Below are 115,343 nucleotides of genomic sequence, written 5' to 3'. Positions count from 1 at the left end.
ATCCATGACTAAAGGATTATGATAATATCGATTTTCAAAATCATTTAAAGCATTTTGTGCTTGTTTGCTTGTGTTAAAGCGTTGTACTAAAATCGTTATGCTGGCAATGCGATCTGTCATATTATCAGATGTGGCATATTGTGTGGCAGTGCGCTCTGGATTAGCTTCAGCAATAGAGAGATAGTCTAAGATGATATTGCGTAATGCTCTTTTTCCAGTTTGCTCAGCATTTGGTGAATAAGATTCTTGTACCTGCATTTGTACGTAGAATTCTGTGAAAAGTTCTTGATGGGTGTGTGCAATAGAAGCTAAAAATTGATTACGTACATAGTGTATTCGATCTGGATCAACATTTTGACCGATTGTATGTGCAAGTTCACTTTCGCTTGGTAAATTTAAACAAAATGCTCGAAATTCCGGTTCTAGGTTTTCATCTTTGATGATGGTTTTAATCAGCTCTAGTAAATTAGAGGGCATGGTTGCTTTTTCAGCTGTTTTATCTTGAATGACTTGAATAAGAGCTTGGGTTATGAGAATATTCAGTGACTGCCAACGATTGACTTGATTGCTATCATTTTGAGCAAGAAAAATCAGTTCGTTTTCGTTAAATGGAGTTTGTAAAATAATGGGAGCAGAAAAATCTCGTAGGAGTGATAAAACAGGTTTATTAGGTAGTCCTTTTAATTGAAAGGTTTGAGATTCCTTAGAAAGCAACATAATATCTGATTGAATAGTTGTATCACTTTCGTAGATGAGTGATTGTCCCTCACTTCCTAATAGATCAAAGGCAATAGGGATCAGCATGGGTTTTTTATTATTTTGTTGTGGCGTTGGTGGAATATGTTGCTGTGCATGAATTGTTAAAGTACCTTCATTATAATGGCTATCAATTTTCACATGAGGAGTACCTGCTTGTTCGTACCATAGCATAAATTGTGAGAAATCTTGATCCGATACTTCAGCAAAACAAGCGATAAAATCTTCAATAGTACACGCTTGTTCATCATGGCGTTGAAAATAGAGATCCATACCTTTACGAAAGAGCACAGGACCTAAGATAGTCCGTATCATACGCACTACTTCTGCACCTTTTTCATAGATAGTTGTAGTATAAAAATTATTGATTTGACTATATTGACGAGGACGTACAGGATGAGAAAGAGGACCAGCGTCTTCAGGAAATTGTGTAGCTTTCAACATTTTTATGTTTTCAATCCTTTGCAGACTGCGTATATTTTGATCTGCAGAAAATTCCTGATCACGGTAGACAGTTAATCCCTCTTTTAAACAAAGTTGAAACCAGTCACGACAGGTAATACGATTACCAGTCCAATTGTGAAAATATTCATGTGCAATGATACGTTCAATATTTCTATAGTCTTTGTCTGTTGCTGTTTCAGGATCTGCAAGGATATATTTATCATTAAAGATGTTAAGACCTTTGTTTTCCATTGCGCCCATATTGAAATCAGAGACAGCAACAATATTAAAAACATCTAGATCATATTCACGGCCAAAACATTGTTCATCCCAACGCATGGAACGTTTGAGGGCATCCATGGCATAGGTTGCTTGTTTAGCTTTACCTTTTTCTACATAGATACCAAGTTTAACAGGCCGTCCAGATGCTGTGATAAAATGATCTTCAAGTTGGTCAAGATTTCCACCAACTAAAGCAAAAAGATAAGATGGTTTTGGATAAGGATCCTCCCAAACAGCAAAATGCCGATTATTTTCAAGGATGCCTGTTTCAATGAGATTACCATTAGAAAGCAAGATTGGAACCGTCTGAGAATCTGCTGTAATTTTTACTGAATAGGTAGAAAGAATATCAGGACGGTCATAAAAATAAGTTATGCGACGAAAACCTTCTGCTTCGCATTGTGTGCAATAAACACCGTTTGAAAGATAAAGTCCCATAAGTTGACGATTACTTTCGGGGTTTAATTCTGTCACTATTTGTAATGTGAAAGAAGTTGCAGGAGGAGCAATAATTTCTAGGTTCGAAGGAGTGCTTTTATAAGCATTTTTAGCTAATTCTTCGCCATTGATAGCAACAGAAATTAATGTCAGTTCGTCACCAGAAAGTACGAGAGGTGTTAATTCTTTTGTATGTTGACGCGGTTCAATAGACAATGTCGCTTTAACGACAGTTTTTGTTGGATTCAGACAAAAATTAAGTTGTGTTTTAGGTATAGCATAGGGTGTTGGTTGGTAATCTTCTAAATGATAAACAGGAATTGTTTCTTGCTGCATAATTGTTTCCCTTGCTATATTTGGAGAGTATAATTTGTTGAAAGGCTGCTTATTGCTTAAGAAAAGGCAGAATTTAAAAATGACTAAAGATTATTTAAACGGTTTTTTACTTCTAAAAAGTCCATCCATGTAAGCTTTTTTTGACTAGGCGTCCTTAAAAGATAAGCGGGATGAAAAGTTGGCATAACAGGGATTTGAAGATCTTCATTTTCATAAGTAAGCCATTTTCCTCTTATTCGAATAATGCCACTCTGAATTCCCGTAAAGAATTGTGCGGCAGTGCTTCCTAGTGCTATAAGAATACGAGGCTTGGCTAATAAAATTTGACGTTCAATAAAAGGGCGACATAATGTAACTTCGCGTGGTGTTGGTGTGCGGTTTCCTGGTGGACGCCAGGGAATAGTATTTGCTATGTAAACATTTTGTCTTGAGAGACCAATTGATGCGAGTATTTTGTTGAGTAGTATGCCTGCTTTTCCTACAAATGGAATTCCTTGTATATCTTCTTCTCGTCCTGGAGCTTCACCTATGAGCATAAGAGGACTTCCTGCTGTTCCATCAGAAAAACAGGTATTTTTGGCTGTTAGTTTTAATGAGCAACCATTAAAAGAAAGAAGGGCGGATTTCAACTCATCAAGAGTTTGAGCACTTTTTGCTATCTCTACAGCTGAGAGTACAGGTTGTGTTTTGTCTGGATTATCAGGTGCAAGAGTATGCGATTTTATGGTTGGAGATATTTTTTTATAATAGGGGATACCGTGTGCTTGGTTTAATTGCGGTTCTAAAGAGGCAGCTTGATTAAAGTGATCAATAGGAACGTCAGTAAGCGCAGCATCAACACCACTTTCTTTGTAGAAGCTGAGTAGATCTTCATTGGAGATTACATCTTTATTTTTTTCTGACATTTTGCTTTTTGCTTTATACTGATCTATCAATCAATAAACTAAGAAGAATTATTCTTCAAGATTTATAATATGTTTATTGTAAATAGAAGTTCAGTATACTCTCAGAAAATGGAATGGTATTAGATTTTTAATGATCCTTTTTACAATGCTTTAGAAGCAATGTGTAAGTGTACGCTTTAGCATTTTTTATGGCTTCAATCATCGATTGTTTTAATGCTAGATTTGCAGCAATAGCACTTGAAAGGATGCAACCTGTTCCACGCATCGTTCCTTTTAAACGCGGAGAGGAAATATTTATAATTTCAGTTTTATTAATTAAGCTGTCTGTTGCAAAATTACCTTCGGTATGTCCGCCTTTTATTAATATATGGCGTGGACCAAATGAAAGAAGTCTTTGTGCTTGGTGGATTGCTTCTTCATGATTAGAAGCCAAAGGGCTTTTACTGAGAAGAGAAAGCTCTGCCATATTGGGTGTTAAAAGATCAATATGAGGAAGCAGTTTATTGAGCATAATATCTGTGATTGCTTCTGTGGTAAGCTGCCCCCCTGATGAGGCGATGAGTACAGGATCAAGAATGGTTGGAATATGATGATAATCTTTTAAGATATCACAGATTCCTTCTATAATTGCTTGGGTTCCTGTCATACCGATTTTGATTGCATGTATTGAGTTATTTTTAAGGGCAATACGCATTTGTGCAGAAATAGTTTCTTTACTCATGGGTACAATTTCAGCAACATGGTTGTTATCTTGTACGTTGACAGCTGTGATTGCTAAACTTGCTTTTGTTTGAAAATGTGTTGCTGTTTCTATATCACGAGCAATACCGGCTCCTCCTGTTGGATCGGTACCTGCAACAATAAGTATAGAAGGCATTAGCGCCATGCTTGAGTCACCTTTATCCACTGTTGGACACGTTCTTCGGGCTTTTTATTTAAAATAATATCAGTGACAACAGCAGCGCTATTTGCTCCAATTTTTAAAATACTTATTGCGCGTTCTGGTGTTAAACCACCAATACCTATTAAAGGCAAAGAACCAATTTTCTTTCTCCATTGCTTGATTTTTTCTAGTCCTTGTGGAGCCCATTTCATTTTTTTTAAAATTGTTGGATAAATGGGACCAAGTGCAATATATTCGGGAGAGATAGATAAACTGATATCTAGTTCGTGTTCATCATGAGTGCTAAGACCAAATTTTATACCACTTTTACGGATTGCCAAAATGTCAGCACTTTTTAAATCTTCTTGTCCAAGGTGAATAAAATCACATTTTTCGTCAATGGCTATTTTCCAATAATCGTTAATGACTAATTGGACTTTAAATTTATCACATATATTCTTTGCTCGTTTTATATGTTGAATGATTGTTTCTGTATCTTTATCTTTTATGCGTAGTTGTATCAGCTTAATTCCAAAGGGAACTAAACGTTCAACCCAATCTGCACTATCAACAATGGGATAAAATGGGTCAAGTTTCATGAGAATATTGCTTTGCCGATAACTGGTGTTGAAGGCACTGCTACATTGCGTGCTTTAAGGAGTCCTGCTTTGTAACCGATATGTCCTGCTATAATAGCTTTAGAAAATGCTTCAGCCATTAATACAGGATCACCCGCTTTAGCAACAGCTGTATTGAGGAGTACTGCATCATAGCCAAGTTCCATAGCAATGGCAGCATGCGATGGACGTCCAATGCCAGCATCGATAACAAGAGTAAGATCAGGAAGATACGCACGGATAGAACGTAATCCATCAGTATCACGAGGACCTTTAGCAGATCCAATAGGCGCACACCAAGGCATAATGACACGGCAGCCAACTTCAAAGAGTTTTTCAGCAACAATAAGATCATCTGTTGTATAGGCAAAAATTTGAAAGCCTTCATTATTTAAAATTTGTGCTGCTTCAACTAAAGAAAAAACATTTGGCTGTAATGTATCTGAATTACCAATAACTTCCAGTTTAATCCAAGGTGTTTTAAAGAGATCTCGTGATAATTGAGCTGTTGTGACAGCTTCCTTAACAGTATAACAGCCGGCAGTATTGGGAAGTACAGTTATGTCAAGTTCTTTAAGAAATTGCCAAAATTGTCCACTTTGTTTTCCCCCTGCAGTTTCTCGGCGTAATGAAATTGTTACAATTTCTGTACCAGATTTATGAATAGCTTTACGGAGAACTTCTAGTGAGGGATATTGAGCTGTACCTAACAAAAGGCGGGAAGAAAATTCACGTCCATAAAAATTCAACATCGTTTTAGCCTCCTTGCATTGGGCTTAGAATTTCAATTCTATCTCCTTCATGCAAAACAAATTGGCTTCGTTCATCAAGAGAAACAACTTCAGAATTAACAGCCGTTGCTAGCCAATTACCTTCATAACCTAATTCATCAAGAAGTAAATTAAGATAGGTTGCTTTTGTTTCAATTATTTCACCGTTAACAGATATTTTCATGCTTTATTCCAACGCTAATTTTACCCCTTGTTTTGCCATTTCTGGAGATAAAAGAAAACCATGTCTATAAAATCCATTAATAAAGATATGATTATCATGTTTATGAACATAAGGTAAATTATTAGGATAGCAGGGACGAACGCCAACGCCGGATTCAATAATTTCTGCTTCAGCAAAGGCAGGATGGAGAGTATAAGCTGCGTTGAGAAATTCCATCATTGATCTTGCCGAGATAGCACCACTAAAGTCACTTTCAATCATTGTTGCTCCAATCATAAAGATATTATTTGGTCTAGGGACTACATAGAGTGGAATACGTGGGTGGAGAAGACGAATTGGACGAGAAATTTTAATATCTGTGCTGCGCACTAGAAGCATCTCACCGCGAACTCCTCGTATATTTTTATCTTTTCCTAAACGTGCTATTCCTGTTGCATCAATGATAGTATTAAAATTCTCTTCGGATATTCCTATATCAACAAAACAAGCTCCATTTTTTATAAGAATTTCTTTTAAAGTGATCAGTGCTTTGCGTGGATCAATGTGTGCTTCAGTTTCATAAAAAAGTGCACGGTTAAAACGTCCAGCAAGATCGGGTTCAATATGTGTTATTTCTGTATTATCTATGATTTTATGATTATTTGTACGCATTGAAAATCGTTCGAGCTCTGCTATATCTCGCGTAGGAGCAACGACCAAAGTACCTTTTTGTTCTACAATATTAGGAAGTGTTTCTTTCCACCATTGCATAGCTTGTATACCAAGATCTTCGATAATTTGTTCAGAACTTTCTTTTTCACAGTGAGGTGCTAACATACCTCCTGCATACCAGCTTGCAGTTCCTATAGGAGAATGGGGAGGCGCAGATACAGTGATAGGGATACCTTTTTGTTGTAGCATAAAAGCAACTGTTAAGCCCCCTACACCTGCGCCTTTGATAAGAATATTTTTCAATTGTTTGCTTTCTCTTTTCTAGAGTGAGCATTTTCTATGTAGAGATCACCGCTTTTTTTATATTTTTCAGCCATAGCAATCATACCTTCTTCTTTTCTTTTTGCTTCTTTTCTTTTTGTTGCTGCATCACGGATATCATGGGAAATACGAATTGAACAGAATTTAGGTCCACACATAGAGCAAAAATGCACTAATTTATGGGCCTCTTTAGGCATTGTTTCATCGTGAAAGGAGCATGCGGTATCTGGATCAAGGGAAAGATTAAATTGATCACGCCACCGAAAATCAAATCGTGCACGTGAGAGGGCATTATCGCGTAATTGCACTCCAGGCAAGCCTTTAGCAAGATCAGCAGCATGAGCTGCGATTTTATAAGTGATCACCCCGGTTTTTACATCATTTTTATCTGGTAGTCCTAGATGTTCTTTAGGTGTTACATAGCAAAGCATAGCAGTACCAAACCAACCAATCATAGCGGCACCAATAGCCGATGTGATATGGTCATATCCAGGAGCAATGTCAGTTGTAAGAGGGCCTAAAGTATAAAAGGGTGCTTCGTGGCAGAGGGTTAGTTGTTTTTCCATATTTTCTTTAATTTTATGCATTGGTACATGACCAGGTCCTTCAATCATAACCTGTACATCTTTTTCCCATGCAACTTTTGTTAGTTCTCCCAAAGTTTCAAGTTCAGCAAATTGGGCTTCATCGTTTGCATCCGCAAGAGAGCCTGGACGCAATCCATCTCCTAATGAAAGAGAGACATCATACATGCGTGCAATGTCACAAATTTCATCGAAATGTTCATATAAAAAATTTTCTTTATGGTGATGCAGACACCACTTAGCCATAATAGAACCACCTCGTGAAACAATACCTGTTACGCGATTAATCGTTAAGGGGATGAAGGGCAATCTTAATCCTGCGTGAATAGTAAAATAATCAACACCCTGTTCTGCTTGTTCAATTAAGGTATCGCGAAAAACATCCCATGTTAAATTTTCAGCAATACCATGTACTTTTTCAAGCGCTTGATAAATTGGGACAGTCCCAATAGGAACAGGAGAATTGCGAATAATCCATTCACGAATATTATGAATATTACGACCTGTTGAAAGATCCATAACTGTATCTGCGCCCCAACGAATGGCCCAAACCATCTTTTCAACTTCTTCTGCCATGGATGAAGTAACTGCTGAATTACCAATATTAGCATTAATTTTAACACGAAAATTACGACCAATAATCATTGGTTCGCATTCTGGATGATTGATATTGTGAGGAATAATAGCTCGTCCGCAGGCAATTTCATTGCGAACAAATTCTGCAGTATAGGTTTCTGGTATTGATGCGCCGAATGTTTCTCCCGATATTTTTTTTTGATCTTTTGCTACCAAACCTTCATTTTCACGTATAGCAACATATTCCATTTCTGCAGTAATAATACCTGCACGTGCATAAGCCATTTGTGTGACTGCTTTATTATTTTTTGCGCGAAAAACGGGACGAGTTTGTTCAAAAGTTGGTGCAAGATTTTTATCATGAGTAAAACCATTATCTGCAGGTTGAATTAATCGTGCTGGATAGGATTCAATGTCAGAACGCTCAGATAGCCAGGGTGTGCTAATGGCAGGTAATCCTTTTGTAATATCAATAGTCGCATTTTCATCGGTATAAGGACCTGAAGTATCATAAATCGTCAAAGTTTCTTCATGACTATTATCTGTCAGAGAAATTTCACGGAATGGTACGTGTACATTAGGAAAGAGAAGGCTCTGTCGATAAATTTTGCGTGACGCAGGGAAAGGAGAAAAACTAATTGATGGAGTGTTTTTTTGCACAAACTTTTTCCTTATAGATTCGTAGTGAAAAAATGCCTTGCAAGATTATTAGGAATGCGTTCAGCTCAATAAATCAGGTCTCTTTAATAAGATTACGCACAATATCATTTTTTGTATCAATACACATCCGACAAAATTCATAAAATTTTATTTTGAGGAAATCAAGAACAATATTTTTTGTAGTATCTATATATGTACTCCACTCCTAGTCAGAGCATTTATTTGTGCAATTATGATCAGCTGAAATACCTATATTGTCAATTGCAAAGATGTATTTTGAATAATTTTGAAATGTTTTTTGAATAGAATCAAGAAAAATTATAAGTCATTAACATACAATATTAGCAAAATAGTATAGGTAGAAAGTATATTCTTATGATTTACTTCATAAATAATTTATTGATGCAAAAAGTATAGCTCTATTATTAGTAGAGCGCCTTTAATATATATAATAAAATTGTTCTTTTATTGAGTACTATCAATGAATGCAAGATCGCAAGAGATTTATGATTATTACAAATATTATTAGTAAAAAAGACACCGGTAACCTAGGTTACCAGTGTCTATAAGCTTTCTTTTTAAGAAATTAGAATGAACGTTGGAAACGAATCATACTTTGCAAAGCACTTTTTCCATTCAAAGCATTACTATAGTTTGCATCACTATTCGCTTTACCTTTGAAAGTACGGTCATCGTTCCAAGAAATGTAGGTTAGTTCAGGTGTAATAACAAATCCTGGAATCAGTTTATATGCAACATTAACGGATGTTGCGAAAGTTTTTATAGCACTATAAGACACTTGAGCATTCAAATTTGCTTTTGGATTGATTTTGTAAGTTGCACCAGCCCACGCTGCCCATTTACCACCCCAGTTTGCATAAATGGTGGTATTCTGACGCGACAATACATTATTAGAATCCTCTACAGTATCTACTCTATAGTAATCTAGGTTATTTTTATAGCCTCCCATTGCCCAAAGATTTAAATTATCATTGATATTCAAATCTACACGTGCTTTAGCAGCCCATTTTTTGTAATAAGCATCATAAGCGACAACAGTTGAGGCTCCACCCCATTTTTGCATAAATTTCATACCAAATAAGATATTAGGGTTATAGTCTTTTGTTTGTTTACTTGGGAGATCTGTTTCATCAACACGAACAATTTTGCTATCTTTATCGATGTAATAGTATTCGATACTGTTACCAGCGTTTGTTTTAAGAGCAGGACCTGACGCATTACCCAATTCAACTCCAACAATAGCGGAAAAACCAGAATCAGCATTAAAAGTGTAAGAAATAGTATTCGTGCGTATATCACCTGCTGGTGCTATGCTATCGCCATTGATAACTTTACCATAACCACCGGTCCAACTGTCGAAAATTGTGCTATCAAGACCTACACGAAAGCCACCAATTTCTATATAAGCAGCACGAAGTTGACCACCAGAACTATCCTTTCCTTTGCTCCATTGTGAGCGAATTTCCGCATATGAGCGAAGCGTTCCTAATTCTGTTTCAGAAGCAGCTTGGAAAATAAGGGTTAAACGTGAATTTGTGCGATAAGTTTTTTTACCATTTGCTAAATCCGCATCGGTTATTGCATTAACATTGTCACCACCTGTAAAATCTGCGCGGACATTACCAGATACGCGAATACATGTTTCTGTTCCAGGAATATAGAAATATCCCGGACCGTACGCATCACAAGCACGTACATATTCTATAGGTTCAGGTTTTGCTGGGACAGTTGAAGCCGCTTGAGATCCAGAAACTGCAGAAAGAGCTAATGTAGAACTTAGAAGGAAGGTTTTAATATTCATAAATGATCTCCAGTCGGTTTTAATTATAAGAGTGTGTATTGGGTTTATTTATAGAGTGTATAAAGGTTATATATTATGTCCGCTTGCTAAAAAAATACGCGAGAACTAAGCCAAACATTACATAATGTTAACTATACGAACCTTTATTTTGAGATACAAATATAAATTAACCTTGTCAAAAGTAATTTATGTACTATTTATTCTTGTGTGATAAAAAAGACACAAACATTCATTATTTTTTAATTTAATCCAATCAATTAGAACTAAAATTTCAGATATTTTGAAAAAAATCGAAAATATCTTGAATTTTTTATTGATACTGTTTATGCACCTTAATTGGAGAGGTGGCCGAGTGGTCGAAGGCGCTCCCCTGCTAAGGGAGTAGGGCTCAAAAGGCTCTCGAGAGTTCGAATCTCTTCCTCTCCGCCAAGTATCAATAAAATCAATGGGTTATCTAAAAGCTAAGGGTTTTTGACTCCATTGATTTTATTATGTTTTTTCTGTTTTATCCTGAATCTTTTTGAAGCTTTTTTATTGCTTCTATTGCGAGGTGCTTCCTATCCGCTGTTTTAGTATAGAGGGATGCCATGCTATTTTCTGTCTAGCCAAAAATTGCCTTGAGTTGTGAAGCTGTAGCACCAGCATTGGCAGCACGTGTTGCTGTTAGTTTTCTTAATCCATAGGCTGATTTTTGATTTCCGCTTGATTACACGCTTCATGAAATAAGTTGCCAAAGTTTTCTTTTACAAGTTTATTTCCACCCTTTTCGCAAATGAATGTTTCATCACCTACGGGACCAATTTTAAGAGTTTCTGCAAGTTCTAGTAAAATCAGAAGAAAAACATCTGTTTTAAATTGGCTCTTTTCTATTTTGAGATGAATAATATTATCTGTTACATCTTTCCACCTAATCCGAACGGCATCACCACGGCGTAAGCCTGTAAAAGAACATCAATCCAGACACCTTCATGTGTTCCTCTTGTCTAGCAATAGTAGTATTTTTCAATGTCTTCTTCTAGCCGTGGAGCGAAACCTTCTGCGTTCAAGGATTTTGGTGCTTTAATATTCAGAGCAGGATTTCTGTTTAACAGAGCATTCTCAACCGCCCAATTAAAAAGACCATTCAAAGCCGTTAAGAAATGTTTTGTTGCTGCAGGTGTTGCACATCTTCTTTCTACAGCATCAAGAATATGATGTTTTTCTATACTTTTATATGCGTATACGTGCGATCACCAATATGTTTATACACATTGTTCAGAATCCTGTGCTTAACTTTTTTAGTGGATTCTGATTGGTTGTGCCATGATATGCTTTGTAAATATTGATGCAACAACCAATCAAAAGACCCTTCCGTAAGTCTTGTGCGTCTTATTGTTTTTAAGGAGCCATTTTGCGCGTCTTTCAGAGCAAGCGTATAATTGTCAACAAATTCTTGTGTTCCATAGGTTCCGTGCACTCTGCGACGTTGTCCATGATCAATACGGACATACCATATGATTTTACCATGGCGTGTACGTTCACGCACAAGATGTGGTGGACGACGCTTTGGCATGGTTAGAATTTTATGCCATCAACAGAAAGGCAAGATGGGTTAGTACGAAATTCTTCTTGCTCGTTTTCAAGTGAAGGAAAATTATTGATGCTATACACATCATTTATTGTTGGTGATACTACAGTTTTATTGATATGAATTAATAACTCTCCAGATGGTTTAATTTCTATGAGTTCACATCCTTGTTTTTTTGCTTCTTGCAAGGCGCGAGCAATAGCGGGTTGAGTTATGGTGGGAAGGCGGTGTGCCATGTTTTTCTCCTTCAATTGAGATGCAATTCGCCTGTGGCGTGAAGCACGCATGTTTTTAAAGTTGTTAGGAAAGGGCAGGGACGCTGGAGGGGGATGGCTGGAGCGTCCCCATAACTTTAAGCCGCTTGAGCTGTAATCTTTTTGATATCTTGTTCGATTTCTTTTAAAAATGCTTCCACTGCTTGATTGATGGATTCTATCTGTTCATCATTGCGATGGATCCGCTGAACCTTGAGACGTAAGTGAGCAGATTGTCCTGAAAACCCGGGATCATAGCTCAAAAATCACACTACTGACGTCCTGTACAAGCCATTTGAAATTGCATTTATGCTAAATATTCTGGTTTGATTTTTTCTGTCATCCAGAAACGAAGGTGGTTTACAGATTGGGGACATTTAATCTCTATGAGCCCATTCTCACCTATGAGACCATCAGGGCTTGCACTGGCCATTTCGATTGTAGGATATGGGATGAAACCACATGTAACTTCTCTATCATAGATAAAGCTATATTCTTTGAGGGCATCCTCTTCATGTTCAATGCCCCTGTTGAAAGGCAGTTTCGCTTTTCAGACAATAAAGTCATCAGGAAAAGCCGTTGTATTATATATGTTATAAATGAGATGCTGTTTGTGGTAATATAAAAGGGATGTTTTTTTTAGGTATTTCGGAAACTGTGAGCGAGCAATTATAAGCTTTACGCAGATTTTCTGTTGTTAAAACAGTGGAGGCATCTCCTTCACAACAAATTTCTCCTTGTTTTAATAGTATGATTTTATCGGCATAGTGAGCGGCAAGATTGAGATCATGTAGAACAGCAAGAACGCCACCACCACAACGAACAAAATTTTTTATAATATTCATGACAATAAGCTGATGTTGTATATCAAGGTTGGCAATGGGTTCATCTAATATCAGCCAACGAGCAACTCCATTATAAATAGGCTCCCATACTTGGCAAAGAACACGGGCAAGCTGGACTCTAGCTTGTTCACCACCAGATAATTGGTGATAATATCGGTTTTCATAGTCTACCAGACCAACACGTTTTAAAGCTTTTTGAGGGAGGTTTTTAAATTGAGCTTTTGTGATGTTAATCTGGTTGATAGAAAGACCAAGTCTTACTACTTCATGAACGAAAAATGGAAATGCTAGTGTTGTTGATTGAGGCAAAACTGCACGCATCATTGCCATTTTATTTGCTTTTGTTTGTTTAATATCATGGCCATTTAGGGTCATTTTACCATTATAAGGAATTTCTCCACTAAGCGCTTGTATAAAGGTACTTTTTCCAGAGCCATTTGGACCAATAATGATGGTGAGGGTGCCACTTTTAGCTTGAAAGTGAATATGCTTCAGAATATTTGTTTTTCTGCGTTGAATACAGACATTGATCGCTTCAATCATGAAAAATTTATTCCTCGTTGGTATATAAGGATCCAAAGAAAAAAAGGTGCACCAAAAAGTGCTGTGACAATTCCAATGGGTAATTCTGCTGGAGCAATAATACAACGTGCAAAGGTATCAGAAAAAGTCAGTAATACTGCTCCTAAGAGAGCTGAACAAGGGATGAGATAGCGGTGATCAGGACCAATAAGCAGACGTAGAATATGTGGAACAACAATACCAATAAAACCAATTCCACCACTGACAGCAACTGCTCCTCCGCACATTAGAGCAACAAGTAAAACAGCAATGTTTTTAATCCGTTGAATATGAAAACCAATATGTTGAGCGACAGCTTCTCCGAGTGCGAGTGCATTAAGTGCACGTGATAAAAAGGGAGAAAAAAGCAAGCCAATCCAAACAATAGGTAAAATGAGACAAACTTTTAACCACGTAGCACCCGAAAGGGAACCAAGATTCCAAAAAGTAATGTCACGCAATTGTTGATCATTAGCAGTAAAAATTAAACTTCCAACAATAGCGCTGCTGAAAGCACTAAGAGCAATGCCTGCAAGAAGCATCGTTGCAATAGAGGTAAAACTGTGTCGTGTTGCTATTACATAGAGAATCATTGTTGATAAAAGTCCACCAAGAAATGCACCTATGACAATTTTGTAAGATTCTAGAAAAGGAATAAAGAAAGGTGGGAAGGAAATACCAATAACAATGGTTAATACAGCGCCGAGACTTGCACCTGCTGATACACCTACGATTCCAGGATCTGCGAGAGGATTACGAAAGAGTCCCTGCATAAGAACACCAGAAACAGCGAGAGCGGCTCCGACCAATGAGCTTAAGATAATACGAGGTAATCTGATCTCAATGAGGATAAGGTAGTCATACGTCTTGCTAGCTGCTGAAAAATTTTGCGTAAGAATTACATGAATGAGATTAATGAGAGAAGCATTTGATGCACCACTGAATAGTCCACTAAAAATACTGAAGATAAGAATTACTATTAAAATTAATAGCGCAATTTTTCCTCGATTTGTGGGGGGTACTTTTGTATTGTCTATTATTTCAGAGATGTGCGTTGTAGAAATATGCTTAACCATTTCTATCAACTCTTGCCATTTTGTTCTGTGCCATAAAGCATATTAATTAGCTCTTTTGATGCTTCTGCAGTGCGTGGACCAAAACCTAAAAAATACATGGCATCTATTTGTTTAATAGCATGATTTTTAGCTGCAGGTGTTGCTTGAATTGCTGGTATAGCTAAAATTGTATCAATTTTAGTTGAATTTCCATTGTGATTGACAAACAATATGAAATCAGGATTTGAATTTAATAAAGCTTCATTATTTAAAAGCTTATATCCTTTATAATCAGAAATGGCATTTATACCTCCTGAAAGTTTGATCATACCATCAGCTGCAGTATCTGTTCCAGATACCATAACACCTCCGTTTTGTAATGAAAAAATAAAAAGAACGCGTTTTGGTTTAGTTATTTTTGTTAAAAGCATATCATTGTTTATAAAGTTATTGTTCAATTTTTTAATCAGTTCAGCTGCTTGAACTTCTCGATGTAGAGCTTTACCAACAAGGCGAATTTTTTCTATGACACTTTCACGTGAAAAGTTTTCTGGTATGATTACGAGAGGTATTGATGTTTTTTTGAGAATCTCAATTGTTGAAGGAGGACCGCTTCCTTCAATAAGTAATATACCTTCTGGAGAAAGAGATAAAATACCTTCAGGAGAAAGATGGCGCATGTACCCAAGTTCAGGAAGTTTGAGTGCAGCTTGTGGATAGATGCTTGTGCTGTCACGAGCAACAAGTTGATCTTGAGCCCCTAATGCATAAACAGTTTCTGTAAGAGCACCACCAATGGAAATAATTCGGGCATTTTCAGGAAAACTTGTTGTCAGTTCAGCCATTACTTGTTTAGAGAAACAAGTAAAGAACAACAACAAATATAAAAGAGAAAGGCCTGATAGTTTATGCAAAAAAGGTCTCAACATATCTAGGTCTTATCCTTTAAGTAATATTTGTCTCTTGGTACAAAGGCAAATCATTTAGTAAAGAGCGCCATTTTTCGCATTCTTTTTGACCCTCTTTTCTTAGACCAAAGAATTGGACAATCATTTCACCATTTTGATCAAAAACTTCAAGAGAACTAACATAACCCTCACTTATAGGTTTGCGAACATGCCATACTTTGTTAACACCAGAAATAAGCATATGTAAATGAAAGTTGTCATCAAGAATATTGAGCCAAGGTCCCATTTGTTTAATATTTTTAATTGGACCGCTGAAAATTTGAATGCAGCCTTTATTACCAACAAAACACATAATTGGTATTTCTTGTTCAACGGCTTTATTCAGCATCATTTCAATGGATTCTGCACTTAATTCATTAGTAAACTCGTTGCTAGCATGTTTTACAGCATCATGCCGACCAATTTTAAATTCGGAAGTAATTTCATGGAGCTGATGCACATCAGTCATGTTTCTCCAACGATCACGAAATTTCTCAATGTCTAAATTTTCTGTATTGTGTTGTATAGGTGCAGGAGTTGGAGGAATATGAAGAGCAGATGATTGATCTTCATGAAGTAATTTTTCAACAAGTATATTCCATTGTTCCATATTTGTCATGTCTTTAGAATAGACTTTAAAAATAGCGGTACCATATTGATCAAAAAATTGTAAACTTTTTGTCGGCTTTCCAAAAACCATCATTTCATATTCAAAACCAAATTCCCATTTTTTGGGAAAAATCCGCAAATCAATTTCTCCAAATGTCATAGGGATATGTTCATTCAGAACAATTTTTTCAAAACATCCTGTTTTTTCATGAACAGCATATTCATTGCGTGTTAATGCCATAACGGTTTCAATTTTAGGAGCATTTTCAAGGAGAGTAGGAATATCAACTTTTAATCTTTTTGCTTTTCCAATTGTACGATATGCTGCTATGAATTCCGCTTCAGATATACCAATCGAATTAGCAAAATCACGATTACGCATATCTTTTTTTTCTTCACGCATTTTTATAATCATTTCAGCTGTATAAGACATAGGCTTTCCTTACTTTATTTAGAGTCAATTTTACTTCATTTTAAAAAATTATGCTGAGCCATTGTAAACAATGGCTCAGCTTGTCAATCAATTGCCCCTATCAATAATAAAAATTGAATCTGATAAATTAAAAATATTTACAATCCTTTTCCCAAATTTTGGGTTAGAATAAAGTAAGGATTAAAATGCAATAACATACCTTTTTATCAATTATAATTTCCTCAATAGTTTAAAGACTGACAACAATAATTAAAATTCTTGTACATAAGATATCTTAAAGTTACGACCAGGCTGACTAAAATAATCTTTTGGTGGTAACGATTGGCGTCTAGGAATAGGAGAAGGGGAAGGTAGATCAGCTGCATTCCAGTATTTTTGGTCAAAAAGATTATAAACACCAGCTCTTATAATTGGGCCTTTCTCACCGAAAGGTTTCCACCAACCCAATATATCAACGACACCATAGCCTGGAATTTTGTTGTAATCAGAATTTCCTTCTACTTTATCACGCTTAGCAGCCAAAGTTAGTATAATATCTGTTCCCCAAAGTTCTTTTTCATATCCCAATCCAAAGACTGTTTTAAAAGCTGGAATTGAATTGAGATATTCATCTTTATCGAGATCTTTTCCTTGTGTATAAGCAAGGGCAAAATTACTATGAAGGCCATTCATCAAGGTGAAATGTGCTTTCGTTTCGACACCAGAAATACGCACATGCGCACGGTTTACATAATGTTTGCGCGCATACATAAATTCTTTTGAAGGTCCTTTATCTATAACATCAATAAAGTTTTTATATTCATTGGTGAAAACACTGAAAGAACCATTTAAATGCATGTTATTGTATTGTACACCAATATCATATCCATTACTGGTTTCTGGTTTAAGATCAGGATTTCCAATCATATAGTAAAAAGGAGATTTGACAAAGGTTAAGTAAAGCTCCGAAACGCTCGGCGCGCGAAAAGCTTGCGCCCACTGAGTATAAAATAATACTTGATTATTAGCATTCCATTCTATCCGCATTTTAGGAGAAAAATGTGAGCCGCTACTTTCTTCAGGCATTATCCTGGAACCTAATGCTTTTTCAAAAGCAGGTGTTCTTTGAGGGATATGTTTATACCAATCATAACGTATTCCGGGGATAAAACGAAGGTTATTATTAGAAAAACCTATTTCGTTTTCGAGAGTCAGACCAAAACCTTGGCTATTTGTGTCAGGTGCATCTGATTTATTTGTACCTAGGAATACACACCCACGCTCATTGCCTCTTAAATGACAATTATCTTTACCTGATGCATATTGATGAAATTTAGATGCAAAAACATTTGCAGCAAACTTTAACTTATGACTCATAGAACCAATATCCACTTTTTTAAAGCTATAAGTGTTAAAGCCATAATCCGTATTGCGCATAAAGTTATCTCTTAAATAATCTCCTTTGGGTATTTGTATGCGATATCCATTTAAGATATGATTATTTGATTGCTTTTGCCAATAAAGTTGCCCATGAAATGCATCAAAAACAGCATCTCCATTGCCGTTATAATCATAAGAAACAGAAAAACGTTTACGACGTGTATTCCTCTCATTATAAACAGATTTTGGAGAAAATATTTCAGTTGAAGCATTCAATGAATGAGTGTCTTTGTTGTAAGAAAAACGTTCTGCTGTAAAGCCAAATCGATGATTATCATTAAGATATTGATGGACTTTAAAGAGCAGATTATTTTTGTCAAAATCAGCAGGATTTTCGCGTGTGCGTTTATCTCCATCAACCTCTACAGTACCCATATTCTTACGTTGATGACCTTCTGCACGAGAGCCCTGAAAAAGAAGCAAGGTTTGGTTAGCACGCACTGCAAAAGCTTGATTTACATGCCAACTTTTATCAGCAGAATTGTAGCTGCCTTTTGTAAGGGCTCCCCAATTCTTTTCTTTTGTAAGGAGGTCTTCAGGATTAAGAGTACGCAAGGCAATAATTCCACCTAATGCACCAGAACCATAAAAACTAGAATCTGAACCACGAATAATATCAATTGTAGAAAGCGCATTAAAAGCAAATGCAGAACTTCCACCTTTAATACCACGTACTCCATCATTCAGCCATGGGAGAGGAACACCATCTATTGTTGTTAAAACACGATTGGCATTTAAACCACGAATTACGAAACTGTTATTATCTGTATTATAGTTTATAGAGGGATTAAGATGGCTAATATCGTGAATATCATTTATTTGTTTTTTATCAATATTTTGGGTAGTTTCACGATCAGTCAAAACCGTCGCTTTATTCAAAGAATTTTCTATTTTTTTTTCAATTACGATTGGTTTAAGTTTAGTTATAGAATCCTTATTATTACCATTTTGTGCAAAAACAAATGAAGGTATACAAACTGAGAGCATACCTGAAATCATATACTTTTTATAGATATTTCGCTTTATTCGCATAGTTCACCATCATTTTTCTTAAAAACACCCCCTACCTAAGCTTTCGTATATAAAACACACACAAAAAATATTCATCTTACTAATTACACACTGTAATCACATAATTGGTAAGCTAAACACTTAATTACTAATATAATCATATTAAACATGATAAAAATCGTCAAGAAAAAAGTTGTGCTTTAAAGATGACATGTTTTAATAGAACTGAGCTTCGATTATTTAGCTTAGAATGGTGGTAGATGAGATGATGAAGAGTGTAAGTATTGGGCGAGTATTAGCTCTTTGGATAGGTGCTTTTTTGTGTTCTTTTGTTTTACATATTGGAATAGGAGCACGATTTTATTTTAAAAGTATTTATATGAATGATTTTATGTTCTCACCGATGGCTATGTTAATTGTTGTACCAGAGATTATGCACTCCGATGTTAATTTAGATACAGAAATAGTAGAGTTTGATATTTTAAAACAAGAAGAAATATCAAAATCAGAATTCAGTAAAGTTCAATCAGAAAATTCTCTATCAAAAGAGGGGCAGATTACGGAAGAGTTGCAGTCTATCGCAGAAAAAAATGATTTGAAAGTGTTGAAACCTTTGGAAAAATCTTCTCCATCAGAAATAAATCGTAAAGTTTTTATAAAAAAGCGATCATCAACACTGAATGTTACAGCGAAGAAAAGTAATGAAAAAAAAGCACATTCATTTTCTGAAAGTAGGGATAATCATATAATGGCATTTGACAGTGCATTATCAGAACGTTGGTTAGCAAAGGTACAAATACAGTTAGAAAAACAAAAAAGTTACATTATAGGACAGCGTATTAGTAGTGCACAAGGAGTCGTGCAGTTAGAATTTAAAGTGCATGAACAAGGAGGTATTTTTGCCAGCCGTATTATGCTTTCTTCTGGTAATCGGGAACTTGATTGGTTGGCTATGACAGCACTTAAACGTATTGACATGTTTCCTCCACCACCACGTGAAATGGTGAATAAAACTATTAGAGTATCTTTGGTGTTCGAGTAAAGAAAGTAAAATGACTATATAAATCATATATCGTATTTGGATTTTTCAGAAGGGTAATATATTGAAACTTATGATATTCTTGGTTATCGGGAGGGAATAACTGAGATGGTTTCTGTTAGATTTATAGAGATAGAAAAGTTTATAGCATTATTAGTATGTCTAACTACCTATCTACGGGACTAAAAATGTTTACGCTTATGACAAAGATACAGTTGTAATTATGTAGGGGGTAGGGAAGAGAAGATTATTAAAAACGCTTAACCTTATGACAAAACGAACTTTGCGAGATTTACGAAATTGAGATTACTTTGAATTATGTCTTTGAAAAGAATGTATGTTATTCAATAAACACTAAAAGGAGAAACTGAAATTTATGTGGATACTCCTTTTAGATACTCAATTGAAAGAAATAGAAAAGGTGAGCAAAGAAGAAAATCATTCCTTTTAAAAGTAAAACTATTTTATTGTACATAGAAAATGAGCAATGCATTTATATAACTAAGGTAAATTATTTAACTGTTACGCTATGTGGTAATAGTTTACACTACTTACTATAGCGCTTGCAGAAAATAGGTAGTGATGTAAAAATGGGTGCATGTTTTTTTATATTCGCGATTGTTAGATATGTTTGATGTACCATTTCAGCCAAATTTTTCATATGAACTTGATTTGCAAAAAAAAGGTTTCTTTTATATAGCAGGCGTTGATGAAGTTGGTCGTGGACCTTTAGCTGGGCCTGTAGTGACGGCAGCAGTTATTTTAGATAAAGACCGTATTCCTGAAGGCTTGAATGACTCAAAAAAACTCTCTAGCCAACAGCGTAATAGACTTTATTATGAAATTTTGCGAAATGCATTAGCGATTTCGGTTGCTAGTCTTTGTGCTCGGACAATTGATAAGTCTAATATTAGAAAAGCGACTTTAGAGGCAATGCGGCATTGTATTACAGGGCTTGCTATTTCAGCGCATTATGCGTTGATTGATGGGCGTGATATTCCTTCTGATCTGCCCTGTCCTGCAGTTGCTTTGATTAAAGGTGATCAGTCTTCAGTTTCAATTGCGGCAGCGTCTATTATTGCTAAAGTAATTCGTGATAGGATGATGCAATATGCTGGGCGGATTTATCAAAATTATGGTTTAGAGAAGCACGTAGGTTATGGAACAGTAGCACATCGAGCAGCTATCGATAAGTATGGGCCTATTGTAAGATTACATCGTTATAGTTTTTCTCCTCTTAAAGAACGCTATAAGGATAGTATTTAATGACGATCTTACCATTTAATAATGCTGCAATAAACCAAGCAGTTGCGATTTTTCAACAAGGACAATTAGTGGCTTTGCCGACAGAAACTGTTTATGGATTAGCTGGAGACGCGACAAATGGAAAGGCTGTGGCGTCTATTTTTTCTACAAAGGCACGACCACTCTTTAACCCTCTTATCGTTCATGTAAGTGACATAGTTATGGCAGAATGTTATGTGAAAATTGATTTGCTTTCACGTCGATTAATGGAAGCATTTTGGCCAGGTCCTTTAACTGTAGTTTTGCCATTAAAGGCTCATCATAATATTCACCCTTTAACAACTGCTGGCCTTAATACATTGGCTATTCGCTCTCCAAAGGGAGGCTTTGCAGAAGTTATTCGTCATTTTGGACGTCCTTTAGCAGCGCCTAGTGCTAATCAATCAGGAAAATTGAGTCCTACTTCAGCTTTATCTGTGTTTACATCTTTAGGAACATCAGTGCCTTTAATTATTGATGGTGGAGCTTCAAAAATAGGGATTGAATCAACGATTATTAAAATTTGTGATGAAAATATTTATTTATTGCGTCCAGGAGGATTAGCTATTGAAGAAATTGAAAAAGTGGCAAAGAAGTCTGTAAAACGTTTGGAGCAGCAAACTGCAATTGAAGCTCCAGGGATGTTAAAATCACATTATGCACCTAATACTTCTATGCGTTTAAATGTAAAAAAGGTGAAAAGCGGTGAAGCACTTTTAGCATTTGGACCTAAACGTATTGAAGGTGTTGAAAATGCCGTTGCTGTTCTGAACCTGAGTACAAGTGGTCGATTAGAAGAAGCTGCATTCCATTTATTTCAATATATGCAGCAATTGGATTCACTTGAAGTGAAGTGCATTGCAGTGGAGCCTATTCCATTCTACGGATTAGGGGAAGCTATTAATGATCGTTTAATACGCGCTGCGGCTCCAAAAGGGAAATAAAAATGGAGCAAGGTTTAATTGAGTCTTTTAAAAGCATTGTCGGTTCTGAATATGCTATAACAGATCAGGCACTGATTGCACCTTATTTATTTGAAAATCGTCGACTTTTTCATGGTAAATCGCCATTACTTTTACGGCCATCTTCTACAAAAGAAGTATCATTGATTATGCATTTGGCTAGTCAAACGTGTACGCCGATTGTTCCTCAAGGAGGAAATACTGGTCTTGTAGGTGCTCAGTTGCCAGATGATAGTGGGCACAGTGTTATTTTATCTATGGAACGTTTGAATAAGATTCGATCATTGGATCTTAAGGATAATTTCGCTATAGTAGAGGCTGGAGTTATTCTAAAAACGTTACAAAAAAAAGCTGATAAAATGAATCGTTTTTTTCCTCTTTCTTTGGCTTCTGAAGAATCGTGTCAGATAGGAGGTAACCTATCTTCTAATGCTGGAGGAACGGGGGGATTAGCTTATGGTAATATGCGTGATTTGTGTCTTGGTTTAGAAGTCGTTTTACCTGATGGACGTATTTTGGATGATTTGCGATTTGTGAAGAAAGATAATAGCGGCTACAATTTGAAAGATCTTTTTATTGGTGCGGAAGGGACTTTAGGAGTTATTACCGCAGCAGTTTTAAAGCTTTTTCCAAAACCAAAGGGGAAAGAAGTTGCTCTTGTAGGTTTAGATAGTCCAGCGAAAGTTGTAGAGCTTTTATCTCTTGCTCAATGCCACGGGGGGACATTATTGACTGGTTTTGAGCTCATGGGAAAACTTAGTTTTCAAATGGCTTTAAATTATAAGATGTGTTCCCGATCTCCTTTTGATCGTGAGCATGAATGGTATGTTTTGATTAATATGTCATCATCACGAAGTGACAACGATGCATTATCAGCATTGCATATTGTTTTAGAAATGGCTTTAAAGAATTCTATTATTGACGATGCAGTTGTTGCTCAATCATTAAAACAGCAAGATTTTTTTTGGCAATTGCGTGAAAGTATATCACCTGCACAGAAATTAGCAGGAGGATCTATAAAACATGATATTGCTGTACCTATTGCTTCCATTTCTGATTTTATTACTGAGGCTGCTCTTATTGTTGAAGAAATAATTCCAGGTGCACAAGTAGTTTGTTTCGGACATGTGGGTGATGGGAATCTTCATTATAATATTACACAACCAGTTGGAGCGGATACTGCAGCATTTTTAAAATTATGGCCGAAAATAAACCATCGTATTCATTGTTTAGCAATACAATATCATGGCACATTTTCTGCTGAACATGGAATTGGTCAGCTTAAACGAGAAGAACTACGTACTTTTAAGTCATCTGTTTCATTAGAAATTATGCAAGAGATTAAGAAGATATTTGATCCTTTAGGAATTATGAATCCTGGAAAAATATTATAATTTCAGAAGAATAAATATTTTTTGTATTTTTATTTAGAATTTAATAACCAAAAAGAAACTAAGTTTTTTTATATAACTTTGTTAATAATCTAATGAAGAAAATCTGCTAGATTGTGTGGCTTATTGAAAAAATTGGGAATATTATGTATGGCTAATCAATGCTTTAATCAGGCAAAGGCGGTGCTTGAGTTTCGACTAGATCCGTATCATTTGCCACAAATAACGACATATTTTGTATCAAAAACGGGTAATCAAATAGTTTGTTCGTTAAATAAATGTGGTGTTTTTTTTAAATTGGGGGCTTCTTCAAGACTGTCACGTTTGATCCCAGCTCACCATTTTAGAGGGGTTGTAGCCCGTATAGTTGATACTCTCTCAGGTGAGAAAGCCATAACATTAGAGCTATTTCATGTAGATGAGGAGATTTGTATTCCACTGTTAGTTTCTAGAAAATTAAATAATGTTTTTCTGGATTGGCGATTGTGGACGCAGATTTACAATCTTCCTATGCTTATGATTGATGAGTATAGCAATATTGTCAAGGTTCAAGATCGTTCTATTATGCATCAATTTTTTCATATGGTATCACCTAATTCTGCACAGAAGCGTTTTTTACTTCGTGGGCATAATTCATTAGGTTTACGTTTGATGATTAACAATCAGACTGCATTGTAGAAAATATACGTTCATTTTTATATGTTGTGCAGTCATGTATATTTATTTCATTTGCGTTTTGACTTTTTATTCATGATAATTGAATTCCTATCTAATAAAAATAGAAAAGAATTGTAAGTATTTGAAACATTCAGAAAAAATTAAAAGGCGTATGCTTGTCTTCGAACTTGATCAAAAGAAGGCAATAGAAGCGCAAAAAGCGCATTGTCGTCGTTATACCAGAAGATTGAAGACATTTTTACATTTATTAATATTGTGGCTGATTTGTGTTTCTGTTTATTGTGGTTTTCTCATCATGATTGAGGGACAAAATTGGACGCATTATTGGGGAAAGTCTCTTATCAAAACGGCTTGCATTTATGCTGCAATTATTTGTGTTATTTGGGCACTGAATTATTATGTTTTAGTAACGCATAAAGCGTATCGTTTAGTAAAAAATAATCAGCAAATAGGTCTTAAACAAGTATGGCAATGGGATGATCATGCGCTTGCGATTCGAAACTCTTATATACAGGGCACTTATCCTTTTCGTCTGTTTTATGATTGGCATGAGTATCCAAATTTTTTAGCACTCTATATTTCAGAGGAAAAATTCAACATTCTTCCTAAAGCTATCATGACTAAAGAGCAGTTAGCTGATTTACGCACTATTCTATCACGTGAAATTACGAGTCCTAAAAAAAGACTTTAAAAATCTAATTTTCTCGCATGATAGCTCGCCATCCAATATCACGGCGTACAAAACCTTCTGGCCAATCAATACAGTCCACCGCTTCGTAAGCGCGTTTTTGAGCGATTTTTATGGTTTTTCCTGTTGCTGTTATATTTAAAACACGTCCGCTATTCGCAATTAATTCTCCATTGCATAAGGCTGTACCAGCTTGAAAAACTTTTACATTAGGGAGAGAATTTACTTTATCAATATTGCGAATTACACTCCCTTTTTGAGGAGAAACAGGGTAGCCATTAGCGGCCATAACAACTGTTAAAGCAGTTTCTTCAGACCATTGAAGATTTTTCTTTTCAAGGTTTCCTTGAGCCGCTGCAAGAAAAAGTGGAAGAATATCATCTTTTAGACGCATCATTAAAACTTGGCACTCAGGATCACCAAATCGCACATTAAACTCAATTAATTGGGGACCTTTTTGTGTTATCATCAACCCAACGAAGAGAATTCCCTTAAAAGATATATCCATTTCAGCTAGACCGCGTAGAGCTGGTGTAACAATTTCTTGAAGAGTACGGTTAACCATTTCTTCCGTCATGATAGGAGCTGGTGAATAGGCTCCCATGCCACCTGTATTGACACCTGTATCACCATCACCAATACGTTTATGATCTTGTGCAGATCCAAAGGGGATAGCTATTTTGCCATCACAAAGGCAGAAAAAACTTGTTTCTTCTCCTTCGAGGAAAGCTTCAACAACTACTTCTTTTCCTGCATCGCCGAATGTCCCTTCAAAACAAGAATCAATTGCATCAAATGCTTCTTCCATTGTCATAGCAACTACAACGCCTTTACCGGCAGCTAAACCATCAGCTTTAATAACGATAGGAATACCTTGTTGATGAATATAAGATTTAGCTTTCAAAGCATTATCAAAGCGTTGATAAGGAGCTGTAGGAATATTATTTTTGTAACACAGGTCTTTTGTAAAACCTTTTGAGCCTTCTAGCTGAGCAGCTTTTTGATTCGGTCCGAATACACAGATATGAGCTGCATTAAGGGCATCTGTTATACCCCCTACTAATGGGGCTTCTGGACCGACAACTACGAGATCAATAGTATTTTTTTTACAAAAATTAATGATACTACAATGATCATTAATGTCTAAGTTAATATTTGTACCAAATTCCATTGTTGCAGGATTTCCAGGAGTACAATATAATTTCGTTAGCAGTGGAGATGCTGCTATTTTCCATGCTAAAGCATGTTCTCGTCCGCCTGAACCTATAAGAAGAACGTTCATTGCTTGCTCCTATCATAGAAGATGGTTAAACTGATTATTTGTCATAAGAATGAAATATTTCTATTGCAAGTCTAAAAGGTGAAATCATTTAATGAAAAAAAGTAAAGATATTTTGCATATTCAGTCCTGTGATAAGCAGGGACGAGTTATGGATGCAGTGCCAAAACAGTGGGTTTATGATTTTCTTCCTTGTTCTTTATGGCTATATGCTCAATTAGCTCGATGGGACAGGCCTATTGGATGGAAACTATTGATGTGGCCTTGTTTTTGGTCAACAACTATGGCTATTTCTTGTGAGATGTCACAATTATCTATTTTGTCGAGTGTTGTTAATTGGATTTGGTATCTTTTTTTATTCTTCGTAGGCTCTATAGCTATGCGGGGTGCAGGTTGTACATGGAATGACCTTGTTGATCAAGAAATTGATTCTAAAATAGAACGAACACGTTCTCGCCCATTGCCCACTGGTCAAGTGAGTCGGTTTCAGGCAAAAATTTTTATATTGATACAATGTATTATAGGCCTAGGTGTTTTATTGCAATTTAATAAATTTACTTTTTTTTAGGTCTTTCATCACTGGTAGCAGTTATACTTTATCCTTTTATGAAACGTATAACAAATTGGCCGCAATTTTTTTTAGGTATTGCATTTAATTGGGGAGCATTAATGGGATGGGCTGCGGTACATGGGAGTTTAAGTTGGGCTCCAATAGCACTTTATGGAGGCTCAATTCTATGGACGATAGGATATGATACAATTTATGCTCATCAAGATAAAGATGATGATGTGATTGTTGGTGTTCGTTCTACGGCACTTCTCTTTGGTAAAAAAACGAAATATGCATTGATATTTTTATATGGTGGTTTTGTGATTTTAACCAGCTTGGCATTTTATTTGGCTCAAGTTCCTATTCTGAGTTTTTTAGGGATTTTTATCGCAGCGATCCATATGTTTATACAAATTAAAGTTATTGATATTGACAATAATTTACAATGTTTACGACTTTTCAAGTCTAATTCGTTTGTTGGTTTTTTGATCTTTGTTGGTTTGGTATGCGGAGAAATCTCGGCGGTATTATATTCTGTGATTTTGTGATATTTATGACAATATAAAATAATCTATGAAGTAGAAATTTGTTATCATATAAACAGGAAACGTATTGTTTTGAGAGTTTAAGAATTAAGGATAGAGTTTTTGCTTCTTCCAGCTGTTTTGTTTAATAGAGTCTCGTGTAAAGAGTAAGCGATCATGTAAACGGAATGGGCGATCACGCCAGAATTCAATAGAAAGAGGGTTTACACAAAATCCAGACCAGTGAGGTGGGCGTGGGATTTTTTTTGCAGCATATTGTGCGGTATATTCGGTGATTGCTTTTTCAAGAGCAAAGCGGTTCTCTAATATTTGAGATTGTTTAGATGCCCATGCGCCAATTTGGCTTCCACGTGGACGTGATTGAAAATATGCATCTGCTTCCTCAGTGCTGACTTTTTCAACGTTTCCCCTGATTCGAACTTGACGACGGAGTGATTTCCAATGAAAGCCTAAGGATGCTTTCATTGATGCTAAAATTTCTTGTCCTTTGCAACTTTCGTAGTTTGTGTAGAAGATAAATCCTCTAGAACTGAAATCTTTGAGAAGAACCATGCGAACGTTAGGTAAGCCTGTTGTATCTACTGTTGCTAAAGCCATAGCATTTGGATCATTGATTTCGCTTGTTGTTGCTTCTTCAAGCCACTGTGTAAAGAGTACAAAGGGATCTTGTATTTGTACAAAGTTATCATTTGTTTGTGTTGTATTGTTCATAATAGACTTTTATCAATTAGCATGAATGAAGGATTATCAGGGTCGTTTTTTATATCAGCTAACAAAAGACTGCTCTTTTTATTTTGAAAAATTAATAATATTACATATTTTTATCATAGTTTTTTAATGATGTTGGTTTTTAGTATGAGTTGCAATACATTATGTTAGGTATAAAAATATTTATTCCATATGGTATTTCCATTTATTTATAAACATATAGATAAAGTAGAAATTACTTTAGTTAAATTGATTCAAGAATAAAATTACTAAAAATATACCGGTTGATATTAAAAATGACAAAACTGGAAAGAAGACAATATGCGTGATCCCTATACAGTTCTAGGTGTGGCGCGCACCGCAAGACCGCAAGAGATTAAATCTGCATTCAGAAAACTAGCGAAAAAATATCATCCAGATCATAATATGGGTGATGTGAAGGCTAAAGAAAAGTTTGCTGAAGTGAATCAAGCCTATGAAATTATAGGAGATAAAGATAAAAAAATACAATTTGACCGGGGTGAAATTGATGCAGAAGGAAAACCACTCCATCAAGCTTATAGCGCTGGAGGACATTTTAGAGAAGGACATAATCCTTTTTCAGGAAGTACAGGAGGGTTTGACTTTGGTTCTTCAAGTGGTGTAGGTTTTGACGCAAGCGATATTTTTCGTGATTTATTTGGAAAAGGAAGAGGTTTCTCGCATTCTACACAACATAATCAGTCTCAACAAGGAGCTCATATTCGGACTAGTCTTTCTGTAACCTTGGAACAGATGGTTGGTGCAGAAAAGGTGGAAACAATTTTTCCTAATGGCAAAAAACTAAAAATTAAGCTTCCGGTTTATGTTGAAGATGGGCAAACTATCCGTTTAAAAGGTCAGGGAGAAAAAGTTCCGTATGGACAATCAGGGGATGCGTTGGTAACGATTCATATCCAAAAACATCCTCGTTTACGAGTTGAAGGAAGGGCACTTCATCTTGATTTGCCAATTCCTCTTAAAGACGCTGTGTTGGGAACAAAAGAGGAAATTCAGACATTAGAAGGACGCGTCGTTGTAACAATTCCTGCATGGTCAAGTTCTGATCGTGTTTTACGGCTAAAAGGGAAAGGACTTCATTTAAAAAATGGAGAAAGAGATGACCTTTATGTGCATGTTCGTATCATGTTACCCAAAAAGGATCCTGCATTAGAACAGTTCTTGCAAATGGAGAAGAGTTAAGATTGTTTATAAGACGAAATTATAGTTTTGATTTGATTTTAAACCAACTGCTTGAAGAAAAAGTTTACCTGTGCCATAGGCAAGTGGGTAATATTAATTTTTTGTTGCGATGAGGCAATGTTAATGGCTGATAGTAATAATTTATTATGCGGTAAGCGTGGTCTAATTTTGGGGTTGGCCAATAATCGATCTATTGCATGGGGAATAGCTAAGGCAGCAAGTGCTGCAGGAGCAGAGCTTGCTTTTACTTATCAAGGTGAAGCATTGAAGAAGCGTGTTGAACCTTTGGCCGAAGAAGTAAGAGGAATTGTTTGTGGTCATTGTGATGTATCTGATAGTAAATCTATTGATACAGTTTTTAATGAAATAGAAAGAAAATGGGGTAAGCTTGATTTTTTAGTTCATGCTATTGGTTTTTCTGACAAAGATGAATTAAGCGGTCGTTACATTGATGTCAGCGAATCAAATTTTATGATGACAATGAATATTTCTGTTTATTCTTTGACAGCTCTTACACAGCGTGCAGAAAAGTTGATGTCAGGTGGTGGTTCGATTTTAACATTGACTTATTATGGTGCTGAGAAAGTTGTTCCTAACTATAATGTGATGGGGGTTGCTAAGGCTGCTCTTGAGGCTAGCGTAAAATATTTAGCTGTAGATTTAGGACCGAAGAATATTCGTGTTAATGCTTTGTCAGCAGGGCCTATAAAAACGTTGGCTGCTTCCGGTATTGGTGACTTTCGTTATATTCTTAAATGGAATGAGTATAATGCTCCTTTACGTCGTACAGTGACAATAGAAGAGGTTGGTGATTCTGCGCTATACTTTCTTTCAGATTTATCTCGTTCTGTTACGGGAGAAGTACATCATGTAGATTCAGGGTATCATATTATAGGTATGAAAGCCGTTGATGCACCAGATATTTCCGTTATTAAAGAGTAAGGGGTGAGCTTACTTTATCAGTAACAATTTGACTACAGTTGAAATGGTTAATAATAGTCTTAAGTGAGATGATCTTGCTTGCAGATTAATGTACTTGATTATCTGTATTTTGTGTGCTGTGGTTTTGTATATTTAAAAAATGAGACTGTTTCCATATCGCCTATACATTGATCATTTATTTCGTGTGACAATATGGTATGAGAATATGGAGTTAAGTTGTGCGTTGAGTACATTATTGAGGATTGTTCTCTAGGGATTATTTTCACTTTTACAGAAATTCAGTCATATCTTGATAATGGTGAGCAGAACAATCAAAATTAAAGCATAACGTCAAGAATTAAGTCAGGTAGAAGTTCTTTCAGGAGTTATTACTCAGGTTGATGCTATAACATGAGTAACAATAGGAATGCTAGTTTCAATATTTATTTAGGGTACAGATCAGTGATTAGAAGATTATAATATAATAGTTAATTATTATTATCTAAGTTATGCAGGTTTTATATATGATGTTAAATATGAAATTCTTTATTGTTATAATGGTGAGCGTACTGCAACAGCTGAAATAATAGAGCATGTTGCGCTAGGTATATTTGCACGCAAAATTATTCTTGATTTGATTGTTTGGGGGGCGGTGATAGTGATTATCCCTAATCAATAATTGTGGTCGATGGAAGTGGTCAGAGGTCGATAATAATCCTTTTTTACATTTTCTGCTTATGAAATGTTTTCACTGATTATATAAATAAACTACTTCCATTGATATTATTGCAGAAAATGTTTCATTATGGTTAGGAAAACTTAATTTATGCAAGACTTGATCAGCATATTATCATTTTAAATGTTAATGAATACAGTTTAGGATATAAAATTTGTGAAGGCTATGCTGTTACCTGTTGGATCAGTGAAGGAAATATAGCTGAAATGCGAATGATAAGTGATAAAAATTACATTTTTAACCGATATTATAAACAGAATATCAAGGAAATAGCCGATTTTTGTGTATTTTATAGTTAAGCCCATATTATTGATTTTAGCTTTTTATTGTTCAATTGATGTTGATGGTAAAAACGTAGATGTTATCACGAACGAGTGTTGCGATTCGGATTATTATTTTTAGTGAATCAATAGTTTCTTGTGCTATTGCTGATCATTAGCTGAGGAATTGCGATCAAATTGGTTGTATAGGAAGGAAAAGCAATAATGTATAATCAGAAAAAGGTTGTTTCTGCTATTCAGGCTTTTGAACGCGGCGAAATTGTTGTGGTTATGGATGATAATGATCGCGAAAATGAAGGTGATTTAATCGTTGCTGCTGTCCATTGTACAGAAAAAAAAATGGCATTTATTATGCGTTATACATCCGGTATTATTTGTGCTCCTTTGCCGAAGGAGAAAGCGCAACGATTGAATTTAACTCCTATGGTATCAGATAATGATTCAATGCATTGTACCAAGTTTACTGTTACTGTTGATTTTAAATATGGAATAACAACAGGGATTTCAGCACACGATCGTACATTAGCAGTGCGTAATCTTGCTAATCCAAATGCTAGTGCTAATGATTTTGTGCGTCCGGGACATATTTTTCCTTTAATTGCACATGAGGGTGGTGTTTTGATGCGATCAGGACATACTGAGGCTGCGGTTGATTTATGTAAATTAGCTGGTTTGTCACCAGTTGGTGTGATTGGTGAACTAGTCAATGATGATGGCAGTGTTAAACATGGAGATGAGGTTATAAAATTTGCGCAAGATCATCAGTTGCATACAATAACAGTTGCTGATCTTATTGCTTATCGCCAGTGTAAAGAGACGCTAATAAAACATGTCGGAGAAATGCAAATTGAAACATTCGTAGGGCCAGCTGTGGTTCAAAGTTATCAACTGCCTTGGGAGAGAGTTCAACATGTTGCGATTGTTTTTGGTGATATCCGTGATGGTGAGGATATTCCAGTACGTTTGCATCGTGAGAACATTTTGAATGATGTTTTTGGTCAAGCTTCAAATATTGAAGTTATTATGCGTCGTATGGTAGAAAAGGAAAAACGGGGTGTATTTGTTTATCTGCGAGGAGGATTTGTTGGTGTTGATTGTCAATCAGCTATTGATAATCAGGAAATAACAAAAAGAGATTTAGAAAATCATATGCAGGCGATTGAACGTGAAAAAGAGTGGCGCCAAATTGGTTTAGGAGCACAAATTTTGAGACATTTAGGGATTAGTTCTGTTATTGTTTATGCTTCTAAGGAACGTCATTATGTTGGTTTAGAAGGTTTTGGAATTCGCATATCTAGAACAGATATCTTGTGAGGATTATATGAAGCAAGGCACGAAAAAAGAGGATATTGCTACGTTGAGTTTTGAGGAAGCGCTAAAACAGCTTGAAGCGATTGTCGAAAATTTAGAACGTGGAGATGTTCCTTTGGAACAATCGATTGATATTTATGAACGTGGTGAAGCTCTTAAAAATCATTGCGATAAGTTATTAAAAGTAGCTGAAGCTAAAGTTGAAAAAATTCAACTTTCAGATGAGGGAAAACCCGAAGGGGTAGAACCACTAGACCCTGAATGATGTAAGTCATTTTTTATTTTTTGAGTACAAGAAGTACAAAAAGCTTATATGCAATAAACTTGTTAATCTCATTTCTTGACATAAGCGAGTCAAAAGGGCGTATATGAAACATCAAAACATATGGATATAATTGTAATTATATCTACATAATTATCATGCATTGTGTATATCCATATTGTCTTTTATTCTTGATCATAAGTGATTGTTAAAAATATTATTTATGCAGTGTATAAGACTCTTATGATGAGAGCTATCTACACTTCATTGAATATTCGTATACATCATGATATCTACATCATTATTTATGTTTTATATTCTGTTCATACAGGACCATTTTTTATAAAGAACCAGCAATTGAAACATCTGTTAAGGTATGAATTCTAAAAAGATATCGAAGGAACAAGATAGCATAATTGATTGCTCTATACTGATAATATAAGGAGTTCTTTTTGTCTCGCCCATTAACGCCACTGCTTGATCTGATTCATTTACCGCAAGATTTGCGAGCATTGCCGGAGTCTGATTTGCTACAGTTGGCTCATGAATTGCGCACCGAGACAATTGACGCAGTTTCTGTAACAGGCGGTCATCTTGGGGCAGGGCTTGGTGTTGTTGAACTCACTATTGCACTGCATTATGTTTTTAATACCCCTGATGATAGGATTATTTGGGATGTTGGGCATCAAACCTATCCTCATAAAATTTTAACGGGTCGCAGAGATAGAATTCGCACATTACGTCAAGAGGGTGGTCTATCAGGTTTTACAAAGCGTTCGGAAAGTGTGTATGATCCATTTGGTGCTGGCCATTCTTCCACTTCTATTTCGGCAGGTCTTGGTATGGCAATGGTTAGTGCATTGGAAGCTGAAGAAAAACGCAACATTATTTCTGTGATTGGTGATGGCGCTATATCTGCAGGTATGGCTTATGAAGCGATGAATAATGCTGGTGCTTTGGATGCACGTTTGATTGTTATCCTTAATGATAATGATATGTCTATTGCATCTCCTACAGGCGCTATGAGCGCTCATCTTGCACGGTTAGTTTCACGTCCATCTTACCGCAGTTTGCGTGAACGGGTAAGGATTTTAAGCAAAAAGTTACCAAAATTCTTTTCGGAGAAAGCGCGTTATTCAGAAGAATTTGCACGTAGTTTTTTTGCTGGGGGAACCTTGTTTGATGAGCTTGGTTTTTACTATGTTGGGCCTATAGATGGTCATAATTTTGGACATTTGTTACCTGTTTTGAAAAATGTTCGTGAATGCCCTGATGGTCCTGTTTTAGTGCATGTGGTAACGCATAAAGGGAAAGGGTATCCACCCGCAGAGGCATCATCTGATAAATATCACGGTGTTAATCGTTTTGATGTCATTACAGGTAAACAAGTTAAAGCACAAAGTAGCTCTCTTTCTTATACTAAAGTGTTTTCTCAAGCTTTAATAGAGGAGGCTACACATGATAATAAAATTGTTGGCATTACGGCAGCAATGCCAAATGGAACAGGGCTTGACTCTTTTTCTGAAAAATTTCCAAAAAGGATGTTTGATGTCGGTATTGCTGAGCAGCACGCTGTAACTTTTGCTGCAGGGATTGCATGTGAGGGATATAAACCCTTTGTTGCGATTTATTCTACTTTTTTACAGCGTGCTTATGATCAAATTGTTCATGATGTATCACTCCAAAAATTACCGGTGCGTTTTGCTATTGATAGAGCAGGATTTGTTGGAGCAGATGGTGCGACGCATGCGGGGAGTTTTGATATTGTTTTTTTGGCAACTCTTCCTGATTTTGTGGTTATGGCACCTTCTGATGAAGTTGAACTTATGCATATGGTGCGTACAGCGGCAGCTTATGATCAAGGACCTATTTCTTTTCGTTATCCCCGTGGTCAGGGTGTTGGTATGGATTTGCCGCAGAGGGGTGAATTGCTTGAAATTGGAAAAGGGCGTCTTTTGTGTGAAGGAAGTAAAATCGCTCTGGTTTGTTTTGGGACACGGTTGTCTGAAGTATTGGTTGCAGCTGATGAATTAGTGGCAGAAGGATTGTCTACGACTGTTGCAGATGCTAGATTTGCAAAGCCTTTGGATAAGGATTTGATGCGTCGGTTAGCGCGGGAGCACGAAGTCTTAATAACAATTGAAGAAGGAGCAATAGGTGGCTTTGGAGCGCATTTACTACAGTTTTTGGCACAAGAAGGACTCTTAGAGCATGGCTTAAAAGTCCGTACCTTAAAGTTTCCTGATGAATATTTAAATCATGGTTTGCCAGATAAAGTTCTCTCACAGATTGGGCTTGATGCGACAGGTATTATTAATGCCGTTTTTAGTGCTTTAGGGCGTAAACCTCGGCCTATATCGCGAACTCGAGTGTAAATATGGCAGTCACAAAAAGACTGGATGTTCTCTTAGTTGAAATTTTTTTTTGTAACGCGTTCACGGGCACGTGATGCAGTGGCACGAAAAACAGTTAAAGTGAATGGAGAAATTGTTTTTAAAGCTGGAAAAATGATTCCTGATGACGCGACGATTACGGTTTCTGATCCTGCGCAAAGTTATGTATCTCGTGCAGCATTGAAACTTCTTTATGCACTTGATGTGTTTCCTGTGATGACAAATAAAATTACTGCAATTGATGTTGGTGCATCGACGGGTGGTTTTACACAAGTTCTTTTAGAACGAGGCGCTTCTCATGTCATTGCTCTTGATGTTGGTCACAATCAATTTGATGTTCGTTTATCTGGTAACGATGCGATAACTTTACTAGAGGGTCTGAATGTTAGAGATTTGAAACAGGAACATTTAAATGGTCATGAGATTGATCTTATTGTATCAGATGTCAGTTTTATTTCTCTTAAACTTGCATTACCATCGGTTTTATCTTTAACAAAAAAGAGTGCTCAAGCAGTTTTATTGGTAAAACCTCAATTTGAAGTTGGTCGAGCGGGTATTGGTAAAGGAGGAATATTAAAAGATCCGTTAGTAGCCAAAAGAGTTGCTGAAGAACTTTTTGATTGGCTGAATACTCAAATAGGATGGACAGCAAAAGGTTTACTTCCTTCACCTATTACAGGTGTTGATGGTAATTTAGAATATTTGTTATTCGGAGAAAAAAGTGAGCAGTGATGTTGTAATTGATCATGTTGGCGTGAATGGTCATGGTATTGCCAAAACAGCATATGGTTCAATTTCTGTACCTTTTACTCTGCCTGGAGAGGTTGTTAATGTTGCCCTTCATGGAAAATACGGTACACCTATTACTCTAAAAGAGAAATCGCTAGAGCGTGTTGATGCTGTTTGTCAACATTTTGAGGTATGTGGAGGATGTATGCTTCAGCATTGGCATTTTGATGCTTATCGCTCTTGGAAGCGGCAATTGGTTGTTGATGCATTTAAAAGATATAGTCTTGATGCTGTTATTTCTCCATTAATTGAATGTGGAAATTATACTCGTCGACAAGTTACTTTAACAGCATCTGTGATTCAAAAAAACCATATTGTTGGTTTTAATCGTTATCGATCTCATGACATTATAGCTATTAAAGAATGTCCAGTTACTCGTTCAGAGATTTTGTCTAAATTGGATGATATTAGGGCTATATGCGCTCTTTTAAGAAATAACGCCAAACGGTTTCATGTAACAGTAACAGCTGTCGAAAACGGTTTTGATGTTGCTTTAAGTAATTGTGTTGTCCAAAATGAGTTTACTCGTCAAAAAATGATATGTGTAGCTCTTTCATGTGGAATTACACGTTTATCCATTGAAGGTGAGGTCTTAGTTGAACAAGAAAAACCGGTGATCTACTTTGGAGATGTTTGTGTTGAGTTTCCTATTGGTGGTTTTCTTCAAGCAACTTTTGAAGCGGAAACTGTTATGGGTGAGATTATTTTAGCTCATTTAAAAAAAGCAAAAAATGCTGCTGATTTATTTGCAGGAGTAGGGACTTTTACTTTACGCATGGCGAAAAAGATGAATGTTCATGCAATAGAAAACAATGGAGAAGCTCTAGCTAACCTTGATCAGGCAGCACGTATTGCTACTGGTTTAAAGACAGTGGTTTGTGAAAAACGTGACTTATTTCGTCGTCCACTTTCTGCAAAGGAGCTTGAATGCTTTGATAGTGTTGTTTTTGATCCACCACGGTCTGGAGCAGAGGAGCAGGTAAATGAGTTGGACAAGACAACGGTAGCACGTGTGGTAGCTGTTTCGTGCAATCCTATTACATTGGCTCGTGATTTATCACTTCTTGTTGCTGGTGGTTATATAATTGAAAAAGTTGTACCAATTGATCAATTTTTATGGTCACCTCATATTGAAATTGTTGCAACTTTAAGAAAACAAAAAACGAAGAAAAGTTGGAAGCTTTAGCTGAACAATAAAAAGGCTTTTTTAAATAAAATTGGGAAATTTCCAGATTAATTATATTCAATTCATTCTATGAAACTGCTGTTCCACCAATTGTCATATTATTAATTCGCAAATGAGGTTGTCCCACACCAACAGGAACGCTCTGTCCTGCTTTGCCGCACATTCCTATGCCATTATCAAGTTTGCTATCATTACCAATCATTGTAATGCGTTTCATAGCATCTGGTCCATTACCAATAAGGGTTGCACCTCTGATTGGAGCTATGATTTTCCCATTTTCTACTCGATAAGCTTCGGTACATTCAAATACAAATTTTCCAGATGTAATATCGACTTGTCCGCCACCAAAAGAAACAGCATAGATACCGTTTTTTAATGAGGATAAAATTTCTTCAGGTGTCTTATCTCCACTCAACATTATTGTATTGGTCATTCGCGGTATTGGTGCATGTGCATAGGATGCACGGCGTCCATTTCCAGTTGGTTTCATTCCCATCAGTCGAGCATTTAGTCTATCTTGCATATAATTAACGAGTTTTCCATCTTCAATCAAAACATTATGATTTGATGGCGTTCCTTCATCATCAACTGTGAGTGAACCACGGCATCCAGGGATTGTACCATCATCAACAATGGTAACACCTTGCGCAGCAACCTGTTGGCCTAAAAGTCCAGAAAAAGCAGATGTTTTTTTACGATTGAAGTCTCCTTCCAGACCATGTCCAACAGCTTCATGAAGCATAACACCAGGCCATCCATTGGCTAATACAACATCAAATGTTCCAGCTGGTGCTTCTTCTGCTTCTAGGTTGATTAAGGCTATTCGTAAAGCTTCATCAGCAGCTTTTTTCCAGTTCTCTTCACAAATGAATTGGTCAAACATTTGTCGTCCACCACAGCCATAGGAACCATTTTCGCGTCGATTACTATCGGCAGCAACTACGGATATAGAGAGCCGTACGAGAGGACGAATGTCACGAACAAGATGTCCATCAGCTCGTAAAATTTCAATATGCTGTAATGAACCAGAAAGAGCAACAGTTACTTGATGCAATTTATCATTTTTTTCACGTAAATATGCATCAATTTTTTGCAAAAGTGCACTTTTTTCTTCAAATGATGGAGAAACAAGAGGACTTTGGGATTGATAAAGACTTTTGCTTGTCGGTTTAGGAGCTGCACTATAAGGTCCCGCATGATTATTATAGGTTGCAGTTTTAGCTGTTTCACTCGCACGTTTAAGTGCAGCTGCTGATAGTTCATCAGAGTGAGCATATCCAGTGGTTTCTCCGGCAACCACGCGTAAACCAAATCCTATATCTTGGTGAAATGAACCATTTTTAAGTTGTCCATTATCAAATAGAAGAACTTCACTTTCTGTATATTCAAGATAAAGTTCACCATCATCAGCCTTATGAAGCGCTTCTTGTACAAGTGATTGTACTTTTTGTGAAGAAATATCAAAATGGTCAATCAGCGATTTCATAGTGATTATCCTATTTTGTTGGTACTCAAAATTTGTCCATTTTGTTTTATTTGTGGAGCTAAAAGCAAAAACTATTTTATTTATAGGGGGAGTATTTATGATGACAAAGTCGCATAGGCTTCTTTAAGACCATTAAGATCAATTAGAGCTCCGATTCCTTGTTCAGGAGTTGTAAAGATAATATAGGTTGCTACTTTACCTTCTAAAAAGTGTTGTATTGCATTTTCTTTAAGAAGCGCTTCAGCAACACAATTATTACCTAAACAACGACGATATTCCATTCTTCCTATATTTTCATTATCAATTTTAATTCTAATTCCAGACTGCAATTCAACTCGGATCGGAACAAAAACACGCATCAAAACCCCTTGGTTTTGAGGCAATTTTTGAAATGCTACACGAAAGGTAATATCGCGACGCTCTTGTGTACGAACCTCTTGGACAATTTCACATTGTACGTTAGGCGTGCCTGGTGGCAAAGAGCAAATTTTTGTCCATGCACCATAAGTTTGTGGAGCAGGAACACTTTGCGTATTGGGTGTTTGTGCAATAACGTGATTGGCGAAGACATTGCAAAATGCGTAAATAAGAATGCTAAAAAAGTTTTTTTTGAGAAATTGATAAAATGTCATAAAAAGCCCTACCCGAATCGCTATCATATTATTGTGTATAGCTTTTCATGAAAAGTAAAATTTTGATTTTTTTGATAAAATAATTATAAAGTCAGGTTTTTTCGAAGATATGAGTTCGTAAGATATACAACAAAAATGGAAATTTAAAATGGTTAGTATTTGATGAAAACATAGTCTTTTAGTGTTTGATATATGATATTTGGTAGAGTGTTTTGTGGTACATTTCTTGAATACAATTAAAAAGTATGCTCTTATTACAGTTATTTCTAATCTACATTAGGTATGTGTCAAATTAAGAGTATTGTACATTCTTTAAAAAACTGTAACACTAATTGGTTCTTCCTATATTTTAGACAATGTTTGTTTGTGGGTAATATAGATGAAAAAGGTTCTTTGACGGAATGTCTGTTTCAAGAGAATTATTGGTTAAAAATGGTAAATTAAGCTCGATAGTAGCTAAGATTTATAATTATATTACATTGATGAAGCCGCGAGTTATGTCGCTTGTTATATTTACAGCTCTGGTTGGGTTAATATTATCACCTGGTGCTATGAGTCCGCTGCATGCTTTTTTAGCTATTTTGTGTATAGCTTTAGGTGGTGGTGGTGCGGGAGCGCTTAATATGTGGTATGAATCTGATATTGATGCGATGATGAAACGTACCCAAAAGCGTCCTATTCCGACTGGTAAAATCAGCCGTAGGCAAGCATTTATTTTTGGTTTAGCTCTTTCTATATTCTCAGTTTTGATTATGGGAATTTTCATTAATTGGTTTACGGCGTTTTTTCTTACTTTTACAATTTTCTTCTATGTTGTTATTTACACAATTTGGTTAAAGCCTATAACATCTCAAAATATTGTGATTGGTGGTGCAGCTGGAGCTTTTCCGCCAATGATTGGGTGGGCAGCTGCAACAGGTACAGTAAGTTTTGAGAGTTTCCTCTTATTTTTAATCATTTTTATGTGGACTCCGCCACATTTTTGGTCTCTTTCTCTCTTCTCATCTTTTGATTATGATGTAGCGGGTATTCCTATGATGCCTAATATGCGAGGAGAGCAATCGACGAAAAACCAGATTTTGATTTATACGATTATTATGGCAATATGCGCTATTGGACCTTATATTATAGGTTTTTCAGGTATTATCTATGGTATTTTTTCAACAATTTTAAGCACTATTTTTATCTATCTTTCTTATCGTTTATGGAAAGCTAAAGGATATGATGAAACAGTTGTTATGGCAAAAAAAGTATTTTTCTTTTCGCTATTTTATTTATCTGCTATATTTGGGACCCTTTTAGTTGAATCCTTTCTTAAGCAATTTATCATTTTTTAGTGTTTTTTAATTTATCAAAAAGTTATACATTAATATAATAATTATATATCGTAGGTGCAGCATTTCTTTTGAGAGATCTAAAGTTATCTGAAGATAAGAGATCTTATTAATAGGTAGATATTTAGTTTACATCCTCTGAAAAGTTCAGAAATATTAATAACTCTTATCCTTGATGATCTGCAGAAAAAGTGCGTTTTAAAATCAGTATTAATGGAACTCAGATAATACTTTTAGATTGTTATCTGTTTAGCTATGAACAATGTTTTCCTACTGTTGAAAAGGCCCAAAATACCAAAATCAAAGTTGTAAGATCACATGATAACTCGTTCTTTGTATATAAAGCTTAAAAATTATAGACAGTTAAATGAGCAAAGCAATATTATACTTTAAAAATAGATGTATCTTATGAGCCGTTCATCTTTTTTAATTTCCAATTTTTTTAAAAAATATCAGCGATTTTCATTGTTTGCATTTATGAAATATTTTTTACAATCTTTTTTATAAAGTGCAATGTTTGTGATTTAGGATACATTAAATCATATTATAAATTTGCTATTTAGTTCCAAATTTTTTAGTGAATATTCTTTTACAGTACAGTATTTTGCGGCATAGCTTCAACACCTAATACCTCTGGAATAAAATGCCGTAAAAGATTTTCAATACCATGTTTAAGGGTTGCTGTTGAAGAAGGGCATCCAGCACAAGCACCTCTCATGTTGAGGTAAACAATCCCGTTTTCAAAGCCGCAGAAGGTGATATCACCCCCATCATTGGCTACAGCTGGACGTACACGCGTTTCAAGCAATTCTTTGATGACAACAACAATATCAGTATCTTTTTCATCAAAAAATTCTTTATTAGGCAGATTGGCTTCTGTAGTGATAACAGGATCATTGGAGAGAAAATGTTCCATAATTGTACCTAAAATCGCTGGTTTAAGATGTTGCCACTCTCCATCATTTTTAGTTATAGTAATAAAATCATATCCCAGAAAAACGCTTTTTATATTTGGAATATTGAATAATTTTGCCGCAAGAGGAGAATTTTTAGCAGCTTCTTCGCGATTGTGAAACTCCAGGGTTCCTTGAGGAAGGACAATACGACCTGGTAAAAATTTAAGTGTCGTAGGGTTCGGTGTGCTTTCAGTTTGAATAAACATATATTACTCTTTCATTACTTACAGTTGCAAAAGAGAATTCATATAGAAGTATTGTTTCTAGGCAACAACTTTAATTTCTTCCTCAGGGAGATCACTTGGAATAATAGTAACGGGGACAGGAAAAGTACTTCCCCGATAAGCAATGGATTGGATAAGCGGTCCTGGTCGTTCTGTATGACAACTTGCAGCTAAAACAATGAGGGCGATATCCTGATCTTCATTAATTAGTTTAAAAATTTCATTAATTTTTTCTCCTTCACGCATAATTGTTTCTGCTTCAAGAGCTTGAGTAGTGCGCACATCATCAGCTATTTTTTCTAGGATTACACAGGCGTGTGCTGCTGATTCCATCCGCATAACTTTGTCGACACCCAGGAAAGGCTGAAATCTTGAGTTGTCAATAATAGAGAGCAAAATTAAGGTACCGTTCGTGTTTTTAGCATGTTGTGCAGCAAAAATCACAGCACGCCGACATTCAGGTGTTTCATCAATGATCACCAAAATTTTTCGTTTATGATTTATTTCTTGACTTTTTCGCTTAGAGAGCATGTCATTTTATTTCTAATTTTAAAGGTTAAAGTTTAGCTATTTTCTTTTATATATTGTGTACAAAACCGACAATTTCACGAACTTTTTTCATATTTTTTTCTGCTAAAAGACTTGCACGTTGTGCACCATCAAACAGGACAGAATTAATATAGGTTTTTTCTTGATATAGACGGCGCAATTCTTGTGTTATTGGTGCTAGCTTATGGACGATGAGGTCAGCTAAAGCTGATTTAAAAAGTGAAAATTGTTTTCCTGAAAACTCTAATAGTGCTTTTTCTTTGCTGATTTCAGCAAAAGAAGCATAGATGCCCAATAAATTATTAACTTCTGGACGTTCTTGTAAATCATTTAGCGTATCAGGAAGAGAAGTGGAGTCGGTTTTTGCTTTGCGTATTTTTTGTACGATAAGATCAGTATCATCGATCAAATTAATTCGTGAAAAGTCGGAAGGATCTGATTTTGACATTTTTTTTGTGCCGTCACGTAAAGACATAATACGCATGGCTGTTTTGTTAATAATAGCCTCTGGCATTGGAAAAAAATTTTGTTCATTTTTTTCACCATTTGGCATAGAAATACCAAAATTTAAATTTGCAATACGATCAGCATAAATACTGTTGAATTTTTGTGCAATATCGCGTGTTAATTCAATATGTTGTGTTTGATCCTCTCCCACTGGCACATGTGTTGCGTGGTAGATTAAAATATCAGCAGCCATTAAACTTGGATAGGCAAAAAGTCCAAGGGATGTTTGTTCACGGTTTTTTCCTGCTTTATCTTTGAACTGTGTCATGCGTTGGAGCCAGCCGATACGTGCAATACAATTAAAGATCCACGCCAATTCCGCATGTTGAAAAACACGTGATTGGTTGAAAATAATTTGTTTTTGAGGATCTATGCCGGCAGCTAAAAAGGCCGCTGTCATCATATAAGTAGACTCTGCCAAACTAAGTGGATCTGGATTAATGGTCAGGGCATGCATATCGACAATACAATAGAGACACTTATAGGATGTTTGCAGATCTACCCACTGTTTGATGGCTCCAAGATAATTGCCAAGATGCAGATGACCACTCGGTTGTACACCAGAAAAAACAAGAGGTGTAAAGGTATCCATAGAAAAGGCCTTTCTCTTTCTTATGATATTATATTATATGCTAAATATATTGTGATAAAATATATTTCTGAAAATAATAGAAATATTAGAGGTGCTGTTTCACATTTTTACGTAAGAATGACAAATAATTTGTTCCAAATAAAAGACAAATAATAAAATAAACTGATGTTGCGATAATAAGTAATCCTGCTAAGGAGCTTGCACGCAAGAAAAATGATGCTTGTGGTGATAAAGGCGCGGAAAAGAAGCTGATGGAGTAATACAAAGTGAGAGCCATGAAGAAAGAGGCGATTATGAGAGATGCTATTCGCTTTATTAGTTGTGCATCGTATTTCCAATAGCCTCGTTTAAGGAGAGTGCCACACAGCAATAAGATGTTAACCCAGCCGGCAGTAATTTCAGCAATGACAATACCTCGTGCTGACAAACATGAGAATAATGTTAAGGCTAGGCTGATATTGATAAAAACACAAATGCCTGCAAAAATCATGGGTGTTTTTGTATCTTCGCGAGCAAAAAAATTAGGAATAAAAACTTTTATGAGTACAAAAGCTGGAAGACCAATTCCATAAAGCTGAACCAATTGAGCAACATTATTTGTTGAGGCACTGGTAAATTGACCTCGTTCAAAGAGAAGGCTGATAATGGGATTAGAGATAAGCAGAAAAGCAACCGATGCAGGGAAAGTTAAAAATAAAGAGAACTCAATTGCGCGATTTTGTAATTCATCAGAATCTGTGTGTTTTTTGTTGCGTAGCGCTTTTGTTAATTCGGGGAGAAGAACCGTAGCAATAGCGATACCGACTACTCCAAGGGGCAATTGATAGAGACGATCAGCATAAACAAGAGAAGAAACCGCACCTGATTGGCTAGAAGCGATATTAGTATTGATCAATAGATTAATTTGTGTAATTCCTCCTGTGATAGCAGCAGGGAAGGCTAAAATTAACAGTTGACGGACATTGGGGCTAAAATGAGGTAGGCGGAGGGAAAGCTTCATTCCGCTTTTCCGTAAGGCTATTGTTATAAGAGCTAATTGGACGAGACCTGATACTGTTACCCCCCAGGACAGATTTAATCCAATATGCCAAGTATCAAGTTGATAGATCCAAGCATAGGTGAGTACGCATATCAAGATAATATTTAGAAAAACAGGGGCAATAGCTGCAACAAAATAATGTTGGAGTGCATTCAACATTCCTCCCATCATCGCTGCTAAAGACATACATGCTAAATAGGGGAACATGATAGCAGTAAAACGGATTGTAGCGTTAAATTTTGTAGCATCTTCTGCAAAGCCTGGTGCAATCAGTGTGCGAACCAAAAAAGGCATACTCAATTCCATAACAATAGTGAGAAGTAAGAGTAATGAAAATAAAACACCAAACACTTCTTCTGCGAATTTGCATGCGTTTTCTGATCCATTTTCTGTGATTTTTTTAGAAAAAAGAGGAACAAACGCTGTTTGAAAGGCTCCTTCAGCAAAAAAACGACGGAAGGTATTAGGAAAGCGAAAGGCAGCGTTAAACGCATCAGATACAGGACCTGTTCCAAGAGCTGCTGCCATGAGCATTTCACGGACAAAGCCAAAACAACGGCTTGTGAGAGTTCCAGAAGCTACTGTTATAAATTTTTTAATCAGGTTCATGAGGATATATCGGGTTTGTAATAAGGGAGAATATAATAGTTATTCTCAATAATAAAATATGGTAAATATATTATAGAGTATTTTATGATGATATTTGTTTTTCTGTCAATAAGAGCATATCTGCATCATTGATGACATTTCTATGGCTTTTTTCTCATGGATAGAAAGCAACTAACTATTTTTTATAGAGAGAATTGTATAATTTTATAAAAGGAATTTTATTTATTTGTTAATTTAGTACTTTTTTATGAAGAAATTACCTCTTATAAGCTCTTCATTTAAAAGAGATGAAAGAATAGAGGAAGTAAAATTCTATATAAAATCATACCATTTTACATTTTATTCTATAAAACATATTATAAAAATTTTTATAATATTTTAAATAAAAATATTTCTTATTATAAGATAAATTTATCTTATATAAATGACTTATTTTACTATATTAGGGAGTTAACTTGTTCTTTGATTTTTTTAATATTCAAAACAATTTCTGGTCGTCTTGCACAAAGGACATAGAAGAATTCCAAAAATGAATAGAAATCTTTTCAAGAAAAAGGAACATTGTATAGAGTTTTATAAGAGAGAGTTTGAAAATCCTCTTCTTTAGGCTTATGATACTGTTTGTAATTTTTAAAATATAGAGAGATCAATATATTTAAAATAAAAGAATTGGCATATTGATATACAAACATAAGAGATAGCCTAAAAAAATCGAACACATCAACAGGTGTATTTATGAAAGAACTCACACATATCGATCCTCTCATAAGGCAATATGATGCTGTTTTTTGTGACGTTTGGGGTGTTGTACACGATGGTGTGCAGGTTTTTGAATCGGCAGTGCAAGCATTGAAAAAAATTCGACAAATGGGGAAAAGTGTCGTTTTATTGACAAATTCTCCTCGACCAAAAGAAGATGTGGTGGTCCAATTACAGATGATGCAAGTGGATACAGAGTGTTATGATGAAATCGTTACTTCAGGTGATGTAACACGTGATCTTATTTGCTCTGTGCCACGTAAAGTTTTTTTCATTGGTCCACAACGTGATTTGGTTTTATTAGAAGGATTATCTTGCGAATTGGTTGAAGAAGGAGAAGCTTCTGCAATTATTTGTAGTGGTTTTCTTGAAGATTTAGAGGCGATACCAGAAGCTTATGAAGGGATGTTTCGTCGTTTGCGAGAAAGGAATTTACCTTTTATTTGTGCGAATCCTGATATTATTGTTCATTGTGGAGATCAAGAAATTTGGTGCGCTGGTGCTTTAGCGCGTTTGTACCAACAATTAGGAGGTGAAGTGCGTATTGCTGGAAAGCCTCATGCTCCAATTTATGAGTGTGCTTTTAAAAAATTACAGAAAATTCGTGGAATAGTGGATAAAAACCGAGTTTTGGCTATTGGTGATGGGCTTTTAACCGATGTTAAAGGAGCGATTCGTTTTGGTCTTGATTCCCTTTATATTATGGGGGGCATTCATCATCATGATTATAGTCACAATGGTATTGTGAATAAAGAAGCTTTGCATGCCTTTTTCGATCGTTATGGTTACCAGCCACACGCAATGATGTGGATGCTTCAGTAATGTTTGATTTTTTGCGTCTACAGGAATGTAATCTTCTTCCTTTAGCATGGCGTGGTGCGGTGCTCGCGATTGGTAATTTTGATGGTGTTCATCTTGGTCATCAAGTAGTTTTACAAAAAGCTCTTGATTTATCACGTGAAAAAAAGAGACCGGCCCTTGTTTTAACATTTGAACCGCATCCAAAAAGTTTTTTTCAAGGTTCAACTTCTGTTGATCGTTTAACGCAAGCTGCTGAAAAAGCTGAAATTTTTAAAATTCTTGGTTTTCATGGAGTAATAGAGCAACCTTTTGATGCACAATTTTCTGCTCTTTCATCCGATGAATTCATCACTGTAATTTTAAAAAAAACTTTTGATGTTTCTGCTGTAGTAACAGGAGAAAATTTTCGTTTTGGTTGTCAAAAGAGTGGAAATATTCGTTTTCTTTGTCAAAGAGGTGAAGAATATGGTTTTGAAGTGGTGCAAATTCCTTGTTTATGTACTGCAGAACAACAAACGATTTCTTCAAGTTTTATTAGGAAGCTCTTATTAAAAGGACAAGTATCACAAGCAGCTCATTTGCTAGGTTATCACTATCGGGTGCGCTCAAATGTTATACAAGGTGAAAAACTTGGGCGGCGATTAGGGTTTCCTACAGCCAATCAGCTTTTGCTTCCTCAGACGGGTTTAGCACACGGTGTTTATGCGGTCAGATTCCGTCGTGCTAATGGTACTTTATATGATGGTATTGCAAGTTTTGGATGTCGGCCAACTGTTGTTAGTAATGGAGTACCAGTACTAGAAACTTATTTATTTGATTTTGATGGTGATCTTTATGGTGAAAATTGTACGGTTTCTTTTTTGCAGTTTTTACGAAGACAAGAAAAATTTTATGGGTTGGAAGCTTTGGTGGCACAAATGCAACACGATGAAAAAGAAGCACAAGCAGTTTTGAGGACAAAACAACCACTTTCATTGTTAGATGAAGCATTAACTTTCAAAAATATACCTTAAAAATGATTTAAAAAGGAAAAGAAAGCAGAAAAAACAGCGCTTAAACTCACTATGAGCACAAGGCTATATTCCAAAATATCATGGACAATATGGAGTTTCCGTTTATAGGTGGGTGAAACAAATATTTTAAGATCTGAGTTAATCATTGTGTGTTTCTTCCCTATTTGTATAAGATATATTGTACAATGTTTAGAGCTTCTTTCTTTTTAGTTAATAAAAAAGTTAAAATATGTTTAATAATCACAATACATCATATGCATTCTTATTCTTGTGGTAATTTGTTTAAGGAAGAAAAAACATAATTTTCAAAATAACTGCTTGCCTTAATGTTTCTTTGTTCTGTGTTATAGAGTGATAGGAGTATAATGATCTTTACTTTGGGGTTATGAGTTGCTGATTAAAAAACAGAATGAAGTAAAAAAACTTTTTATATAGACTTAATTGCAAACTATGCTTTAAGAAATTACTTTCATTTATGCCTGAATATTTTCAACTCCAATCTATACATTGATACAAAATAATTTCCAATTTGCTATCAGCTTTTTCAGTACACTAGATACTTATCTTGTTATTAAAGCTCTTTAAAAATGGAGTATAAAAACAAGGAAAATATCAAAAGAGTCTATAGCTATTTATTATGCTCCCATAATTAAGGCAATTACAATAGCAATGTTAATACCAACAATTAGCGTTGAATAGAGCATAGTAGTCTTAATAATATCAATCACTAAATTCTCCTTTTCGACTTGTATTATTCATGATTCACATAATGTTACATGATGTAATATATGTTGATATGACCTGCTCAGCAAGCTTAAAATAATCCTTTATTTATTATGGTTTGATATATTTTATATTTATGCATTTGTTTTGATACAGAGAGATTGCATGGTACAGCACAATTTTCACGCAAGCTTTATTATTTATTTTATACAATGAGATAATGGATTAGAGAGCAAAGGTAACTCAAAGGAAAATGAACTGGATATGCTTTGAAAATAAGCTAAAGAAAGCTTTTTATAAAAGGTACTCAGTTGTGATTATATAAGGAGAAAAGCGTGCAGCAGCATAGTTCAACGGTCAATATCATTCCCCAGGATAAGTTTTCTGGTCGAGATATTGCGTTTGCGGCAGGAATTATTATTATTCTTATGGTTCTCTTTTTACCAGTTCCTGCTTTTGTTTTGGATTTAGGGCTTTCTTTTTCTATTGCATTTTCTGTTTTGATTTTGATGGTTTCATTATGGATCCAAAGGCCCCTTGATTTTTCAGCCTTTCCAACAGTTTTGTTGATTGCAACTTTATTGCGTTTATCGCTTAATATTGCAACCACCCGTGTAATTTTAACCCATGGTGATGAAGGCTATAAAGCTGCAGGGTATGTGATTCAAGGTTTTTCACAATTTGTTATGGGTGGGGATTTTGTTATTGGTCTTGTTGTTTTTGCTATTTTAATTATCGTCAATTTTTTGGTGATAACTAAAGGTGCGACGCGTATTGCTGAAGTGGGAGCACGTTTTACACTGGATGCTATTCCAGGAAAGCAAATGGCTATTGATGCTGATCTTTCATCGGGTCTTATTGATGAAAAAGAGGCACAGCATCGTCGTCAAGAGCTTGAGGAAGAAAGTTCATTTTTCGGGGCAATGGATGGTGCGTCAAAGTTTGTGCGTGGTGATGCTATTGCTGGTCTTATTATTACGGCTGTTAATATTTTTGGTGGTATTGTTATTGGCGTAACGCGGCATGGAATGTCATTGTCTGGTGCAGCGGATGTTTTTACTAAGCTTTCTGTAGGAGATGGTCTTGTTACGCAGATACCTGCATTGATTGTTTCTTTGGCAGCCGGTCTTTTGGTTTCAAAAGGGGGAACACGCGGTTCTGCTGAAAAAGCTGTTTTGGGGCAGCTTGGAGGATATCCTAAAGCTCTTTTTGTATCCTCACTACTGTTATTAATGTTGGGGTTGATGCCGGGTTTACCCTTTTTTCCTTTTTTCCTTTTTTCTGTTCTGATGGCTTCGATTGGTTATTCTATTCCACGTCGTTTAAAAAGAGAAGCGCTTGCACAAGAAGCTTTGCGTAAACAAGAAAATCAGATAGCTCGCCAGGAAGAGAGCCAATCAGTAAAAGCATCTCTTGAAATAGTACAAATTGAAATTGCTATGGGTAAGCAATTATCTCAACGTTTATTGCCGCAAAAAGTTGAATTAGCTAATCGTGTCGCAAAAATGCGCCGTAAGTTTGCACAGGAGTATGGTTTTGTTATTCCTGAAATTCAAATATCCGATGATTATACAGTTCCCGGAAAAAGCTATTGGATCAAATTATACGGTACGGTTATTGCTTCTTATGAAATGCGTATTGGTGATGTTCTTATTATGCCAGGCAATAAGCCTATTCCCAATATTCCAGGTGAATATGTATCTGAGCCAGCTTTTGGGATGCGTGCTTTTTCGACTTCAGAGACATTTCGTTCTGAATTAATTCGTGAAGGCTATATGGCAGTTGATAATCTTTCCGTATTATTAACGCACTTGAGTGAGGTTTTGCGCAATAACTTAGCACAATTATTTTCTTATAAAGATATGCGCATTCTTCTTGAGCGTTTGGGTAGCGAATATCGTAAATTATTGGAAGAGATTTGTCCTACACATCTTTCCTATTCGGGCTTACAATCGATTTTAAAACTTTTATTATCAGAACGTGTTTCTATCCGTAATCTTAATCTTATTCTCGAAGCAGTGGCTGAAATAGCACCTCATGTGCGGCGTTGTGAACTGATTGCTGAGCATGTACGGTTGCGTATGTCACAACAAATTTGTGGTGATTTATCTGAAAATGGCATTTTGAATGTTTTGCGGATGGGAAGCCATTGGGATCTCGTTTTTCATAAGGCGTTAAAGCGTGATGCGAAGGGTGATATTATTGAATTTGATATTAATCCAGTTGAACTTGAAAAGTTTGGGACAGATGCGACGGCACTTATTCGACAACATATGGAAAAAGCAACGCGTTTTGCACTTATTACATCTCCTGAAGCGCGGCCTTATGTCCGCATGATTATCGAACGTCTTTTTCCAACTTTGCCTGTACTTTCCCATGCAGAAATTGCTCGTGGAATTGAAGTTAAAACATTGGGAACCATCTCTTAAAAGGTAAGGGGTTTATGTCATTAACATCTGTTCTTCCCCTAACATCTTTTTCAATTGAGCAATTGGTAACCATTGCTTTGTTAATTTTTGCACGGGTTGGGGCTTGTTTAATGTTAATGCCAGGAATGTCTAGTGTACGCATTCCTATGAGTTTGCGTTTATTTATTGGCATTTCTTTTTCACTTGCTATTCTTCCTTTGGTTACAGAATCCTTTAAGGTTCTCGGTGATAAACCCAATCTTGCACTGCTTGTTCGTGCTTTGTTTGCTGAGATGTTAATTGGGAGTACTTTTGGGGTAATTGCTCACGCTTATTTATGGGCTTTGCAATTTATGGCCTCAATTATTGGGATGTCGATAGGATTTTCTGGCCAACCTGGTCATAGTATCATTGAGTCAACGCCAGAATCACATGTTGCGAATATCTTAGTTTTTGCAGCTGTCATACTCTTTTTTGCAAGCGATTTGCATATTATCACTATTCAGGGCCTTCTAACATCTTATGATATTGTGCCTCTAGCTTTTATTCCAAATCCAGAAGCTGCTTTGACAGACTATCATGAAGCTTTATCGCGTGCGTTTTTAACTACATTGTCGATAGCAGCGCCTTTTATTATTTATGCAATTTTGATTAATATTACGATAGGATTGCTCAATAAATTAACGCCTACCATTCCGGTTTATTTTATTTCATTACCTTTTGTTATGTGTGGAGGCTTATTTTTACTTTATATTTTAATGCCAGAACTTTTACACTTGTTTAATTCTGAATTGCGTGATTGGCTTAAGAAAGGATCTTAATGGCGCAGAAAAGTAAACGTTATGGAAGACTTTTAAAAGTGCAAAGTCTTGTTGAAGCACATCATAAAGCTGAATTGGAATATATGAAGGGTCAACTTTTTTCTTGTCAGGAAGAGACGCGTGAACTCTTCTCATTGATGGAAAAAGATTCGGCTTTCAATTTTTGGAATGCTTCTTTTTTAGCAAAACGTTTGCATCATAATGCTAAGTTTGAAAAGAACCTTCAAGGAAAAATTGCACAACAAAAGCAAGTTGTGTGTGAAGCTTCTAGTCGTTCGAAAAGATTAGAAGACAAGTATAAAGAAATTCAATCAATAGAAAAACAGAAACAATTTAGTAATATGCTAGAGGAGTATATTATAAATAAAATCGGTAAGACATCAGCTTGACATAAGTTTGGATGTTTATATCTATTACTATAGTTATAAATTATGAAGATTTTTCTTTTTATAAAGAGCTATTAAAAGGAAGAAAAAGTTTTATAAGATAGAAATTTAATTGCAAAGAAAAGCGAGAGTTAGGTAAAAAGGGGAAATCTATGGCTATTCAGCCTCCTTCTGATATTGTGCTTGATGTTGCCCGTGCGGCAGATCCGCTTGAATATCGTGCTTCTGTCGAAAGATTGTATTCTTTACAAAAATTTGCTCGCGTACAGACGACTGAACGAGAGGAGAGTAGTTTTGCAGATTTGGCACAGACTACTTCGGCTTCAGAAGTACGAGATAATTTAGTTTCTGATGGGCTTATTCAACAGGTTCATATCAGGCCGCAATCTGTACAAAGTAAAGAAGCTGCAGTTTTTAGAAATTTTGAAGCTTTTGTGTTGCAAACTTTTGTTGAGAGTATGTTTGCAACCGATATACAATCGATTTTTGGAAAAGGACAAGCAGGACAAATTTGGAAATCAATGATGGCTGAACAATTGGCTAAAGAATTTGCAGTATCTGGTGGAATTGGCATTGCACAGATGTTAGTTTTTGATCACATGAGAAAAGAAACGGGCACATCATTATCTACGTTAAAAACAGATCAAGAATTAGGTGCTAAAGATCATCGTATATTAGCAGATGAAGTTACTTACAAAAATGAACTAGATTTGGTGAGTGAGGATCAAATAAAAACGAAATGAACATCTTGTTAAGATGAGAATTAATAAACATTTTAGAGGGGAATGGAAATGTCTGTAGTACAATATGATGATGAAAATGTTGCGTTAAAAACAAAAATTCTTAATAATAATCTCATTGGCCGTGATTGGGCGATGACTAAATTTAATGCTGCCATTAAAGGGTTAGCAGAAGTTGTTGATTATGAAAGCAATATGCTGGAAAATCACGGTGCTCCAGATTATGAAGAAATTAATTTGCGTAAAACGCGTGGTTTGCGTGATCTTAATAAATCAATGAATGATGTAAAACGTTATATGGATCAGGATATTGAAATTGAGATACAGAGTTTGTTAACGGATTTACAAGAAAAATTAAACCGTAATAGTGAACTTCTTCGTATTCATTTGGAAGCAGTGAGAGATTTATCTCAAATTATGCAGGTTGCTGTTCGTGCTGAAGAAACAGATGGAACTTATGATCCAGTTTTGGTTAATGCTGGGCGTTCTAGATGATTAGAATGATTGCAATGGGTTTGTGGGTTTGTTTGGTGGCTTTGGGCGCTTTAGTCTTTAGCCTTAGGGTCAATGCGGTTGATCCTAACACGTCAGAAAAGTCCGCTCCTGTTGCTGTAGAGATTGGTTCTAATAATACGGAAGTCATGAGTGTTCCGATTTTGGTTGATGGTGATGTACAGGGGTATATCATTGCGCAGTTTGCTTATGTAGTAGATAAAACAGCTGAAAAAGAGATATCTATTCCTGTAGGGGTTTTGATTAATGATACTATTTTTCAATATTTTTGGGGGAGTTATTCTGATGTGCGTGCAATTGAAAAAGTAAAATTTGAGATGATCAAAGAACGGATTATTGATGATGTCAATAAACGCTTTTCAAAAGCTGTCCTGAAAGATTTGCTTGTCAAACAGTTTAACTATCTTTCAGTTGATCAAATACGTGGAATGAAAAATAAACGATAAGGGTGTTTATCAGCTTTTAAAAGGCAATAAAGTATAAAAACAAATTCTAAATTTGTTAATTAGTTTTATTAGTTTGTGTATCATTCTTAATGCTTCACCTAAGCTTAAAATTTGATATCTCTAAACTAAAAATTGATAAGATTCATAAAAAAGGTTTACTCTCATTGGAGAGCTTATAATAAAACCAGCACTTATAACAAGTATATTTGGCATTCTTGTTTCCATTATGTTTATGAATATTTATTTCTAAATCTTATAATAAATACCATAAAAATTAGCCGTTACTATCTAATGTAGTGATATAATACATTGTAAATAAAGTTTATATCTATAAAAGATTGACCACATACCTATTGTCGAAGGAATTTAAGAATTCTTCGATTTTTTGTTCTTATTGCATTCTTTTACATTAATTTGATTTGAAAGAAAAATAACAATTGATAAAAGTGTTATGTGAAGATTTCTTTTCTAAAGACATATGAGATTAGATCATAAAAAGCAGAGAGAATCAAAAGCGCTTCAACTTACCTTATTAGTTTACATACAGGTTTATTTCTAAAGTGCTGAGTATTTTAAGCTTCTACTTATTTGCGAAGAAAAGAACATTTTTTATGCATAATTTTTTCACTTTATGAGTCAATATTTTTAGATCAATATAGCTTTATCTTAATGCTTAAGTGGTTTTTGTATTCGTGCATTATTAAGCGCATTCATGAAAGTGCTGGTATTGGTTTCTTCATCAGAAGGATTATCAAAAATACAATTATCCAGCTCAACTCCAAATTCTTTAGCAGACATAAAGATACGGAAAAAAGCATTGACCCCTTCATTAGAAAACTCCATGTGAAGTGATATATTGGGTGTGGTATTCCAATCCAGTTCATAACTGGCATTTCCGGCAAAGCGCATTGTATGAGGATAAAAACGCAATTCTGTTGCACTCTCAATGAGATCAGAAAGATAATTAAAGCGTCCAGTATGGATGTATGCAATAAAATCACCTACGTCAATTAATCGTAGTTCTGGAATAAATTGCGCAACCTGTTTCGCCAGGACCATTTCACGAATTTCAGTTATATAATCTTTTTTCATTTTATGACTTTATATCATTATTTAAGCATTATTGTTTTAGTGATTTTTTTGATTGTTGATAAAACGAATTAAGGCAGCAACACTTTCATATAATTCTGTTGGAATTGTTTGGTCGATTTCAACCTGTTTGTACAACGTTCGTGCTAAAGTGACATTTTCAAAAATGGGGATCTCATGTTCGATGGCAATTTCACGAATATGTAGTGCTAGGATATCTAGTCCTTTTGCAATTACAACTGGTGCATAATCAAGCGGTGGTTTATAGCGTAAAGCAACAGAGAAGTGAGTAGGGTTTGTTACAATAAGAGTTGCTGTAGGGACATTTGCGATCATTCGGCGGCGGATACGGTCTCGTGATAAAGAACGCATTCGTGCTTTAACCATAGGGTTTCCTTCAAGGTTTTTATGTTCTTCTTTAATTTCTTGTTTCGTCATGCGTAATTGTTGACGCCAGTGAAAACGGGACCATGCGATGTCTAAACCTACAAGAGCAATAACTGTTGTAATAAAAGAGAGGGACAGGTTAATCAATTCTTTATGAATATATTTTGGTAAAGCTGATGCATCTGTTAAAAGCGCATTAATGAAAATTGTGTTGCTTTTGAAAAATATTATATAAATAATTAAACTAACAGCGATAAGCTTGGTGAGTGATTTTAAAAATTCAACTAATCCTGCTTTACTATAGATTCGCTTAAATCCATTGGCAGGAGAGATACGCGACCATTGTGGACGAATACGCTCTATGACAAATCTTGGTACATTCTGTACTGCTGATGCGGTAATGCTAAGCAAAGGGATAAGAATTAAGATAGGAGCTAAGGCTAAGCCTACACTTCCACCTACTAAATAAATCAAGTGTTTGACATCTTCTGCAGTATTAATACGCCAGGATTCTGGACGTTCAAGCCATTGGATCAAAAAATAGGTAAGTTTTGAAATAGCTGGAAAGGAGATAAAAACGCAAATAAGACTAAAGCTTACAAGTGAAGCAAAGACAGGCAATTCACGAGAAAAAGGAAGATTTCCTTTTTCCTCTTCTTTACGAATTTTATATTCGGTTGGTTCTTCTGTTTGACTTTCTTTATCTGGTTTTTCATCTGACATATTGGTTCAGTGCGCCCTTTAGGACGTTCCTTCTTCTCCTAAAAGATTGATTGTTCCTTGTTCTGATAGTTTAATAGCTGTTTGAGCAATGCTACGGCGTGCATTGATAATCGCTTCTTGTTGAATAGTGTCATTCTCTGTAGCAAGCTCTGTTTCTACCATGCGGCGTGTCCGTTGTGAAAGAGAATTAAGAATAAGTTCTTTCATAAGATCTTCCGCATTACGCAAAGCTGTAATTATAGTATCAGCTGCAATTCCATCAAAAAGAAGCAATCGTGCTCTTTCTGTCAAACGTGGAATATCTTCAAAAACAAAAAGTTTTGCTTTGATTTTTTCTACATCTTCTGGATTTAGATTGTCGAGATTTGCCAACATTTCATCAATGTCTGTTTTATCAAGCTCATTTAAAATTACAGCTACTTGACTGTGATGTGCTTTGTCTCCTTCATCATTGTTCTTTAGAAGCGCAGGTCGTAGGGCTTGATCGAGAAGCGTTTCCATTTCTGGCGAAACTGTTCGTAGGTGTAATCTTCTGCGTGTAAGATCACTTCGTGTAGACATTGTTTGCGCCATAAAGATTTTTGCTGCTATTTCAGAAGGAAGACGAGAAATGATATAACTGACCACTTGCGGATGTTCTTGTGCAAGATGTTTTTGTAAAGTATCAACGTTTAATTTTTTAATGATATCCCAAATACTTTCTTGAGGTAGTGTTGGTGCTTTTGAAGGATCAAAAATTAACGCAGCTTCGTCTTCTGGCAATGTTTCTTGTATTAAATTATCGAATTTTGCACCGGCTTCTGAAAATGAAACGCCTTCTGCAAAAGCATCTTCGAATTGACGAACCAAAATTTCAAAATCAGCAAGAGAAATATTGGGTAAAGTATGTGCATGCCCACTAAGATGGCGTAAATCATCTGGTGTAAAGTGTTTTAAAAGACGTGCAGCAGCAGGTTTCCCTAAAGCAACAAGCAGAGCTGCAACCTTTTGTTGTCCAGAAAGCGTATCAATAATTGTAGAAGAGCTCTCTTTATCAGAGGGTATATTCTCTGATATAGTATGAAGTTCTTCCGTAGTTTTTGTTTCCTTTGCCTGCGTCATATTTATCTTTCATAAGATTTGAAATCAGTTATTTATCAATAATTTCGGTAAGACTAACCCCAAAACGAGAAGGATCATCCTCTAGAACAATGACTTCGCCGCGGGCGATAATACGGCCATTGACCACGATATCAATAGGATCTCCAATTTGTTTGTCAAGTGTAATAACTGCACCTCTTCCTAAATCCATTAAGGTTGCGACTGGCATAGTTGTTGAACCAAGTACGACTTGAACTTCAACAGGAATACTCATAATGAGTTCTGTATTACTGGATGTATCACCTGGGCTTTTGGGCGCATTTGAAGCACCTGTACCTCCAATAGTTGTTTTTCCTGCTGCTTCACCTCCAAAAGAAGGAGTGCCTGGATTTGTTCTAAGGTTAGGTGTTGCTGTTCCTGGTCGTGGTGCTCCAGCACCAAAACCTCCTGGCATTCCGGGTTTTGGCGCTATACCTTCTCCAACTTTTGGTGTTGTGGGGTTGGGTGCTGTTGCAGGATTGATTCCTTTAGGAATTCCGGGGTTTTTTATGTCATTAGTCATTCTGTCACCGTACTATTTTTTCTACCTTTAAAGGTTTTAAAATTTTGTTTTTAAAAGTTGTATTTTGTCATTAAGAGGTGTTTTATGCGCTTTGCGTTGCACAAAGACAGGAAGGCTTTTAGGAACGATAGGTTGCCGGCGAAGAGTATGTATTGCACCAGATGCTGCAGATGGACCATGAGCTTGTGTAGCTAAAATACTGCGGAACTGATTGAAATCACTTTTCAATTGATCACGGACATTTTCCATATGGGAGATTGAACGATCAATATCACGTCGAATACGTGTCGATTCAATCATCCGTGCATCCATTTTTCTATTTTCATCTCGGAATTCTTGATGTTCTTCACGCAGAGTTGAAAGGGCTTGATCAAGACAGGCTGTCCCCATTTGAACTTGTTTTGCAAGCTCACGTCCCATTTGGATAGTGGCAGCTAGTTTGCGTATTGTAATAATCAAAACACTCAATGAGACGAGAGCCAAAAATGCACTTATAAAATTAAACATGAACCAACTCATCAATCATTTCCTCTTCTTCATCAATAGGATTTGTAACTCGGATAGAAAAACTTGTCCCAATTTTACCAAGGGAGCATTTATAAAGTGATTTATTGCCACTGCGTAACCTGATTTGTTTCGCAGCATTGGCAGGAAGGGGTAAAATCTGCCCTACTTTGAGGGTAGATAATTCATTTAAAGTCATTGATCCCTGTTGAATAAAAGCTTCAATGCGTACACGTGAACGACTGACTTCTTGTTTTAAACGTTTGGCCCAAAGGGGATCCGTTCGTTTTGCAGGAGCGCGGAGTGCACGTGTAACGGCTTCTTGGATAGGGCGATGGCAAGTGCGTGGCATTAAAATATTCACGTAGGTTTCCACTTCACCGCATTTCACTCCGAGAGTGCAGGAAAACATTTGTGATTGGTTAAATGTTTCCGCATTAAATTCTTGTGCTTTACATGTTTGTTTGAAGATTAAAAGTGATCCATCACCGATACCAAAAACACCATCTAACGCATAGGCTAACAATTTTCCAAAAGTTGCACCGACTTTGCTTTCTATCGGACTAAAAGGGCGTCCATTGCGATTTGTTACCATGGGTTCTGAAGCCCCAAAAAATACTTCTGTTGCTAGTTCTACGAGTGTTGCATCAAGAACAAAAATAACGTCATTTCCCCAACGATCGGAGTTGAAATAAACCAGAAGTGCTTCTGTTCCAATTGCTTGAGTAATCTGATCCGCTTTCAGTGTGTCAAGTGATTGTACATCTGTCGTAAATTTTAAAGAGGTATAATTGCTTAAGCGCATACACAGATTACTTGCTGCATCACGGAAGACATATTGAAATGACATGAGGTCATCACTTGATAGGCCAGCTGCACGTAAAATATGTTGGGTCAGCGCATCTTGTTTTTTATCTTCTTGCGCTTTTTCTTCGTTTTCTTGTTTTTCGATCGGTTCAGTCATATTTAGGCGGCCTCTTTTTCACTACCTTGACTAGCGATTGCGTGTTGTTCCATAATATCAATTGTTGGACGGTCTTTTGCTGAGATGGTTTTACGACCGTACTCGAGTGCTATTTGTGGCATTGCGCCGTTCATGTAAGCCAACAGTGTTTGTTTAACAACAATGTAAATACGCACTTTTTTATTGCGTACCGTTTTTATTTTTGAGGCAAGAGGGCCAAAGATACCATAAGCGAAAAAAATACCAGCAAAGGTCCCTACAAGAGCAGCTCCAATTAAGTGTCCTAATACTTCTGGCGGTTCACTTATGGCTCCCATAGCTTTAACTACACCTAAAACAGCTGCAACAATTCCAAGAGCTGGAAGAGCATCAGCCATATTTTGCATTGCTTGATAGGGTTTTTGAGAATCGTATGAAATTGTATGAATTTCTTCATCCATTAAAGCTTCAATTTCAAAAGGGCGTGTATTTCCCATGACAATAAGACGGCAATAGTCACAAATAAAATTGGTTAAAGATTCATCTTTTAAGATCAGAGGATATTGCTGGAAAAGCGCAGATTCTTTTGGATTGTCAACATGAGCTTCCATTTCAGATTTTGATTTTGAACGCATTTCCCGCATAAGAACATAGAGTAAACCCAATAGTGATAAAAAATCTTTTTGTTTTGGAACAGCATCTTTCATTGCTTCTATCGTTGCTTGCAATGTGTCTTTAATAGCGGGAATAGGGTTGGAAACAATAAATGTTCCAATAGCTGAGCCTAAAATGATAACAAATTCCCATGGTTGTACTAAAACATCAAGATGACCTCCCATAGCGACATAACCGCCAAGTATGCATCCAAAAATAATTATTAATCCTATAATAACACCCAAGGCTGTGAGCTCCTTATTTTTAATTTTTGTGGAGAAATAAATGTCTATGCTTGTGTAAAACTTACCATTTATTTTCTTAATATTGTATAAAAGTATTACAATATTTTATAAAAGTGTTAAGAGATATAATAATTTAAAAATAAAAAGCATTTTATCTATTAATAAAGACTTGTGAAATATTTCTTACGTTAATAATAAAGTGGTTTTATCATAAGCTTTAGGCAAGTTTTATGCTTTAAATTGGGGCTTGTGTAGAGAGGGGTTTCCTGTGATTAGCACATATACGAGTTATAGAAGTACAATTGATAATATGAAGCAAACGTTTGATAGGCTTTTTCAAAAGCCACAAGTCAAACGTGAGACAGACTATTATGTTAAGCATATTATTGGTGTGAAGTCGGTTGATGATTTTTTGGCAAATGATAAAATCTATAATTATGCTATGAAAGCTTATGGATTGGAAGATATGATTTTTGCTAAAGGCATGATTCGTAAGGTTCTTTCAGATCCTGAGTATGCATCTCAATTAGTAGATAAGCGTTATCAGCAATTTGCAGAGGCATTTAATTTTAGCAAATATGGTGAGAAAGCGACACAAAGAGAGAGTGCAAAAACGGTCACCGTGAATAAATATATGCAACAAACATTAGAAGTTGAAGTAGGCGAAGTTAATGAGGGGACACGTCTTGCTTTGTATTTCACTCGGACTATCGGAGGAATGGTGCAGAATAATGTTCTGACAGAAAAAAATTGGGCTTATCAGATTTTGAGCGATAAGGCTTTATCAGCTGTTATTTTTAAGGCCTTCAATATTTCTGAGAATGTGCTTACGTCGCCAATTGAAGTGCAAAAATCTTTGTTAGAGTCGCGTATGTCACTTAAGGATTTACAAGATCCAAAGAAGTTAGAACACCTCATTGCAAAATTTTCTGCTATGTATGATGTACAAAATCAAACAGTTGTTAATCCTGCTTTAATGATTTTGCAAGGATCAAATGTAGGTAGAGGTTTAGCTTTTTCAAATGAAACAATAATGGCTTTACAATCTTTCAAACAGGGTGGTCTGTAAGTAAGTATTGATAAGATTCAGAAGGGACTAGGTATATGCAAAATCCGATTTATGTGGGTGTTTCAGGCCAAATTGGCTTGGAACGGCGGATGGAGACTATTGCGCAAAATATGGCAAATGTGAATACACCAGGTTTTCAAGCGGGTGGTATGAAGTTTGATACATTATTGTCTTCCGTTGCACATGAACAGGGTGATCGTGTGTTTTTCACAAGTGCTGGCAAGGGATATATTTCCACTGATCGTGGTTCTTTGGTAGAGACGGGTAATGCGCTTGATATTGCTGTAGTAGGCGATTCCTATTTTTCTATGCAAGCATCTTTCGGACAAGTGTATACTCGTGATGGACGAATGATTATGACTCCGGAAGGGGGATTGGTTTCTGTAACAGGGTTACCTTTTTTAGATGAGGGAGGGGCACCAATTCAGCTTAATCCAGCAGGGGGGACACCACGTATTGTAGCTGATGGAAGTATCTATCAAGATAATGCATTCGTTGGGAAAATTGGTTTATTTCAATTTCAGCCAGGTACCCAGTTGCGTTATGGACCGAATTCTTCTGTGATACCTGATAAAGCAGCTTTTCAATCAGAAGGGGGAAGCGGTGATACTGTTGTGCAAGGGTATATTGAAAGTTCGAATGTGAATGGTGTGATAGAGATGACTCGCCTTATTGAAGTAAGCCGTGCTTTTGAACGTGTTGAATCAATGCTTCGTCAGCAAGAAGAAATGCGTTCTAAATCTATTCAAATTTTGAGTGGAAAAGTATAAATATTTGATCATAGAGGCTTTGTATTGAAGAGTATGTATGATGCTAGAGAGTGAAAATAATTTTATGCCAGAAGTTGTTTTAGTTAATGCTACGCCAACAACTGATTCAGTTATAAATTCTTCTCTTGCTGATGCAAAAGATACTGATATTCATGCTGAGGAATCAGATGATACGGTAAATCTTCTCAAAGATGTAACAAATGCTGATTCAAATACTGACATAATTGAGACACCTCCTTCTCCTACTGCTTTAAATCGATTGCTTGATTTTGCAAAACACAAAAACGATCATTATTCTCACCTTGTGAGTCAAGGTGGTGTTATTAGCGATGTAGCACGAGGGACATTAGTTGCACGTGGTTTATCACAGTCTGTCTTATTAGGTGATACAGTATCCGTTGAGTGTGAGTCACAGTTTCTACGAGGTGAAATTATTCGTGTTAATGAAGAAAGCGTTTTAATTAAACCTTATGATGAAACTGTCGTTCCTATGCTTTCTGCTTCTGTTTTTCCAAAAGGTCCTCTTTTTGTTGCTCCAGATCGTTCTTGGTGTGGACGAATTGTTAATGCTTTTGGAGAGGCTATTGATGGCAAGGGAGGATTATCTTCTGGGCCACGAAATATGGCAATTGAGACCTATGCACCTCCAGCACTGAAACGTGCGCGTGTGGGTGCAGGATTACGCACGGGCATTAAGGTTATTGATATTTTCACGCCCCTTTGCTTTGGGCAGCGCATTGGGGTTTTTTCTGGTTCTGGGGTAGGGAAATCGACTCTTTTGTCTATGATGATGCAAGCTGATCATTTTGATACGGTTGTTTTAGCGCTTACAGGAGAGCGTGGCCGTGAAGTGCGTGATATGCTTGATGATGTATTACACGATAAATTACACAAATTGATTGGAGTGATCGCAACGGGTGATGAAAGTCCGATGATGCGCCGTTTAGCCCCAATTATGGCGACAACAATTGCTGAATATTTTTCTTCTTTAGGAGATAATGTTTTGCTTGTTGTCGATTCTGTTACGCGCTATGCGTTAGCAACTCGAGAAATTGCTATTACTGCTCATGAGCCACCTGTTTCACGTGGATTTCCTCCACGCGTTTTTAGTGAATTGCCCCGTTTATTGGAACGTGCAGGTCCCGGCAGGGAAGGAAAAGGATCTATTACGGGTGTTTATGCAGTATTGGTTGATGGTGATGACCATAATGATCCCATTGCTGATACTATTCGTGGGATTTTGGATGGTCATATTGTTCTTGATCGTGCCATTGCTGCACAGGGAAGATTTCCTGCCGTTGATATCCTTTCTTCTATTTCACGTTTGGCATCTCATAACTGGACCCCTGAACAATGTACATTGGTTAAAAATTTGAAAGAGATGATTTTTCGCTACGAAGAAACACGTGATTTACGCGCTATGGGTGCTTATCGTCCAGGGACAGACCATGTTCTTGATCAAGCAGTTTTTTTAGTCCCATCTATTTATGCTGCAATGAAGCAAAGTCCCGATATGGCACTTATCAGTGATCCCTATGAAGAATTAGCTAAGTTATTGAAAAGTCAGTAATAGTTGCTAGCGGTAAAAGGGAGAATTATTTTTCAAGAGATTACATTTTGTTGTGTACAGGCTTGTGTTTGGTTAGTATTTTTTCTTTTCATGGTTTATGATGTATTTAGAGAAGTTTGAAAGAGGCAACATAGGGTGTTTAGAAAGCTTGATCGGTTTTCTATAAATCTAATAAATTAAGAGTATGTTTGCAAAGTTCTATGTGAATCTGTTGATAGAAAAAGGAATACTGTTTGAAAAGATTTCTCTCCCATTGCTGATAAACCGTATAGATTAATTTTGAGTTAAGCCTTCATAAACAAGATAAGTTTTTTCTTGGTTGAGTTGTGAAAATTTCTTCTTATCAAAGAAATGAAGGGTAGCATCGCGATGATTAAGTGTGATGCGTATATTGTTTATCAAGTCAGGAAGTTAATTCATTCATGGCAGTTAATATTTTGTTATTATGATTGATAAAAGTAAGGTGTTGTAAAGACATCTATAGTGCGGGGCTGGGTATGATTTCATTTTCTTGTAGATTTAAAATGCGAAAGCAAGTCTCGCACAAGTTTTCTTTATTATGATGGTTTGAAGTAAAAAGGGTAAGAATTATGGATTCGGTTAATTTTTTTGAGATGGCAAATAAACAAGCAAATTGGTTATCTGTTCGCCAAAAGGCAATTGCGAGTAATGTCGCGAATGCAAATACACCGGGGTATAAAGCCCGTGATGTAGAGGACTTTACAGCCGTTTTACAAAATAAAACGATTTCTATGGCTGTGACGAATGTTCATCATATGGATATAACCGAAAATGGTATGGAAACGCATATTATCCGCCCTGAAAATGTTATGGAAGTTACGCATTCAGGTAATGATGTCAATTTAGAAGAAGAAATGCGTAAAGGAGGGGATGTTAGTCGCGAAATATCTCTTAATACTGCTATTGTAAAAGCTTTTCATCGAATGACAATGGCAACAGTTAGAGGAGGAGCTTAAAGATGTCTGATCGTCTTATTGCAGCAGAACAAATTGCTACAACCGGTTTGAGTGCTCAGTCAACACGTTTGCGTGTTATTGCTGAAAATTTAGCCAATGCGAATTCAACGGGAAAATCTCCAGGTGCTCGACCTTATCAGCGCAAAACAGTGAGCTTTGAAGCGACGCTTAATCCTTACATTGATGCACAAGGTGTACATGTAACACGGATTAGCACTGATAAAGCGCCTTTTATTATGCGTTATGAACCAGGTCATTTGGCTGCTGATAGTAATGGTTATGTGAAATATCCTAATGTGAATTCGATTATAGAAATGGCAGATATGCGTGAAGCAAATCGCTCATATGAAGCAAATTTACAAGTAATTCGCCAAGCGCGCGATTTAATCTCACAAACGATTGATTTATTAAAAGGATAAGCTGTTTTATCACCTTAATTAATAGGTTTTATTTTGAATTTTGTAGGAGCATATAAAATGATTGAAGCATTTACTTCTGTTGTATCACACAATACCCTTGATTCTTTGGGGCAAGCCAGCAAACAAATGAGTAGTCTTAATGGGCAGCAAATCTTGCCTGGTGTAGTAGGAAACAATGTCAGTTTTGATCAGGTTTTATCTGAGGTTGTAGAAGTTGTTGGTACAAAATTACAAACAGCAGAAAGTCTTTCCATAGATAGAATCTCTGGAAGTGATGTTGGTGTGCGCGAAGTTGTAAATTCGGTAATGGAAGCTGAACGGTCTTTAAGTACAGCTATTGCTCTCCGTGACAAGCTTGTACAAGCATATCTTGAAGTAAGTCGGATGCAAATTTAGCATGAGCACGATAGTGTTTAGAAAAGTATAGGAAAAAATTATGGTCATGAAATCACTGTCAATTGCGGCAACAGGTATGGCTGCCCAGCAAACTAATCTTGATGTTATTGCTAATAATATGGCGAATATTAACACGACGGGTTTCAAGCGTGGGCGTGCAGAATTTGCAGATTTGATGTATGTTGCAGATCGTGCAGTTGGTGTTCCTAATATGCTTAATCAAGCTGTTATACCTGAAGGAGCAATGATTGGGATGGGTGTGCGTACTGCTGCTGTTCGTACGATTAATACCCAGGGGGCTTTTGTGCAAACTGGTAATGCCTTAGATCTCGCTATTAATGGAAATGGTTGGTTTGAAATACAAGATCCCAATGGCAATGTTTTTTATACTCGTTCAGGTGCTTTTAATTTAAGTGAAACAGGGCAGATAGTAACATTGGAGGGCAATTTAGTGCAGCCTGTTATTACTATTCCTATAGGGAGCAAAAATGTCACAGTCAGCCCTGATGGGACAGTTTATTATCAAACGGATACAGATCCTAATGCTGTGGAAGCGGGACGGTTTCGTTTAGTTAATTTTGTCAATGAGGTTGGTCTAGAGCCAATAGGGGATAATCTTTTCCGTGAGACGCAAGCTTCTGGTGCACCGGTTCCAGGAGATCCAAAGGAGGATGGATATGGCAGCATTATGCAAGCAATGCTTGAAGCTTCTAATGTTGATCCAGTCAAAGAAATGACAGAGCTTATTGCAGCACAGCGTTCTTATGAAATGAATTCTAAAGTAATTCAAGCATCAGATGAAATGGCAGCAGTTGTTTCTAAAAATCTGAGGTAAATGGTATGAAAAATTTTTCGCTTTTTCTCATAAGTTTTTTTCTCTCGTTTTTTTTATTAACAGCAGCTTATGCTGATCGGATTGGTTTTCTGGTTCCTGATAAGTCTATTTATGCTGGTCAACGTGTAAGTGATATGGGTTTAAGCGAAAAGCATTTTTTTATTAAATCTGATGCAGCCTCCTTGTATGTGACGGATATGAAACAAATTCTTCACAAAGTAGCAAAACGTACCTTAACAGCAGGTCGGCCTATTCCTCTTTCTTCTTTAGGAGATCCAGTTTTGGTCGAGCGTGGTCAGGCAACAAAGTTGATTTTCCAAACACATAATTTGCAAATTACAGCTCTAGGAGTTGTTTTACAGTCGGGATCTTCTGGTGATGTCATTCGTGTTCGCAATTCCGATTCAGGGCGTGTGGTTACGGGAACCGTTTTGCAAAATGGTGATGTAAGAGTAGGTTTTTAATGATTATGCGTTTTTTTGCTTGTTTCTTGTCTTTTTGGATTCTCTTTATTCCAGCATTTGCAGATGAAGGCGGGAAAAATGTTGAACAATATAACTCTACAGTGGAAGCTGATGCTGCCTGGTTGGGGTCGGGCGGTCATCCTGCACAAATGCATTATTCAGATTTAGCGCGTTCGAGTGCAGTAGCTCGTTTAAAAGATATTGCGATTATCCAAGGTGTTCGTTCTAATCAATTAGTGGGTTATGGTTTGGTGATTGGTTTAAATGGTACTGGTGACTCTTTACGAAACGCACCTTTTACAGAACAATCTATGCGAGCTATGCTGGATAATTTAGGAATTAGCCCTCCTGCGGGTGCATCGCGTGTTAATAATATAGCTGCTGTTATTGTAACTGCTGAAATGATGCCTTTTGCAACTCCAGGATCACGGATTGATGTAACGGTTTCTTCTTTGGGGGATGCAACATCTTTACAAGGGGGCACATTAGTGATGACACCGCTCCTTGGAGCAGATGGTAAAACTTATGCGGTGGCACAAGGCAATATGGTTATTTCCGGTTTTGGGGCTAAGGGAGCTGCAGAAAGTGTAACTCAAGGTGTGCCTACATCGGGTCGTATTCCAAATGGTGCACTTGTAGAACGCAAGATTGATGGAAATTTCAACCATAGTAACGAGATTATTATAGAGTTACGGAATTCGGATTTTTCGACAGCAGTCCGTATGTCTGATCTCATTAATATTTTTGCTAATAAGCGTTATAAACAAAGTGTTGCTAGAGAGCGTGATGCGAAAACTATTGTTTTAAACAAACCGCGTAATATTTCAATCGCACGCTTTATTGCTGACATTGAAGGATTACCTATTCCTACTGATGAGGTGGCTCGTGTAGTTGTTGATGAACGTACAGGAACTGTTGTTATTGGTGAAAAAGTACGTGTTTCACGTGTTGCTATTTCACATGGTAGCTTAACAGTACGTGTGACGGAGGAACCGAGTGTTTCACAGCCTAATCCTTTTAGTGAAACAGGTGATACAATTGTGGTTCCGAGAACATCAATTGATGTTGATCAGCCACTCTCTAATATTGGTATTTTGAATGGCGTCGATTTAGATAGTCTTGTTAAAGGGTTAAATCAAATTGGTGTCAAACCAACAGCAATTATAGCAGTTCTGCAGGCAATTAAAACCTCAGGCGCTCTTCATGCGGAGCTTGTTGTCCAATGATAAAATTACGTTTTTATGTTTTTTCTTTATTTATAGTAATATTTATGGCTTTTCCGGTTGGGAGGGGATATGTGAAAAATGCACCTGTGCCAATTCCTGCACCAAATAAGATTGCTTCATCTATAGAAAATGTAGAATCTATAGAAAATGTAGAACAGTCACCAGTTTCTACTGAAGTGCCTAAACAAAAAATTGAAACTGTATCCCATCAGTCAGTTCAGCCGAAGGAGGCAATAGAGACTGAGGTAGATACGAAAGCTCCTATTGTTTCATTGATACAAGAGAAGTCTGGAGGAAGATCTGAGGGGATATCTGGAGTAAGTACAGAAGAAATAGAGCGTTTTTGTAGCAATATTGGGAGTCAGGCTGCAGATGCGCGTTTTCAGTTACAACGCAAACAATTACAAGAATTACGTGATCAAATTAGTGAACGTGTGAAAATTTTAGAAGAAAAGCAGAACGAATATCAAATTTGGCTTAATAAACGCAATGAGTTTTTATCAATGGCAGAGAGTTCTTTAGTTGAAATTATTACGAAAATGCGTCCTGACGCTGCAGCTGCTCAATTGGCTTTGATGAATGATCTTGTTGCAGCTTCGCTTGTACTTAAGCTGAGTCCTAAAGTGTCGAGTGCTATTATGAATGAATTACCGCCTGAAAAATCAGCGGAATTAACTCAAATATTAGTGAGTGCACAACAAGCATCAACAAAAAAGAAATAAATGCAATATGCGATAGAAGTAAAGATAGTATAATTATGCAAGTAAAACAGATAAAAAGTACAAATAAATACTCTTCTTTCTTATATTTAATAATTGGTTTGACTACCATGTCTATAATATTAGCCAGTTGTTCTTATAATGTAAAAGATTTTAATTCAGCACCAAATTTTTCACCGGTTCGTGCTGATTTAGGATATGCTTCTTCGCATGCAGCAAGTATTTATCCACCAGCACCGAGTGAAAGTCGATATTCGCTTTATCGTTCAAGCGCTAGTAGCTTTTATCGGGATCCGCGTGCAATGAAGCCAGGTGATGTATTGACCGTGCAAATTTTCATTAATGATCGTGCTAGTTTAAACAATAAAAGTGATTTAAAGCGTGATTCTAATTCCAAATATACAATTGGAGCCGGATATTCATTTATGGACAAGTTAGCTGGTAGTATTGAAGGTGGCTCATCGAGTCAGTCTAAAGGGGATACTAAGGTAGAACGACAAGAAAATATTCGTTTGTCTATTGCAGCTATTGTAACAGATGTTTTGCCAAATGGTAATTTGGTCATTAATGGTTCACAGGAAGTTCGGGTTAATAATGAATTGCGTATTCTCAATATTGTAGGATTAGTTCGTCCACGTGATATTTCAGGCAATAATATGATTGATTATGATAAAATTGCTGAAGCGCGCATTTCATATGGAGGCCGTGGACGTATGAGTGAAATACAACAACCTCCTTATGGTCAGCAATTACTCAATCAGATTGCGCCTTTTTAGAGAATGAATATATAATTAATTTTATTGTTCATTATCAAAAAATAGAAACTTATCAAAAGTAACTTTTAATTACATTATTTATGTGACAAGATTTATGTGACAGGGAATTTTTATGGCAGAAGAGTCGAAAAAAGAAGAAAACATTGTGCAACGGGAAAGTAGCATAAAAGTTTTTCTGATTGTTGGATTTGTTTTGACATTGGTTGCTGCTGTTTCTGGGTGGTTTTTAGGAGCATGGGTGAGTCGGGAGATGGCGCCAACTTCTAGTAATTTAAAAGAGTTACCAATGACTAAAACTCCAGAGAATCTTATTGCTGCTGATTCCCATATTGTTACTTTGCCCCCTATTTTAACTAATATTGCAGTACCAGAAAATGCTTGGATTCGAATGGAAGTCTCTTTAGTTATTAAGCCTGATGAGAATATTGAAGCTACACTGACAGCTGATATATCAAATGATTTTTTAGCATTTTTGCGACAAGTTACAATCGATCAGGTTAAAGGGCCGTCAGGGTTAATGAATTTGCGTGCTGATCTTTTAGATCGTGCCAGAGTTCGTTCCGGTAATAAAGTAAGTAATATTTTGATTTCAAGTTTGGTAGTAGAATCATGAAGCGGCTTGGCGGTTTTGTATTGATGATATTTTTGTTAGCAACAACAGTTGCTTTTGCGCAAAAAACAGGTGCTGAGAATGCTAGTGGTATTGCTGGATTATTTTCTTATCCTGAAGGTTCAATTAGTGGACGGATAGTCCAACTTTTCGGCCTATTGACTATTTTATCAGTAGCTCCTGGTTTATTGATCATGGTTACCAGTTTTACTCGTTTTGCCATTGCTTTTTCACTGTTGCGAACAGGTTTAGGATTACAAACAACGCCTTCCAATCTTGTGATGATCTCATTAGCTTTGTTTATGTCCTTTTATGTAATGGCTCCGACATTTAATACGGCATGGGAGGAGGGGGTCCAGCCTTTAGTAAATAATAAAATCAGTGAACAACAAGCGATAGAAAAAATTAGTCAGCCCTTTCGAGAATTTATGATATCGCAGGTCCGTGAGAAAGATCTTGACTTGTTTGTTAATCTCTCTGATTCTTCTCTTCAAGTTAAAACAGGTTCTGATATTGATTTTCGAGTTTTAGTTCCTGCTTTTATGATTTCTGAATTACGTCGTGGGTTTGAAATAGGCTTCCTTATTGTTCTTCCTTTTTTAGTGATAGATCTTGTCGTAGCTACGTTGACAATGTCAATGGGAATGATGATGTTGCCACCAACGGTTATTTCTCTACCATTTAAAATTCTATTTTTTGTATTAGTTGATGGATGGAATTTATTAGTTGGAAGCTTAATAAGATCTTTTTAAAGTTATATTTAAGCTTATAAATTAGTTTTATTGTATTAATTATTTTTAATAAAATTAATAGAATTATAATTTATTCCTACTAGATATGATATTAGTTTCTTTTATAAGATACTATATATATTTTAATAGGATATATTTGAAAAAAATATTATAATTTATAAATTCTTATTGAACATTTAGCGTTTGAAATTATAAGACTAATTAAGAACACATTGTAAGCTACTAAATAGGCCGTACTCATTATTAGTTAACTTTATACTATATCGCTAACAGTATAAACTTTGTTTAAGTTTTCCATTTATTATAACTAAGTATAAATATAGACTATATTCATCTTATAATAATTTTGCTTGTAAATATTATATTCAAATAAAATAGTTGGGATAGAAACAATCGCACCTAAAATTTTCAGTAGAAGATTACCAGCATTGTTCTCTGTGAATTCAGGTCCAGAAAAATCTGATGTATATAAACAACAGTCTCCATTAATAAAAATTCATTATGATGCTAAAATCAAAATAAATCAATAGTCAATAATGATTTAAATACTTGAATTTATTTGTGATTTATTAAGAACATTATCAATATCTCTCATGCTTCAGTGAAAATGATAACCAAGATTGATAACTTTACATATAATATTTTTTGTTGCATATAAAATCCGTTTTAAATTTTATAGTTTAATGGTAGGGTAGATTATGCACAAAATGCTACATATAATCTTTACGTTTTTGAGTTTTTTCTTATTGAATGTGTTTTACGTTTTGGCTGAAGTTAATAGCAATCCCAGTGTAGTAAATGATAGATTTTCAGGCGTACCTATTATTGCAATCAAACCAGAGGGTGCGCCTCTTGTTATTAATGGAGGAACATTTAAGGCAGTTTCTGTAGGGATTTTGGCTAATGGTATTGGAGCATTTAGTGCTACAGGAATTGATATACAGGCAGGTATTGTAGGTATAATGCCTGGAGGTGCAACTGAAGTGCATTTAAAAGATTCAGTTATAAATATTAAGAATCCTGATGGACAAATAAGTAAGGGGTATGGTATTTTTTTTGGATATGATAAGAAGTCCTCTAATACCGTGAGCGGTAATGGCAAGAACGGAAGCGGTGGTATAAGTTTCGTTGCTCCAAGTCTTGTAGATCTTACCAATACAAAAATTTTATTTAGCGAAGTAGGTATTATAGCATTTCAATCAGGTATTGTGTCACTTAAAAATTCAGAAATTCGTTCTAATATTTTATTAGGAAGTTATGCTAGTGATAAAGAGGTTTTACCTTCTGTTAACATGTTGAGAGTTTCTGCAAGTCATTCTATTCTAGAAGGTTCAGCACAAGCTGAAGGAGTGCAATATTCATTTTTAACTCTTAAAGACGATTCAAAATGGATCATACCAGTTAATTTTAATATTAGTGAAGAAAAACTGAGTGCAAAGGAGCAACAAGAATCTGTTCTGCATATGCTTACACTTAATAATAGTGCTGTTATATTTGATCAAAAAGGTAGTGGTATTTACCAAACTTTACGCATAGAAGATCTCAAACAAAGTGAGATGGGACATTATATAGCAGTTGGTAATGTTAATATTCATTTTAATATGGGGGTGAGCAGTTCTGATAAAAACGGTTCTAATAAATACGGTTCTGATAAACTTATAATCACCGGAACTGATGTATTCGGTACTACTAAAGTTCATATTAATTACGTTGAAGATCAGAATGTAGAGGAAAACCGTAGTGCAACACGTGTTACTAAAAATGCAGTTATTTTGCCAAAGGAAGGAGTTACGATTATTGAGGTTCGTGGTGGATCTGCAAATAAAAAGTCCTTCCAATTAGTTCATGGTTATACTGTATTTAATAGCTTGCCTTATAGGTATGTTCTTAATAGTAAAAGAGAAACTTCTGGTATTGGGTCTGGTATTTGGAAATTCAATTTGTCAAATGGATATGTTGATGCCCAATCACAAGTGAAAGCCCTTGTACCACAAATGGCTAGTTATGTGGTTATGCCGAATGCTTTATTTTCTGCTGGTTTCTCTGATATCAGTAATCAGAATGGTATATTAGCTGATGTGCAGGAAACGTTAAATGTTGCAGGTAAAAAGACGAGTTCTGTCTTTTTATCTTCTTATGGTAATGCAAAAACTTTTTCATCTATTCGTAATCCGTTGCAATATGGTTATGGTGCGGATATACGTTATGCTGCTCTACAAACTGGTGCTGTGTTAGGTTCTTTTGAAAATGCAAATACGGTTACCCGTGTCGGTATGTTAGGAACTTATGGTCAATTATCTTTTACGCCAAAAGATATGGAAGATTCTGCTAAAAGTACTCTTGATAAGTGGTCCATTTCAGTTTTCGGTAATATGCAGCATGATAACAATTCGTATATGAATGCGCTCTTTTCTTATGGTATCTTGAAAGGGCATATTAAGACTGCTGTTGTCGATAATGTAGCAAAACTTGATGATAAAAAGATGTTAAGTGTATCTGCAACTGTCGGTCACAAATTAGCAACTGGTAATAAAAGTGTATCTTTTGAACCGCAGGCGCAAATTGTTTATCAACGTTTGATGTTTAATACTATTTTAGATAGCGATAATCTTGAAGTTAATATGAAGGATCCTCATCAATGGTTAATGCGTGTAGGTGGTCGTTTAACCAAAACGCTTCCTGTTGTTGAAAAGAATAGTTTCATTGCTTTCTATGGAAAAATGAATGTTATAAAGACTCTTAGTTTTAGCGATACCATAGAAGTTGGTGATACTTTTTATCTTGATTCTATGGGCTCTGCTATTGAGGGTGGTTTAGGTGTTAATGTGCAGTTAACTAACAATATTTTTGTACATGGTGATGCTAGTTATCAGCAAAGGTTATCAAAAACTGGTATGTCTGGGGCATCTTTTTCCGGAAAGCTGCAGTATCGTTTTTGATAGGTTAATGCGACTTTAGTAAAGAGGTAATGTACTTTATTTTCTTCTTTATGTATAAATCTTTATTCTTCTTAGAGCTTTGTGGTCTTCAGAAGCGTCCCAAAAGGTAGACTTTGATAATAAAGATCATTTATGATTTCATACTCTTTCTTTCCGTATTCATTTAATAGTGCTTTATCTCTTGATGAAAAAGCGGATAGAAAGAGAGCTTTCGGGGATGAAGAGAATATAGGTTTCGTGAGTAGAATTATTATAAAAAAGGGCAGTATTTATACTGCCCTTTTTGTTGAAGTTAATATCAGTATTGTTTTAGAAACGGTAACGTATTCCACCTGAGAAAGAGGTTGCTGATATACCTGCTTTTTGAAGTTTGTGTTGGTGACTGACGTCACCATGCAATCCCAATTTTTTATTTAATTGTGCATTAATTCCTACACCACCTTCAACAGAAGTTCCCATAGGGTCAAGATGGAAATTATCCGCAACCTGTATTGTATCACCATCACCAAAAGCGTTGATCATGTTCAGTTTTCCATAAAGGGAAATGATATGACCGTTTTCTGCTGCAGTGACAGTTTTGGTTAAACGTCCACCAATACGAACCAACCATTGGTTAGGATTATTCATATCGATTTCAAGATCATTACCATCTGAAATATTATCAAACATCAAGCGCTGATAAGCAAGTTGTGCTTGTGGTTCAAAGACTAACCCTTCAACACCAGTTGCAAATTGTTGACCAATGGTTGCAGAAGCACTCAATGTGTTGACGTCATCCAATTTTGCAATGTTACCAATATCAGCAACTTTAATGTTTCCTTTCACAACGCCATAGGAAAAGAGTGTATCAAGGTACAAGCCATTCCGATGATGTATACTACCGAAAGCTGAAATTGACCACTTATCAAGTGTACTCTTGGCAGAGCCTTCCATGTCTTTTGGAGTGAAAGATACTTGTCCATAAGAGCCTAACAAGCCGAAATTTGTTGTGGTATTTTGATTTTCCAGAACACCTAACGCGACCCCTAATTGTAGAGCACTGTAGCGAAGATCAGCTCCATAACCATATTCCATAGCAGTATGTTTGGATGATAAAGTTGCTGTATTGCCATAAGAAGATAAGAAGAAAGCATTTTTCTTATTGTTATCATTTTCCAATGACATAATCCGCAGATTGGATAAGGATGCATTTTGCTGATTGATATCAGAGAAACCAGCAGAAAATAAAGCATTTGGCATCACCAAATAACTGGCCATTTGTGGGACAAGAGCTTTCACCTTTGATTTAGGGTCAAGATAGGCATTTTGCAAACGGAAATCCCAATATGATTGGCCATCACCAAACAGACTTTGATTTTCACTTTTACTAGAATCCTCAGGACCGTAGGCATTAAGAGTGTATTTATAAGGAGAATTATTTATTGTGGTATAGCCATTTGCCAATTTAAAGGAGTCTTTATTTGCTTCTCCAGAAACTTGGACGAGTGAGAGACCATTTTCATTTGCAGGAACAGAAGCATTTTCTTCTGGTTTCTTCTTTCCCTTGATACTGTTGACATAGATTGTCGTTGTTCCTGAAGCATCACCATTAATTACAAGTCGATCTGTTTTTTGATCTTTTGTTTTAAGTCCGCTACTCCATTCAGTGTTGAAGTAAATTTTTGCATCACCTTTCGCATTATAGACTTTTTTCGCATCGTTTGGAAGAGCAGGTTGTGCTGGATCAACTTCTGGTATTGCTGGTCCTACATGTAATATCTGATATTGACCATCTGTTGGTTTGTCAAAAACAATGGTACTGTTATCGAGATTAAGCGTAGAAACAGTAGAGTGTGATCTTTGAGAAATATCAAGCAATGCTCCATCTTCATCTGCACCTTCTTCTTTTTCTTCTTTACTGATTTTAAGCGTCCATACTGTACCATTGGTCAGATTAAAGACTGTTTTAGCCTTGTCTTCAGTTCTAACACCACCTTCTAAGATTGAATGATCTGCATCGAGTGTAAGAGATGCTTCCTTGTCATCTTTAGAAGTGTATTTTAATAAAAGATCAGCACGTATTTCTGAATTTTTGAGTTTGATAGCATCTTTTCCAGATTTGTCTCCAAGAATACCTACACCTTTTTCAACGGTAAGTTTTGTATTCGTGAAATTAACATTATTTTGTTGATCACCATTCTCATCTTTAAGTTCTAGGCCATTTTTAGCAGCTGTTGCAGAAACATTGGAAATATCAATTTTTGCACCGTTTTCTACAACGAATGCAACCTCGTGCGCATCAATTGTACCACCTGTCATTTTAACAACTGCTTCTTTCCCAGATACAGAAAGACCAGTGCCTTCTTTAGATTGAATGGAAACATTTTCTAAAGAAACTGTGCTTCCTTCGGCTTTAAATCCAGACCCTTTGACAACGCTAATTTTTGTATCTTTTAGTTTGTTTTTATTATTTTTACTGTCTACAAAAGTAACACCGTCTTTTTCTGCTTTAATAGAACCGCCGGTCATATTTAATATTGCTTTATCCTCTATTTCAATACCAATGTTATCTGAAGAGATTTCTACATCATTTAATGTAACGCTAGTCCCTTCTCCAGAAGCAACAACTGCTTTCCCAGGAGCATTCTCATAAACGCCATCCTTTTTTATTGTAATAGAACCACCATTTGCTACAATTGCGGCACCTTCTTCTATTCTAAGGCCTTCTTTTTTTGAAGTAATGTCCACATCGCTTAATGTAACGGTTGTACCTTTATCCTTAGCTTGTACAGCAGTTTCATCGGCCTCAATAGAGCCACCTTTCATCGTGAATTTAGCTCCATCTGTTAAATCAATACCTGTCGTTTTTGAAGTAATCTTTACATCGCCTAGTGTAATAGTTGTATCTTTACCTTTAACTCTTACGGCAGTGTCACTGACATCAATGGTACCACTTTCCATTGTGATTGTACCACCATCACCCGCAGAAAGACCAAAATCAAGATCTTTAATAGTTGTTGTGCCTTTTAGAATAATTTTACTGTTCGACCCTCTAGCTGTTGCGCCGGTTCCTCGTTTCTTAGCATTGCCAATTAGTGTTAAATCTTCACCTGTGATTGTACCACCTGTTTTTCCATCATTTCTAGCTTTATCGCCAGTACCTTCAGCTCCGTCAATTTCGTCAATTTCTTCTTTTTTATCACCTACGTAAAGAGCACTTTTTTCTAATTCCGAAGCTTCATAAGTTTTGCCTTTACCGGCATCCCTAAAGGTGCCATTAATTATAGAGATGCTTTTCTCATCATCAGCTGCAGCAACATTAAAATGAGCACCAAACAAAATTATAGCAGCCGCAGCTGTACACGATAGAAGATAATTTTTACACATAAAGATTGTCCTAACTTATAAAACCCAAAATATCCCCCCGCTTATAAGAAGGATATTGAATCGATAATTCCTATTGGATGAAGTAAATTATTTTTCCTTATATGTAAAGATAAAAATTATTTTATATTAAAGATAAATAATATTTATTATTTATATACATAATGTATTATATATTATTATTAACAATACATAATGTATTAAATTATTCTTTTAATAAAGAGCTCATTTTTCATATTTATATTTAAAATGAATGCTAAAACAATAACATAATATTATCTTTAATCTTTCTAGTATAGAGGATTATTATAAGCTCAATTTAAAATACTGATAAGTTTTCTATTTTTATAAAAATGATGGATATAGTTAAGAATAACTAATCAAAGAAATAAAATATAATGGAGACTTAATATTTGGGCCTCTTTTAAAAAGAGGGAAGCGAAATAAAATAAAAAGGGCAGTATTTTATACTGCCCTTTTTATTGAAACTAATATCAGTATTGTTTTAGAAACGGTAACGTATTCCACCTGAGAGAGAGGTTGCTGATATACCTGCTTTTTGAAGTTTGTGTTGGTGGCTGACATCGCCATACAGTCCAATCTTTTTACTCAATTGCGCATTAATTCCTACCCCACCTTCAACAGAAGCTCCCATAGAATCAAGATTGAAATTATCGATAACTTGTATTGTATTTCTATCAGCAAAAGTTTTGATCACATTTAGTTTTCCATAAAAAGAAATAATATGAGCGTTTTCTGCTGCGGTGACAGTTTTGTTTAAACGTCCACCAATACGAACCAACCATCGGTTAGGATCATTCATATCGATTTCAAGATTATTACCATCTGAAATATTATCAAATATCAAGCGCTGATAAACAAGTTGTGTTTGTGATTCAAAGACCAACCCTTCAACACCAGTTGCAAATTGTTGACCAATAGTTGCAGAGGCGCTCAATGTGTTGACGTCATCCAATTTTGCAATGTCACCAATATCAGCAACTTTAATATTTCCTTTCACACGGCCATAGGAAAAGAGTGTATCAAGGTACAAGTTGTTCTGATGATGTATACTACTAAAGGCTGAAATTGACCACTTATCAAGTGTGCTCTTGGCAGTGCCTTCCATGTCTTTTGGAGTGAAAGATACTTGTCCATAAGAGCCTAACAAGCCGAAATTTGTTGTGGTATTTTGATTTTCCAGAACACCTAACGCGACCCCTAATTGTAGAGCACTGTAGCGAAGATCAGCTCCATAACCATATTCCATAGCAGTATGTTTGGATGATAAAGTTGCTGTATTGCCATAAGAAGATAAGAAGAAAGCATTTTTCTTATTGTTATCATTTTCCAATGACATAGCCCGGAGATTGGATAAGGATGCATTTTGCTGATTGATATCAGAGAAACCAGCAGAGAATAAAGCATTTGGCATCACCAAATAACTGGCCATTTGTGGGACAAGAGCTTTCACCTTTGATTTAGGGTCAAGATAGGCATTTCGCAAACGGAAATCCCAATATGGCTGATATAGAGCAAACATACTTTGATTATGGTTATGACGAGAATGCTCAGGAGCATAGGCAATAAGAATATATTTATAAGGATAATTATTTATTGTGGTATAGCCATTTGCCAATTTAAAGGAGTCTTTCTTTGCTATTCCAGAAACTTGGATGAGTGAGATACCACTTTTATTATAGATAAGTGGGGTACCACTTCTATCAGGAATAGGAGCACTTTTTGGTTTCTTCTTTCCCTTGATACTGTTGACATAAATTGTCGTTGTTCCTGAAACATTACCATTAATTACAAGTTGGTCTGTTTCTTGATCTCTTATTGCAAGCGCGCTACTATATTTTGTATTAAAGTGAATTTTTGCATTGCCTGTTGCATTATAGACTTTTGATAAGGAAGGCGTACTTTGTTGAGATACACTTCTCTCTTCATTTCGCTCTGTAGCTGGTAAGGGGCCTACATATAATATCTGATATTGATCATCTGTTGGTTTGTCAAAAATAATGGTACTGTCATTGAGATTAATGGTAGAAAAAGTGGAGCGTAGTTGATCAGTAACAGGTAAATCCTGATTTGCATTTTGCTCTTCTCCCTCTGTTTCCCTTTTATTAATTTTGAGTGTCCATACTGTACCATTATTCAGATTAAGGGCTGTGTTCTCATTTTCTGTAGGTATGGAACCACTCTGTGAAGCAGCATATAAAGAATTACCACTTAAAAAATGAAAGAATACAGTACTTATGAGCGTATACCGCAATAGGTAATTTTTGTACATTCTGAAGGACCTCTAAAAAAGTTTACGATTTTCAATAAAATTACCAGCGATTACCGGCGATTACCAGCGATTATATGGCAAGAATATGTCTACATGATGGCGCAATGTATTATGCACAGTATTATTGTATTATGCACAGTATTATTATGTGTTATTTAGAATAGATAAAGATGGCATGATAGCGAAATATTACCTTTAAATAAATCTATGATATAAGCATATCATGGGTTTTCTATCAAAAACAGGCATCATTTTCACGCAAGTTTTGTTTTTTATGATTTAAGCAGTAGGAGTAGGAAAACAGTTGTTTAACAGCTGTTTTCTTTGTTTTACGCGAGATTGTCTTTTCAATAATAATGGTGCAAATCTATGCTTGATAAATTTTTGGCTTTTCTTTCTTCTTCTGGAAATGCGCTTCATAAACTAGGAGTAAAGCGCCTTATTGCGCTTGGTATGGTTGGATTAACTTTGTTTGGAACAATTTTGTTTTCTAGCTTTTATTTAACGCGTCCTATTTATGAAATACTTTATGTTGGTCTTTCACGTGATGATGTGAATCGAATGGGAATGGCGTTGGGTGAAGCAGGGATTGCTTTTGATGTTTCTTCTGATGGTAGTACTGTTCAGGTTCCTGTGGGGCAAGCAGAGCAAGCACGAATGTTCCTTGCCGAAAAAGGACTACCAACATCAAATAATGCTGGATATGAATTGTTCGATAATATGGGATCTTTAGGGCTTACGTCTTTTATGCAAGAAATTACACGCCAACGTGCTTTAGAAGGTGAAATCGCACGGACGATTCAAGCTGTACAAGGTGTAAAGGCAGCACGTGTCCATATTGTTTTACCAGATAAAGGATCATTTCGTAAGGCTAAGCAGAAGCCTACTGCTTCTGTTGTAATTCGCACTAATAGTGGTTTTGCAGTTGAATTTGCTCAGTCTATTCGTCAATTAGTAGCGGCAGCTGTTCCTTCACTTGAAGCAAGCTCAGTGACAGTAATGGACACACGTGGACAGTTGCTTGCATCTGGAGTGGATGCAATGAATGGAGCTTCGATGATGATGGCATCTCTTGAGCAACAGGTTGCTTCGCAAATTGATGCGAATATTCGTAAACAATTGGTTCCTTATCTTGGTCTTGATCATTTTCAAACTAGTGTACAAGTTGTTTTAGATACAGATCGTCGTCAGACAAATGAGACCGTTTTTGATCCAGAGTCACAGGTTGTGCGTTCCGTGCGTTCCGTGCGTGATCAAGCTGATAGCCAAAATAACCGTAATAGTGATGCTGTCGGCGTAGAACAAAATATTCCGCAAGAAGAAATTGCTAATGGTGGTGGAGAAAGATCAACCGATAAAAAAGATCGCCGTGAAGAGATTACTAATTATGAAATTAACTCTAAGACTATTTCTACAGTTAGTGATGGTTATAGTGTGAAGAAATTAGCTGTTGCTATCGTGGTAGATCGTGCGCGTTTGGTTCTTCCAGATGGTACAAAACCAACCTCTGAAAATGCTCTTAATGATGAAGTAAATCGTATCCAGCAGATGGTGGCAACGGCGGCGGGACTTGATCCAAAACGCGGAGATATCATTAATGTTACAGCCGTCGATTTCGTTGGTAATTCTGAGGCTGATATGGCACCTGTTCAAGAGCCTCTTTGGAAATCATTGTCACGTTATACATCTGGTTTGATCAATGGAGTTGCTTTAGTAATTGCTGTTTTCTTGATTTTATTCTTAGGGGTACGTCCTTTGATGCGGGAAATGCGGGAAGGAAAAAAGGCACTTGAAAATAGTGAAAATGCTGTAGCTGGTCTTGGAAATATACCTGCTTTAGAACACCAATATCAAGATAATGCAGAATTTGGTGGCGTTACAGGCACAAATAATGATACACTTCACAATTTACGCAATCGTATGCGTGTTCCACCACAGAATCGTCTTGAGCAAATGATTGCAATGGATGAAGAACGTTTTGCTGGAGTTTTGCGTGAATGGGTCCATGATACTGACACAACTGTGGCTGTATAGATTTGTAAAGTGAAACGTTAAATGGAAGTGATAAATAGAATGGAACAAACAGGTGGAAAATTTGAAAAACAGGTAAGTCTTCCCTTATCTTCTTTTCTGAGTGATTTTTCATCCCGCTACATTTCTGCTGAAGATATAGAGGTTTTGTCTTCTGATGATGAAAGCGAACTCATGTATAATAATGAGAAGCAGAAAGACTGTTCATTATCTGATACTAAACCTTCAGAAGAATATATGGAAGAAATATTATCTTTCCCTTCTGAAGGGGTTGTTGATGTTGAAGTAGCTCGAAAGGAAGCTTTTGATCAAGCTGTGCAAGAGGTAACAGAAAAATTGCAAAAACAGTTTGAAGAAGAAAAGAAATGTTTGGAAGAAGAGCATGCAAAAGCTATTGAAGCGGCTAAACAAAGTATGGTTGAATCGCTAGGAGCCAATGTACAGCGTCAATTAACAAAAGAATTTTCTGATTTGCGTCAAGAAATTTCTCGAGAGATTGCACAGGTTCTTTCCGTATTTATTGGTGAAAAAATTACAGAAGAAGCACTTCAGGAATTTGCTACAAAAATATTAGATCAGGCTCTTTCTGCAGGGAAACCTTTAGTTCTTGAGGGGAATGAAAAATTATTTGAACAGCTCAAAAAACAGCGTGATTTTGATTCATCTCAATTTGAATTTCAACCGACCAAAAGTACAGAGTTACGTTTACATCGTGGTGAAATGGTTATTGCTACACAGCTTACTCCATTGCTGACAACGTTGAAGGAGTTGATACAATGAAATCTGAAGACCAACAATCTTCTTCTGAAATTATTATTGTTCGTCGTGGGCAACATGGAGATCATGATGATCATCATGGTGGTGTTTGGAAAATTGCTTATGCTGATTTTATGACAGCAATGATGGCGCTTTTTCTCGTCTTGTGGCTTGTTAACGTCCAGGATGATGAGACAAAGGAAGCCATCGCAAACTATTTTAATCCAATCAAACTTGTAGATCCCCAAACAAGTAATCGGGGTATTCAACACAAAGATATTGAACAAGATAAAAAAAGTTCTCTTGATCAAGAGCGTAGAGATGATGATCAGTCAGAAAAGTCAAATGCTATGGAGGAAGCAGAGTTAATGCATAATCCTTATCCTGGATTGGAAAAAATTGTTCAATCAGAACACCACGCAAAAAATTCTTCCGAGCAGCAGTTTGAAAAAGGGGATCTTGTAGGGCAGGGAGTTGGTGATTCTCAAGAAAATTTACAACTAGGAACAGAGCATCATGATCCTTTTTCTCCGCATTATTGGAGAGAAAATATTGATTTTTCTCAAAAAAGAAAAGACCAAAAGCAAAAAACGTTGGTAAAAGAATCTATACAAGAAAATAATTCTTCTGAGAATTCTCGTGCTCTTGCACAAGAATTAACGGATTTTATAGAGGGGGAAAACAGCAATATATTGGCTCATGTGAAGCCGATTAAAGAAGGCGTTATGATTGAATTAATGGATCAGCCAAAATATGAAATGTTTAAAGTTGGCTTATCTGTTCCAACAGCGCGGACTATTGATTTAATTAGTAGTATGGCAGGAATTATTGCGAAATATCAAGGAGATGTCGTGATTAGTGGGCATACTGATGCACGTCCTTATCGTAGTGCTGTTTATGATAATTGGCAACTTTCAACAGCACGTGCACAGATGGCTTATTATATGTTGGTGCGTGGTGGCTTTGATGAGAAACGAATTTTGCGTGTTGAAGGTTATGCAGATCGGGATTTGAAAAATAAAAAGGATCCATATGCTGCTGAAAACCGGCGTATATCTATTTTTATACGAGATCCAAAGACTGAAGAAGTACAGGAAAAATCGACAGTAGAGAAGTCTTCTTCGCAAAAGATTATACAAGACAAGTCAGTTCTTGAAAAGGAAAAAACACCATGATTATGAAAAAGGCATACTCTGTCTATTTTTTATCTTTTGTGGTCTTTATTCAAGGAATTTTTATACAAGAGGGTAGAGCTTTTTTACAAAAGATAGAAAGAGATTCTCAGGACATTTTTGTCGCACAGGTAGAGCGTGAAATTAAAGAGCCCTCTATGTTATCAAAAACTATTGTCTCTGAGCCAGTACATCTTGTGCGTTCTTTACAAAATTTACAAGATAAAATTATATCAGGACAAGAGGAAGAACTGCAAAAACAACTGCAACTTTTGGGAGAAATTGGCGATAAATTTTTAACTTTTGATGCTAGTGTTTGGAAAGATAAGAACAATCTTTATGCTTTATTGATTTATCTTTTTAATGGTGGAAATCCTCGAGTAGTGCAAAGCATTTTAGAGAAATATGGAAAGGGAGTGATTTCAGAGAATGTAATGGATGGTGCTTTGGCTTATGCATCTCATAAAAAAACTACTTTTTTAAAGACATATACACAATTAACTGAAGAAGATATTCGATCTATTCCTCCTGCTTTATTTGCGTCTGTTGTACTTTCTACGGTTGTTAATATCATAGAAAAAGATCCTGCTTTAGCTTTGAAACAATTAGATCAAGTAAGGCTTTTTGCTCCGGGAACTTTATTTGAAGAGGGTGCTATTCGTCGAGAATTAAAAGTTGCATCAATGCTTGGTGAGATAGATCTTTTGGCTTTATTAATTCGTCATTATGTGCATCGTTTTTGGAAATCACCTTATGCTTATGACTTTTGGCATGAGTTTATTCCTGCTGTATTGCGGCTTGATGAAAAATTAAGTATTGATCAATTGGAAGCATTGCTTGCTTATGCACCGACAAAGGTGCAGTTTATGGCATATATGGCAGTGAGCCGTGCTGCGTTAATTGATGCACGTATGGAAAAAGCAAAACTCAGTGCTCAGAAAGCTTTGACATTAGCACATGAAATCGGTGTAGATGATACATCTGTGCGTTTGTATTACGCTATGAGTCTTTCTGGTTCAATCGCTGCACAAGAAGCTCTACAGATGATACAAAATATCATCTACAAAGATTTATCAGAGAAAGATCGTTTTTTATTTATTGCTGCACAAGCTGTTGCGCAAAGAGTCGTTTCTTTTCCATTGGATGTTCTGAAAGAGAAAAACACACAAATTGCATCACAACCGCAAAGTCATAAAGAATTGAAGTTAACCTTAGAAAAAGATGATAAACAAAAAAATACAGCATCTCTTATAGAAGCAGAAATGAAGCAATTTATTCAACATACACAAGAAAAGATAAATGAAATCGACCAATTATTAGGATACAAAAATGATGATAAGCGCTGATGGATTGTGCGGTTTTCTTTCTGTACAAATGGCTACAATAAATAAAACTACAGCAGATAAAGTTGCAGTTCAATCAGAAGATTGTGCGGATAATCAATTACCTAAAACATTTGATACGTTACTTAAACAAAGTAAATTTGAGCAAGATAAAAATTTTCATGAAGATTCTTCGCTTATACATAGGGTGAAAGAAGCTTTAGAAGAATCCGTAAAACAGACAATTCTAGATGAGGGTGCAGAGTATTTAAATAAAGGACAGGATCCTTTAGCTAAAGTTATAGAGTCGGAAATATCAGAAGAAATTGTGGAACAAAATGTAATTAAAGCTTTTGAGAAAAAATTGCAAAAAGCCAAGCATGGTTATCTTGGTAATAAAGAAAATATGTCTTTTCAAAATTTTTTGAATCCACTTTATTTGGCACAAAGGTTTGTAAAGCAAGAAAAAATTGGAGAAAAAATTAGTGAACATGTAAAACATGGGAGCATTACAGCTTCTATAAATGGTGATGTACAAAATCAGTGGGTTGCAGATATTCAAAAAGAATGTGCTATTGAAGACAAGGTTCAAATTAAAGCAGTTGACAAACATTTTCTCACACACCCAAAAATGCCACAGTATAGTATACAAAATTTTGCACATGAAAGTGAATCCTTGACACTACGTGTGGGGATGGAGATAGAAAGAACTCAATCTCTCAAGAATTTAGAAATAGGCAATAGGCTTATTCTTCAAGAAGAAAAACCTGATTTTATGATGCAGTTAAGTGGTGTTGATATTACGTGTAATAAAAAAGTTGGGGATGTAAGGATTTTGCATTTAAAACTTACACCTGTGGAGCTTGGGATAGTTGATGCTAAAGTGAGAATGACTGCGCAAGGGCTTCATATTGAATTATGTACTCAACATCGCGAAACAGCGCGCCTTTTAATCAGCAGTCAGCAGATGTTATCATATGTTTTAGAAAAGGCACATGTTCATGATAGTGGTCATTTATTAATTAGTATTGTGGATAAAAGTTCTCAAGTTATTCAACAAAATCAATCTTTGCAAATGGAGCAAAGATTAGAGCAAGATAATAGTGGACAGCATTTTAATGGTCAACGTCAAGCGTTTGGTGATAATGAACAGAATGGAAAAAATGAATCAAAGCAATTTTTCAAGCAATTTCCGTTATCAGATGCAACATTTTTGGATATTCCTTTTGAAGATATTTCTTCACGCATTTCTTATCGGTTGGTCGTCTAGCATTATAGTATTGAATTACGCGGTAGCTGAGAATATTTGTGAAGCAGAAATGATTACGGCTTCTAAGCGCTATAATGTACCATTAGGTATCTTATATGCAGTTGGGCTAACAGAAACAGGCCATAAAGAATCGCTCCAACCTTATGCATTAAATATTGATGGCAAGGCTGTTTTTGCAAAAAACCAAGCGGAAGCTTTACATATCTTTAAAAGTGCTAAACGCTCTGGAGCTAAATTCATTGATGTAGGTTGTATGCAAATTAATCATTATTACCACGGTAAGAATTTTTTTTCTGTTGTAGAAATGTTAAAACCTCGTCTTAATGTTGATTATGCTGCGCGTTTTTTAAAAAAATTATACGAAAAAGAAGGTAGCTGGACTATGGCAGTTGCACGCTACCATGCAGGGCCTAATAATGATCCAGCTCAAAAGGGCTATGTGTGTCGTGTTATGCGTAACATGATTGCTAGCGGTTTTGGTCGATGGACTCCTAATTCTCAAGCTTTTTGTAAAGGAGCCTTATGAATCATTATGACAAAAATAGTAAATTATTTTGATAAAAAAATGAAAATTTGTTTCATTTTGAGATGATATTAATTTTTGTAACAACCTATAGTTGTTTTTTATGTCAAAAAACACAACCAAAAATAGTAATCGCGTCTTTATAGATAATAAATCGTAAAAATAACTTGTGTTTTTAAAAATTAAAGTTGTATAAATTTAGCAATATGTAGATTTCCTGCGTATACATTTTAAATTTTAGTTCTAAATTGCTGAGTGAGTGCTTATGATTGTTGTAGTAGATGACCGTAAATTGGTAACAGATGGCTATGCTACCTTATTTTCTCGCGAAGGAGTTGCTGCAACAGGCTTAGCCCCTTCAGATTTTAGTCAGTGGATTTCAACAGCTTCACATAATGAGATATCTTCACTTGAAGCAGTTCTTTTAGGAAAATGTGAAAACCAAATCGAATTACCAAAAAAAATTCGAAATTACAGCTCGACTCCAATTTTAGCTCTAACAGAAACAAACATTTTGGATCATACAATAGAACTTTTTCAATCAGGTATCGATGATGTAATCCGCAAACCAATCCACGTCCGCGAAATTCTAGCGCGAATCGCTGCTATCCGCAGACGAATTGGAAATGATATACGAGGAGCAAATACCGCAGTCGAAGTTGGCCCTATTAGCGTCTTCAATGATGGACGTGACCCACAAATCAATGGAGTAAATCTACCTCTTCCACGCAGAGAACGCCGTATTCTCGAATACTTAATAGCAAACGCAGGAAAACGTGTTAATAAAACACAAATATTCAATGCGGTATACGGAATCTTTGATGAAACAATAGAAGAGAACGTTGTAGAAAGCCACATTAGTAAACTTCGCAAGAAACTAAAAGCAAAACTCAACTACGACATTATAGATTCGAAAAGATTCCTTGGTTACAGCTTACAAATTAAAAATCAATTAGATTAAATTTGTATATAATTCCTCCACTTTTAAAATAAAACACCTAATATTAACACTCTAATTCAAAACCAATACAAACCCACTAAAAACAAATTATGTTTTTTTTATGATCATATAATTTATTTTTGTAAAAACATTTAAGCAAAAGCTTCACACAAGGAAGTTTATTTATAGTAGTGTTATAAGCTAAAGATCATAGGAGATGATATGGGTATTTACGGAATGATGCGTACTGGTGTTTCTGGTATGAACGCTCAAGGAACGCGGCTTTCTGGTGTAGCTGACAATGTCGCTAATGCTGGTACAATTGGATATAAACGTACGAATGTCCAGTTTTCTAATTATGTAACGCCTTCAGGACAATATGCTTACGTTTCTGGCGGAGTGAAGAGTCATATTGGTCATGATATTTCGATTGGTGGTCCAGCGCGTGCAACAGGTCGTTCTGGTGATACAATGATTCACGGAAATGGCTTTTTTCGTGTAGCAGATGAAAATGGAAAAGAATTTTTAACGCGTGCAGGGTCTTTTGTACGCGATAAGGATGGGTATCTTCGCAATACTGCAGGATATTATCTTTTAAATGAAGATGGAGAAAAGATTCAAATTAAAGGCGGTCCAACCGATTTATTCGGCCCTGAAGCGACGACGAAAATTGATTTTAAAGTAAACTTTAATCCGAGTGCAAAGGTTGTTGAGCCGAAGGATGGTAAAATTGATCCTGAGAAACCTGAAACTTATAGTCAGAAAAAATCAATGACGACTTATGACAGTCAAGGTAAAAAGGTTCAGGTTGATTTCTATATGAGAAAAACTGCTGAAAATAAGTGGGTTGTTGATGCTTATTCTGACGGGAAAAAAGTTGGTTCTACAGAGTTTAACTTTGATAAAGAAGGAAATCTTATAGCGCCTACAAAAGAATTTAAGTTAACATTGCCAGATAGTGAGGGGAATACTTTTGAGGTCAATGTTAATTTTGGCGGGGTGGGGGCAGATTCCCTGGTGACCCAAAAGGGCAATTTATTTGCTTTTGAAGGGGAAGCAGATGGTATGGAGTCGGGTGCCTTTGATGGTTTCACCTTTGGTAAAAATGGTGAAATTGAGGTTATGTATTCCAATCAAAAAACGCGGACAATTGGGTATATAGGTGTTACGACTGTGGCTTCACCAGACAGTTTGACTTTTTTAGGTGGGACTGTTTTTGAAACTAATAGTCAGACGGGGCCTCAAATGATGGGGCGTCCTGGTGATGGTGTCTTTGGTACTCTATCTTCTGGTTATTTGGAGGATTCAAACGTTGATATGGGCGATGAACTGACAGATATGATTGAGGCGCAACGGAATTATACAGCGAATTCCAAAGTATTTCAGACGGGTTCGGAGTTGATGGATGTTATTGTTAATTTGAAACGATAATGTAAACACAATCAAAAAGGGGATAAGATTATGTCGCTTAACTTAGCACTTAATTCAGCCCGAAACTCGTTAAAAGCGACTACAGGTCGACTTGATACTGTTTCGCGTAATGTTGTAAAAGCAGGAGATCCGAATTATACGCGTCGCACTTCATATTTAGAATCGGGGCCGGGGGGAGCGGTTCATGTTGTTGTACGTCGTGATGGTGATATCCATTTATTGAATAATTATTTGGTTAAAGCAAGCGAGGCTGCTGCTGCTGGCAGTCTTTCTAATGGGCTGAATCGTTTATCTGATATTTATGGATCGGATCGATTTTCAAATTCACCTTCTAAATTGCTTGGTGAATTTCAAAAAGCACTTCAATTGTATGCGAATGATCCACAACAGCGTTCTAATGGAGATGCAGCAGTCGATCGTGCTCGTGATTTAGCCAAAGGGTTGAATGCAGGAAGTCGTGAAATTGAAAAGTCATATAATGATGTGAATAGTGATATTCAAGATTCTGTTGATTACATTAATGATTTATTGCAAAAATTTCATGAGCTTGATCAGTTGGTAGCGCGGGAGAGAAATGCAAATCGGGATGATAGTGTTTATATGGATCAAAGAGATGCTATTTTAAAAGAGTTGTCTCAAGAAATCGGTATCAATACAGTTAATCATTCTGATGGAACAATGTCCATTTATGGTATGGATGGCAGTACTTTATACGATAAAATGCCACGGACAGTATCATTTCAATTCAGCACTTCTTTGCCATCTGGTATTTCTGGAAAACAGATTTTCATTGATGGTGTCCCTTTAGGTCATTCATCCTTTATTGATCCTAATGGAGGTGGTAATCTCGGTGGTTTATTGAAGCTACGTGATGATATTATACCACAATATCAAAAGCAGTTAGACGAAATAGCAAATGCTTTGATGCAGGTGTTTCCTGGTCCTCCTTCTTTATTTTTAGATGGAGAGCAGCCTAGTGGTCAGATCGGTGCTCTTGAGGGTTTAGCAGGAAGGATACAACTTAATCCTATATTTGACAGCAAAACAGAAGGTGGTGGTCCAGAACATTTTGGTGATAAACTTCAAGAATTAGTAGATTCTTTTAATGAGAAACAAAAATTTGGAACGGGTACAGGTTTGGATCTAGAGCAGTCAATTATGGATTTTGGTAAAAACTCAGTAGGCTGGCTTCAAGGTTTGCGGTCAAACGCAGATAAAGAAGCTAGATATAAAGGCACAATGTTTTTGCATGCTGCTGAGGCATTATCCAATGCAACGGGTGTCAATACAGATGATGAATTAGCCTTGATGTTGCAATTAGAGCAGACATATGGAGCAACCTCTCGTATTATTAGTACGGTTGGTAAAATGCTAGATGATCTTCTAGCAGCAGTTAGGTAGGTGTAAAGTGAGAGTTCCTTCAATTTCGACATATGTTTTAAACAATGCAAGGCGTAATCTAATTTCTGAGGGGAAGTCTGATTTGATGAAGGCTGGCTATGAAATGGCTACTGGACAGGTGTATGATCCAGGTCTTACATTGGGGCGTAAAACAGGACGCTTAATGGATATTGAGAATCAGATGAGTTATCTCGAAGGTTATAGTACAAGCAATAAACTTCTTTCATTGAGATTATCTTCTGTACAGGCTGCGATTCAAAGTTTAATTGCGTCAGGTGATAAAGAATCAACGCCAGGGTCATTGGTTGTTTTTAATAATATGCTTGTCGGTGATGCAGGAAATGCGGCACCATCTGCAGCGCAAGCTGTTGCCCAAAATGCTTTGAGTGCATTTATTTCAGCTTTAAATACTAATTTTAATGGTGAATATATATTTGGTGGGACAAATACGAGTGAACCACCGTTAAAGTTTTATAAAGTAGGTGGTGAAACGGGTCCCAGTAAAATTGTGCACGAAGCGTTTGAGAATTTTCTAAATGGCAGAAAACCAGAAGATCTCACCAGTGAAGAGATGGAAGAATTTATTGATGGGCCTTTTAGTGATTTATTTAATGAAGAGAATTTTAAGGAATTTTTTTCAAATGCTAAGGATGGTTCTACTGAGAAGCATATTGCACCCAATGGTGATAAGGTAGATGTTGCAGTAAGTGCTAATGATAAAGGTTTTCGCGATGCTATGAAAAATCTGATTTTAGTCGCAGAATTTGGTGATATCGGTTTATCAAAAGAAGCACAAGAAAGTCTTTTTTCAAGAGCGCGAGTGTCTGCTGACAATACATCTACAAGTAGTGTTGTGGATGAAATTACTGCAACAGCTTCTAGAGTAGGAAGTACAGAAACAAGGGTTAAAGCGGCTACGCACCAAATTGAAACTCAAGTAGGCCTTCTTAAAGGAGCACAAATTGATATGATTGGTGTCGATGCGGCAGAGGTCGCTCAAAAAGTCAAAGCTTTGGAGGCTATGTTAGAGGCTTCTTATACTTTGACAGATATGATAAGGCGATTAAGTCTTATTAATTATTTAAAATAAAGAGGTTTAGCTGTTTAATGTATCAAATGCGATATGAAGATGTCATGGAAGATGATGCAATGAGCGCACGTGAGCGCGAACGATTTTTATTTGATCGTTGTATCAAGCTGCTTTTAGCTGCAAAAGCCAAAGGTCCTGGTTCTTGTGAAGCTAAGGATGCAGTTCAGTTTGCCCGAAAGCTTTGGGTTATTCTTATTGAAGATCTTGGGCAAGCAGCAAATGCTTTACCACAGGCATTGAAAGCTTCTCTTATTTCTATTGGTTTTTTTATTTTAAAAGAAATTCAGAAATTAGATGAAGGAGAGATTACTGATTTTGATGTTCTTGTTGAGATCTCTGAATCTATTCGTGATGGTTTGGCAGAAAATGCGGAGATATATGAATGAGCAAAAAAACAATCCGTTTGACACTCAAACCAAATGAAAGAATCTTTCTTAATGGTGCTGTATTACGGGTGGATCGTAAAGTAACTTTTGAATTATTAAATGATGCAACTTTTCTTTTAGAAGGGCATGTTTTACAAGTTGAAGATACTGATACTCCTCTTAAACAGCTTTATTTTTCTGCTCAGCTTGTGTTGATTAATCCAAGCGAAGCGGAGAAAGCATTAACTGTGTTTGTTAATCTGTTAAAAAAGTTACTTCAAACCTTTACTGATTGTGACCTTTTGAAAGGCTTAAAGGAGTGTATTTATTTAACTGAGCAAAATAAAATTTTTGAGGTATTAAAAGTTCTTCGTAGTTTGTTTCAGAAAGAAGCACAGATTATGGGTAAAATATCCTCACCAAATACGACAAGTATAAGTGTAAGACAAGTTGGAATGTAACGTTAACGAGGTGTGATATGGCATTGGACGCGGTTAGTGCTCCTAGAAGTTATTCTCAAGATGATGGTGGACAGCCGGAGATGGCTGGAGCAAAGAAGAATGCAGATTATGATATGTTTATAAAGTTGTTGGTAGCACAGATGAAAAATCAAGATCCAACAAAACCTATGGATTCAACAGAATTTGTATCGCAATTAGCAAGTTTTTCATCTGTTGAACAAGCTATAAAAATGAATGAAACACTTTCCCAGATGCTTTCTAATGGATTAATCAACGGAGCAGAGGGGTATGTCGGTAAATATATACAATTTACAGATGAAAAAGATAAAGTTATTGAAGGATATGTGGTTTCTATTGATATTTATAGTGATGGGATAGTTGCGACATTGGACAATGGTGAAAAAGTTGTTATTGGCCCAGGTGTTAAGGTTATGACTGAAAAACCTGATGTAGAGGGTGAGAAACCTGGCGAAAATGGTGAGAAACCTGAAGCTGATGGTCATAAATCTTATGTTGGTAGGTTCTAGAGTATGAATGAAGCTGATGCTATTGATATGGTAACAGCAGCTATATGGACTATTTTAACTGCTAGTGGTCCAGCAGTTTTTGCTGCAATGTCTGCAGGTATTATTATTGCTTTATTTCAAGCTTTAACACAAATTCAGGAAATGACGCTGACATTTATTCCAAAAATTATTATTATTTTTTTAGTGTTAGCATTTACAGCTCCGTTTGTTGGAGGGCAGATTTATGCTTTCACACAATTAGTTTATAATCGAATAGAAACGGGATTTTAGAAGTTTTTGTTAACAGTATATCACAAGATACTAGAATATTTTTATATTTGCATACGTAAAACTATTAACTGATAAGCTTTCTTATATAAGCTAAATTATTATATTTAATGCATAAATAAATGTAATATCATTGAAATTTTTGGGAAAATTCCCTGTAAAATGCACATTAAATTTTAAGAAAAGCCCTTTTTGCTTTTATAAATAATAATTATTTACTTCACACTAATTGTTTTAGTTCAATTATCATTCTGCAAATTTCATATCTATTTTATGCAGCACTTTCTTTCTCTATCGCAATTAATTTCCCATCTGCTTTTTGTGCTGTAGGCAGCTCTTCTTTCTTTACCATTTCACGTTGTTGCATCGGTTGATACTTATATTCTTCTTCAGCATTTAAAAAGAAAAAGTTATCATTGTCTGTGACTGGTTTCATTATTTCCTGACGGATAAGCTCATTAATATGTGCAAGCATATCAGAAATATTTGCTGAAAGAGGATAATGAGGCATGGGTTCAACAATAGGAGCCATTTTTGTAAGTTTTTGAGTTTGTTGCACTTCATTTTTAGAAAAGGCTATTTGTGGCATTAATGCTGCAAAGTGCATTGTTGAAGCAACTCCCCTCGGTTTCATAATCACTACCCCTCGTTACATTAACTACTCAATGACTCGCAAGAATAATCGACTTTTTTTATAAAATCAAGCTGCTAATAGGTATTCCTTATATTTAATTCAAGAGCTTAATTTGTAGACAGCTTTTTAGAAAAGCGAGTGTTAATAATTGATCGTACTTATATATAGGAAAAATATATATAAATAAGATGCTTAGATAAAGAAAAACTGAATTTTCATTTTATATAATTTTTTTCTGAATATTTCTCATTTATAGAATAGGATTATTCAAATCTGTTTTATAGACTTATCAAAATTATTTTGAAATGTTTTTTTGAAAGCTATTCTTTGTAAGACACTAAAATAAATAAAATTTTCTTTGTTAAAATCCAGTATATTAAGAGCTCCTTTTTTCATTTTATAAATATTTAAGGTTATGTAGCATTAGTTTCTTTTTATAAAAAATGACTGAATTAGAATTGTCTTACGTACACTTGTTTTGTTTTTTGTAACACTATCTTCTGTTTTTGAAATAATAATTAGCAGACTCTTTGAAATTGTGTTGCTACTTTCTTGTCATTAGAGTTGATATTTTAATGATTAGCAATCAGGATCGAGGCAAAATTAGTTAGATAAAGAAAAAAGGATCAAGTTTTGAATGTAGAGTATAAATCACTAAATTTTATTAATTTTTTCAGAACTTAGATTATACCAAGATTGATGGTATCAGAGTCTACTATTATTCAATATTCAAATTTTACTTTTTGTAGAAAATTTTGAAGAGTATGCAAGTGCTAAAGACGAGTTTTTATTGGTAATAAAGAGCAATAGGTACATCATTGATGGTTGTTACTTGAATATCCATATCATAAATGTCTTTAAGAATTTTAGGCTGGATAATTTCTTTTGGACTCCCACAATAAATAGCTTTACCATTTTTGATTGCTACAATCAAATCTGAATAATATGAGGCAAAATTAATATCATGCATAACAAGAAGAATGGTTTTTTTTAATTCATTGGCTGTGCGGCGCAGTTGCTTCATCATTGAAACGGAATGTTTCATGTCGAGGTTGTTCAATGGTTCATCTAATAAAAAATAGTCAGTATTTTGACAAATGACCATTGCAATAAAAGCACGTTGACGTTGTCCTCCAGAAAGTTCATCTAAAAAGCGCATTTCTAAGTTTTCTAAACCAAGATATTTAATAGCACTGTCAATAAACTGTTTATCTTCATTGTTATACCGACCTTTAGAATAAGGATAGCGCCCAAAGCTTACTAAATCACGAACTGTTAGACGGACAGGTAAAGGATTATCTTGACGTAAAAGTGAAAGTTTTTTAGCTAAAATATCGTGTGGTGTCGTTTGAATATCAAAGCCATCGACATTAATTGTACCTTTAGTAATTGGCAGAAGGCGTCTAATCATCATCAAAAGAGTTGATTTTCCTGAACCATTAGGGCCAATAAGAGAAATAATTCCTCCCTCTGGTAAATGAAGGCATAAATTATCAATAACCTTCCTAGCTCCATAGGTTTTGGAAAGATGATTGATTTCAATCATTTTAATTGTCCCTTCATCAATAGAGTTAAGAAGACGATACCACCAAAAAATTCAATAATAAAACTTAGTCGTCCTCCCATATTCAAGATTTGTTCTAAAATAAATTGTCCGCTTACTAAAGAAATTATAGCTAGTAATATGGCAATGGGGACAACAACATGGTGTTTTTTTTGAGGTGAGAGTTCATAAGAAAGATTAGCGACTAATAGTCCAAAAAAAGTGACTGGCCCAACAAGTGCTGTAGAAATCGATACAAGAATAGAGATGAAAATAAGGATAGTTGTAGCACTTTTGTGATAATCAACACCAAGATTAACAGCAATTTCACGTCCAAGAGAAAGAACATCAAGTAAGTGGCATAAACGCCAACCGAGCAAGCTTACGATAAAAACAATGATTGTAGCAAAGCCAATTAATGATGTATTGAATTTATTAAAATTTGCAAACATAATATCTGTTAAATTCATCATTTGATCTGGATTCAGTTGTAATTGCATAAACATGCGTAAGCTGAAAAAAAATCCACCAAAAACAACACCGATCAATAAAGTAAGATGAAGACCTTGAATGTTTCCTGAAAATAACCAGCGAAAGAGGCTTGTTGAAAAAATAATAAGAATAATAGCTTCAAGAATTAATTGCCCTTCCTCACTGAGGAATGGTAAAGAAAGAGAGTCGAGAAAATAAAGAATAACGGTTTTGATTAAAATATAAAGCTGATCAAATCCCATGATTGAAGGTGTCAAAAGACGATTATTAACGACTGTTTGAAATAAAACAGTAGAAACAGCAATTGTATAAGCAATGAGAAGAAGAGAAACAAGTTTTGCGAAACGAAATTTCCAAGTAAAAGTAGTTATATTCCATAGCATATAAAGACTAATCATGATACACGCTATTATGGTCAGCCTTGTCAATATCATTATAGTCGCTTTTTTTCTATCCAAGACGCTGTCTCCAGTGTAAAAGCAGTATGATAAAAATAAAGCTACCAATAACACCCATTACAGTACTGATAGGAATTTCAAAATCGTGATGAAGGACCCGTCCTAAAAGATCACAGATTAATACTAATCCAGCTCCACTAATCATCACCCAAGGAGCACTATGACGCATATTGTCCCCCATGAAATTTGAGATGAGATTTGGAATAATCAATCCGATAAAAGGAATACGGCCAACTGTACAAGTGGTCAAAGCGGTAATTGATGCAACGATAAAGAGCCCAAAAAACATAACAGTACGGTAATTAAGGCCAAGATTATTGGTTAAATCTTCTCCAAGGCCAGCTACGGTGAAGCGATGAGCAGCAAAATAAGCAAGAACGCATAAGGGAAAAGACAGCCATAAAAGTTCATATTTCCCATCAATAATCATTGAAAAACTACCAAATAAATGAGCTTGAAGGGATGGAAGAAGCATTTCATGGTCAGCAATAGCATTTGTTAGGGAATTAATAACATATCCCAGCATGATTCCTATGAGTGGTACAATGAGAACAGATTTTAAAGGAATCTTGTATAATAAAAACATAAAAATCAACGTACCAATCATTGCAAAAGCTGTGGAAACGGCCATTTTTCCAAGTACAGATATGTCAGGAATAAAAATCATGACGAAAAGAATGCCGAGTGACGCGGATTCAACTGTTCCAGCTGTTGAAGGTTCAACAAAACGGTTACGTGTTAACAATTGCATAATCATTCCTGAGAGAGCAAGTGACATACCCGTCAAGAGTACTGCAATTGTTCGGGGAAGACGCGTTTGCCAAAAAAGAAGCCACGCTTTTAAGTTGCCTGATAATAAATCAGCGAGTGTCATATCAGAATAGCCAACAAAAATACTACAAGCAGAAAGTACTGCAATGATCGCTATGGCTATCCAATAATTTATCACATCAAATTCTTTAAAAAAAAATAACAGAAGCTCTTTGTATAACAGCTTCTGTTATTAAATCTTATTTTTATAACGAGCAAGCTATTTTAACTGTTTTTATTTACTTTCTGCGAAAGCTTTGCTGATTTGCTTTGTTGCTTCGTTAAGTCCAGTTAAGCCGCCACTTGCACGATACCAGCTCCAAGAATCTAGGTAAATAATCTGATTTTTTTTCCCAGCAGTTGTGCGGTGAACAAGTTCATTGTTTAACAACTCTGCTGCAGATTTTCCTTCCCGTCCAATTGCTGCATCGCGATCAATAACTAGTAACCAATCAGGATTGGTTTCAAGAATGAACTCAGGAGAAATAGGTTGACCATGTTTGTGCACAACTATCTTATCAGTTGCAGCAGCAATTCCAAAGTCAGTATGAATAATATCTATACGTGACTTTGGACCCAAAGCATTTATTTTTCCACCTGAAGTCATTAGAACGAGTCCCGTTCCTTTTCCTTGCGTATTTTTACGAACCATTGCTAAATTTTCTTTGAACGTTGCAATTTCTTGTTCTGCTTCTTTTTCTTTACCAAAAATTTTTCCAAGAATGGTAACATTCCGTTCAATATTTTGGAGAGCATTTTCATACCCTACTGTCAGATCAATTGTTGGAGCGATTTTGGATAAGTCTTGATATTTAGATTTCGTTCTTGAAGAAATAATAATAAGGTCAGGCTGGAAAGCAGCGATTTTCTCATAATTAGGTTCAAAGAAAGTACCTATTTTCTCATATTTTGCATCATCGAAATGTTGCAAATATATGGGTTTTTTTCCTTCAGGAACACCAACAACAGCATTAATGCCTAAACGATTTACATTATCGAGTGATGCAAGATCAAAAAATACAACCTTTTTGGGATTGTTAGGAACAGAAGTTGTGCCTGAAGCGTGCTCAACCGTTAGATTTGCGCACGCGGTAGTTATAAAGCTCATTATTACAGTTAAAATAGAAACTGCCCGTATTAGACGTTTAACAATCATTATTTTGTCCTTTTCTTTTAAAAACACTTTTAAGATCAAGATCCTTATATTGAATTTTTCTACATAATAAATATACAGTAAGAACACACTATGTTATCAAAATGATTTAAGATACGTACTGTTTAGTGTATAATGCAGTGCCAATCAAGAATTAAATTTATTTTGTGTTTTTCGTATTATACACACTTTTTGGGGTAGTTTGCAAAAAATTATTAAGTGAGCTGATAAAGCATATTTATAATTTTTTATTTTTTCGCAAAAATTATTCTTTTCCTTTTATCTCATATAATTTTGAGTGTGTTACGCAAAGCGAATTTGAAGCTTATTTGAAAAAAGAATGAAGGTTTATAAGATTATTTATAATTTTATTTCTTTTGTTGATTAAAGCTTATTAATATTTTCGTTCTTTTAAAAAAATGAGCGATTAAAAGAGTTTGCGATTATTAAATGCTTTGGCTTAAAAAGATGAGCGCTGTTTTTCTTTTTTAACCTAAGAGGTGATTTCGTTTCTTTTTCTATTTATCTAGAGTGTTTTATGCAGTTTAGTGCAAAGTATGGTTTATGCGAGGAGGATATTCAACGCAGTAAGAGGTCTTGTTTATTGCGTAGACGTGCAATCCATTGATTTTCGCGAATAGTTGTATTGTATATTGTAATGAGTTCATTCTTTTTAATTGTGGCTGTAACAGTTGCTTTTTCTAACAGTCCGCAAGGAATAGCTTGATGAGCACGTGCTTCTTCAACGCTCATGATCCAAGCACGGTAGCTGTAAAGACCTATAAAATCTAATTGTTCACCAGGGTGTAAATCTTTTTTAGCAATGGCACAAACCTCTGCTACTGGGTAGTGAAGTGGTGCCATATCTGTTTTTCCATATAACATAATGCGCGCGCAGGTAAGCGGAATTTCCATTGCAGTTAAGTGATAGGGACGGTGAAAGGTAAAATAAGGTCCTTGACCGATTTTTAAATCTTCCATACGTTCACGCAAACGTGGATGCGTTATTTCTGCAATGACGAAAACACCAGGGGCAACTCCTTCACCTATTGAATAATCTACAACACCGCATCTGTTTAAAATACCACCATCTTGTTTTGGAATAAGTACTTTATTTAAATCTTTGAGTGCAGCTTTAGGACCGTGCATTCCTGGGCAATCAGGAAGGAGTCCTGTTGCATTAGCAATTGCTGCCATTTCAACCATTGTTTTGGACCCATCGATAAATTCAACCAACATTCGAACATTCATGTTGCGCCGTTTGGCTTCTTCTTCGTAAGCATCAGGGGTAGCATCTAAAATGAGTGGATTATTTTTTCCTTTACCTACTGCAACAATTTTATGACCGAGTGCTGAAACAAATTCAATGAGTTCCATACAAGATGTCGGTTCATCACCGGCACCAAGTGTATAAATAAGACCTCGTTTATCTGCTTCATATTTGAGATAAGCACCAATCGTAACATCCGCTTCCACATTCATCATGACAAGATGTTTATTGTTACTAAGTGCTTTGTAACCAATTTCTGCTCCTGCTTCAGGATGTCCTGTCGCATCGACAATAATGTCAATTTGTTCATGGCGTAAAACAAGGTCTAAATCATTTGTAGCAGCAATCAGGCCTTTTTCAATAGTTTTGGTTAAAGCAGTAGTGTTTTCAACTTCACGTACATGCCCTTCTTCTCCATAGGCTAATGCAGCAGCATCAAAAATACGCGATGGTGTGCGGGTTGCAACAGCTGCGATTGTTATGCCATCTATCTGTGTAATACTCGATAATAAATCTGTTCCCATTTCACCACAACCAATTAATCCAATACGAATGGGGTTATGGGTCTCTGCATGCTGTTTTAAATCACGCGCTAAACCTGTTAGGTTTATGTTGCTGGTCATTGTTGTTTCCTATTTGAATTTTTCTTTAAGAAAACATTTTATTATTAATAAATGCGCTTATCGATGAGATATTTAGGATTTATATTGTTGATGCTCTAAACAATAGCTTTTATAAAAGCAAGAGGGAAGGCATTTAGTTTTTTATTCAGCAAAATAAGGATAGTGTTATGCAACGAAAAATAGCAGTGCAAGATATAGCCAATTTCATTGGAAAAGAAATTGGCTTATCGCAGTGGCGTCTTGTTACTCAAGATATGATTAATCAATTTGCATATGCAACCGATGACCATCAATGGATTCATGTAGATGAAGAAAAAGCGAAAAAAACGCCTTTTGGAGGCACTATTGCTCATGGTTTTTTAACATTGTCACTTTTGTCTGTGTTAGCTTATGAGGCATTGCCAGAGTTGGAAGGTGCAACAATGGGGATTAATTATGGTTTTGATAAAGTTCGTTTTATGAATCCTGTAAAAACAGGAGCACGAGTCCGTGCTCGTTTTATTTTAAATAATGCTAAAGTTCGTCCTTCTGGTCGTGTTGTTTTTCATTATGAAGTAACGATGGAGATTGAACAGTTAAAAAATCCAGCTCTTATTGCCGACTGGCTTATTATTGCTATGATTGGGGAAAATAAGTCCGCATCTGAAACTGTTTAATTTTGTTTTGTCCAATTTCTATGCAATTTGATCATCAATTTATTCGACAATTATATTGAGAATAATTAAAAAATAATCACTATCGTCATTAGTGCGGTATTGTATAGCGTTGGTAGCCATAGCTAATTGCTAGAATACCTAGACTGCCACCATCAAGATATCCAGCGAGCAAAGTAGCACTGATTAAAGAAATGACTATGATTGTAAAACCAGTAATGATACTAGTGAGTGGTACAGGGGGATAAGGATATTGTCTGATGATCTGAAAGTGGTTGGTTTCCATAGAATGGATGGCTTCAACTAAATTATGCTCGATTGTTTTAAAAGATAATTCTGCTATGCATGCATACTGTGCAGTTGTATGAAGCAACAAACCAAGCTGCGGTCCTAAAATAATGGACATAAATAAGCACTGATTGTCATGAATAATGTAAAAATAGCAGTGGGAAGCTCAACATAAAGAATGTTAAATGTAGCCAAAAACCTCACAATATTGACTCTTTTCGGTCAACTATTAAATGGCTTTTTAGAGCTACTTTATTGTGTTCAGGAAGACCTAAAAAGACGTACGATAGTTTTTCTTTGGACTGTATCAAGATTACCTATGAAAAATACGCGCTCTTAAGCTTGTTTCATTTTCAAGGAGATTAAGAAAAGTTCTTTGAACAATGTCACTGGCAATGTTGTTTAGGTAACGGCTTCTTGACCTGTTGATTTAATTTTTTGCAAATTACATAGGAAGCTGTGGCGTTACAGTTTTGGCATAGCAATAGTTGCATCTCTTTGAAGTGAGGTGAAATTTTTTGATACATTTTTCTTCTGCAATTTATCCTTGGTTAAGAACAACAGTATAGGAAGTGTGAAAGATAAAGGGAGAGAGAAAAAGAAATAATCCAATGATTGTGCATTGCAGCAGTTATTCAACTTCATACGTGTTTATCTTTCTTTTGTTTTTGTATAAAGGTTTTACAGGACAATTTTGTGTATTCGAATTATCTTGAAAAAAATTAAAAAGTATAAAAGCTTTAGAGAGTACTCAATCATTTTTATTTTAAAAATGATATTATCTTTTTATCCTCTGTTACGAAGTGCTTATCTTTGAACAAACATATCCTATTAATGGAAGAGGTTTACTCTGACTTAGGTCAATATATTTTAAATTGTGATCTTTTTTGTGGAACCAATAGTATTTTCAAAACTTCTTTAAGAACTGATGATCAGGTGATCAAATGATATTTTTGCATGCAATGATCGATAAGATCAGCATTGTTTGCAAGAGAAGAGCTCGTGTCTATAGGGTGGTGGGAGACACGTAAGAGAGCTTTTTCAATTTTCTTAAGATGTAGCAGTCTTTTGAGAAATCAAAAAATTTACCACCATTTTATTGAAACGAGACAAATTTTTGCACAGGCAAATTTGAGTTTCTAAATGCTATGGAATAGGAAAGAGAGAATGTTTAAAAAGAGTTTTTTATCAGCAACAATGATGTTGACATCTTTGATGGGAGCGGGGTTTATGTTGGCTACTTCTGATGTAGCTGCTGGAACAGTTGCTAAAATAGAAAAAGGTAAAGCAATTTTACGCGCAGGACCAGCTACAACTTATAAAGTTACGGCGGTAGTTCCTACTGGAGCGAAGGTACAAATTAATGGCTGTCTCGCTGATAAAGTATGGTGTTTACTTCAACATAATGAAACGGTTGGTTGGGCATCTGCAAATTATTTTAATGTTGACAATATTCCCGTAATTTCTTTTATGCAGATTAAAAGAAAGCCACAACCTGTTATTCAAAAGCAAATAGTACAAGAAAAACAGGTTATCTCTCATCCAAACAATACGCCTACTGCTACAGTAGCAGAGAAAAAGGTGCAAAAAAAAGATGAAACAAGTGCGACGATTAATAAGAAGCCTGTAGATATTAAGGATATTGTACCCACGGGTGTGAAAAAAACTGATGATCGAATAATTTTAAAACCTTCTGAAAATACACGTGAAATATCTATAAAACGAGTAACAGCTTATAATCCTTTATTTCCAGATAATGTCAATTTTGAAAATGCTGAACGCAATGAAACACGCTATCGTGTTATAACATATCCTACTTTATAAAAATAAAGAAAACTTTCTTGTATTTTTCTGAAGAAAAAATAAACAAAAATAGCAGCATAAAGAGAATTTTTATGCTGCTATTTCCGTTTAGATAGCTGATTTAGGTGTGATTAAATTACGAGAGATGAGAAGTTCAGCAATCTGAACTGCATTTAATGCTGCTCCTTTCCTTAAATTATCAGCAACAACCCAAAAAGCTAAGCCATTTTCGACGGTAGCATCTTCGCGAATACGGCTAATAAAAATATCATCCTCTCCTGTGCATTCATAGGGAGAGATGTAACCACCATCTTCTTGTTTATCTATAATTTGGCAACCAGGTGTATTGCGTAGGAGCGCGCGCGCTTCATGGGCACTTAATGGTTTTGCAAATTCAACATTAACAGATTCAGCATGACCAATAAAGACAGGGACTCGAACAGCAGTAGCCGTTAATTTGATCTTGGGGTCAAGAATTTTTTTTGTTTCGGCCATTATTTTCCATTCTTCTTTAGTATAGCCGTCTTCCATAAAAACATCGATATGAGGAATGATATTAAAAGCGATGCGTTTAGTAAACTTTTTTAATAAGATTGGATCAGCAACGAAAACAGCTCGTGATTGTTCAAATAGTTCATCCATTTCTTCTTTACCAGCTCCAGAGACTGATTGATAAGTGGATACAACAACGCGTTTGATGATTGCTGCATCATGGAGAGGTTTTAAAGCAACAACAAGTTGAATGGTTGAACAATTAGGATTGGCAATAATGTTACGTTTAGAAAATGCTTTAATGCTTTCTGCATTTACTTCTGGCACAATCAAGGGAACATTGATATCATAACGCCATGTGGAGGAGTTATCGATGACTACACAACCAGCAGCGCTAATCTTAGGAGCGTATTCTTTGGAAATAGTTCCTCCAGCAGACATGAGACACAAATCAGTGTCAGAAAAGTTATATGTATCAAGCGCTTTGACTTTTAAAGTTTTGTTGCCATAAGAAACACTCTGTCCTATTGAGCGTCGTGAAGCCAAAGGAACTATTTCGCTAGCTGGAAAGCAACGCTCTTCTAGAATTGTTAATATTTCACGCCCAACATTTCCCGTAGCACCAACAACTGCAACTTTAAAATTCATATTTTCACTTCTTTCTCTATTTTATAAAACAGATATGACGCTAATTTTTTTTAGGTTAAATCTAACAAAGAGGGTAAATTAGCCAAGAAATTTGCATATTTTAATTATTACTTTCTTAGGCCCAATTGTATACATACAATTATCGTGATGAGGGTACTATAGATCACTTTACTTGACAATACACTTCTTCCTTGGTTTTTTTAGAACTGGAGAGAGTTTCAATTTTTTCTGTCAAATTAATAAATATTATTTTTCATGAGGTTTTGATTGAGCAGACTGCTAATCTGTTATTGATTATCGTTTTTTCAGGCTTTTTTGTTGCATAAGGAACAGAGTTTAAGGCAACAGGTCTATTTTTGTTAGCAGGTGATGAGTAAAATTATTTTATGCATTTATCAATTGATATTCAAAGAAATAATATGAGTTTTATGGAAGCAGAGAATGAGTTTCTTTGTTGAAAAAAATTAAAGCTTTAACGTTATTAGTCAGTAGAATAGTTTTCTTAAGATTTTCTTTGGGTATGTATTTTAAAAAACTGATCGAGAGAAAATATGTTTTGATATAAAATTTGGTTTTATGAAAAGGAAAATAAAAACTATTTTTTTTCATTATGTTTTAAAGGACGCGCTTCTGAAGTAAGCATAATGGGAACACCACTACGAATAGGATAGGCGAGTTTTGCTTTTAATGAAATTAATTCTTGTGTTTTTTTATTTAAAGAGAGCGGCTCTTTTGTGAGTGGGCAGACCAGTAATTCAAGCATCTTAGGATCAGTTGTCATTTTTTTCATGTTTGAAAATCCGTTAATGTAAGAGATGATATGCCCCTGTTTGTTTCATAAGTGAACGTTCAGTTAAAGCAAGGAGAGTTTGGGCGCGACTTGCAATATCTGGCGCTTCCAGTAAAGCTTGCTTTTCTTCTGGAGTAAAGGGAATAAGAGTTGAAAGAGCATTAACGAGTACAGGTGTAGGCGTTTGTAAAATATTATTCCAATTATGTTCAATTTCATGAAGTACAAGATAATTTTCGATCGTATTGAGTAAATTTTCTCGATTAATATTCTCTGAGTTTTCATATTCTTGTAAATCTTTTATATTAAATTCAATGATGGCAATCCGATAAGGCTTTTTGCTCGCTAATTCTTTTTTTAAGGTAAAACGACAAATACCTTGTAATACGATAAGAAGTCGTCCATTTCCTGTTTCATTATAATTTGTAATACGACCAACACAGCCCATTTCATAGAGTTCTGAGGATAAATCATCTGTACTCGATGATAACGGCTGAATGATTCCTAATAGACGATTAGATGTCATAGCGTCTTCAATCATTTCAAGAGCACTTGGTTCAAAAATGTTAAGCGATAAAAAACCTCCAGGAAGCAATAATGCGCCTTCTAAAGGAAAAATGGCAATTTGTTTTGGTAAGTCATGTTCACAATTATAGTGGATATTACCAGCTTTCATGAGTGTTCTATAACCTTTATCCAATACAGTTTCGTACCTAGAATTATTATAATTTTTTATTATAAGAAAATTATATTATTATGAGCGAAACTATATCACATAATAACATAATATAAGTCATTATAATGAAAAAAACTATAATCTCTCCTTATAGAGAAAAGTAAGAGAAACAACAATATCTTGGGTTGTTTTCAGTAAGATTTTAAAGAATATGAGTTCCTCTCAAGTAAAGATTTATAAGGGTAGTTTGAAAAAACAAGGTTATTATAAAAAACTTTGAAATTTAGAGTGCTATAATCAGTTTTTTAATGACAGTGTAGAGAAGATAAGTTATAGCAAAAATATGTTGGAAAGAATGTCATTGCTTCTTTCATTCTTTGCGGGAGAGTGCAAAATGTGAACTTTCACATCTGCCGCCAAAGAGAAAAATAATCCGCAATCTTGCAGGTTTGAGACAAAGGGTAAGAAAGACAACCACAATATAGAGTGGTAAACGTGGCTTTGGAGAAATTATGGACACCGATTTGCAGACATTTGAGACATTGCCTTTAAAAAAACTTCCTTTACATAATTTACATGAAAAAGCACAAGCGAAATTTGGCGCTTTTGCTGGTTGGATGATGCCTTTAGTTTATCCTCTAGGTGTTTTGAAAGAGCATTTGCATACACGTGCTCAGGCTGGTCTTTTTGATATCTCTCATATGAAGTTAATAGCTATTGAAGGGCAAGAAGCAGCTGAATTTTTATCTTATGCACTTCCTATTGATGCATTCCTTTTAAAAAAAGGCCAATCACGCTATAATTATTTGCTGAATGAGCAAGCTGGTATTCTTGATGATCTTATTCTTACGCGTTTAGATAAATATCGTTTTATGCTGGTTGTTAATGCAGGGAATGCACAGGCTGATTTTGCCGAACTTCAAAAACGTGCAGTTGGTTTTGACTGTAAAATAGTTGCGCTTGAGAGAGTTTTGCTTGCTCTTCAAGGTCCGCAGGCTGCCTCTGTTTTGGCTGATGCAGGTTTGCTTGGTAATGAGCTTTTGTTTATGCAAGGGTTTGAGCCATACCAAGATTGGTTTGTAACACGTTCTGGTTATACAGGAGAGGACGGTTTTGAAATTGCACTTTCAGAAAGTCAGGCACGTTCATTAGTTGAAAAATTACTCGATGATTATCGTGTTGAATGGATCGGTCTTGCTGCGCGTGATAGTCTTCGACTGGAGGCGGGATTGTGTTTACATGGTAATGATATTACACCTGATACCACTCCTATTGAGGCTGCACTGACATGGGCTGTGTCCAAGAGTGTTCGGGAAAAAGCTAAGTTTTATGGGGCAGAAGCTTTTCTTAGAGCATATCAGAAAGGGCCTTCTCGTTGTCGTGTTGGTTTAAAACCACAGGGACGTCAGCCTGTACGTGCAGGTGCAGTTCTTCTAGATGATAAGGGGAAACAGATTGGAATAGTGACATCGGGTGGTTTTGGTCCTTCTTTTAATGGTCCTGTAGCAATGGGCTATGTTCCTATTGATTGGAAAATCGAAGGAACAGAAGTTTTTACTGAAGTGCGTGGCAAAAAAATCATGTTGTCTGTTCATTCGCTTCCTTTTGTTGAACAACGTTATTTTAAGGGATAATTGTTTATGTCTAAAATTTATTTTACGCAAGATCACGAATGGATAAGTGTTGAGGGACAGATCGCTACGGTTGGAATTACCAATCATGCTCAAGAGCAGTTAGGTGATTTGGTATTTGTTGATTTGCCACAGAGCGGAACACATATTTCTAAGGGAGATGCAGCTGCTGTTGTTGAGTCTGTTAAAGCGGCATCGGATGTTTATGCACCTATTGATGGAGAAGTGATTGAAGCTAATGAAGCTTTAGCAGGTGATCCTGCGTTGGTAAATCAGCAAGCCGAAAAGGAAGGTTGGTTATGGAAAATGAGGATACAGGATAAGACACAGCTTGATGAGTTATTAGATGAATCTTCTTATCGTGCATTGATTGGGTAAAATTATGCAAGAACATCGTTTTGTTTCGCGGCACATAGGGCTTCGATCTGATGAAATACAAAAAATGCTTAGGGTGTTAGCGCTTGATTCAATAGAAGCTTTAGTTTCTCAAGCTGTTCCTGAGTCTGTTCATTTGAAACGATTGCTTAATTTACCAGAAGCAGCAAATGAAGAAAAAGCTTTGGAAGAATTATCAAAGATTATGGAACGCAATAATGTCCGGAAGAGTTTTATTGGACAAGGCTATTATGGAACATTTGTACCACCTGTTATTTTGCGTAATTTTTTTGAAAATCCGGCTTGGTATACCGCTTATACACCCTATCAGGCAGAGATTAGCCAGGGCCGTTTAGAGCTTTTGTTTTATTTTCAAACATTAATAAGTGAATTGACTGGATTACCTGTTGCGGCTGCTTCACTTCTTGATGAGGCAACAGCTTTAGCTGAAGCTAATGCGGTGGCTGTCCGTTTTGCACGTGAGAAAAAAACAAAAATTTTGATTCAAGGCCTTTTACATCCTCAAACATTGAGTGTTGCGCAGACACGTGCTGAAACACAGGGCATTCACATGAGCGAAAAAGGTGAAATTTGTTCTGATACGGCCGCTGTTGTTTTACCATGGCCAGATACAAGAGGATGCTTTAATGATTATAATGAAGTTATTAAAGAGGCAAAGGAGAAGGGGGCTCTAGTTATTGTCGTTGCAGATCCTTTAGCTCTTACCCTTATGGAAGCACCAGCCAAATGGGGAGCTGATATTGTTGTTGGTTCTATGCAGCGTTATGGAGTTCCAATGGGTTTTGGTGGTCCTCATGCAGGTTATCTTGCCGTGAGTGATGCTTTAATGCGTTTAATTCCAGGGCGTATTGTTGGGCAATCGACAGATACAAAAGGGCGTACTGGTTTTCGATTAGCATTGCAAACGCGTGAACAACATATTCGACGTGATAAAGCAACATCGAATATATGTACTGCGCAGGCTTTGTTGGCTAACATGGCAGTGGCTTATGCTATTTGGCATGGTCCAAAAGGTCTACAGGAAATTGCCAAACGTGTTCACAGTTTAACATGTCGTTTTGTTGCTGGTTTAGAAGCGGTGGGTATCCATTGTGAGGGTAAATATTTTTTTGATTGTATTAGTGTTTTTGTCGAGAAGAGAGCTCAAGATATTGCAAATCAAGCAAAAATGGGTGGGCGGCTTGTGCGTGTTCTTAATGATGATTGGGTTGCAATTAATTTTGATGAATTATCAACAGAAGAAGATGCTATTGCTTTAGCACAGCTTTTTAACGCACAATTAACTGATGAAACTGCTACAAGGCTTTTTGGCAAAGAGCGTGATTCTGCTTTTCTTTCGCAGTCATTTTTTCACGCAGTGCATTCAGAAACCGACATGATGCGCTTTTTACGTCGCTTATCAGATAAGGATTTAGCACTGGATCGGGCAATGATTCCACTTGGTTCTTGTACAATGAAACTGAATGCTGCGGCTGAGTTAATACCTGTGAGTTGGCCTACAGTGGCTAATATACATCCTTTTGCACCTAAAGAGGATGCGTTGGGATATCAGGAAATGATGAACCAGTTAAATGCATGGTTATGTGAAATTACAGGGTTTGCTCAAGTTTCTTTTCAGCCTAATTCTGGTGCTCAAGGTGAATATGCTGGACTTTTGGCTATTTGGCGATATCATCAATCTCGTGGTGATCATCAGCGTAATATTTGTCTTATTCCTGCATCAGCACATGGAACTAATCCAGCTTCAGCACATATGGCAGGGATGGAAGTTGTAGTAGTGAAATGCTTAAGTGATGGTGATGTTGATATTGATGATCTTAAAGCGAAAGCACAATTGCATAAAGCTCATTTGGCAGCTTTAATGATTACTTATCCTTCAACACATGGTGTTTATGAGGAAAACATTAAGGACATTTGTGCCATTATTCATGAAAATGGTGGGCAAGTCTATTTCGATGGAGCTAATTTAAATGCACTTGTAGGCCTTGCACGTCCTGCGGATATGGGAGCGGATGTTTGTCACATGAACCTTCATAAAACATTTGCGATTCCTCATGGTGGTGGAGGTCCTGGTGTTGGCCCGATTGGCGTTGGAATGCATTTAAAACCGTTTTTACCTGGCCACGAACAAGATAAGACGACTCATGCCGTTTCAGCAGCTCCCTATGGCAGTGCTTCTATTTTAGTGATTACATGGATGTATATTCGGATGATGGGAGCTGATGGATTAAAATGTGCAACACAGATAGCAATATTAAATGCTAATTATGTTGCTGAGCGGCTCTCAAAGGCTTATTCTATTCTTTATCGGGGTAAACATGGGCGTGTTGCACATGAATGTATTGTGGATACACGGTCTCTGAAAGAGCAATATGGAATCAGTGTTGATGATATTGCAAAACGTCTTATTGATTATGGATTTCATGCTCCAACAATGTCATTTCCAGTTCCTGGAACTTTGATGATTGAGCCAACTGAATCAGAACCGAAGGCAGAAATTGATCGTCTTTGTGATGCTTTGTTATCTATTGCTGAAGAATCTAAGAAAATTGGTGAAGGCATTTGGCCGAAAGATGATAATCCATTGGTGAATGCACCGCATACATTAGCAGACACTTTAGACGATAATTGGAAACGGGCTTATTCGAGAAAAGAAGCTGCTTTTCCTGATCCTCGCTTTGATCCAGCAAATAAATATTGGCCGCCTGTTTCACGTATTGACAATGTTTCTGGTGATAGAACTTTGATTTGTTCTTGTCCACCATTGGTGAACACGGTTTAAATTTATTTTCTTATGTTTCAATTAAGCAAGTCTATATCAAGCCTGTGGAGTTGGATATAATTTATTTCGATTTTTGTTTAAGGCTGATCATGGCTATCTTAGATTCATTTTATGAGAATTCGAAGATTTAAATGTAAATACGTTTATAACGAGAACCAAGAGAAGTAAGAATTTCGTAAGGAATAGTCCCTGCATCTGCAGCAACATTTTCGACAGTTTGATGTTTTCCAATAAGTTCTACCCAATCACCACGTTTTGGTTTTTCATGCTTAAGATTGGTTGCATCAACAATAATAGAATCCATAGAGATTTGTCCAATGATGGGTAGTTTGTGTTGGTTGAAATAAACGGAACCTTTGTTAGAAAGGTTTCGTAGCCAGCCATCGGCATAACCAATAGAAATGGTGGTAAGAATGCTGGGCTTTTGAGTGATGAAACTTCCCCCATAACCCACAGGAGTTCCCGCTTCAGTGCAACGGCTTTGAATAACTTGAGCCTTAAGTTTTAAAACAGATTTAAGAGATGTGGGATGTTTTTGATGGGGATCAATTCCATAAAGTCCAATACCTGGGCGGACAAGATCAAAATAAAAGTCTGGGCCAAGAAAGATTCCTCCAGAATTAGCAAGTGAAGCTTTACAGGCAGGAAGTTGTGCAAGTGCTTTTTTCATAGCGTTTTTTTGTTCGCAATTGGATGTGTGTGTTGCATTGTCTCCATTAGCAAGGTGGCTGATAATGTATTTTATGTCTGCTATTTCGAAGAGAGTAGGATTTTGGATCAACCATTGTAGCTCTTCTTGATCGAGCCCTAGTCGATTCATATTAGTATCAATTTGAATGATTGCTGGAAATTTTTTACCATTTTTTTGACAATGCATTTGCCAGTTTTCAATTTCATTCCGAGAATTAAGAACAGGGACAATACCAGTTTGAGTCACGAATTCTTCTGCAGTAGGGGGAATACCATTCAGAAGGATAAGGGTAACATTATTTGGTAAAATAGCTTTTAATTGGAGTGCTTCTTTAAGATGGGCAATAAAAAAAGTGCGGCAACCAGCTTGATAAAGTGCAGGGGCAATTTTTTCAGCTCCTAGCCCATAGGCATCAGCTTTTACAACAGCTGAACATTCTACAGGAGCAACACGTTGGACTAAGGTTTTATAATTAGCAATAATTGCACCAATATCAATAGTTGCTATCGCAGTATAAGGTAGTATTGCATTTTCTTCATAACCAACAAACTTGTCCATTTTGTAATCCTATCTCTATATAATAAGATACAAATTCCCTTTTAATTATTATTCTTATAACTGTGCCTATGATACACAAAAACGCGAATATTATTTTTACTTTAAAATATATAAGTGGTGAAAGCAATTAGTGAAGTGAGAGATGCAATTTTGATACAATGAATGGAGTGTTATTTTCTTTGAATGATAGCTCCTACTGGAATAATGTTTTTTCATTTTAATTTTTCTTTTTGAAGCAAACAAAACCATTTATCTAAACGTCATAAGAAAAAAGAATAGATGATAAATTATTTGAGAAGGAATTTTACAATACCTTTTAGGAGACATCTACATAAGAAAGAAGTTGTAATGTTAGTGAGTGAATAAAAATATAGAAGTAATGATGGTATTGGTTTTTTGCTTTATAAATATAAAGGTAAAGATGGTGGCAATTCGGTTGAGCTTGTATTATATTTTCAGTGGACGATGATAAGAAATGAGTTGGGGAGAAAGTATAAATATCTTTTAAAACGGATTCGTAAATTAATTGTAGACTATTTTTTCGTAAGGAATATGATCCTATTAAAGGATGAAAAAAGTATGAAGTTATTGTTAATCTTCATTATTTTGAATGTATTGCTTTAGACAATTTTGAAAGACGGAAAGTTGATTTAAACAAGTAATAAAGCTGGACATTGGTGTTACTTTAATTATGCTCTTTTCAAATTGTTATCTCTTTATTGTAGAGATAAGCTAAATTAGTGTATTTAACGTTTTCATTTCAGTCTATTCTATATAAAACTGGGATAGCAGTGAAAATTTGAAACTGTCTCAATGTGTCATTGCATGAGAGGTAGATACTTAATTTACAGGTAAGAGCTAAAGTATGCTTTTCAAATTAGGCTAATAATGTAATAAAAGATATCACCATTATAAACTAAAGTGATATTCTGATTTTTATTAAATGCTTCAAAAGCAATAACATATATGGTTTTACAGATGCTTATTTAAAAGGCATTTACATAACTTCATTATACCGTATCCTACAATAAAAGATAAGAAGAGGATCTATTTTGAAATAGACGAGAGTCTATGACTTCCTGTAGCCAGCAATGAGATCAGATTTGATATCTGTGGTTCCAATGAGACGCGCTTTGTAAACTTCATAATTTTCTATAACACGCATCACATAGTTACGCGTTTCTGTATAGGGGATACGTTCGATCCAGTCGACAACGTTATCAAGAGATTGTCCTCTAGGATCACCGTAACGTTCTATCCATTCATTTGCGCGACGGAAGCCTGCATTATAGCTGATAAAAGCCAATATATAAGATCCGTTAAAATGCTCTAATTGTTCACTTAAAAAATGAGCACCTAATATAGTATTATAATTGACATCACTGCTAAATTTTTTGTGAGACCACGCAATTGAATGTTTGTTAGCTAATGCTTTTGCTGTGGTAGGTAACAATTGTAACATACCTTGGGCTCCAGCTTTTGATATAGCGACAGGATTAAATTCACTTTCTTGGCGTGCAATGGCATAGATGAGTGCCTTTTTTGTTGCAGAAAAGTTGATGGATGTTGGAATAGCCCCGATAGGATGGGAAAGAGCGCTGACGGCCTTACCTTGAACAACAGCAGTTTTACCGATTTTGAGGCTGGTATAATAGTCGCCACTTTTTTCTGACATAACAGCTAAAAGAGCTAATTCACCAGGATTGTCTATTGTTGTGCTGAGCTCTTTATAAAAAATTTTAGCGAGATTAGCATAGCCAGCAGCTTCAAGCCTTTGGATAACTTGAACACCTTTTCGTGCACTAAAACTTTGCCGCTCATTCATTGTTGGCTTAGGAAAATAAATTTCAAGTTTTTTTTCGTTAAGTCGAGAGGCTGCTAATTGACCATAATAAGTTGTACCAAAATGAGCAGCGCGCTGAAAATAATGTTGAGCATTTTTATATTCACCTAAGGCTTCTGCTGTTCGCCCCATCCAATAATAGCCACGGGATGTTGAGAGAGGAGAAGAGGAGAGTTGAGGGATATGCGTAAAGTGATGCATTGCTGTCTTGGGGCTATGAAGAAATCGAAGTGCATACCATCCCGCGTGAAACGCAGCATCAATTTTAAATGAGGGTGTTCCTCCAATATGAGCTGAAACAAGTTGATAAGCGATTTTAGGCTTGTTTAAATCAAGCATTTCACGAGAAAGAACACGTCGTTCTATCCACCATGCATCAGGGTTAATAAGATTTATCGGATCTCGTGGTGCTTGCATCATGAGTTGTGCAGCAGTTTCATATTGTCCAGTTCGTCGAAAATAACGAATTTTAGCAAATTGTAAAAGAGGATCTTTCTTCCATGATTGATCAACAGCTTTTAGTTTTTGTGCGGCTTGAGGTTCATTTTTTTCAACAGCAGCAAAAGCATTAAAGAGAGATTGGGCATGGGCTAATTTTGCAATCCGCTGAGCTGAATCAATACGATTTGCATAAAGCATAATCTTCATACGTTTCAGATGATCAGAGGGTTTTAATGCAGTGCTTGCATTTTTAAGAATAAGATCTTCTTCTTGAGCGTTGAGCTGTACTGTATGCCACCACGGTGCAATAATTTGTCGTGCACGGGTGGTTTGTCCAGTTACGATAAGGGCTTTGGCAAGTGCAGCCATTCCTTGTACAGTGAGGGGAGAATGGTGAGTAAATTTTTGAATAATCGCTTGTGTAGAATTGTTTTCATTAATGAAAGCACGTTCAGCATTGCGTTTCATTATATTCATACCTGGCCAACCTTTTAATTCATTGATGGCCCTTAATATTTCAGAGCTTGGTATATTCGTTTGATATGATGTGTTGATTGCCCATGTTAAAATATGGCGATCAAGACTGTTTTGAGGCATTGTATTGCGAAGCGCTATTGTTTTCATAATATCTTTGTTTGAAAGAGTATCTAAGCCGAATTTAAGCTGGTTATTTTTAGTAATCTTAATTTTTGTTGGGATATTATTCTTTATAGGATGATTAGCCTCAAAAGATTTTTTAAGTTTTTCTATGGTGATAGAAGAGTGAGGATGAACCAAGGGAATTGGTCCGTTTTGTGGTAGAAAAACTGTTTGTGCTGAGGCATTTGAGAGTAAAATGATAGTTGCCAATTTGAGTATAATAAAGATTGATACAAAATAGTGAACAGAGACTATATACATTGATGAAAGACCTTTAGATCTTGCTTTTTAGGTAATACTTTATAAATTTTAAAAGAGAAGCATGAACGACATGTTAACAACTTAGTTGTGTTTTTAGGAAATGTTCAGCATACAGAAATTATAAATTAATATTGTAAGATCTTTATGAAATTCAACTTGCTTCAGCCATAGAGCAAGACTATGTTATTATAATAAGGTGGTTATTAAAAATAAAATTTAATATTATCAGGAGTTTATTATGCTCAAGGGAGCACTAACTGCATTGATTACACCATTTAATGAAGATGGTGTTATTGATGAAAAGTCATTTTGCAATTTTATTGAATGGCAAATCGGACAAGGTATTCATGGTGTGAATCCCGTTGGGACAACAGGCGAGTCAGCAACTTTAAGTCATGAAGAACATAAGCGAGTTGTAGAATTATGCGTTAAACAAGTTTCTAAGCGTGTTCCTGTTGTTGCAGGGGCGGGGTCAAATAGCACGGATGAGGCTGTCGAGCTTGCACAGCATGCAGAGAAAGTAGGTGCAGATGCAGTTTTAGTAGTAACTCCTTATTATAATAAGCCTAATCAAAAGGGATTATATGCTCACTTTTCTGCTATTGCGAAAGCTATTTCTATTCCTATTGTGATTTATAATATTCCCGGGCGATCTGTTATTGATCTCACTGTAGAAACTATGAAAAATCTTTGTCAGGATTTTAAAAATATCGTTGGTATTAAGGATGCAACAGGTAAAATTGAGCGGGTAAGTGAACAACGAGAAAAATGTGGTAAGAATTTTATACAGCTTTCCGGTGATGATAAAACAGCATTAGGCTTTAATGCACATGGAGGTGTAGGGTGTATTTCAGTTGTATCTAATGTTGCTCCAAAGCTTTGTTCAGAGCTTTATACTGCTTGCCATCGTGGTGATTATAATACAGCATTAGAATTAAATGATCGTTTAATGCCCCTTAATTGTGCAATATTTATTGAACCAAATCCAGCGGGTATTAAATATGCTGCTGCAAAATTGGGAATTTGTAGGGATACTGTTCGTTTACCGATTGTTCCATTAGACAATACTACAAAGAGGATTATTGATGCTGCTTTGCAACATGCAGGTCTTCTTAAAGAATAAAATTATGTTGAAATAGCTATGAACAACAAAAA

Annotated in this window: 99 protein-coding genes, 1 tRNA gene and 5 pseudogenes (2 of these 105 running past the window's edge); 59 read left to right on the top strand and 46 right to left on the bottom strand. The window is 35.9% G+C overall.

Annotation, left to right across the window (positions count from 1 at the left end):
• From pepN to BA1379B_RS04205, 9 genes are all read right to left on the bottom strand, one after another.
• Positions 1-2,256, bottom strand: partial view of an aminopeptidase N gene (gene pepN, locus BA1379B_RS04245; protein WP_078692418.1) — the 5' portion only. Its footprint begins 375 nt before the window's first position; only the first 2,256 of its 2,631 coding nucleotides appear in the window; its start codon is at positions 2,254-2,256; its stop codon lies off the left edge, out of view.
• A gap of 83 nt (positions 2,257-2,339) precedes the next feature.
• On the bottom strand, positions 2,340-3,161 hold the full coding sequence (locus BA1379B_RS04240; RefSeq protein ID WP_078692417.1) for a uracil-DNA glycosylase: 822 nt from the start codon (positions 3,159-3,161) through the stop codon (positions 2,340-2,342).
• A gap of 127 nt (positions 3,162-3,288) precedes the next feature.
• A complete protein-coding gene (locus BA1379B_RS04235) occupies positions 3,289-4,047 on the bottom strand; it encodes a hydroxymethylpyrimidine/phosphomethylpyrimidine kinase (protein ID WP_078692416.1) in 759 nt (252 codons plus the stop codon).
• Positions 4,038-4,643, bottom strand: coding sequence for a thiamine phosphate synthase (locus BA1379B_RS04230; RefSeq protein ID WP_035007045.1), 606 nt, complete (start codon positions 4,641-4,643; stop codon positions 4,038-4,040). Before BA1379B_RS04230 ends, BA1379B_RS04235 begins: the two co-directional genes overlap by 10 nt.
• The gene (locus tag BA1379B_RS04225) at positions 4,640-5,413 is read right to left on the bottom strand and encodes a thiazole synthase (protein WP_035007047.1); all 774 of its coding nucleotides are present in this window, start codon (positions 5,411-5,413) and stop codon (positions 4,640-4,642) included. Before BA1379B_RS04225 ends, BA1379B_RS04230 begins: the two co-directional genes overlap by 4 nt.
• Before the next feature lie 4 nt (positions 5,414-5,417).
• Positions 5,418-5,615 (bottom strand): sulfur carrier protein ThiS, encoded by a 198-nt coding sequence (gene thiS, locus BA1379B_RS04220; protein WP_035007049.1) that lies wholly within the window; start codon positions 5,613-5,615, stop codon positions 5,418-5,420.
• A gap of 3 nt (positions 5,616-5,618) precedes the next feature.
• A complete protein-coding gene (locus tag BA1379B_RS04215) occupies positions 5,619-6,569 on the bottom strand; it encodes an FAD-dependent oxidoreductase (RefSeq protein WP_035007052.1) in 951 nt (316 codons plus the stop codon).
• On the bottom strand, positions 6,566-8,407 hold the full coding sequence (thiC, locus tag BA1379B_RS04210) for a phosphomethylpyrimidine synthase ThiC (RefSeq protein ID WP_078692415.1): 1,842 nt from the start codon (positions 8,405-8,407) through the stop codon (positions 6,566-6,568). The genes BA1379B_RS04215 and thiC overlap by 4 nt, the downstream gene beginning before the upstream one ends.
• 586 nt (positions 8,408-8,993) lie before the next feature.
• Positions 8,994-10,229: a porin gene (locus tag BA1379B_RS04205; RefSeq protein ID WP_078692414.1), complete on the bottom strand. Its 1,236-nt coding sequence runs from the start codon at positions 10,227-10,229 to the stop codon at positions 8,994-8,996.
• Positions 10,230-10,567: 338 nt separating this feature from the next.
• On the opposite strand from BA1379B_RS04205, the gene BA1379B_RS04200 reads away from it, so the two are divergent.
• A tRNA-Ser gene (locus BA1379B_RS04200) sits at positions 10,568-10,658 on the top strand.
• 76 nt (positions 10,659-10,734) lie between these two features.
• Here BA1379B_RS04200 and BA1379B_RS04195 read toward each other — a convergent pair.
• The 8 genes and pseudogenes from BA1379B_RS04195 to BA1379B_RS04155 form a co-directional block, all read right to left on the bottom strand.
• A pseudogene (locus BA1379B_RS04195) lies at positions 10,735-11,781 on the bottom strand (tyrosine-type recombinase/integrase).
• A 2-nt stretch (positions 11,782-11,783) separates the two neighbouring features.
• Positions 11,784-12,032, bottom strand: coding sequence for a hypothetical protein (locus BA1379B_RS04185; RefSeq protein WP_035007055.1), 249 nt, complete (start codon positions 12,030-12,032; stop codon positions 11,784-11,786).
• 116 nt (positions 12,033-12,148) lie between these two features.
• Positions 12,149-12,576: pseudogene (locus BA1379B_RS04180) on the bottom strand (lambda exonuclease family protein); the annotation flags it as partial.
• A gap of 67 nt (positions 12,577-12,643) precedes the next feature.
• The gene (locus tag BA1379B_RS04175) at positions 12,644-13,438 is read right to left on the bottom strand and encodes a heme ABC transporter ATP-binding protein (protein WP_078692412.1); all 795 of its coding nucleotides are present in this window, start codon (positions 13,436-13,438) and stop codon (positions 12,644-12,646) included.
• Entirely contained in the window at positions 13,435-14,532 is a 1,098-nt protein-coding gene (locus BA1379B_RS04170; RefSeq protein WP_035007057.1) for a FecCD family ABC transporter permease, read from the bottom strand. The genes BA1379B_RS04175 and BA1379B_RS04170 overlap by 4 nt, the downstream gene beginning before the upstream one ends.
• A gap of 5 nt (positions 14,533-14,537) precedes the next feature.
• The gene (locus BA1379B_RS04165; RefSeq protein ID WP_035007058.1) at positions 14,538-15,440 is read right to left on the bottom strand and encodes a heme/hemin ABC transporter substrate-binding protein; all 903 of its coding nucleotides are present in this window, start codon (positions 15,438-15,440) and stop codon (positions 14,538-14,540) included.
• Between the two features lie 16 nt (positions 15,441-15,456).
• Positions 15,457-16,500: a hemin-degrading factor gene (locus BA1379B_RS04160; RefSeq protein ID WP_078692411.1), complete on the bottom strand. Its 1,044-nt coding sequence runs from the start codon at positions 16,498-16,500 to the stop codon at positions 15,457-15,459.
• 249 nt (positions 16,501-16,749) lie between these two features.
• A complete protein-coding gene (locus BA1379B_RS04155) occupies positions 16,750-18,951 on the bottom strand; it encodes a TonB-dependent hemoglobin/transferrin/lactoferrin family receptor (protein WP_078692410.1) in 2,202 nt (733 codons plus the stop codon).
• 244 nt (positions 18,952-19,195) lie between these two features.
• Here BA1379B_RS04155 and BA1379B_RS04150 point away from each other — a divergent pair, with 244 nt between their 5' ends.
• The 6 genes from BA1379B_RS04150 (at position 19,196) to BA1379B_RS04125 (ending at position 24,975) form a co-directional block, all read left to right on the top strand.
• Complete coding sequence (locus BA1379B_RS04150; RefSeq protein ID WP_236829041.1) at positions 19,196-19,972, top strand: energy transducer TonB family protein; 777 nt, start codon at positions 19,196-19,198, stop codon at positions 19,970-19,972.
• 624 nt (positions 19,973-20,596) lie between these two features.
• On the top strand, positions 20,597-21,235 hold the full coding sequence (locus tag BA1379B_RS04145; protein ID WP_078673887.1) for a ribonuclease HII: 639 nt from the start codon (positions 20,597-20,599) through the stop codon (positions 21,233-21,235).
• A complete protein-coding gene (locus tag BA1379B_RS04140; protein WP_035007069.1) occupies positions 21,235-22,197 on the top strand; it encodes an L-threonylcarbamoyladenylate synthase in 963 nt (320 codons plus the stop codon). Before BA1379B_RS04145 ends, BA1379B_RS04140 begins: the two co-directional genes overlap by 1 nt.
• A 2-nt stretch (positions 22,198-22,199) precedes the next feature.
• Positions 22,200-23,609 carry an FAD-binding oxidoreductase gene (locus tag BA1379B_RS04135; protein WP_035007071.1) on the top strand — a complete coding sequence of 470 codons (1,410 nt, stop codon included), beginning with the start codon at positions 22,200-22,202 and terminating at the stop codon, positions 23,607-23,609.
• A 147-nt stretch (positions 23,610-23,756) separates the two neighbouring features.
• The gene (locus BA1379B_RS04130; protein ID WP_035007073.1) at positions 23,757-24,284 is read left to right on the top strand and encodes a DUF6101 family protein; all 528 of its coding nucleotides are present in this window, start codon (positions 23,757-23,759) and stop codon (positions 24,282-24,284) included.
• 121 nt (positions 24,285-24,405) lie between these two features.
• Complete coding sequence (locus BA1379B_RS04125; RefSeq protein ID WP_035007074.1) at positions 24,406-24,975, top strand: YcxB family protein; 570 nt, start codon at positions 24,406-24,408, stop codon at positions 24,973-24,975.
• Between the two features lie 4 nt (positions 24,976-24,979).
• On the opposite strand, the gene purD is transcribed toward BA1379B_RS04125, so the two are convergent.
• Positions 24,980-26,254, bottom strand: a complete 1,275-nt coding sequence (gene purD / locus BA1379B_RS04120) for a phosphoribosylamine--glycine ligase (protein WP_078692409.1) — start codon at positions 26,252-26,254, stop codon at positions 24,980-24,982.
• A gap of 91 nt (positions 26,255-26,345) precedes the next feature.
• Here purD and ubiA point away from each other — a divergent pair.
• Positions 26,346-27,349: pseudogene (gene ubiA / locus BA1379B_RS04115) on the top strand (4-hydroxybenzoate octaprenyltransferase).
• 84 nt (positions 27,350-27,433) lie between these two features.
• On the opposite strand, the gene pdxH reads toward ubiA, so the two are convergent.
• Positions 27,434-28,057, bottom strand: a complete 624-nt coding sequence (gene pdxH / locus BA1379B_RS04110) for a pyridoxamine 5'-phosphate oxidase (protein WP_035007077.1) — start codon at positions 28,055-28,057, stop codon at positions 27,434-27,436.
• Between the two features lie 318 nt (positions 28,058-28,375).
• On the opposite strand from pdxH, the gene BA1379B_RS04105 reads away from it, so the two are divergent.
• The 7 genes and pseudogenes from BA1379B_RS04105 to BA1379B_RS04075 all read left to right on the top strand — a co-directional run bounded on the left by BA1379B_RS04105 (position 28,376) and on the right by BA1379B_RS04075 (position 37,154).
• Complete coding sequence (locus BA1379B_RS04105) at positions 28,376-29,275, top strand: DnaJ C-terminal domain-containing protein (RefSeq protein WP_035007078.1); 900 nt, start codon at positions 28,376-28,378, stop codon at positions 29,273-29,275.
• A gap of 123 nt (positions 29,276-29,398) precedes the next feature.
• Positions 29,399-30,217 carry an enoyl-ACP reductase FabI gene (gene fabI / locus BA1379B_RS04100; protein ID WP_078673885.1) on the top strand — a complete coding sequence of 273 codons (819 nt, stop codon included), beginning with the start codon at positions 29,399-29,401 and terminating at the stop codon, positions 30,215-30,217.
• Between the two features lie 1,197 nt (positions 30,218-31,414).
• On the top strand, positions 31,415-32,527 hold the full coding sequence (ribB, locus tag BA1379B_RS04095) for a 3,4-dihydroxy-2-butanone-4-phosphate synthase (protein WP_035007080.1): 1,113 nt from the start codon (positions 31,415-31,417) through the stop codon (positions 32,525-32,527).
• A 7-nt stretch (positions 32,528-32,534) separates the two neighbouring features.
• Entirely contained in the window at positions 32,535-32,789 is a 255-nt protein-coding gene (locus BA1379B_RS04090; RefSeq protein ID WP_035007081.1) for an exodeoxyribonuclease VII small subunit, read from the top strand.
• Positions 32,790-33,238: 449 nt separating this feature from the next.
• Positions 33,239-35,161 carry a 1-deoxy-D-xylulose-5-phosphate synthase gene (gene dxs, locus BA1379B_RS04085; RefSeq protein ID WP_078673884.1) on the top strand — a complete coding sequence of 641 codons (1,923 nt, stop codon included), beginning with the start codon at positions 33,239-33,241 and terminating at the stop codon, positions 35,159-35,161.
• A 2-nt stretch (positions 35,162-35,163) separates the two neighbouring features.
• A pseudogene (locus tag BA1379B_RS04080) lies at positions 35,164-35,911 on the top strand (TlyA family RNA methyltransferase).
• Positions 35,901-37,154 (top strand): class I SAM-dependent RNA methyltransferase, encoded by a 1,254-nt coding sequence (locus tag BA1379B_RS04075; RefSeq protein WP_078692408.1) that lies wholly within the window; start codon positions 35,901-35,903, stop codon positions 37,152-37,154. Before BA1379B_RS04080 ends, BA1379B_RS04075 begins: the two are co-directional and overlap by 11 nt.
• A 67-nt stretch (positions 37,155-37,221) precedes the next feature.
• Here the strand turns inward: BA1379B_RS04075 and tldD are convergent, their stop codons facing one another.
• A complete protein-coding gene (gene tldD / locus BA1379B_RS04070; RefSeq protein WP_078692407.1) occupies positions 37,222-38,640 on the bottom strand; it encodes a metalloprotease TldD in 1,419 nt (472 codons plus the stop codon).
• Between the two features lie 95 nt (positions 38,641-38,735).
• Positions 38,736-39,272, bottom strand: coding sequence for an invasion associated locus B family protein (locus BA1379B_RS04065; protein WP_078674108.1), 537 nt, complete (start codon positions 39,270-39,272; stop codon positions 38,736-38,738).
• 401 nt (positions 39,273-39,673) lie between these two features.
• Between BA1379B_RS04065 and cyoE the strand changes: the two genes are divergently transcribed.
• Complete coding sequence (cyoE, locus tag BA1379B_RS04060; RefSeq protein WP_078673882.1) at positions 39,674-40,609, top strand: heme o synthase; 936 nt, start codon at positions 39,674-39,676, stop codon at positions 40,607-40,609.
• A 586-nt stretch (positions 40,610-41,195) separates the two neighbouring features.
• Here cyoE and BA1379B_RS04055 read toward each other — a convergent pair.
• The 4 genes from BA1379B_RS04055 to murJ form a co-directional block, all read right to left on the bottom strand.
• Complete coding sequence (locus BA1379B_RS04055) at positions 41,196-41,768, bottom strand: NifU family protein (RefSeq protein WP_078673881.1); 573 nt, start codon at positions 41,766-41,768, stop codon at positions 41,196-41,198.
• Positions 41,769-41,825: 57 nt separating this feature from the next.
• The gene (locus BA1379B_RS04050) at positions 41,826-42,317 is read right to left on the bottom strand and encodes a universal stress protein (RefSeq protein WP_035007098.1); all 492 of its coding nucleotides are present in this window, start codon (positions 42,315-42,317) and stop codon (positions 41,826-41,828) included.
• Positions 42,318-42,363: 46 nt separating this feature from the next.
• On the bottom strand, positions 42,364-43,434 hold the full coding sequence (trpS, locus tag BA1379B_RS04045; protein WP_035007101.1) for a tryptophan--tRNA ligase: 1,071 nt from the start codon (positions 43,432-43,434) through the stop codon (positions 42,364-42,366).
• A gap of 85 nt (positions 43,435-43,519) precedes the next feature.
• Positions 43,520-45,082 carry a murein biosynthesis integral membrane protein MurJ gene (gene murJ, locus BA1379B_RS04040; protein ID WP_035007102.1) on the bottom strand — a complete coding sequence of 521 codons (1,563 nt, stop codon included), beginning with the start codon at positions 45,080-45,082 and terminating at the stop codon, positions 43,520-43,522.
• A 735-nt stretch (positions 45,083-45,817) separates the two neighbouring features.
• Here murJ and BA1379B_RS04035 point away from each other — a divergent pair.
• The 8 genes from BA1379B_RS04035 (at position 45,818) to BA1379B_RS04000 (ending at position 53,692) form a co-directional block, all read left to right on the top strand.
• Entirely contained in the window at positions 45,818-46,663 is an 846-nt protein-coding gene (locus BA1379B_RS04035; protein WP_078674158.1) for a TIGR01459 family HAD-type hydrolase, read from the top strand.
• On the top strand, positions 46,663-47,655 hold the full coding sequence (locus tag BA1379B_RS04030; RefSeq protein ID WP_035007106.1) for a bifunctional riboflavin kinase/FAD synthetase: 993 nt from the start codon (positions 46,663-46,665) through the stop codon (positions 47,653-47,655). Before BA1379B_RS04035 ends, BA1379B_RS04030 begins: the two co-directional genes overlap by 1 nt.
• A gap of 1,058 nt (positions 47,656-48,713) precedes the next feature.
• Positions 48,714-50,807, top strand: a complete 2,094-nt coding sequence (gene flhA, locus BA1379B_RS04025) for a flagellar biosynthesis protein FlhA (protein ID WP_051668872.1) — start codon at positions 48,714-48,716, stop codon at positions 50,805-50,807.
• A 14-nt stretch (positions 50,808-50,821) separates the two neighbouring features.
• On the top strand, positions 50,822-51,607 hold the full coding sequence (locus BA1379B_RS04020; protein WP_035007109.1) for a flagellar biosynthetic protein FliR: 786 nt from the start codon (positions 50,822-50,824) through the stop codon (positions 51,605-51,607).
• A complete protein-coding gene (locus BA1379B_RS04015; protein ID WP_035007112.1) occupies positions 51,607-51,996 on the top strand; it encodes a hypothetical protein in 390 nt (129 codons plus the stop codon). Before BA1379B_RS04020 ends, BA1379B_RS04015 begins: the two co-directional genes overlap by 1 nt.
• Positions 51,997-52,145: 149 nt before the next feature.
• Positions 52,146-52,736, top strand: coding sequence for a rod-binding protein (locus BA1379B_RS04010; RefSeq protein WP_078692406.1), 591 nt, complete (start codon positions 52,146-52,148; stop codon positions 52,734-52,736).
• Between the two features lie 48 nt (positions 52,737-52,784).
• Positions 52,785-53,228, top strand: a complete 444-nt coding sequence (locus tag BA1379B_RS04005; RefSeq protein WP_035007117.1) for a flagellar protein FlgN — start codon at positions 52,785-52,787, stop codon at positions 53,226-53,228.
• Complete coding sequence (locus tag BA1379B_RS04000) at positions 53,225-53,692, top strand: hypothetical protein (protein ID WP_078673878.1); 468 nt, start codon at positions 53,225-53,227, stop codon at positions 53,690-53,692. The genes BA1379B_RS04005 and BA1379B_RS04000 overlap by 4 nt, the downstream gene beginning before the upstream one ends.
• A 666-nt stretch (positions 53,693-54,358) precedes the next feature.
• Here BA1379B_RS04000 and BA1379B_RS03995 read toward each other — a convergent pair.
• The 7 genes from BA1379B_RS03995 to motA all read right to left on the bottom strand — a co-directional run bounded on the left by BA1379B_RS03995 (position 54,359) and on the right by motA (position 59,879).
• Complete coding sequence (locus BA1379B_RS03995; RefSeq protein ID WP_078692405.1) at positions 54,359-54,784, bottom strand: hypothetical protein; 426 nt, start codon at positions 54,782-54,784, stop codon at positions 54,359-54,361.
• 36 nt (positions 54,785-54,820) lie between these two features.
• Positions 54,821-55,891, bottom strand: a complete 1,071-nt coding sequence (gene flhB, locus BA1379B_RS03990) for a flagellar biosynthesis protein FlhB (RefSeq protein ID WP_078673877.1) — start codon at positions 55,889-55,891, stop codon at positions 54,821-54,823.
• Positions 55,892-55,909: 18 nt separating this feature from the next.
• The gene (locus BA1379B_RS03985; protein WP_078688721.1) at positions 55,910-56,992 is read right to left on the bottom strand and encodes a flagellar motor switch protein FliG; all 1,083 of its coding nucleotides are present in this window, start codon (positions 56,990-56,992) and stop codon (positions 55,910-55,912) included.
• Positions 56,993-57,020: 28 nt separating this feature from the next.
• Positions 57,021-57,425, bottom strand: a complete 405-nt coding sequence (fliN, locus tag BA1379B_RS06735; protein ID WP_078674107.1) for a flagellar motor switch protein FliN — start codon at positions 57,423-57,425, stop codon at positions 57,021-57,023.
• Positions 57,426-57,569: 144 nt separating this feature from the next.
• On the bottom strand, positions 57,570-58,040 hold the full coding sequence (locus BA1379B_RS03975) for a BAB2_0123 family type IV secretion system effector (protein ID WP_035007126.1): 471 nt from the start codon (positions 58,038-58,040) through the stop codon (positions 57,570-57,572).
• Entirely contained in the window at positions 58,033-59,001 is a 969-nt protein-coding gene (locus BA1379B_RS03970) for a FliM/FliN family flagellar motor switch protein (RefSeq protein ID WP_035007127.1), read from the bottom strand. The genes BA1379B_RS03975 and BA1379B_RS03970 overlap by 8 nt, the downstream gene beginning before the upstream one ends.
• Positions 59,002-59,003: 2 nt before the next feature.
• Complete coding sequence (gene motA, locus BA1379B_RS03965; RefSeq protein WP_035007128.1) at positions 59,004-59,879, bottom strand: flagellar motor stator protein MotA; 876 nt, start codon at positions 59,877-59,879, stop codon at positions 59,004-59,006.
• Positions 59,880-60,147: 268 nt separating this feature from the next.
• Here motA and BA1379B_RS03960 point away from each other — a divergent pair, with 268 nt between their 5' ends.
• The 14 genes from BA1379B_RS03960 to BA1379B_RS03895 all read left to right on the top strand — a co-directional run bounded on the left by BA1379B_RS03960 (position 60,148) and on the right by BA1379B_RS03895 (position 73,401).
• Complete coding sequence (locus tag BA1379B_RS03960; RefSeq protein ID WP_035007130.1) at positions 60,148-60,948, top strand: DUF1217 domain-containing protein; 801 nt, start codon at positions 60,148-60,150, stop codon at positions 60,946-60,948.
• Between the two features lie 35 nt (positions 60,949-60,983).
• Entirely contained in the window at positions 60,984-61,718 is a 735-nt protein-coding gene (gene flgF / locus BA1379B_RS03955) for a flagellar basal-body rod protein FlgF (protein WP_035007133.1), read from the top strand.
• A gap of 40 nt (positions 61,719-61,758) precedes the next feature.
• Entirely contained in the window at positions 61,759-63,288 is a 1,530-nt protein-coding gene (locus BA1379B_RS03950) for a FliI/YscN family ATPase (protein WP_153574817.1), read from the top strand.
• Between the two features lie 590 nt (positions 63,289-63,878).
• Positions 63,879-64,265, top strand: a complete 387-nt coding sequence (gene flgB, locus BA1379B_RS03945) for a flagellar basal body rod protein FlgB (RefSeq protein ID WP_035007135.1) — start codon at positions 63,879-63,881, stop codon at positions 64,263-64,265.
• A gap of 2 nt (positions 64,266-64,267) precedes the next feature.
• Positions 64,268-64,684 (top strand): flagellar basal body rod protein FlgC, encoded by a 417-nt coding sequence (gene flgC, locus BA1379B_RS03940; RefSeq protein WP_078673874.1) that lies wholly within the window; start codon positions 64,268-64,270, stop codon positions 64,682-64,684.
• A gap of 57 nt (positions 64,685-64,741) precedes the next feature.
• The gene (locus BA1379B_RS03935; RefSeq protein ID WP_078673873.1) at positions 64,742-65,080 is read left to right on the top strand and encodes a flagellar hook-basal body complex protein FliE; all 339 of its coding nucleotides are present in this window, start codon (positions 64,742-64,744) and stop codon (positions 65,078-65,080) included.
• Positions 65,081-65,126: 46 nt separating this feature from the next.
• Complete coding sequence (flgG, locus tag BA1379B_RS03930) at positions 65,127-65,915, top strand: flagellar basal-body rod protein FlgG (RefSeq protein WP_035007411.1); 789 nt, start codon at positions 65,127-65,129, stop codon at positions 65,913-65,915.
• Between the two features lie 5 nt (positions 65,916-65,920).
• A complete protein-coding gene (flgA, locus tag BA1379B_RS03925; RefSeq protein ID WP_035007140.1) occupies positions 65,921-66,379 on the top strand; it encodes a flagellar basal body P-ring formation chaperone FlgA in 459 nt (152 codons plus the stop codon).
• On the top strand, positions 66,379-67,605 hold the full coding sequence (locus BA1379B_RS03920; protein ID WP_035007141.1) for a flagellar basal body P-ring protein FlgI: 1,227 nt from the start codon (positions 66,379-66,381) through the stop codon (positions 67,603-67,605). The genes flgA and BA1379B_RS03920 overlap by 1 nt, the downstream gene beginning before the upstream one ends.
• A gap of 71 nt (positions 67,606-67,676) precedes the next feature.
• On the top strand, positions 67,677-68,327 hold the full coding sequence (locus BA1379B_RS03915; protein ID WP_236829040.1) for a MotE family protein: 651 nt from the start codon (positions 67,677-67,679) through the stop codon (positions 68,325-68,327).
• Positions 68,328-68,434: 107 nt separating this feature from the next.
• Positions 68,435-69,100: a flagellar basal body L-ring protein FlgH gene (flgH, locus tag BA1379B_RS03910; protein WP_035007412.1), complete on the top strand. Its 666-nt coding sequence runs from the start codon at positions 68,435-68,437 to the stop codon at positions 69,098-69,100.
• Between the two features lie 112 nt (positions 69,101-69,212).
• Positions 69,213-69,713, top strand: coding sequence for a flagellar basal body-associated FliL family protein (locus BA1379B_RS03905; RefSeq protein ID WP_035007143.1), 501 nt, complete (start codon positions 69,213-69,215; stop codon positions 69,711-69,713).
• Entirely contained in the window at positions 69,710-70,462 is a 753-nt protein-coding gene (gene fliP, locus BA1379B_RS03900) for a flagellar type III secretion system pore protein FliP (RefSeq protein WP_035007145.1), read from the top strand. The genes BA1379B_RS03905 and fliP overlap by 4 nt, the downstream gene beginning before the upstream one ends.
• A 764-nt stretch (positions 70,463-71,226) precedes the next feature.
• Positions 71,227-73,401 (top strand): autotransporter outer membrane beta-barrel domain-containing protein, encoded by a 2,175-nt coding sequence (locus BA1379B_RS03895; RefSeq protein WP_236829039.1) that lies wholly within the window; start codon positions 71,227-71,229, stop codon positions 73,399-73,401.
• Between the two features lie 309 nt (positions 73,402-73,710).
• Here the strand turns inward: BA1379B_RS03895 and BA1379B_RS03890 are convergent, their stop codons facing one another.
• A complete protein-coding gene (locus BA1379B_RS03890) occupies positions 73,711-76,767 on the bottom strand; it encodes an autotransporter family protein (protein WP_078692404.1) in 3,057 nt (1,018 codons plus the stop codon).
• 502 nt (positions 76,768-77,269) lie between these two features.
• Positions 77,270-79,057, bottom strand: coding sequence for an autotransporter outer membrane beta-barrel domain-containing protein (locus tag BA1379B_RS03885; protein WP_078692403.1), 1,788 nt, complete (start codon positions 79,055-79,057; stop codon positions 77,270-77,272).
• Between the two features lie 369 nt (positions 79,058-79,426).
• On the opposite strand from BA1379B_RS03885, the gene fliF reads away from it, so the two are divergent.
• From fliF to fliQ, 14 genes are all read left to right on the top strand, one after another.
• Positions 79,427-81,091: a flagellar basal-body MS-ring/collar protein FliF gene (fliF, locus tag BA1379B_RS03880; RefSeq protein ID WP_078692402.1), complete on the top strand. Its 1,665-nt coding sequence runs from the start codon at positions 79,427-79,429 to the stop codon at positions 81,089-81,091.
• Positions 81,092-81,112: 21 nt separating this feature from the next.
• Positions 81,113-81,868 carry a hypothetical protein gene (locus BA1379B_RS03875; protein ID WP_078692401.1) on the top strand — a complete coding sequence of 252 codons (756 nt, stop codon included), beginning with the start codon at positions 81,113-81,115 and terminating at the stop codon, positions 81,866-81,868.
• On the top strand, positions 81,865-83,019 hold the full coding sequence (locus BA1379B_RS03870) for a flagellar motor protein MotB (protein WP_078692400.1): 1,155 nt from the start codon (positions 81,865-81,867) through the stop codon (positions 83,017-83,019). Before BA1379B_RS03875 ends, BA1379B_RS03870 begins: the two co-directional genes overlap by 4 nt.
• Before the next feature lie 2 nt (positions 83,020-83,021).
• Positions 83,022-84,362: a chemotaxis protein gene (locus tag BA1379B_RS03865; RefSeq protein ID WP_051668884.1), complete on the top strand. Its 1,341-nt coding sequence runs from the start codon at positions 83,022-83,024 to the stop codon at positions 84,360-84,362.
• Positions 84,346-85,608: a flagellar hook-length control protein FliK gene (gene fliK / locus BA1379B_RS03860; RefSeq protein ID WP_078692399.1), complete on the top strand. Its 1,263-nt coding sequence runs from the start codon at positions 84,346-84,348 to the stop codon at positions 85,606-85,608. The genes BA1379B_RS03865 and fliK overlap by 17 nt, the downstream gene beginning before the upstream one ends.
• A gap of 49 nt (positions 85,609-85,657) precedes the next feature.
• A complete protein-coding gene (locus BA1379B_RS03855) occupies positions 85,658-86,134 on the top strand; it encodes a transglycosylase SLT domain-containing protein (protein WP_236829080.1) in 477 nt (158 codons plus the stop codon).
• 262 nt (positions 86,135-86,396) lie between these two features.
• Positions 86,397-87,092, top strand: coding sequence for a response regulator transcription factor (locus BA1379B_RS03850; RefSeq protein WP_035007156.1), 696 nt, complete (start codon positions 86,397-86,399; stop codon positions 87,090-87,092).
• 201 nt (positions 87,093-87,293) lie between these two features.
• Positions 87,294-88,502, top strand: coding sequence for a flagellar hook protein FlgE (locus tag BA1379B_RS03845; protein ID WP_035007157.1), 1,209 nt, complete (start codon positions 87,294-87,296; stop codon positions 88,500-88,502).
• A gap of 30 nt (positions 88,503-88,532) precedes the next feature.
• Positions 88,533-89,903: a flagellar hook-associated protein FlgK gene (gene flgK / locus BA1379B_RS03840; protein WP_078673865.1), complete on the top strand. Its 1,371-nt coding sequence runs from the start codon at positions 88,533-88,535 to the stop codon at positions 89,901-89,903.
• Between the two features lie 7 nt (positions 89,904-89,910).
• The gene (locus BA1379B_RS03835) at positions 89,911-90,993 is read left to right on the top strand and encodes a flagellar hook-associated family protein (RefSeq protein ID WP_078673864.1); all 1,083 of its coding nucleotides are present in this window, start codon (positions 89,911-89,913) and stop codon (positions 90,991-90,993) included.
• A gap of 17 nt (positions 90,994-91,010) precedes the next feature.
• Positions 91,011-91,379 carry a flagellar biosynthesis regulator FlaF gene (gene flaF / locus BA1379B_RS03830; protein ID WP_035007165.1) on the top strand — a complete coding sequence of 123 codons (369 nt, stop codon included), beginning with the start codon at positions 91,011-91,013 and terminating at the stop codon, positions 91,377-91,379.
• A complete protein-coding gene (gene flbT / locus BA1379B_RS03825; RefSeq protein WP_035007168.1) occupies positions 91,376-91,819 on the top strand; it encodes a flagellar biosynthesis repressor FlbT in 444 nt (147 codons plus the stop codon). Before flaF ends, flbT begins: the two co-directional genes overlap by 4 nt.
• A gap of 17 nt (positions 91,820-91,836) precedes the next feature.
• On the top strand, positions 91,837-92,346 hold the full coding sequence (flgD, locus tag BA1379B_RS03820; RefSeq protein WP_035007169.1) for a flagellar hook assembly protein FlgD: 510 nt from the start codon (positions 91,837-91,839) through the stop codon (positions 92,344-92,346).
• 3 nt (positions 92,347-92,349) lie between these two features.
• Complete coding sequence (gene fliQ / locus BA1379B_RS03815; protein WP_035007171.1) at positions 92,350-92,616, top strand: flagellar biosynthesis protein FliQ; 267 nt, start codon at positions 92,350-92,352, stop codon at positions 92,614-92,616.
• Positions 92,617-92,884: 268 nt separating this feature from the next.
• Here the strand turns inward: fliQ and BA1379B_RS03810 are convergent, their stop codons facing one another.
• The 6 genes from BA1379B_RS03810 to BA1379B_RS03785 form a co-directional block, all read right to left on the bottom strand.
• Positions 92,885-93,247, bottom strand: a complete 363-nt coding sequence (locus BA1379B_RS03810) for a hypothetical protein (RefSeq protein WP_078673863.1) — start codon at positions 93,245-93,247, stop codon at positions 92,885-92,887.
• Between the two features lie 787 nt (positions 93,248-94,034).
• Positions 94,035-94,793, bottom strand: coding sequence for an iron ABC transporter ATP-binding protein (locus BA1379B_RS03805; RefSeq protein WP_078673862.1), 759 nt, complete (start codon positions 94,791-94,793; stop codon positions 94,035-94,037).
• Complete coding sequence (locus BA1379B_RS03800) at positions 94,790-95,740, bottom strand: iron chelate uptake ABC transporter family permease subunit (RefSeq protein ID WP_078673861.1); 951 nt, start codon at positions 95,738-95,740, stop codon at positions 94,790-94,792. Before BA1379B_RS03800 ends, BA1379B_RS03805 begins: the two co-directional genes overlap by 4 nt.
• Positions 95,733-96,689 carry an ABC transporter permease gene (locus tag BA1379B_RS03795; RefSeq protein ID WP_078673860.1) on the bottom strand — a complete coding sequence of 319 codons (957 nt, stop codon included), beginning with the start codon at positions 96,687-96,689 and terminating at the stop codon, positions 95,733-95,735. The genes BA1379B_RS03800 and BA1379B_RS03795 overlap by 8 nt, the downstream gene beginning before the upstream one ends.
• Positions 96,690-96,785: 96 nt before the next feature.
• Positions 96,786-97,706 carry a siderophore ABC transporter substrate-binding protein gene (locus tag BA1379B_RS03790; protein WP_035007179.1) on the bottom strand — a complete coding sequence of 307 codons (921 nt, stop codon included), beginning with the start codon at positions 97,704-97,706 and terminating at the stop codon, positions 96,786-96,788.
• Positions 97,707-98,282: 576 nt separating this feature from the next.
• On the bottom strand, positions 98,283-99,596 hold the full coding sequence (locus tag BA1379B_RS03785) for an NAD(P)H-dependent oxidoreductase (RefSeq protein WP_035007181.1): 1,314 nt from the start codon (positions 99,594-99,596) through the stop codon (positions 98,283-98,285).
• 167 nt (positions 99,597-99,763) lie between these two features.
• Between BA1379B_RS03785 and BA1379B_RS03780 the strand changes: the two genes are divergently transcribed.
• Positions 99,764-100,252 carry a MaoC family dehydratase gene (locus BA1379B_RS03780; protein WP_035007182.1) on the top strand — a complete coding sequence of 163 codons (489 nt, stop codon included), beginning with the start codon at positions 99,764-99,766 and terminating at the stop codon, positions 100,250-100,252.
• Positions 100,253-100,291: 39 nt separating this feature from the next.
• On the opposite strand, the pseudogene BA1379B_RS03775 reads toward BA1379B_RS03780, so the two are convergent.
• A pseudogene (locus tag BA1379B_RS03775) lies at positions 100,292-100,675 on the bottom strand (ABC transporter permease subunit).
• A 1,029-nt stretch (positions 100,676-101,704) separates the two neighbouring features.
• Here BA1379B_RS03775 and BA1379B_RS03770 point away from each other — a divergent pair.
• Positions 101,705-102,361 carry an SH3 domain-containing protein gene (locus tag BA1379B_RS03770; protein WP_078673859.1) on the top strand — a complete coding sequence of 219 codons (657 nt, stop codon included), beginning with the start codon at positions 101,705-101,707 and terminating at the stop codon, positions 102,359-102,361.
• An 87-nt stretch (positions 102,362-102,448) separates the two neighbouring features.
• Here the strand turns inward: BA1379B_RS03770 and BA1379B_RS03765 are convergent, their stop codons facing one another.
• From BA1379B_RS03765 to BA1379B_RS03755, 3 genes are all read right to left on the bottom strand, one after another.
• On the bottom strand, positions 102,449-103,480 hold the full coding sequence (locus BA1379B_RS03765; RefSeq protein ID WP_035007186.1) for an aspartate-semialdehyde dehydrogenase: 1,032 nt from the start codon (positions 103,478-103,480) through the stop codon (positions 102,449-102,451).
• A gap of 595 nt (positions 103,481-104,075) precedes the next feature.
• Entirely contained in the window at positions 104,076-104,270 is a 195-nt protein-coding gene (locus BA1379B_RS03760; protein WP_035007187.1) for a Trm112 family protein, read from the bottom strand.
• Positions 104,271-104,283: 13 nt separating this feature from the next.
• Positions 104,284-104,946, bottom strand: coding sequence for an LON peptidase substrate-binding domain-containing protein (locus BA1379B_RS03755; protein ID WP_035007190.1), 663 nt, complete (start codon positions 104,944-104,946; stop codon positions 104,284-104,286).
• 512 nt (positions 104,947-105,458) lie between these two features.
• On the opposite strand from BA1379B_RS03755, the gene gcvT reads away from it, so the two are divergent.
• Genes gcvT through gcvP form a run of 3 tightly spaced genes read left to right on the top strand, consistent with a single transcriptional unit; the run spans position 105,459 to position 109,755 of the window.
• Positions 105,459-106,580, top strand: a complete 1,122-nt coding sequence (gene gcvT / locus BA1379B_RS03750; RefSeq protein ID WP_035007192.1) for a glycine cleavage system aminomethyltransferase GcvT — start codon at positions 105,459-105,461, stop codon at positions 106,578-106,580.
• A gap of 6 nt (positions 106,581-106,586) precedes the next feature.
• Complete coding sequence (gene gcvH / locus BA1379B_RS03745; protein WP_035007193.1) at positions 106,587-106,955, top strand: glycine cleavage system protein GcvH; 369 nt, start codon at positions 106,587-106,589, stop codon at positions 106,953-106,955.
• Between the two features lie 4 nt (positions 106,956-106,959).
• Positions 106,960-109,755 (top strand): aminomethyl-transferring glycine dehydrogenase, encoded by a 2,796-nt coding sequence (gene gcvP, locus BA1379B_RS03740; protein ID WP_078673858.1) that lies wholly within the window; start codon positions 106,960-106,962, stop codon positions 109,753-109,755.
• A gap of 127 nt (positions 109,756-109,882) precedes the next feature.
• Here the strand turns inward: gcvP and alr are convergent, their stop codons facing one another.
• Positions 109,883-111,004 (bottom strand): alanine racemase, encoded by a 1,122-nt coding sequence (gene alr / locus BA1379B_RS03735; protein ID WP_035007196.1) that lies wholly within the window; start codon positions 111,002-111,004, stop codon positions 109,883-109,885.
• Between the two features lie 1,069 nt (positions 111,005-112,073).
• Positions 112,074-114,188, bottom strand: a complete 2,115-nt coding sequence (locus BA1379B_RS03725; protein WP_078673857.1) for a lytic transglycosylase domain-containing protein — start codon at positions 114,186-114,188, stop codon at positions 112,074-112,076.
• Between the two features lie 238 nt (positions 114,189-114,426).
• Between BA1379B_RS03725 and dapA the strand changes: the two genes are divergently transcribed.
• Together dapA and smpB are read left to right on the top strand one after the other, a co-directional pair.
• Positions 114,427-115,311 (top strand): 4-hydroxy-tetrahydrodipicolinate synthase, encoded by an 885-nt coding sequence (dapA, locus tag BA1379B_RS03720; protein ID WP_078673856.1) that lies wholly within the window; start codon positions 114,427-114,429, stop codon positions 115,309-115,311.
• 18 nt (positions 115,312-115,329) lie between these two features.
• A protein-coding gene (gene smpB / locus BA1379B_RS03715; protein ID WP_035007204.1) for an SsrA-binding protein SmpB crosses the window boundary here: on the top strand, positions 115,330-115,343 show its 5' portion. 466 nt of this gene lie beyond the right edge of the window; only the first 14 of its 480 coding nucleotides appear in the window; its start codon is at positions 115,330-115,332; the stop codon falls past the right edge of the window.

The organism is Bartonella sp. A1379B, assembly GCF_002022485.1.
GTDB classification, from domain to species: domain Bacteria; phylum Pseudomonadota; class Alphaproteobacteria; order Rhizobiales; family Rhizobiaceae; genus Bartonella; species Bartonella rochalimae.
This window is presented reverse-complemented; position numbering and strand designations above follow the sequence as displayed.

What these genes read in the sequence shown, in the direction of transcription:
- BA1379B_RS04240 (WP_078692417.1), bottom strand. Translation starts at nt 3,161, where the DNA reads ATGTCAGAAAAAAATAAAGATGTAATCTCCAATGAAGATCTACTCAGC.
- BA1379B_RS04235 (WP_078692416.1), bottom strand. Translation starts at nt 4,047, where the DNA reads ATGGCGCTAATGCCTTCTATACTTATTGTTGCAGGTACCGATCCAACA.
- BA1379B_RS04230 (WP_035007045.1), bottom strand. Translation starts at nt 4,643, where the DNA reads ATGAAACTTGACCCATTTTATCCCATTGTTGATAGTGCAGATTGGGTT.
- BA1379B_RS04225 (WP_035007047.1), bottom strand. Translation starts at nt 5,413, where the DNA reads ATGTTGAATTTTTATGGACGTGAATTTTCTTCCCGCCTTTTGTTAGGT.
- thiS (WP_035007049.1), bottom strand. Translation starts at nt 5,615, where the DNA reads ATGAAAATATCTGTTAACGGTGAAATAATTGAAACAAAAGCAACCTAT.
- BA1379B_RS04205 (WP_078692414.1), bottom strand. Translation starts at nt 10,229, where the DNA reads ATGAATATTAAAACCTTCCTTCTAAGTTCTACATTAGCTCTTTCTGCA.
- BA1379B_RS04185 (WP_035007055.1), bottom strand. Translation starts at nt 12,032, where the DNA reads ATGGCACACCGCCTTCCCACCATAACTCAACCCGCTATTGCTCGCGCC.
- BA1379B_RS04175 (WP_078692412.1), bottom strand. Translation starts at nt 13,438, where the DNA reads ATGATTGAAGCGATCAATGTCTGTATTCAACGCAGAAAAACAAATATT.
- BA1379B_RS04170 (WP_035007057.1), bottom strand. Translation starts at nt 14,532, where the DNA reads ATGGTTAAGCATATTTCTACAACGCACATCTCTGAAATAATAGACAAT.
- BA1379B_RS04165 (WP_035007058.1), bottom strand. Translation starts at nt 15,440, where the DNA reads ATGTTGAGACCTTTTTTGCATAAACTATCAGGCCTTTCTCTTTTATAT.
- BA1379B_RS04160 (WP_078692411.1), bottom strand. Translation starts at nt 16,500, where the DNA reads ATGTCTTATACAGCTGAAATGATTATAAAAATGCGTGAAGAAAAAAAA.
- BA1379B_RS04155 (WP_078692410.1), bottom strand. Translation starts at nt 18,951, where the DNA reads ATGCGAATAAAGCGAAATATCTATAAAAAGTATATGATTTCAGGTATG.
- BA1379B_RS04150 (WP_236829041.1), top strand. Translation starts at nt 19,196, where the DNA reads ATGATGAAGAGTGTAAGTATTGGGCGAGTATTAGCTCTTTGGATAGGT.
- BA1379B_RS04145 (WP_078673887.1), top strand. Translation starts at nt 20,597, where the DNA reads ATGTTTGATGTACCATTTCAGCCAAATTTTTCATATGAACTTGATTTG.
- BA1379B_RS04140 (WP_035007069.1), top strand. Translation starts at nt 21,235, where the DNA reads ATGACGATCTTACCATTTAATAATGCTGCAATAAACCAAGCAGTTGCG.
- BA1379B_RS04135 (WP_035007071.1), top strand. Translation starts at nt 22,200, where the DNA reads ATGGAGCAAGGTTTAATTGAGTCTTTTAAAAGCATTGTCGGTTCTGAA.
- BA1379B_RS04130 (WP_035007073.1), top strand. Translation starts at nt 23,757, where the DNA reads ATGGCTAATCAATGCTTTAATCAGGCAAAGGCGGTGCTTGAGTTTCGA.
- purD (WP_078692409.1), bottom strand. Translation starts at nt 26,254, where the DNA reads ATGAACGTTCTTCTTATAGGTTCAGGCGGACGAGAACATGCTTTAGCA.
- pdxH (WP_035007077.1), bottom strand. Translation starts at nt 28,057, where the DNA reads ATGAACAATACAACACAAACAAATGATAACTTTGTACAAATACAAGAT.
- BA1379B_RS04105 (WP_035007078.1), top strand. Translation starts at nt 28,376, where the DNA reads ATGCGTGATCCCTATACAGTTCTAGGTGTGGCGCGCACCGCAAGACCG.
- fabI (WP_078673885.1), top strand. Translation starts at nt 29,399, where the DNA reads ATGGCTGATAGTAATAATTTATTATGCGGTAAGCGTGGTCTAATTTTG.
- BA1379B_RS04090 (WP_035007081.1), top strand. Translation starts at nt 32,535, where the DNA reads ATGAAGCAAGGCACGAAAAAAGAGGATATTGCTACGTTGAGTTTTGAG.
- tldD (WP_078692407.1), bottom strand. Translation starts at nt 38,640, where the DNA reads ATGAAATCGCTGATTGACCATTTTGATATTTCTTCACAAAAAGTACAA.
- BA1379B_RS04065 (WP_078674108.1), bottom strand. Translation starts at nt 39,272, where the DNA reads ATGACATTTTATCAATTTCTCAAAAAAAACTTTTTTAGCATTCTTATT.
- cyoE (WP_078673882.1), top strand. Translation starts at nt 39,674, where the DNA reads ATGTCTGTTTCAAGAGAATTATTGGTTAAAAATGGTAAATTAAGCTCG.
- BA1379B_RS04055 (WP_078673881.1), bottom strand. Translation starts at nt 41,768, where the DNA reads ATGTTTATTCAAACTGAAAGCACACCGAACCCTACGACACTTAAATTT.
- BA1379B_RS04050 (WP_035007098.1), bottom strand. Translation starts at nt 42,317, where the DNA reads ATGCTCTCTAAGCGAAAAAGTCAAGAAATAAATCATAAACGAAAAATT.
- trpS (WP_035007101.1), bottom strand. Translation starts at nt 43,434, where the DNA reads ATGGATACCTTTACACCTCTTGTTTTTTCTGGTGTACAACCGAGTGGT.
- murJ (WP_035007102.1), bottom strand. Translation starts at nt 45,082, where the DNA reads ATGAACCTGATTAAAAAATTTATAACAGTAGCTTCTGGAACTCTCACA.
- BA1379B_RS04035 (WP_078674158.1), top strand. Translation starts at nt 45,818, where the DNA reads ATGAAAGAACTCACACATATCGATCCTCTCATAAGGCAATATGATGCT.
- BA1379B_RS04030 (WP_035007106.1), top strand. Translation starts at nt 46,663, where the DNA reads ATGTTTGATTTTTTGCGTCTACAGGAATGTAATCTTCTTCCTTTAGCA.
- BA1379B_RS04020 (WP_035007109.1), top strand. Translation starts at nt 50,822, where the DNA reads ATGTCATTAACATCTGTTCTTCCCCTAACATCTTTTTCAATTGAGCAA.
- BA1379B_RS04015 (WP_035007112.1), top strand. Translation starts at nt 51,607, where the DNA reads ATGGCGCAGAAAAGTAAACGTTATGGAAGACTTTTAAAAGTGCAAAGT.
- BA1379B_RS04010 (WP_078692406.1), top strand. Translation starts at nt 52,146, where the DNA reads ATGGCTATTCAGCCTCCTTCTGATATTGTGCTTGATGTTGCCCGTGCG.
- BA1379B_RS04005 (WP_035007117.1), top strand. Translation starts at nt 52,785, where the DNA reads ATGTCTGTAGTACAATATGATGATGAAAATGTTGCGTTAAAAACAAAA.
- BA1379B_RS04000 (WP_078673878.1), top strand. Translation starts at nt 53,225, where the DNA reads ATGATTAGAATGATTGCAATGGGTTTGTGGGTTTGTTTGGTGGCTTTG.
- BA1379B_RS03995 (WP_078692405.1), bottom strand. Translation starts at nt 54,784, where the DNA reads ATGAAAAAAGATTATATAACTGAAATTCGTGAAATGGTCCTGGCGAAA.
- flhB (WP_078673877.1), bottom strand. Translation starts at nt 55,891, where the DNA reads ATGTCAGATGAAAAACCAGATAAAGAAAGTCAAACAGAAGAACCAACC.
- BA1379B_RS03985 (WP_078688721.1), bottom strand. Translation starts at nt 56,992, where the DNA reads ATGACGCAGGCAAAGGAAACAAAAACTACGGAAGAACTTCATACTATA.
- fliN (WP_078674107.1), bottom strand. Translation starts at nt 57,425, where the DNA reads ATGCCAGGAGGTTTTGGTGCTGGAGCACCACGACCAGGAACAGCAACA.
- BA1379B_RS03975 (WP_035007126.1), bottom strand. Translation starts at nt 58,040, where the DNA reads ATGTTTAATTTTATAAGTGCATTTTTGGCTCTCGTCTCATTGAGTGTT.
- BA1379B_RS03970 (WP_035007127.1), bottom strand. Translation starts at nt 59,001, where the DNA reads ATGACTGAACCGATCGAAAAACAAGAAAACGAAGAAAAAGCGCAAGAA.
- flgF (WP_035007133.1), top strand. Translation starts at nt 60,984, where the DNA reads ATGCAAAATCCGATTTATGTGGGTGTTTCAGGCCAAATTGGCTTGGAA.
- BA1379B_RS03950 (WP_153574817.1), top strand. Translation starts at nt 61,759, where the DNA reads ATGCTAGAGAGTGAAAATAATTTTATGCCAGAAGTTGTTTTAGTTAAT.
- flgB (WP_035007135.1), top strand. Translation starts at nt 63,879, where the DNA reads ATGGATTCGGTTAATTTTTTTGAGATGGCAAATAAACAAGCAAATTGG.
- flgC (WP_078673874.1), top strand. Translation starts at nt 64,268, where the DNA reads ATGTCTGATCGTCTTATTGCAGCAGAACAAATTGCTACAACCGGTTTG.
- BA1379B_RS03935 (WP_078673873.1), top strand. Translation starts at nt 64,742, where the DNA reads ATGATTGAAGCATTTACTTCTGTTGTATCACACAATACCCTTGATTCT.
- flgG (WP_035007411.1), top strand. Translation starts at nt 65,127, where the DNA reads ATGAAATCACTGTCAATTGCGGCAACAGGTATGGCTGCCCAGCAAACT.
- flgA (WP_035007140.1), top strand. Translation starts at nt 65,921, where the DNA reads ATGAAAAATTTTTCGCTTTTTCTCATAAGTTTTTTTCTCTCGTTTTTT.
- BA1379B_RS03920 (WP_035007141.1), top strand. Translation starts at nt 66,379, where the DNA reads ATGATTATGCGTTTTTTTGCTTGTTTCTTGTCTTTTTGGATTCTCTTT.
- flgH (WP_035007412.1), top strand. Translation starts at nt 68,435, where the DNA reads ATGTCTATAATATTAGCCAGTTGTTCTTATAATGTAAAAGATTTTAAT.
- BA1379B_RS03905 (WP_035007143.1), top strand. Translation starts at nt 69,213, where the DNA reads ATGGCAGAAGAGTCGAAAAAAGAAGAAAACATTGTGCAACGGGAAAGT.
- fliP (WP_035007145.1), top strand. Translation starts at nt 69,710, where the DNA reads ATGAAGCGGCTTGGCGGTTTTGTATTGATGATATTTTTGTTAGCAACA.
- BA1379B_RS03890 (WP_078692404.1), bottom strand. Translation starts at nt 76,767, where the DNA reads ATGTGTAAAAATTATCTTCTATCGTGTACAGCTGCGGCTGCTATAATT.
- BA1379B_RS03885 (WP_078692403.1), bottom strand. Translation starts at nt 79,057, where the DNA reads ATGTACAAAAATTACCTATTGCGGTATACGCTCATAAGTACTGTATTC.
- fliF (WP_078692402.1), top strand. Translation starts at nt 79,427, where the DNA reads ATGCTTGATAAATTTTTGGCTTTTCTTTCTTCTTCTGGAAATGCGCTT.
- BA1379B_RS03875 (WP_078692401.1), top strand. Translation starts at nt 81,113, where the DNA reads ATGGAAGTGATAAATAGAATGGAACAAACAGGTGGAAAATTTGAAAAA.
- BA1379B_RS03870 (WP_078692400.1), top strand. Translation starts at nt 81,865, where the DNA reads ATGAAATCTGAAGACCAACAATCTTCTTCTGAAATTATTATTGTTCGT.
- BA1379B_RS03865 (WP_051668884.1), top strand. Translation starts at nt 83,022, where the DNA reads ATGAAAAAGGCATACTCTGTCTATTTTTTATCTTTTGTGGTCTTTATT.
- fliK (WP_078692399.1), top strand. Translation starts at nt 84,346, where the DNA reads ATGATGATAAGCGCTGATGGATTGTGCGGTTTTCTTTCTGTACAAATG.
- BA1379B_RS03855 (WP_236829080.1), top strand. Translation starts at nt 85,658, where the DNA reads ATGATTACGGCTTCTAAGCGCTATAATGTACCATTAGGTATCTTATAT.
- BA1379B_RS03850 (WP_035007156.1), top strand. Translation starts at nt 86,397, where the DNA reads ATGATTGTTGTAGTAGATGACCGTAAATTGGTAACAGATGGCTATGCT.
- BA1379B_RS03845 (WP_035007157.1), top strand. Translation starts at nt 87,294, where the DNA reads ATGGGTATTTACGGAATGATGCGTACTGGTGTTTCTGGTATGAACGCT.
- flgK (WP_078673865.1), top strand. Translation starts at nt 88,533, where the DNA reads ATGTCGCTTAACTTAGCACTTAATTCAGCCCGAAACTCGTTAAAAGCG.
- flaF (WP_035007165.1), top strand. Translation starts at nt 91,011, where the DNA reads ATGTATCAAATGCGATATGAAGATGTCATGGAAGATGATGCAATGAGC.
- flbT (WP_035007168.1), top strand. Translation starts at nt 91,376, where the DNA reads ATGAGCAAAAAAACAATCCGTTTGACACTCAAACCAAATGAAAGAATC.
- flgD (WP_035007169.1), top strand. Translation starts at nt 91,837, where the DNA reads ATGGCATTGGACGCGGTTAGTGCTCCTAGAAGTTATTCTCAAGATGAT.
- fliQ (WP_035007171.1), top strand. Translation starts at nt 92,350, where the DNA reads ATGAATGAAGCTGATGCTATTGATATGGTAACAGCAGCTATATGGACT.
- BA1379B_RS03810 (WP_078673863.1), bottom strand. Translation starts at nt 93,247, where the DNA reads ATGAAACCGAGGGGAGTTGCTTCAACAATGCACTTTGCAGCATTAATG.
- BA1379B_RS03805 (WP_078673862.1), bottom strand. Translation starts at nt 94,793, where the DNA reads ATGATTGAAATCAATCATCTTTCCAAAACCTATGGAGCTAGGAAGGTT.
- BA1379B_RS03790 (WP_035007179.1), bottom strand. Translation starts at nt 97,706, where the DNA reads ATGATTGTTAAACGTCTAATACGGGCAGTTTCTATTTTAACTGTAATA.
- BA1379B_RS03785 (WP_035007181.1), bottom strand. Translation starts at nt 99,596, where the DNA reads ATGACCAGCAACATAAACCTAACAGGTTTAGCGCGTGATTTAAAACAG.
- BA1379B_RS03780 (WP_035007182.1), top strand. Translation starts at nt 99,764, where the DNA reads ATGCAACGAAAAATAGCAGTGCAAGATATAGCCAATTTCATTGGAAAA.
- BA1379B_RS03770 (WP_078673859.1), top strand. Translation starts at nt 101,705, where the DNA reads ATGTTTAAAAAGAGTTTTTTATCAGCAACAATGATGTTGACATCTTTG.
- BA1379B_RS03765 (WP_035007186.1), bottom strand. Translation starts at nt 103,480, where the DNA reads ATGAATTTTAAAGTTGCAGTTGTTGGTGCTACGGGAAATGTTGGGCGT.
- BA1379B_RS03760 (WP_035007187.1), bottom strand. Translation starts at nt 104,270, where the DNA reads ATGAAAAAAATGACAACTGATCCTAAGATGCTTGAATTACTGGTCTGC.
- BA1379B_RS03755 (WP_035007190.1), bottom strand. Translation starts at nt 104,946, where the DNA reads ATGAAAGCTGGTAATATCCACTATAATTGTGAACATGACTTACCAAAA.
- gcvT (WP_035007192.1), top strand. Translation starts at nt 105,459, where the DNA reads ATGGACACCGATTTGCAGACATTTGAGACATTGCCTTTAAAAAAACTT.
- gcvH (WP_035007193.1), top strand. Translation starts at nt 106,587, where the DNA reads ATGTCTAAAATTTATTTTACGCAAGATCACGAATGGATAAGTGTTGAG.
- gcvP (WP_078673858.1), top strand. Translation starts at nt 106,960, where the DNA reads ATGCAAGAACATCGTTTTGTTTCGCGGCACATAGGGCTTCGATCTGAT.
- alr (WP_035007196.1), bottom strand. Translation starts at nt 111,004, where the DNA reads ATGGACAAGTTTGTTGGTTATGAAGAAAATGCAATACTACCTTATACT.
- BA1379B_RS03725 (WP_078673857.1), bottom strand. Translation starts at nt 114,188, where the DNA reads ATGTATATAGTCTCTGTTCACTATTTTGTATCAATCTTTATTATACTC.
- dapA (WP_078673856.1), top strand. Translation starts at nt 114,427, where the DNA reads ATGCTCAAGGGAGCACTAACTGCATTGATTACACCATTTAATGAAGAT.